The sequence below is a fragment of the Mesorhizobium sp. genome, from assembly GCF_004962245.1.
Taxonomy (GTDB): Bacteria; Pseudomonadota; Alphaproteobacteria; order Rhizobiales; family Rhizobiaceae; genus Mesorhizobium.
This window is the reverse complement of record NZ_SUHQ01000004.1, coordinates 114,040-227,927: the sequence shown is the minus strand read 5'-3', so window position 1 is coordinate 227,927 and position 113,888 is coordinate 114,040. Positions and strand designations below refer to the sequence as shown.

Sequence of the window (113,888 nt, the reverse complement as noted above, 5' to 3'; positions counted from 1 at the left end):
CAGACACTCTCCGGAGGAATGCGCGCCCAGACGTTGCCTGATGGCATCTGGCGGGCACCGTGGGCTTTCGCGACGAAATCGCCGCGACGCAATCGGTATTCCCACTTGTCGCCGAGATAGATGCTGTCATCGAGATGCATCTCGATGCCGTCAGTTGCTGGGCTGTCGCTCACGCTGATCTGCTCGACACGGATGACCGCGCGGGCGTCGTCGGCGTCTCCAAGCCCACCGGTCTCCCGCACCATGCCGTTGAGTGACCAGCCGTCGCCTCCGATCACGGCCGATTGGCCAGACCGCTTCTGGATCTTGCCTTTCACGATGTTGTTGGCGCCGAGGAAATCGGCGGAATAGAAGCTGTTCGGATTGGAATAGATGTCCTGCGGCGTGCCCTGCTGCACGATGCGGCCGTCCTGCAGAAGCAGTATGTTGTCCGCCGCCGCCAAGGCCTCGCTCTGGTCATGGGTGACCAGAATCGCGCATATCTCGAGGTCGAGGATCAGCTTGCGGATCCAGTAGCGCGCTTCTTCCCGGAGCTTGGCGTCCAGGTTGGAAAGAGGCTCGTCGAGCAGAAGAACTCGAGGCTCGTAGACGAGCGCCCGGCAGATCGCGACGCGCTGCTGCTGTCCGCCGGAGAGCTGCGAAGGAAATCGCTCGGCGAGATGGCCAAGGCCCAGACGGTCGAGGATAGCCTGGACGCGCGACGCGATCTCTACCTGCGGCACGCCGCGCAGCTTGAGCCCGTAGCCGACATTGTCGCGGACATTGCGATGAGGCCAGAGTGCATAGGACTGGAACACAAGGCCGATATTGCGCTGCTCTGGCGGGAGCCCGATCTTACGTTCGCCGTCGAGCACGGTCTTGTCGCCGATGACAATCCGCCCGACCTCCGGCTGTTCCAGCCCGGCGACGCAGCGAAGCAGCGTCGTCTTGCCGCTACCGGATGCGCCTAGCAAGGCGACGATCGAGCCGCGCTCGGCCGTGAAGGAGGCTCCCTTGAGTATCTGCAGTCCGCCCAGCCACTTCTGGACGTTGTTGACGATAAGCTCAGTCATGGATGCGTGCTCCCAGTCGAAGGGCGAGCGCAAGGCCTGCACCTGTGAGGATGATGCTGATCAGGGCGAGTGCCGCGATGGTGTTCATCGCGCCGGTTGTGAGCAGTGAAACCATAAGCGAGCCGATGACTTCCGTGCCCGCGCCCATCAAATAGACGCCGGTCGCATACTCGCGCAGGAAGATGATCATAATGAGCGCCCACGCTCCGGCGAGGCCCGGCCGCACGATCGGGATGACCACGTCCCACCAAGTGCGGCCGATCGTTGCGCCTGTCGTCCTGGCTGATTCCTCCAGTTCCGGAGAGACCTGAATCAGGGTGCCCTGAAGCAGTCGCAGACCGTAGGAGAGCCCGACGACGACATAGGCCACGAACAGGCTGACGAGGGTCGGACGCAGCGGCGTGAGGAACGGCACAAACAGAAAGACCCAGAAGAACGCCAGTCCGACGACAAGCCCGGGAAGGGCACGCGGCAGCAGGACGATGTAGTCCAGCACGGTGTTGGAGAAGCCACGATTGCGGTGGCCCGCCAGTCCAATCACCAGATAGATGACGACTGCGATTGCACCGCCCACGACCGAAAGAATGACCGTATTGATCATGCCGCGGACAAGGCTGGGGACTTCCAGCATGCGGTCAAAGTTCGAGAAGGTGAAGCGCTCCAGGAGGTTCACGCCCTCGCCCCAGGCATCGACGAATGCCCGAACGGTGATGCCGCCGATCGGCAGAACGACAGAGACAAAGAGCCACAGCCCGATAACTGAGAGCGCAATGACTTGGCCGCTGGCGCCGAGCTTCAGGCTGGAAACTCGCGAGCCCTTACCGCCCAGCGCTGCGTAGCGGCGTGCATTCCTGAGCAGGCGGCGCTGCATCCAGACCAGCGGCAAGGTGATGAGCACCAGCACCATCGCCACGACGGCCATTAATTGATAGGTCGGCGTACCGAAGAGCGTAGTGAGCTTGTAGATGTATGTCGTCAGCACCATGATTCCGTTGGGATCACCGAGTACCAGCGGTATGCCGAAAGTCTCGAAACCGAGTAGGATGTTGAGCGAGGCCGCGAAAACCAGCGAGGGCAACACCATCGGAAGTGTGACATCGAGCGATACACGCCAGACACTTGCTCCCGCAGTGCGCGCCGCCTCCTCCAGGTCGGATGGCAGGTTTCTCATGGCCGACGACACGTAGAGATAGACGTGCGGCACGTGGCTGAGACCGGCTATCACGATCATGCCCGCCAGGCTGTAGATGTTCCACGGAACGAAGCCGATGAGGTCACGGACCGCGAGCGACATAAAGCCGGTGGGGCCCACGGAGACCGTGTAGCCGAAAGCAAGAACGATCGACGAGATGAACATCGGCACCAGCACCAGCACCTCAAGCAGGCGCTTGAAACGGATGTCGGTGCGCGTGATCAGGAAGGAAAGCAGGCCACCGAGCGGCACTGCAACCGCGACCATCCCGAATGCGAACAGCGTCGTCGTGCCGAGCGCTTTATAGAAAGTGGGGTCGTTGATGACGTAGCGATAGGCGTCGAGGCTGAGTTCAGCGCGGGGGCTGAAGAACGGCGCGCTGAGGAAGCTCTGGTAGACGATCAACCCAACCGGAGCCAGCACCATGATGGTTAGGATGCCGATGGCGATGCGCCGGAAAAGCTGGGCGTCACCTGCGGGCCGCGCCGTGTGCGACGGAACATATCTTTGCAGCACGGCTGCATCTGCGCTCATCGCAGCGCTATTGGGACTGGTCGCCATCATAGTCCTCCCGGAAAATAAGAGGGCCGCGACGCGGAGCGCCGCGGCCCCATGCAGTCGATCAGCCAGCGATCGCAGCCTTCCAGTCGTTGAAGAACTGGACCCGCTTGGCGGGATCCATGTATTCAAGCAGGCCCTCATCGACAGCGATCGGCTTCAACCCACCGCCGACCTTTTCATTGAGGGTCTTGATGTTAAGCCCGCTGGTTACGTCCTCGCGGACCGAGGGCAGACCTCCTGATGCCAGAGCCTCCTGCCCTTCCTTGGACAGAGTGAAGTCGACGAACAGCTTCGCGGCGTTCGGATGAGGCGCGCCCTTGCTAATCAGAGCGAGACGGGAAAACGCCGGGGTGTAGTCAGTGCCGAAAGTCACGCCGAGGTTTGGGGTCTCCTTGACCCAGTCCAGGGCGTAGGAGCCGATGATGTTGATGGCCAACACATTCTCGCCGGAGACAACGGTCTCCTTCATCGATCCGGAACTCGAATAGGTCTTCACACCGTCGGCGCCGAGCGCCTTCGCGAGGTCCCAGAAGTCGGTCGTCTGGCGTGCATCGTTGGTGTGATGCAGGAAGCCGGTGCCGCTCTTCTCGGGGTCGAAGGTGGCTACCTTCCCCTTCAATTCGGCCTGGTTGTCCTTGAGGAACTTGATCAGGTCGGCACGCGTCTTCGGGATGCGGTCTTCTTCGAGCGCGCCGGTGTTGTAGATCATGCCGATCGGCTCGATCGTGGTCGCATAAAGCGTATCCTGGTAATTCGCCCACGATGGAATACTGCCGGCTTCGGCGCTCTTGTAGGGCTCGGCATAGCCGTCCTTCACCAAGGTCATTTGAAGGTCCATCGCGGAACTCCAGACGACGTCCGCGGTGACTTGGCTGGCAGCCGCTTCCGAGATCACCTGATTGTAGGCGCCATTCGTGCCGACGTCATTGTAGGCGACCTTGATGCCGTACTTGGCGGTGAAGGCATCGATCAGGGCCTGTGACTGCTCGGCGTCGGTCGACGTATAGATCGTGACAGTGCCTTCCTTCTTGGCGGCATCGATCAGGGCTGCATCCTGCGCATAGGTCGGCGACATTGCCAGCACGGCGCAAACGAGCGCCGAACAGCCCAAAAGTCCTCTGACAGGGGTATGCTTCATTTCAGTTCTCCCTTGGTTGCGCCCGTTCATTGCTCCTCCGGGCGTGACGTCTGGCGACGTCACAGACGCCAGACGATTGCACTTCATTTTGGTTTTATCAATCTCAAAATGCAAATACGCGACGATCTATGCGCGCGCTGCCGCCCGAACAGGTTCAGCCCTGATCGCTTGCGCCACGGCATGACCGAACGTGTCCGTGTTGGCCTGGCCGCCGAGGTCGCGCGTCCGGGTCGCCGGATTGGCCAGCACTTCGTCAACTGCTCGCTCGATCTCCGCGCCTGCCGCCTTGAAGGTTGCGAGACCGCGCCTCTCCCCGAGCCAAGAAAGCATCATCGCCGCCGAAAGGATGAGTGAGGTCGGGTTAGCGATGTTCTGGTTCTGGATGTCCGGCGCCGAGCCATGCTGGGCCTGGGCGCAGACGAGGCCCGTCTCGGCATTCGCGTTGATTGATCCGGCGAGCCCGAGGCTGCCCGAAAGCTCGCTTGCGAGATCCGAAAGGATGTCCGCATAGAAGTTGGTGGTGACGATCACGTCGAAGCGCGACGGATCGCGCACGAGATGCGCCGCCATGGCATCGATGATGAAATCATTGAGCCTTACCTCGGGAAATTCGGCCGCCACCTTGCGGACCTGCGTGAGGAATAGGCCGTCGGTGAGAATGAAGTTGTTCGCCTTGTGCACGGCCGTGACGCGCTTGCCGCGCTTCATCGCCAACTCGAAAGCCGCGCGCGCGATCCGCTCGCAGGCGTGGGCCGTGATCTTGCGCATGGAAAGAGCAACGTCCGGCGTCGGCATGAATTCGCCACTGCCGGCGAACATATTGCGGTCGGGATAAAACCCCTCCGTCGCTTCGCGCATGATGACGATGTCCATCTTCTTTGCAGTGCTGTCGAGGAATGGCCGCACGCGCGCTGGGCGGACGTTCGCATAAAGATCAAGTTTGACCCGGAAGCCTGCGGAGACATTCACGCCGCCCTTGTCTCGAGCCGGATAGTCCATATGAGACTGCGGCCCAAGGATGATGCCGTCGTAGGTGCGCGCGCGCTCGATTGTCTCTTCGCGCAAGGTAGTTCCGTATTTCTCCAGGCTGGTGAAGCCCGTGTCCTCGTAGTCGTACTGCAGCCCGAGATCGAACACCTTGTTGGCAACTTCGACCACCTCCATCGTTGCGGCGGTGATCTCGGGGCCGATGCCGTCGCACGGCGTGACCATGATCTTCATCGAACGTCTCCCTAAGGCGCGGCGGGACCGACCGCCAAATGCTCTTGTGGCGACGTATTGGCTTTTTACAGAGGAAAATGCAATCGAAAAATTAGGTGACCCCGACTTTTTCGTGCGCATGCTGCGACCAGGACCAGGCGATGGGCGACTTGCGCGCCAGCGCTCCGGAGAGGTGCTTGCGCATGGCGTAGGACGCTTCGAGGATTTCGCTGCGATCGAGCAGATCGACGATGGCGAGGTGCTCCTCGCACTGGGTGAACAGACGGCTGCGATCGATGCGGGAACGGTATTCGAGCAGCCGGCGCATCTGATTGACGCGCACCAGAGACAGGTGGAAGAAAGGATTGTTCGACATTTTCATCAGCTCCTCATGGAAGAGAGAGCCGTTATGGAGCAAGCGTTCGGCAGGAAGCCGGACGATATCAGTCTCCAGCATCCGCTCCTGTATCCGCCGCTGCTCCTGCAAGATCTTTCGGTCGAGCTTGAAGCTCGGCTCCAGCATGGCGGCCGGCTCGATCAGCATCCGGAACCGGTATATCTGTTCGAACGCCTCAGGCGTTTTTGCAACTGGCAGGAAACGCCAGCCATAGCCCTGCTTGCGCTCCGCCCAGCCCTCGCGCACCGCCCGCATGAGCATGTCGCTCAGTTGCGCCTTGGTGACTTTATAGCGATCCCGCAGCATGCCTTCGGTGACCTCGGCCGGAATGCGGTCCATAAGCCAATCTTCGGCAAGGCGCTGATAATCGTTCTCCACCTCGAACGGTCTCGCCTCATCGCCGATCGGCTCAACGACTTTGGACTCCGGAACGTCCTTGACGAAGAAGCCCCGATTCTCCTTCTGCTCAAGCAGCCCCTGCTCAGCCAGAATTTGCATGGCCTCGCGCACTGGCGAGCGCGAGACACCGAACTTGTCGGCGAGATGCTGTGTGCGCAGGTGATCGCCGGCGGACAGGTCGCCAGTGGTTACTAGGAGCGAGATCTGACTGGCGATGTTCCGTGCCAGGGCGCTTGCAGGCATAGGAGCTCCAGGTTCTGTTTGCCGCCGATTTACACTCAGGCGATTACAGCGATTGCGCCAGTTTGCACGAGCTCCAGTCAAAAAGCCAATCTATTGTCGGGTAACCACGATGAAGAGACGTGGAAAGGGCAGCAACGTCGTTCGGTCTTCCAGAACCGTGTAGTGGCGCGCGAGCGTCTCTCGATAAGCATCAAGGTAAGCGTCCTTCTCGGACGTATTAAGACGCGAGAGGTATGGACGCAGGCCCGTGCTGCTGAACCATTCGATGATGCCGTCCAGTCCTTTCAGAGGATGGTGATAGATCGTGCGCCATACTTCCACCCGCCGGCACAGGGCCGAAGCATGTCGAAGTAACTCAGAGGACTCTCGATCGACGTTCGTTCGGCATCCGCTTCTGCCAGCCGGTCAGCCCACCGCGGATCACGTGCGACCTCGCGCATGCCACGATGGGTGGGCTCGTCCAGGTTGTCAGGCATCTGGACCGCCAGAGTTCCGCCGCTTTTCAATAGGTTGACGAGCCTCGGCAGCAGTGTTGCGTGCTCCGGAAGCCATTGCAGCACGGCGTTCGCAAAAATCACGTCCTGCGGATGGTGGGGCGCCAGTCCGCAATTCCTTCCACTGCGAACTCGACAGTCGGCAGGCGGGCGCGCGCAGCTTCTATCATCGGTAGCGGGCCAGCAGCAGCTCAGTCGAGTTGCCTGGTCCACAGCCGATGTCGGTGACGAGCTCCGCGTCGCCATTGCGTACTGCGGCAAGAAGGTCGATTGCAGGGCGAGTCCTATGATCACCGAATTGCAGGTATTTCGCGGGGGACCAGTCGCTGCTCATGAATGCCTCGCTTGACATCAACGTCATTTTGGATTTTTAAGCGATAAAATCCAATACGACAAGTGAGAGCTGGCAATGGTCACAATGCAGGTTGAAAGCCGAGGCCGGCATCTGACTGCCATTGATATGCGCAAAGCGCTCGGTTCCGCATTCGACCGGCTGCCCTTCGTTCTACGGATTCTGCTCGAGAACAACCTCAGACACCAGACCAACGACTCCGAGCGGCTGCTGCAGATCTTTCGCCAGTGGCTTCAGGGCGGACGAAGCCAGGCGGAGATTCCGTTCCGTCCCGGTCGGCTGCTGATGCACGATACCACTTGCGTACCCGCTCTGGTCGACATTGCGGCGATGCGCGACGCAATCGCTGAGGCAGGCGGCGATCCCACCCTCCTTTCCCCGAAAATTCCGGTTGATGTGTCGGTCGATCACAGCATCGGCGTGGATCGCTTCGGTGTCGTCGATGCGCTCCGATTCAACCTGGCAAAGGAACTGGAGCGTAATGCCGAACGCTACCGACTGATGAAATGGGCGACCACAGCCCTTCCCGGCCTCACGGTTCATCCGCCCGGCACCGGCATCATGCACACAATCAACCTCGAGCAATTGGCCACCGTCATCGCGACCGAGCGGGGCAACGGCGTCGAGTGGGCCGTGCCTGACACGCTCATCGGGACAGATAGCCACACGCCGATGATCAACGGCATCGGCGTACTGGCCTGGGGCGTCGGCGGACTGGAGGCCGAGAGCGTCATGTTCGGGATGCCCGTCATGCTGAACATGCCCGAGGTCGTCGGTGTGCGCCTCCTTGGGCGACTGCAGCGCGGCGCGCTCTCGACCGACCTCGCTCTCGCCGTGACCGAGCAACTGCGGTCCTTTGGCGTCTCCGGGAAATTTGTGGAGTTCTTCGGTCCAGGCGTGTCGACGCTTTCGGCAGGCGACCGAGCCGTAGTGGCGAATATGGCCCCTGAGTATGGGGCCACCACCGGCTTCTTCCCGGTCGATGTGAATACCGTTGCCTATCTTCGCGCGACGGGAAGAAGCGATGAAGTCGCGGCTCGCGTCGAGCATGTCGCGAAGGCACAGGGCCTTTGGTTCGACCCCGATGCGAGTCCTCGATACACCGACGAGATCACGATCGATCTAGGCGAGCTTCGCCCCAGCTTGGCTGGACCACGCCGGCCACAGGATCGTATCCGACCGGGAGACGTGCAGGTTGCCCTCGAACGTTGCATCGGAAAGCAATTGGATCGACGGGCTGGATTCGGCTCGATCCCCGATGGCGCTGTCGCGATCGCCGCAATAACGAGTTGCACCAACACTTCGGATCCGGCTCTGCTCATTGCAGCCGGGTTGCTGGCGCGCAAGGCTCGCCAGCTTGGATTGAAACCGCCGCATTGGATTAAGACGTCGCTTGCTCCAGGCTCGCCGACGGCAGTTCGCTACCTGCAACGATCAGGTCTGCTTGCGGATCTTGAGGCCGTCGGCTTCAGTATTGTCGGCTTTGGCTGCACGACCTGCATCGGCAATTCGGGTCCGCTCCCGATGGAAATGCAAGACGCGATCGACGGTGGGGTCACGGCCGTTGCGGTCTTGTCCGGAAACCGCAACTTTCCTGGGAGGGTGCATCCGTCGCTGCAAAATGGGTTCCTGGCTTCGCCGCCGATGACCGTCGCATTCGCTCTGGCGGGGGACGTCTTGCGCGACATCACGGCTGACCCCATCGGAACAGACGCCGATGGCAACGAAATCTATCTCGTGGACCTTTGGCCAGAGCAAGCCGACGTCGAGAGGTATATGGCAGCGAACGTTACCGGCCCAGACTATCCCGAAGCGTTCCGCAAGGCGGCTGAGAACCCGGACTGGCAGTCGTTGGAATATCCGCAAGGCGCGCGCTTTCCCTGGTCGGATACATCGACCTACATTCGGCGGCCGCCGTTCGCGGCTGCGGCACAGCCAAGCCGACTTGGAAAATATACTGCTGCGCCGCTGCTTGTCCTTGGCAACGACATCACGACAGATCATATCTCGCCGGCCGGGCAGATATCGGCGACAAGCTACGCCGGCCGGCATCTGGTCGAGCGAGGCGAAAGTCCATCCAGCCTGAATGTGTTCGCCGCCAGGCGGGGAAATTGGGAAGTGATGGTCCGTGGCCTCTTCGACAACAGAGCTGCGGCAAACCTGCTGCTGCCTGACGGCGATCCAGGCCACACGATGCACGGGCCGAGCGGCGATATCGGCCCGCTGTGGGAGATTGCCGAGCGCTATCGAGCGGAGGGAACCAACACCGTCATCATCGCAGGGGAGCGATACGGCGCCGGCTCCTCGCGAGACTGGGCCGCGAAGGGAGTCGCAATGCTTGGAGTCCGCGCTGTGATCGCCAAGAGCTTCGAGCGTATCCACCGATCCAATTTGATCGGCATGGGCATTCTTCCCATCAACGTTTCGGCGGCTGACGCCCAGTCGCTCCTAGGACTAAGGGCAAACGATCACATCATTATCGACGCCGAGATTGTCACACCACGCTGCACAGTCGAGATAGAGGTTCGTCGATCAAAGGGTGGGCCTGCGCGGTTGGAGGGCACGGCAGCCGTCGAGACCGATCTGGAGGCCGATACGCTGACCGCGGGCGGAATGATTCCGTTCATTCTGTCGAGAGTATGATCTCTGCAAACAGGAGACGACAGGCAACGACAGCCACTGAATGAGGACCGCGGTGTGTGGATGGTCACGACGATCCTCGATCGCCGCAGGCCTTTGCAGCACGGTAGTAGGTCCGTTCACGCGCAGCAGCGAAGAAAGTACCGCAAGCCTTCGGAGTGTGGGGAAAAGCGGTAGCGCTCCAGCGATTCGAACCCCCCGACAATACGATATCGCATCAGGGGCGGCCGACAATGTCGCAAGAGCAGATCGGGAGGCTTTGCGCCGGTTGTCAACGGAGGTTGGCCTATGACGACGGCCCACAGCTTCAGAGAAGGCACGATTGTTCGCAAATCCGCCTGCCGCTTTCGGCAAGCCCGAACGCGATAGCGCAGGAGAGCGCCGGCTTCGCTGGGACTTGGCCAGCCGGGTGCTAATGTACATCGGCGCCATAGTCGCTCGGACCGATCGCCAGTAGGTTTGTCGGCTGGCGCGCCCCTCGAGCTGGGCGTCGAAACCGCGTTCGTATCGACGGCAAGTCGTCTTGCTCCCTGGTCCTCGTCGGGCGCACGCTCGATGTCCCTTAAGGGTCAAGCTCCGGCAACCACACCAGCATACATGTAACCGCAGCATCTCGATCGGCGCTCCAAACCATCCCATTCGCACGCCGTTGCCGCCTTTTGCCGCACGCATCGACGTAAGGTCTTTCCATCCTCGAAGGAGCGGCGTTATGTGGGCCGTACGAAACCACGAACAGGAGTAAGAAGAGAATAGACGAGCCCCCTGCCCGAGCGTGGCGTTGCGCTAGGGCAATCAAACTGAGTGCTCGCAGCTAGCGAAGCTCGATTGGCCCACTTCAGAGCGAAATTGGCCATAAGTATTTGATATTAAAAGATTTTGGTGGGCCCGGAGGATGTATCAAAATCGTTGAATTTACTGAGTTTTTCGTGGGCCAAAATAAGAAATCTTCCCGTATCCTCCCGTATACTCCCGTGACGCAACGTTCAGAGCCATGCTCCAGAATGACCGCATTTGGAGCCGGGAGCGGAATGTCAGCATTGATTTTGTATGCTGCAAAAGCAGATGGGAGGCAGTCAGCCGTCAGGCTACTCCACCCACCAGGTGGGTTTCGGAGGGAACCCTCCCTCACTGACCTCCAACTCATTGCAAATTTCCCGAGCATCGCCGCCTTTGATACGAGAAAGTCCGGCGGAAATGCAGTCGCTCGGTAACTCGGAAGTTAGTTAAGCATCCCTCAAGGCGAGTGTTGGCCAATGGAACATGTAACAGAAGCGGTTGCAGTGACACACCTGTGACAGGAATGCGTTCGTTTCTTGCACAGGCTACAGCTAGACGCGGGTTGCGCTCCGTCAAGATTCATTTCAGGTTGCAAACTTGGCTTTGTAGGTCGGGAGGTTATCGAATGGGAAGTACGAGATCTAGCAATTTCACGGATTATTCCGGTACGCGCAGCAACGACGGGGCCGGTGGGACCAGCGGCATCGATCGCTGCCGGCAGGCATTCTCGTGCTCTCTGGAAGAGATCGAGCTGTGCGATTACTTCGTAACGCACTCCACCGTGCCTCCCGTTGGCACTGAGCTAGTCATCCTACACCAGAAACGCCTGTTCGCGGCAACTGCGCAGGGCGTGAAGGTCGGAGCGCTTCCTACCAGCTTCAACTACCTGGCAGCTTGCATGAAGGACGGCATAGCCTATGTCGGCGTCATGACGGCTTCGGGAATGTTGCCAGTACCCACGGCATCGGCAGACTTCACGGCGCGGTGAGGATCCGGCATGGCTCCCCTATTGCTCGTCGGCGAAATCATTGTCGACTTTACGACGGCGCGCCCCGGCGTCGAATGCAAGTTGCGACTGGGTGGTATCGTTCACGCAGCCCGCGGATTATGGGCGAGCGGCATTGATTACGCCGTAGCGGCGGTTTGCCCGCGTTATGTTGTCGATCAGGCAAAGCGGTATCTCAGCGCCCACGGTTGCCTGGAATTTGTCTGGCTAGGTGAAGTCACGGGGTCTCCTGGCGTCATGGTGATCGGAGACCCGACCGAGGTGGCTGACCAAGGATACGAGGACCTGCTGCGCGGCGAAAAAGCAGTCACGATCCTCGACGTCGGAAATTCACTCGCAGCGTATCATGAGGTCCTGATTTTCCCGGGCAGCTTCGATCTCGCGCAGGTTCGGAGCGCCTTTTCCGATGACGCGCGTTTCAGTTTCGATATCGCCTACGACACGGCGGATCCTTCTGTGCTGAAGGTCTTCTCTGGTAATGTAAAGGGTATCGCGATTTCCACGTCGTCTCAGCTTTTCATGCGCGTCGGATCGGAGACCGTTGACGCGATGCTACCCTTGATAGAGGATCTGGGTGCCGAAGTTTTTCTTCTTAAAGAAAACAGGGGGGGAAGTCGCCTCTTCAACCTGTCAAAAGGATCGGTCGATGCGATACCCGCTCAACTATCCGTCACTGTCAATTCCGTGGGGGTCGGCGACGTCTACACCGCCGTGATGGTCGGTCTTTCAAGGGCCGGATGGGGAGATGCGGCATGGCGCGGAGCGAGTGCGGCGACCGCCTATTCGCAAACCACCTACCCCGACGATTTCAGGCGGGATGTCGAACGATCACTCAAGCTTTCGGTAGATGAGCTGCGCAACCTTGGTGGCACTATCTTGCCGTGGCATGCAAGGCCGCTTTTTCCCATTTATCTGGCGGCCCCGGATTTTTCGTACACCGACAAACCAGAAGTCGATCGAGCCGTAGACGCCCTCAAATACCATAACTTCAACGTCCGGCGGCCAATTGAGGAGAACGGGGAGCTTCCGCTCGGTAGTCCGGATGCCGTATTAAGACAGACGTTCGCCAAGGATCTGGGGATTCTTGGGGAATGCGAGGTCGTTTTCGCCGTTCCCCTGGATCGCGATCCGGGAACCTTGGTCGAGATGGGCTTCGCCATGGCGCGCCAACAGCCGGTCATCACGTTCGATCCCCGTCGAGAGAACAACAACACGATGGTCGCGGGCGGAAGCGCCCGCTATTCTGATAACCTGGATCAATGCTTGAACGGCATCTTCGACGCCGTTTCGAAACTCTGGATGGCGAAGTCGTGAAAAGCGCGGTTTTGTTGGCCTCGGGGGGCCTTGACTCCACCACCGTCGCTTATCGGCTCGCCGCAGATGGCGTGGATGTGTTTCCCTTTTTCTTAGACTATGGCCAGCACTGCGTCGAGATGGAGTGGGATCGGGTAAACGAGGTCCTGCCCCGCGGCATGCGACGTCCCGAGCGTTGCGATATCTCCGACATCTTCAACGGATCGTCGTCGAGACTCATTAAGGAAGCAGACCTTTGGGAGGACAACGTCGCTGATAACGAGTTGTACGTCCCATATCGGACGATGCTGTTCTTCGCGGCCGCGGCGGCTCGCGCGCAGACCCTGGGAATCGTCGATGTCTATACAGGTTTCATCAACAGCAACCACGCGAAGGAAATCGACTGCACCGCAGAGTTCATGAACGGTATCGATGGCTTGATCGACAACATAGGTTCCGTCCGGTTCACCTCCCCGTTCCGCTTCTCGTCAAAAACGGATGTCGTCCAGGAAGCCCTGAGTCGCGGTGTTCCGATCGGCCGAACGTTCTCTTGCCAGGTCGCAAGCAATTTCCCGTGCGGTGCCTGCCCGAATTGCGTCGAACGCCTTTATGCGCTACAGGACGCCGCCCTCGTAACGCCCCAAGGCAAGGTCGGTTGAAATGCAGTCTTCGCCGATACAGATGCTGGTCGCTGCTCGTCGTGTGGCGGATTATGCCCTCGAGATGGGAGCCGATATCAGGCGGGAGACCGTCCGCGCCTCTTACGATCACATGGGCGCGATCGTCGCGGACTGCGTCCTGCAGGCGGGCCTGAATTACAGGTCCGTCGTCCTTCCGCGGGTCTCGACCATTCTCGAGCGCTTTCCCGATCTTGACCGCACTTCGGAGCTGGTAGGACTCGTCGCACGCGGAGAAACCTCGCGCTTCCTCAACTGGCACCATCCCGAAAAAGTAGGCCGCTTCGAGGCGCTTGTCGGTTTCCTGAGCGAGCATTCTGTTGAGAGCGCAGCTATTTTAAGCAATCGCTTGCAGGATGCCTCCTTCGTCTTGACCTTGCGGGAAGTCAGAGGAGTCGGCCCAAAAACGGTGGATTACATGCAATGCCTGGTCGGCATCGACTCGATCGCGGTCGACCGACATGTACGGACCTTTGCCAAACGCGTCGGCGTCGTCGAGGAGGACTACGATTTCCTTAGATCGGTCTTCTGCTACGCCGCTGATCTGCTGTCCGTCTCCCGCCGGGAATTCGACGCGTGGGTATGGAGACGGGAGGCATCTGTATCGAACCCCCAGCTAGTGTTTGCCTTCTGACTGGAAATCCTTGAAGCATTAGCGCGCCTCATCGCCATGCCGATGTTCCGTCAGATACGGCGGTAGAGGAGCGAGCGCCGCTCCTCCTCGATTGCGCAGCTCATTCGACTAGATCGGCTTAAAGATGCTTTCCGCTGCATCGGACCGAAGCCGTGCCCAGAATTCCACAGCATACCTGTCCGTCATCCCGGCGACGAAGTCGCATATGTGGCGGGCTTTCAATGCCTTGTCTTTATCGGCATCCTGAACCTGCTTGCGCACGTCGTCCGGCATGAGCAGATGCCCGTTCTCCTTCTCAAGCGCGTCGAAAATATCTTCCACCAACTGAGTGCCGCGGTATTCGCCGAGCTTGACCCGGTTCGAGTAGATCGTCGACAGATACGTGTACTGCTTGAGGATTTCGACTTTGATGCGCGTACTCTTGACCAGCTTCACCGTCGAAAGCGCCGGAAACTCTTCGTTGATCGTTAGCTCCACGTCGTTGATGAATTCGTGGACCAGTTCCGACGAAAGCTTCATTCTCTTCCCGGCGTCCATGTTCAGATCACGGGAAGCCCTTATCGCATTGATGAAGTTAGCGATATCAGCCTGCTGCCGTTCATCCTCAACATCCGACGTCTTAGTTTCGCCTATCGCGAAGATGTCACTGAAGATGGCCACGAACGTCGCCTGGACCTGCTGCATAGATATGTTCTCGCCGATCTCGTCCTTCAGCTCTTTGGTCACGTCCTTGGCGACCCTCCCGAGCAATTCGTCATCAGTCCCCAAGATCGACGCCGGTGTCAGGAAACCCGCTTTGAGGCTGTCTTCCAGATCATAAACGGAGTAGGCGATGTCGTCCGCGATATCCATGATCGCGCATTCGACAGTCTTGAAATTCGTGTTAGCCGGAACCTGCGTTCCACCTAGGACCTTCTGTTTAATGTCCGCGACGATCTTTGCCTCGGACGCATAATACCCCTTTTTCGGCTTGGTAGCCTCGGGGCGTTCTGTCTCTATCTCGACGTCGTATTTCAAGACGGCAGCCAGTGTACGAAAACACAGGTTCATGCCGGCACGCACGTCGCCATCTACAGGCTTTTCGTACTTCGCCTTCTTCTCAAGGCGGCTCAAGATGCGTAGCGTCTGGGCGTTCCCCTCGAACCCGCCATACATCCTCATCTTCCCATCGAGCGCTCGCTCGCCGTTGTGGCCGAAAGGAGGGTGTCCGATGTCGTGAACAAGACCGGCCGCCGCGCACAGCCTGCTGTCGATCTTCCGATCACCTAGAGCTTCGTCGTATAGATGATTCAGGCGGTCCGCGATACCTTCCGCAATTTGCGAGACTTCGAGCGAGTGCGTCAGCCGGTTTCGGAAGAAGTCGGACTCGTGTCCGGGAAAGACCTGCGTCTTCCCTTGCAGCCGTCTGAAGCTGGCACTGTGGATAATCCTGCCGAAATCCCTGACGAAGGGTGGTCTCCAGGGGTCCGAGTCCCCGGCCTCGCCATTCTGGCGCTGCCGGTCCTCATCGCTGTACATCTTCACGCGCACTATCGGCGCACCTGGGCCTGCGCGCGCACCAACTCCTGTGCAGCCTTCTTCGCTTCCACCTCGCGCTTGAGCTGCAGCCCGAGCCGTACGGCTTCACGAACACTCTCCTGCTTAGCTTCTGCAGCCTTTCGGGCTTCGATTACTGCCGTGTATGCCATATTCTTCCTCCTGTGAGCGCTGCGAACGAAGTATAACGAACATGCGCCTTATTGGTTTAAATCCAGTTCTCGAATACCCGTCTTCAGAAAGACTACCGGGCGCCAACGCGCGCCGGAACCCGTGCTTTCCGCAAAACATCCGCCAGGTGACTGGTCAGGCCGATTCTACGGTCGAGGGTAATGCCCGTGTCTGGCTTCAGGCTGGAGGAGAGCGACCGAAGTGCCTCCAATCCTTGAGAGACGTCGAAGTCCACCCACTCGCCGGCATCGCCGGGCACGATGACGTCACCGTCCGATACGCTGGCTCCGCTATGCAACTGGACGATCCAAAGCTCCGCCCCGTCGAAGACCCATTCGAATCTTGTCGCGCCAAGAGCACCGACTAGCCTGGCATGGACGTCACGTACCCGTGCAAGAACGCCATCGGGAACCGGTTCGGGATCTGCCAGTCCGACCATGAAGCGGTCTCCAGTTCCTTTGATCCCCTCGACCACGAGAACACCAGTCGATGTCTCGATCGCCGCACCTGACCACTGCGCCGCGACGCCCTTCTGCGAAAGCACCGAAGAGATGGCGGTGCCGTCAGGATCCTCAGCTTGGAGCAAGGCGAACGGATCTTGCCATCCTCGTGCGGTGGTGAACTTGCCGGGCACCTGCTCCCGTGGGCTAGTTCGTATCCATACCTCTTCAAGACCCGTAGCCCGGCCAAACGAAAAGGGTGCGACCCGCCGGCCTATGACCGTGGTTCTCGGAACGGGAAACCCGCTTATATCCGCGATCAAAAGCCCATAAGCCTTGTCGCCGATCATGCGGCTGAAATCGTTGGGCCACTCGGCTTTGACCAACCCGGTGGGGAAGAAATCCTCGGAATGTTCCCAGAAGATCACGTTGGCCTTCTTCCACCCCCGAGGTCTGGGATGCAGACTGAATTCAAGGCGTCCGTTTCGGCCGTCGGCGAAATCGACATCCACTCCGTAGACTGTCTTGAAGAGCTGGACAGCCCTGTCCGTGGGAAGGCGCGCGAACCCGGGATTTTCTACTCCGCGAGGCGTCATGTCGGGGCGGAACTCGACTACATCGCCCATCACGACGCCCGAGATACCGCCGTCCGAAACATCGATCGTCTCGTTGACAATCGTGAAGGCCCCCTCGTCGGCCATGCGCTCGACCGCGGTGACCGCAGCAGCGGCAGTGTCCACGCCGTAGATAAACTCGCGGCTTTGGGATTGCTGAGCACTAAAGCTGCGAACGTTTACCGTGCCTTCGGAACTGCGCTCGAAAAGAGCCTGTATGGCATCGGCGACGGATTCGAACTGATGGTTTGCCTCGAAACCGGCGATGCGGCAGAACTGCTGCGCGGGTCCGCCGACTGCCGGCGCGAAGCTTACGAACTGCGCGACGTTGAACGTTTCCGCTAGCCGGTCCAATGTTTCATCTTTTCTGAAGACCGCTACGTCAGCTTGATCAGGCTTGTTATGCGAACCGCCCAACGTCACTTTCCTTTGAATCCACAACGCCTCAACACGCCGTGCGTGCCTGTCGTGTGTATCCTATCCGCAAGTTTCGCAATGGCCAAATGACGTTGGCTCGCGCCTCCGTAATCTCCCCAACTTTGAAAGTCGGGTCCAACTCGTGCCGATGGGCAGCAAATGGGATCGACCGCTCAAGCCGCGCGATAGCAAAACCAGAAAGCTACTCTTTTTCACTGCCATCGGTTGGAACAAATAGAGAACAGAGGGCCTCGTGTCAAGCTGTCATGCGCCAAGCCAAAGCCCATAGAGCTTATTCAAAATTGCGCGCCTCGCTTAGAAGCAAGCTCGAGATCGCTTATTTATGGACGTTGCCTACGCGATCTGGCCGGCACATCTGGCCGGTTGTGTTCGAAAATTTGCGATTGCTGAATGTCCATTATGAGGGCGCAAAGCAGTCATACGCTGAGGGGTGCCGTCGTCGAGCAGAGCACGTTTGGCTTTGCATGCATGTGACCGCCGGCTGCTTCTTAAAGACTCGCGAAAATCAGAGATTGCCGTCGAAGCGCGTGTCAGATGCATAATGGAATGGTCTTAATTCAACGCGTTGTCTGCCATTTCCCGGTAGGGCGATATCGGCCGCAGGTATGAAACAACAAGGCGTCATGCCGCCTTGACAGGCCGCTCCGCTCGGTAAGACCCCTCGTCACGTCTTGAGCTTATGAACGGGTCTGCGACAGGCCGCTCAGTAAGATCGCCCTAGGGATTTCTGGCACGGCACTAGCCGCTATCTGCAACCAATTTCAGGTTCCTTACCCCGGTTCAGGGTACGTGACCCGCGCAAGTTCGCGCCGACGAGGAAAAAAAGCGACAGGAGGAGTGGGGAGCTATGAACGGCAGGAGGATACCCGAAAGACAGCTCAGGCTCTTCCCGACAGCCGGGAGCAGCTTGAGGAAATCATCGAGAGGTGGGGAAAGTTACGACGGTAGAGCGCTTTTTCACGGATGTGGAAGAGCGCCTAAAGTGCACGACCGGGGAGCGTCGGCAGCGCCTGGAGGAGCGTCTGACGCTCGCCTGCCGCGCCGTGTCCATGGCCGAGGCCGCGGGTGCCGCGGCGGGATTGAGCGCACCTGATGAGCTTGGCGGCGACAAACACCGACTACCAGCCCACACGCTCCTAGTGGGTTTGTGCCCGAACAACTTCCTCGGGAAGCCCATTCTGAGCGCTGGCGCGGTGATGCGGCGATAGCCATAGGTGGGTGCTCGTCGACCAAAGGGCGAATGAGCGGCAGCAGCGCTGCATGACAAACGACAAGCGAGATACGCTTCCAGCCCGAATACCTCCTCGCCCAAGCAGTTCGCAAATCTCGCTGCCTGATCAGCACTCCGCCAATCCGCGTGCAGGCGTTGCAACAGATTCTTCAAAGAAATTCATAGGATCTTAGCATCGCCAAGCCGCGGGAAATGGTACGCAAACATAGTTGGTCCGACCTGTCGCATCTGCTGAGAACGCTGCGCCGGCCTCACCCTAGTTCAACGCGCAGTCACGCAAGCCGGCGGCTATCTGGTCACCGTGCGGCGAAGGGGCAGATCACAATGGGCACGAACAATCCTCCGCTTTCCCCCGAGGACGTCGAACGCTTCGGGCCTGATCCCCTTACCAGCTTCCGCACCAACCTGGCGTCGGTTGAAGAGCGCATCACGCTTGCTTGCGCACGGGCCGGGCGCGACCGAGCCTCCGTGCGGTTGCTGCCGATCACCAAGACGGTGCCGGCCCAAATCCTGCGATATGCCTTCGACGTCGGCGTCAGCACCTTCGGCGAGAACAAGATCCAGGATGCAATGTCAAAGTGCGAGGCGCTTCACGATCTCGCCATCGACTGGAGCATCGTCGGACATCTGCAGACCAACAAAGCCAAATATCTGACCCGCTTCGCGCGTGAGTTTCATGCGCTCGACAGCCTGCAGCTCGCCGACCTTCTTAACACGCGACTGGAGCGCGAAGATCGCTTCCTCGACGTCTACGTGCAGGTCAACACGTCTGGCGAGGACAGCAAGTTCGGCCTACATCCGAACGCACTGCTGCCCTTCTTGGAGACCCTCGATCTGCTTCCCCGTCTCCGGCCATGCGGGTTGATGACGCTTGCGCTGTTTTCCTCCGACGTGGCCAAGGTGCGGGCTTGCTTCATTCTACTGCGCCGGCTGCGGGACAAAGCCGTGAAGCACAATGCCGCGCTGACCGGGCTCTCCATGGGCATGACCGGAGACTTCGAGGCAGCCATCGAGGAAGGCGCCACTGTCGTGCGCGTCGGTCAGGCCATCTTCGGCAAGCGGCCGACGCCTGACGGCCACTACTGGCCGGGTTTCGCCCCCACTGACCGAGGAATTGAACCATGATTTTTCGCGAACGGCCTGTCTGCTTTTCCGATCACCCCCGCCGATCGTTCCGGCCGGGTCGAGATATAGGCGTTAGGAAACTGGTCAGCCGTTGATCGCGGCTGAGGTCGCTTCCATCGGCCTGCCGCAACGCAAGCGGCCTTTCTGGGCGTAGGCGCAAGCTTATGGCCAATTGGGCGGATTTCGACATCGCCGCCGCGCACTATTCCCATGGCTACGACCTGCTTTGCATTGAGGATCAGGGCAAGCTGGTCGCGAATTCCATCTTCGGGGCACAGCACGCCGCCGATGTCAGGGCGTGTTCGCCGTCCGCACAATCACCGTGATGGATGTCGCCGCGCTCTGCTGGAAACGATTCTGGTTTCCGCTCTGGAGGTGGCGAACGCCATGACGGTCCTGGTGAGCAAGTCCCTCGGATATTTCAGGTGAACCTAGCCCAGTTCTACGAGCGCGTGATCCAGCCCGCAATGGATGGCGTGGTGCTCCATCCCGTCCTCGAACAGGCGAGACAGTATGAGATGAGCAATGGCGGCCCGATCATCGGGAGGTCACGCGCCGCGACATCGCCGAGACGATCAGGTTCATTCCGCAAGCCGAGAATCCGAGCGATGAGGACCTGGATTCCGGGACTACATGAATCCACCCGACGCCATGCAAAGGGTTGACCGTGAGCGAAGACGACCGGTCCAAACAGCCCAAGACGCAGAAGGCCTTCGAGACACAGTCGCGAAGTCGGTGTGCTCGTGAGCAAGACCTAGGCTTGCCGACCATCGCAAAGCTCGCCGGTTGGTCGAAGGAGACGATGTGCTCGTAGTTGAGAGCTATATTCAGATTGGAGCAGATGCGCGATCGTTGGCCCTAAGGAGCCCTTCGGTATGCAAATGGTCAAACGGCAGAAGCAAACTCAAAGCGAAAGCTGCCAGGACATAGAGGCCGCGCCAGCGGATCGCCCCCTTCCGGTTCTACCGCACATTGAGGTGCGACACGTCGTGCGAACTGTTCGCCGATCGCAATTGCGAGAAATCGTCCCGCTATCGGACACGACCATTTATGAAATGGAACAACGAGGCGAGTTTCCCCGACGGTTCCATCTGGCCCCCCGCTGCGTCGTTTGGGACCTGGGAGAAGTCGAAGCGTGGATTCAGGAACGGCGGAACGCGTCCTCTGCTGGTTCAATCGAACTGGCCCCGGGACCAGACGTGCGGTCACGAAAGACCAGACCCGTCAAATCGGATCGAGGATGACGGCTGCCCCGAAAATCGGCTGCAGTGTTGGTGCGTGTTTGTTGCCGGCCGCCCACGCTTCAATCATGTCGGCCCATTCCTGCAGCATGTGGCGCCGCTGCGGTTCGTATTCAGCCTTGTTATAGACGCCGCGGGAGGAGCGACTGTCTTCGTGGGCAAGGCATTTTTCGATCCAGTCGCGATTGAATCCGATCTCGTTTAGCAGGGTGGAGCCGGTCCGCCGTAGATCGTGCACCGTAAAGGGAGCAAGAGGCAGATCCTGTTTTTTTGCGCGGTCTACAATCGCCATGGTAATCCGATTGAAAGTCGCGCGCGACAGGGGTTCGTCGGCGTCGTAGCGAGATGGAAGCACGTATCGAGAGTTAGCAGCGCAGGTCTTGAGCGCAATCATGATGTCGAGGGACTGGCGGGAGAGGTAGACGTTATGTGGCTTCTTTCGCTTCATTCGCTCTTTGGGAATACTCCATACCGCGTTCTCGAAGTCAACCTCATCCCACGTCGCGTCCAGAAGCTCACTTTTCCGAACCATCGTGAGCAGGATCATCTTTAGGCCCAGCCGAATGGTTGGCAAAGTCGGCACATTTTCCAACTCTTTGAGCATGATTCGAATTTCTACGGGTGACAACGCCCGGTCTTTCGCCTCGAAGGTGGCTATCGACGCCGGGCCTACCTCGTCCGCCGGATTGGCGATCTTCTCGCCGTGCAGAATGGCATAACCATAGACCTGCTTAATGATATCCCGGACATGAATGGCCGTTGCTGGTGCGCCCCGGTCCCTGACCTTTGCACAGAGCGCCCGCAAATCGTCCGATGTTATTTCTGTGAGGAGCCTTTTATCCCAAACCGGCAAGATGTCTCGATCGAAGACGGCTTTGCGCATCGAGCGCGTGCTGTCCGCCATCTTCGCCTCTTTAAACCATCTTCTGCCGGCATCGCCGAACGTGCCAGTCTCAGACAGGCGGCGCTTTTCACGCTGCTTTTCCTGGGCTGGTGATTTTCCGGCCGCCACCATTTTTCGTGCGGCAAGACAGCGGTCACGCGCCTCTGCTAGCGAGATGCCTCCCTCACCATAGCGGCCCAGCGTCACTGTCTCTCGCCGACCATTCACTCGGTAGTCGTATCGGAACGATATCTGCCCTGTGGGAGCCACGGTCGCGTACATACCGTCACGATCAGTGACTTTGTAAATTTTGTCTTTTGATTTGAGCTTTTTAAGCGCGATGTCTGTGAGCATAGGAGGAGACGGATGGGCGCATCTAGGATCGTGAAATGCCTCATTTTACCGTCATTCGTTTTACCGTCAAGGCTCTGGGAGAGCCCATTGGATCCAATGCCTTACCTCGAAAGATGCCAACAGGCTTGAGTCCGGCGCAGTGACGGCATCAGTCTGCAGCGAAGATGACGCGAGAAGGAATGCCGTCAGATCTACCGCCAAATGATTCCGCTTAGGGGCGATAGTCAGCGATAGACGTAGAATGAAAGCACATGAAATTCAGACGCTTAATGAAGCTTCCTCGATAGTCGCCGAATGCTAGCGAACGACCGACCTTTATTCCCACTCGATTGTGCCTGGCGGCTTGCTCGTCACGTCGTAGACGACGCGGTTGATGCCGCGTACCTCGTTGATGATGCGGGTGGCGGCGGCGCCCAGGAATGCCATGTCGTAGTGGTAGAAATCCGCCGTCATGCCGTCGACCGAGGTGACGGCGCGCAGCGCGCAGACGAATTCATAGGTGCGGCCATCACCCATCACGCCGACGGTCTGCACCGGCAGCAGCACGGCGAACGCCTGCCAGATGGCGTCGTAGAGGCCGGCCTTGCGGATCTCGTCGAGATAGATGGCGTCGGCTTCGCGCAGGATCTCCAGCTTTTCGCGGGTGATGCCGCCCGGGCAGCGGATGGCGAGACCGGGACCGGGAAACGGATGCCGGCCGATAAAGCTGTCGGGCAGGCCGAGTTCCTTGCCAAGCGCCCTCACCTCGTCCTTGAACAGTTCGCGCAGCGGCTCGACCAGCTGCATGTTCATGCGCTCGGGCAGGCCGCCGACATTGTGGTGTGACTTGATGGTCACCGACGGGCCGCCGGTGAAGGAGACGCTTTCGATGACATCGGGATAGAGCGTGCCCTGCGCCAGGAAATCGGCGCCGCCGAGCTTCTTGGCCTCTTCCTCGAACACCTCGATGAACAGCCGGCCGATGGTCTTGCGCTTCTTTTCCGGGTCCGACTCGCCTTCCAGCGCACCAATAAAACGGTCCGAAGCGTCGACCAGGATGAGCGGCAGATTGTAGTGCTGGCGGAACATCGCCACCACGCCTGATGCCTCGTCCTTGCGCATCAGCCCGTGGTCGACAAGGATGCAGGTGAGCTGCTCGCCGACCGCCTCGTGGATCAGCAGCGCCGCGACCGAGGAATCGACGCCGCCCGATAGCGCGCAGATGACCTTGCCCTTGCCGACTTGGCTGCGGATCGTCTCGACCGCGTGCTCGCGGTAGGCGCGCATGGTCCAGTCGCCTTCGATGCCGGCGATGTTGTGGACGAAGTTTCGAAGCAGCCGGGCGCCGTCCGGCGTGTGCACCACTTCGGGGTGGAACATGATGCCGTACATCTTGCGCTCGACGCTGCCGAAGATGGCGAAGGGCGAGCCTTCCGATTTGCCGAACACCTCGAATCCCTTCGGCAAGGAGATGACCCGGTCGCCGTGGCTCATCCATACCTGGTGTCGCTGGCCGGGCGCCCACAGGCCCTCGAACAGCGGGCTGTCCTTCTCGATCTCGACGAAGGCGCGGCCGAATTCGCGATGATCGGAGCTTTCGGCGACGCCGCCCATCTGCACGCACATGGCCATCTGGCCGTAGCAGATGCCGAGCACCGGCACGCCGGCGTCGAAGACGATCTGCGGCGCGCGCGGGCTACCGATGTCGCCGGTCGAGGCCGGGCCGCCGGACAGGATCACCGCCTTGGGATTGATGCGCTTGAACGCCGCTTCGGCCGACTGGAACGGCACGATCTCGGAAAACACGCCGGCCTCGCGGATGCGCCTGGCGATGAGCTGCGTGAACTGGCTGCCGAAATCGACAATCAGGACGGTGTCGGGATGATTGGCTATCTTCATGGCGAGCGTTTAGAGAAAGAAATGAGTCGGCGCAATGGGTTGCGAGGCGTCTCTCAATGCGATTCCGCGTCTTCATGCGATGATCCGAATTCCAGCGCGCCGGACCCGATAGCCTGTTCCAGCCGCATGACCGCGTCCGCCAGCTTCTCGTCGATGACATGGAGATACTCCTTCCAGTCGCCGACATGCCTGAGATCGGCAGCCCCGTCGGAAATGCCGCGCAGGCCGACGAGCGGCACGCCGAACAATTGGCAGGCGCGCAGGCAGGCGAAGGTCTCCATGTCGACCATGTCCTCAGCAATCGCATCGTAGGCGCTGCCGGAAATGATCGCCGCGCCGGTCGACAGCGTCGCCTCTCTTATATCAGGAATCCTGAACGGCAGCGGCACCGTCACCGGCAGGTCGAGAAACGGCGTCGCGCCCTTCTCGAACCCCAGTGGCGAGGCGTCGATGTCGCGGTAGGCGACCGAAACGGCCTGGTAGATTTCGGTCTGTTCCAGTGTCCGGCTGCCCGCAGAGCCGAGCGACACGACGAGATCCGGCAGCGCCTTTTCAGACTTCAGCAACGACAGTTCCGCGCCCAGCCTGACACCTGCCTCGACCGGCCCCACCCCTGTCATGACAGGTGTGAAAAGCCGCTGCAGATGCGGACCGTATTCGGCCTGCGCGGCCATGACGAAGAGGAGATCCCTGCCTGCGACACGGACGAGATTGCGCATCGGATCAGCCTTGAATGCCGTCGCGGCCGACCACGGTCATCATCGTTCCGGTCATGGTGGCGATCAGCTTGGCTTCGCCATCGGCGGCGAAGGCGTAGGCCTGGCCGTCGGCGACGATGATGGTGCGGCCGGGCTTCGTCACCGAGCCGCGGAACAGGAAGCGTTCGCCTCTGCCCGGCGCCAGCAGATTGACCTTGAATTCGATGGTCAGCACACTGGAGCTCTCCGGCATCAGTGAGAACGCCGCATAGCCGCAGGCCGAGTCCAGCGCCGTCGAGATGACGCCGGCATGGAGGAAGCCATGCTGCTGGGTAAGCGCCGCCGAATAGGGCATTTCGATCTCGATGATGCCGGGCGTCACCAGCGTCAGTTCGGCGCCGATGGTCGCCATGGCGTTCTGGCGCGCGAAGGACGTCCTGACGCGATCCTCATAGTCGGGGGCGGGTACGATCTTTGCTGCCATGGCTTGTCACGCTCCTGTCAGAAAAGCTTATCGCAGAGGCATGAGCGGCAGGCAATCGCTATTGCTGCACTGCAGCAGTCAAGTCCACCGGCATGGCTCAGCCGCCCTTGCGCAGCGCACAGACGTAAAACCCATCGGTACCGCTCAGCGCCGGCGACAGCGAAATGCCGCCTGCGGCGCCGATACGCGCGGCCGCTTCATGGCCCGGAAAGCGGCTGTCCCAGAGCTGGCGGTGATCAACCGGGACAAAGCCGCTGTTACGATCCAGGAAGGCCGCGACCTGCTCGCCATTCTCCTCGTCGAACACCGAGCAGGTGATGTAGACCAGCAGCCCGCCCGGTTTGACGAAGGCTTTGGCTGCATCGAGGATCGCCGATTGCTCACCCTTGCGTGCATCGAGCTGCTTCTGCGTCAGCCGCCATTTGGCGTCGGGCCGGCGCCGCCAGGTGCCGCTGCCGGTGCAGGGCGCATCGACCACGACGACATCCATGTGGCCCGAGAGCGGCTCGAGTTCCACCGACTTGGTGACGATTTGCACGTTGCGGTTTTCCGAACGGCGGATGCGGTCGAAGATCGGCGCCAACCGCGCCTTTTCGGCATCATGGGCAAAGACCTGGCCGCGATTGTCCATCGCCGCCGACAGCGCCAGCGTCTTGCCGCCGGCGCCGGCGCAAAAGTCGAGGACCTGCATCCCGGCCTCCGCGCCAGCCAGCGTGGCGGCGATCTGCGAACCTTCGTCCTGGACCTCGAACCAGCCTTTCTGGAAGGCCGGTTCCGCCTGCACGTTCGGATGCCTGCTGTCGCCCACGATCGGCGGGATGCGGATGCCGTGCGGCGCGATCGGCGCGGCCCTGGCGCCGGTCTCGGCCAATTCGGCGAGCACCTTGCCGCGATCGGCTCGCAGCGTGTTGACCCTGAGGTCCAGCGGCGGGCGGGTCGCCAGCGCCGCGCCTTCGTCGACCCAGCTGGCGCCGAAGGCCTGCTTGAAAAGCGGCTCGCACCAATCCGGAATATCGGCCCGCACCGCCGGCGGCGCATCGGCAAGCCTGCCATCGGCGAGCGCCTTCAACTCGCCGGCGTTGAGCAGCGGCGGCGCGAACTTGTCGCCATCGAGCGCTTCGTTCAGCGACTGCGTCGTCTGGTCCCATTCGAGCAGCAGCGCGCCGAAAGCGATGGCGCGCGGCGTGTCTTCACCCAGCAAGAACCCGGCCGAGCGCTTCCGGCGCAGCGCGTCGTAGACGATGTTGCCGATCGCCGCGCGGTCGCCGCCGCCGGCAAAGCGATGCGACAGGCCCCAGTCCTTCAGCGCATCGGCCACCGGCCGGTGCCGCCGGCCGATATCCTCCAGCACTTCGATGGCCGCCGCCAGCCGTCCGCCCAGTCTCATTCTTGTCTTCCATTACTCAGCAAATTAATTCCGGCCCTGCTCTTAGAGCCCGTTTGGAAATTCTACTCTGGCGGCCATCTGATGGCGTTTTCTACGCTTCCGGTGCTCACGGACCCAAATGTCCGCTGCGCTCTGGTTCTCGAAACCACCACCATATGGCTCGCCAGAGCGAATTTCGAAACAGTCTCTTAGAGCCTTTCATGCCGTGATTGAAACAGTTCTGTTTGCCCGAGGGCGAAACGAACCATACGGAGGGTGGCGAGTGCCCATTGATGCATCGCGAGCCGCGCCGACCATGTGGGCGTCGGCCTGCGGAAAACAAAACAATTCGATCAATACATGATAAGTCTCTAATGCGCAAAACTGGTGCGCACAAGCATGCCACCTGGAGCAACACTCTGCTTTCCAAGTTTTTCGGTTGCGAATACTCTCCCCGCTGTGATTCGCGTCGCAGAAAAGGCGGAGCCGCGGGTCGATACGAGGAGAGGGCAATGAAGACTTATCTGGCGGAAGTTCTTGGCACATTTCTACTGGTGTTCATCGGTACGGCTTCGGTGGTGACGGGCGGCTTCGGCGGCGCGCTGCCGCTGGGCCAGGAAGGCATCGGCCTTGCATTCGGCATCGGCCTGATTGCGGCGGCCTATGCGATCGGCCCGATCTCGGGCGCGCATCTCAACCCGGCGGTGACGCTCGGCGTGTTCCTCGCCGGCCGGATGCAGGCCAAGGACGTCGTCCCCTATTGGATCGCGCAGATCATCGGCGCCATCATCGCGTCGCTGGCGCTGTGGATCATCGTCTCCGGACAGGTCGGCGGACACACCGGCGGTTTCGGCGCCAATGGCTGGGATGCGACGAAATGGGGCGCCAGCTCAGCGTTCCTGTGGGAGCTGATCGGAACCTTCACCTTCGTGACGGTGATCCTCGGCGTCACCAGCGGCAGCCACGCGACGGCCTTTGCCGGCCTCGTCATCGGCCTGACCCTGGCGGGGCTGCACTTCGCCATCATCCCGGTGACCGGCACATCGCTCAATCCAGCCCGCTCGATCGGCCCGGCGCTGTTTTCGGGCAGTGCCGCGATCGGCCAGCTCTGGCTGTTCATCGTCGCACCGCTGATCGGCGGCGCGATCGCCGGCGTGGTCGCCAAGACACGCATCTTCGAGAAAGACTGAGAGGCTTTGGCCTGACGAAAAGGCGCGGGGCGGACCCCGCGCCTTTTTATTTGGAGAGAACCTTTCCTGGCTCAGGCCCTTCCTGGATCAGGCGAGTTCGAAGCGATCGGCGTTCATCACCTTGTTCCACGCCGCCACGAAATCGCCGGCAAATTTCTCCTTCGCATCCGCGGTCGCATAGACTTCCGCGAGAGCGCGCAGCTGGGAGTGCGAACCGAAGATGAGGTCGGCGCGGGTGCCGGTCCACTTGAGTTCGCCTGTCGCCCGGTCGCGTCCCTCGAACACCTCCTTGGCGTCCGACGTCGCCTTCCACACCGTGCCCATGTCGAGCAGGTTGACGAAGAAGTCGTTCGTCAGCGTTTCAGGTTGCTTGGTGAAGACGCCGTGCCTGGACTGCCCGGCATTTGCGCCGAGAACGCGCAGGCCGCCAACGAGGACCGTCATTTCGGGTGCCGTCAGCGTCAGCAATTGCGCCCGATCCACCAGCGCCTCCTCGGGGGACAGACGCTGCCTGCCGCTGAGATAGTTGCGGAAACCGTCGGCTGCCGGTTCGAGCGGGGCAAACGACTCGACGTCGGTCTGCTCCTGCGACGCGTCCATGCGCCCCGGCGTGAACGGAACCTTCACGTCGTTGCCGGCGCCCTTCGCGGCCTTCTCGATCGCGGCGGCGCCGCCGAGTACGATCAGGTCGGCAAGCGAGACTTTCTTGTCGCCGGACTGCGCAGCGTTGAACTCCTTGCGGATCGCTTCGAGCGTCTCCAGAACCGTCGACAGCTGGGCCGGCTGGTTGACGTCCCAGTCCTTCTGCGGCGCGAGGCGAATGCGCGCGCCGTTGGCGCCACCGCGCTTATCGGAGCCACGGAAGGTCGAGGCTGACGCCCAGGCCGTCGAGACCAGCTGCGGCACCGAAAGGCCGGAGGCGAGGATCTTGGCCTTCAGGGCGGCCACGTCCAGCTCGTCGATCAGCACATGGTCGACTGCCGGGATCGGATCCTGCCACGGCAGCTCCTCCTTGGGGACGAGCGGGCCGAGATAGCGCACGATCGGGCCCATGTCGCGGTGGGTCAGCTTGTACCACGCGCGGGCGAAGGCATCGGCGAACTCGTCCGGATTCTCATGGAAGCGCCGCGAGATCATTTCGTAGGCAGGATCGAACCGCAGGGAAAGGTCGGTGGTCAGCATGGATGGCGCGTGGCGCTTGGCCGGGTCGTGCGCATCCGGCACCGTGCGCGCGCCGGCGCCGCCCTTCGGCGTCCACTGGTGCGCGCCGGCCGGGCTCTTGGTCAGTTCCCATTCGTAGCCGAACAGATTGTCGAAGAAGTTGTTGCTCCATTTCGTCGGCGTCGTGGTCCAGGTCACTTCCAGGCCGCTGCCGATCGCGTCACCGCCTTTGCCGGTGCCGAATGCGCTCACCCAGCCGAGGCCCTGCTCCTCGAGGCCGGCGGCTTCCGGCTCCGGGCCCACCAGCGCCGCATCGCCGGCGCCGTGGGTCTTGCCGAAGGTGTGGCCGCCGGCGATGAGCGCGACGGTCTCCTCGTCGTTCATGGCCATGCGCGCGAAGGTCTCACGGATGTCGCGCGCTGCGGCGAGCGGATCCGGGTTGCCGTTCGGCCCTTCCGGATTGACGTAGATCAGGCCCATCTGCACGGCGGCGAGCGGGTTCTGAAGATCGCGGTCGCCGCTGTAGCGCTCGTCGGCCAGCCACTTGCCTTCAGGACCCCAGTAGATGTCCTGTTCGGGCTCCCAGACGTCGGCGCGCCCGCCGGCAAAACCGAACGTCTTGAAGCCCATCGATTCCAGCGCGACGTTGCCGGTGAGGATCATCAGGTCGGCCCAGGAGATCTTGCGGCCGTATTTCTGCTTGATCGGCCACAGCAGCCGGCGAGCCTTGTCGAGGTTGACGTTGTCCGGCCAGCTGTTGAGCGGCGCGAAGCGCTGCTGGCCAGCTCCGGCGCCGCCGCGGCCGTCGCCGATGCGGTATGTGCCGGCGCTGTGCCAGGCCATGCGGATGAACAGCGGCCCATAGTGGCCAAAATCGGCCGGCCACCACTCCTGCGAGTCCGTCATCAGGGCATGCAGGTCCTTGATCACGGCGTTCAGGTCGAGGCTTTTGAATTCCTTGGCGTAGTCGAACGCCTCGCCCATCGGATCGGACAGGGCAGACTGCTGGTGGAGTATCTGGACGTTCAACTGGTTCGGCCACCAGTCGCGGTTGGCCCTGGCAATGGTCGTGTGCACGACCGGGCATTTGCCCGCGCTGCTGTCATCGGTCTTTGCGTCCATCGTTCTCTCCAATTTGCCGAGTTTTTTGATTTGCCGAGTTTTCCGGGCGGACCTTGAGCCGCGCCACTCTGGAATGGTTCCAGACTAGGCCGCATTGCCGATAAAGACAAATTGCCTTTCCTGTTTGTTCTGATAGTTTTTCCTTATGATAGGTCTAACCGTCCGGCAGATGCAGTATTTCGAGGCGTTGGCGCAGACGCTGCATTTCGGCCGCGCCGCGAAGCTGGCCGGCGTCAGCCAGCCGGCGCTGTCCTCGCAGATCGCAGAGATGGAGTTGCGGCTCAACTGCCGGCTGTTCGAGCGCGGCGGCAAATCGGTGCGGATGACCGACGAGGCGCTGGCCATGCTGCCGCGCATCGAACGCATTCTTGCCGACATCCGCGAGATCGAGACCACGGCGCGGCGTGGCCGCCCGGCGATGGAGGGACGCTTCCGGCTCGGCATCATCCCGACGGTGGCGCCCTATCTCCTGCCGCATGTGCTGCCGGAGCTGAGACGGCATTTCCCGGCCTTGCAGCTCGAACTGCGCGAAGCGGTGACCGCGTCGCTGGTCGAGGACACCACCACAGGACGGCTCGACGCCTTCATCGCGGCGCTTCCCCTAGACCAGCCCGGCCTGATCACCGAAGAGCTCTTCTGCGACCGCTTCTTCCTTGCCGTGCCGACCGGCGATCCCGCCTTCGCCTCGCCGCCGGTTCCGCCGGAAAGCCCGGCGCTGGAAAGGCTGATGCTGCTGGAGGAAGGCCATTGCCTGCGCGAACAGGCGCTTGCCGTCTGCGGCAGCGTGCGGCCGGTGGCAATGGCAAGCTACGGCGCGACCAGCCTGACGACGCTGCTGCAGATGGTGGCGCACGGGCTCGGCGTCACGCTCATCCCGGAAATGGCGGCAGGACCGGCCAGCACCATTCCCGACCTGAAGATCGTGCCGTTCCAGGAGCCAATGCCGCAACGCACGATCTGCCTCGCCTGGCGGCGCAACAAGGTTCGCCATGACGAATGCGTCGAACTGGCGAAGATCATTCGCGGGCTGGATGCGGCTGTGCTGGCGGCGTGAGGGGATGACACGTTTTCCAACGGAAAGTCTGCTGTTGACCCCGAAGCTGCCTTCCATCAATGCGGATTTTTTCAGAATCTCCTGTCCGGGTTGGCCGAGGCCTCAGACAGGATTTGAAGTGTCGCGGCCAGACGGGCGCCATTCAGACATTCCGGTACCATCATTGTTCACGGGGCCTGGTATCCTACAGCGTCTGCGAACTCTGCCACAGCCAGATTGCGAGCGAGCCTGAACGCCCGCGGACCTGTGCTTCCACAGGTCCTCTTAGAGCACCAGATTTGAACAACTCGCAGTCGCGGCCGGCGACTTGCAGCATTTTGTCGCTCACCGCGACTTCGGCATTTTGGTCGGCCGCTATCTCCATCAAGCGACTGGCGACGTTAACCGTATCACCCGTAGTTGCGATGTGCTGACGGCCTTTGCCACCGAGTCTCGACGCAACGATTGTTCCGTAATGCGCTCCGATCTTGAAGCCGAGCCTAGATGCAGTTGATGCGGGCAACGAGACGAGCCAGTTGTTGGTACGGCTGGAGAGCGCCGCGCAGCAGCGGGCAGCATTGAAGGCATCATCTGTCGCTGCTTCCGGTAGACCGAACAGGATCATGGCTCCGTCACCCATGAAATTCGTGACAACGCCACCGCAGCTTGTCACCTCCTCGTCCACCAACGCATGGAACGTGTTCAAAAGTTCGCGTGTGGCGTTCGGCCCCAATGTTTCGCTCAGTCCGGTGAAACCGGACAGGTCAATGAATATGATGGCGGCGTCCCTCCGGACAGGTTCCAGGAGAAAGTCGCCATGCTTCGCGAGCCACTCCGCAAAGCCCGGGGCCTGAACTCGTTGAAGCAATTCGCTCTGCGTGGCGAAATACTGGGCCTGGTTCCTGCCCAACCAAAGCTGCGCGGCCCCGAACAAAATAGCTGGCGGAACGGCGGCGGCCATCGGCAACGCCGCGCTCAGCCAGATATGGTGTGAGAATGCGGTCATGTTGACCACGAACCAGATCACAACCACGCCGACGATCGCTGCAAGGCCGATGGCGTTGCGACGCCATGCCAACAGCCCCACCAGAACCACTGGCAGCACCACTGCAAAGCCGGCATCTGCAAGGCGAACGTACTGATCTCGCACTATGCCGTCGCCGGTCATCAGATGGGCAATGGCCGTCGACATGACCTCGACGCCTGGGAGCACGGGATCAAACGGTGTCGGGAAAACATCGCCGGCGCCGGTTGCAGTTGCTCCGATCACAACAATTCGATCCCGAATAATGCCGCCATCGACTTGGCCCCCCAGCACCGTCGTGGCGCTGATCGTGCGGATCGTGCCGCGGGGGCCATAGAATGTCAGAGGGAGTATGTGACCAATGTCCGTCCGAATCCGCTGTCCGCCCAGAGATAGATAGTCGGGCGCAATTCCCGGATCCTCTCCCACCGCCATGGCGGCAACGCGCAGGGAGAAAGACGCTTCCGTCCGATCTCCGGCCCGAAACAGCAACGGGACGAACCGAGGCGTTCCCGTCCAGTCGGTAACCACGTTCACGACGCCGACAGCGGCGATATCCGAGAACGCTGTCAGGGGCCACAGAAACCGCTTGGCATTCGGCACTCGGGTGAGAGGGCCATCGCCCTCGGTTGCAATCGATTGTTTACCTCCCGAGTAGACCGCTGCAGCAGCGATTACGCTTGAAGTTCCACGCAGCGAACGCGCGAGCGCCTCATCATCACCTTTTTTCCCAGGATCGACCAGCAGCAGGTCGACCGCAATGGCTTTCGGTCCAAAGCGAGCTATCGTATCGACAATCCGGGCAAGCGTGGCGCGGCTGAGGGGATAGCGGCCCTCGTTTCGGACCGCTTCGTCGTCTATTGCGACAATGGTGATCAGCTCCGGCGGCTTTGCCGTTCCCCGAACAAGCGTTCGAAGATCCGTCATCGTTGCTTCGACGCGATCGAGGGACCACATGTTGCCGCGCCAGTGCGCAAAGCCAAGGCCGGCCCCCCAAAGACCCGCCAGAACGAGCGCGATCAGCGTCTGAAGCGCTCGCCCGCTCATTTAGCTTACTGACCGAAACGGGCCATCAAAGCCGAAACACGTGCGGCGGGCCAGCGCTTGACCGTCAGTGTGCCTGTTCCGGCTTCCACATCGACGCCTTCGCCCGGCCCGAGGACTACGCCAGCATTGGACGCCGGCCTTTGCACGGCGACGCGACCTTTGACGACGAAAACAGACGTCTTGCCTCGGGCAACGTCGACTGCCCATTTTGTACCTCGCACCGCGGCGATCGCCTGCGGGGTGACGACAGCGAAGCCACCCCGGACCCTGCCGGCTGGAGCATCGAGCAACAGCGCCTTGCGCCGTAATCTGACCGCATCGGCACTACCATTTCGATCACGGTCCACCAGTGCAAAACGAGCGCCATCTTCCGCAATGATGGTAAGGCCTTCCCGGCATCTCAGAATTTGTCGGGACGTACCTGCTACCAGTTCGAACGTACAGCCGGCGTTATTCGACTGCGCTGAAGCGGTATCCACCCAGAAGACACAGGCAAGCATGCATGCCACCAGGCTCCGGAGATATCGGCCACTTGCGCTCATGAACGTCTCCTTGCTTTTGCGAAAATCTGCGGCAAGAAAATCTTTGCATTGTCTTCTGCGGTCAGCTTGGCAGTATACTCATGTGTACGAACCGGCACTTGCAGCCGCGTTGCCCTAAGGTAGCACGGTGCCGACCTGCAATCTTAACACGATAGCTTGCTCCAACACCAAATAAGGCGACATCAAGCCGTTTGAAGCGGCCGCGATGCGAATGTCGCGAACGTCACGCGGCGACGCTGCCGTTCGGCTCATCTGCCAGAACGAGCAGGTCGCGCCAGAAGCGGACGGCGATCGCACCTCTGCTGAGCGACCGGTTTTTGGGCGCAAAGCAGACGCCCGCTCCCTCAAGCCGTCCTCGCCGTCACCAGCCCCAGTTCCTCGACCAATCGTATGCGCATCAAGAACTTCTGCGGCTTGCCGGTATCGGCAACTCGGTGCGGAAGCGGATGGCTGCCCGTTCGAGAACCCGATCGATAACGTAACCGGTCTTGTCCCTGCGTCTGATTGCCTGCCTCAAAATTTCACGGTATAAATATTAAAAAAAAATAGGTAAAAAATACTACAATATGGACCAATCCAGTCAAGAATGTTGTTCTTTCGGTGCTAAAGCTTACGTTACATATGAAAAGCGCTAAAATCAAAAGTACAGTGTCAGCCACAGGGAGTCCCAGGGTCAACCCCCTTCCCGTCAGCAGGCTGGCGGCGGCGACTGCCGGTATTGTCAAACCAATTGTAGCGCAGGCCGAACCCATCGCGACATTCAAACCGCGCTGCAACTCATTGTTGAGTGCCGCACGAACCGCCGAAACGGCCTCCGGCATCAAAACCAGCCCCGCGATCAATGCCCCCACAATGGCGTCAGCCTGGACCACTTGGTAAGTAACGAGCGCATCTTCAACGCTTGCAGCGACTTGCTCGGCGAGCATGACAATTCCGACCAGCCCAATTAGCAGGAGCAGCGCGCTGGCAGAGACGCTTTCGTGAGGGGCAGTTCGAATCGAAACGCCGTGTGCTTGTCCTTCGATGAAATCGTCCCGGTGCCGGACCGTCTGCGCGAACAGAAAACCCGAATAAAGCAGCACTGAAAGTACGCTCACAAAACCAAGTTGAGCCGCTGAAAAAGTGCCAGGATCCGTAGCTCGTGTGTAGGTCGGCAGAATAAGCGTCATGACGGTCAGTGCGACCAGGACCGCCAGATAGGCGCTGGTGCCTTGTCGAACGATTGCCTGCTTGCGATGACGCCAGCCGCCAAGCGTGAGACATGTGCCGACAACGCCGGTAGATGTAATCATCACCGTCGAGAAGACGGACTCACGGGCAAGCGTAGGGTTGTTCTCTCCATGCAGCATCATGGAAACGATGATCGACACTTCGATAGCCGTCACGGCAATAGTCAGCACCAACGTGCCATACGGTTCCCCCACACGCCGGGCCACCGCTTCGGCGTGCTCGAGCACTACGAAAATGGTGGTGAACATGATAGCGCTCGAAAGCGCTCCGACAACGATCTTGATGTTCAGCGAACCTTCGTCCATCGACAGCCCGCTGGCTCTGACTGCAACAGCCACCGCCAGGGCGGCCAAGGGCATCGCATAAGAAACCGCCGATCGTCCGAAACCACTCATTCAAGCCCTATGCATCTCTGCGAACCTTGCGGAAAACCTGTCTGAAGCACCTTGAGCGGCGTCACGTTTGAACGAATACACGCGACGCGCTTTAAGTCTTGTTTTTGCGCATGTCGTTGTCCCAAAACCGCTGCGCACCCCCGGTTCAAGCCCGAGGGCGTGCTTTTGGGGAACCTGCATTAGCCGATATCATTGCTTATCCGGCAGTGGCCGGGTTCGACTCCTCACGAACAACCGCGGCTCCAGGAGATGCCGCAGGATCGCGACAGCGCAACGACAAAATCGAAGAGCGCCCGCTCCCTCAAGCCGTCTTCTGCGTCACCAGCCCCAACTCCTCGACCATCGCCTCGCGCATCAAGAATTTCTGCGGCTTGCCGGTCACCGTCATCGGCAATTCGGTGCGGAAGCGGATGTGGCGCGGGATCTTGTAGTGGGCGATCTGGCCGGCGCAGAAGGCCTTGATCTCCTGCTCGGTGGCGATCTGGCCGGGCTTCAGCACGATCCAGGCGCAAAGCTCCTCGCCGTATTTCGGATCGGGAATGCCGAACACCTGCACCTCCTTGACCTTGGGGTGGCGGTAGAGGAACTCCTCGACCTCGCGCGGATAGACGTTTTCGCCGCCGCGGATGACCATGTCCTTGACCCGGCCGACAATGTTGCAATAGCCCTCGGCGTCGATGGTGGCGAGGTCGCCGGTGTGCATCCAGCCGCCGCTGTCGATCGCCTCCCGGGTCTTTTCCTCGTCGTTCCAATAGCCCTTCATCACGGAGTAGCCGCGCGTGCAGAGCTCGCCCGGGGCGCCGACCGCAACGGTGGCGCCCTCGGCATCGATGGCCTTGACCTCGACATGGGGATGGACGCGCCCGACGGTCGAGACGCGCTTTTCCAGCGGGTCGTCGACGCTGCTCTGGAACGACACCGGGCTGGTCTCGGTCATGCCGTAGGCGATGGTCACCTCTGCCATGTGCATCAGCGACACCACCTTCTTCATCACCTCGATCGGGCACGGCGAGCCGGCCATGATGCCGGTGCGCAGGCTGGAGAGATCGAAGGACTGGAAATCGGGATGGTCGAGCAGGGCGACGAACATGGTCGGCACGCCGTAGAGGCCGGTGCAACGCTCGCCCGCCACCGCTTTCAGCGTGGCGCCGGCATCGAAGCCCTCGCCCGGGAAAACCATGGTCGCGCCCTTGGTGACGCAGCCGATCGTGCCCATCGACATGCCGAAGCAGTGATAGAGCGGCACCGGGATGCACAGCCGGTCGTCGACGGTGAGCCTGATCGCCGAGGTGACGAAATTGCCGTTGTTGACGATGTTGTTGTGGGTCAGCGTCGCGCCCTTGGGCGCGCCTGTCGTGCCTGAGGTGAACTGGATGTTGATGGCGTCGTCCGGTTTCAGCCCCTCGGAGATCCGGTCGAGGCTGTCATGCTCGTCGCGGCCGGCCATCGCCAGCACGTCGGCGAAATTGAACATGCCCGGCGAATTCTCCTCGCCCATGCGGATGACGATCTTCAGCGCCGGCAGCTTTTTCGCCTCGAGCTTGCCCGGTGTCGCCGTCGCGATCTCCGGCGCCAGCGTTTCGATCATGCCGAGATAGTCGGAGGTCTTGAACCTGGCGGCCGTCACCAGCGCCTTACAGCCGACCTTGTTCAGCGCATAGTCCAGCTCGGTCAGCCGGTAGGCCGGGTTGATGTTGACCAGGATCAGGCCGATGCGCGCGGTGGCGAACTGCGTCACCAGCCATTCCCAGCGGTTGGGCGACCAGATACCGACGCGGTCGCCCTTTTCCAGGCCGAGCGCCAGGAAACCGGCGGCCAGCGCGTCGACGGTGTCGTACAGCTCGCTCCAGGTGAAGCGCTTGTCCTGCTCGACGAAGACGGCGGCATCGAGCGTGCCGTATTTGCTGACCGTATCGGAAAGCAGCGCCGGGATCGTCTCATGCAGCAGCGGCACGGTGCGCTCGCCCGACACATGCGCTTTGCCGTCGACCGGCGCGACGAACGTGCCGTCCTTGCGCGGACCGCGCAGGTTGGTGGCGTTCTTCAACTCGTCGAGATTGATCGGCATCACCGTCTCCTCCGCAGACAAACCTGAGTCTATCAGCCTGCCCGGGCGGTGGAAATCCCGCCGATGGTAGGGACAGGCTTCGAAGCCGCGCCGCCAACCTCGATTTCGGCCCTGTGCGGGTGGCACCGAAACAAAAAACCCGCCTCGGCGGGCGGGTCGTCGGCGCAAATCAGCACCGTACTGGAATTACTAACATAACTGCCGGCACAAAGCAAGAACAAACCTGCCATGCCTCAGGGCAAATGGCTTCAGGTCGGCGCTACTCCTTTGTCCGCCTGCTTCATTCCAGCTTGGGTTCCTCGCCCCACGAAGTGGGGAGAGGTGGCTCGGCGAAGCCGAGACGGAGAGGGGAAACCGCGCCCTACGAAAGCCCCCTCTCCGGCCGCTTCGCGGCCACCTCTCCCCCGCTTCGCGGGGGGCGAGGAACCCAAGCTGGAGGAGAGCTACCTCTCCACGGATGCCATCTTCGCCGCGATGTCGCGCAGCAAAGCCTCGTCGGCCTTGCTGCGCGTCTTCCTCGATGCGACGAGGCAGGCTTGCGAGCGCAGGATGATGCCGTCGGCCAAAACCTTCAGATGGTTGGCGCGCAGCGTCGAGCCTGACGTGGTGATGTCGACGATGACGTCGGCCAGTCCCGCCGCCGGCGCGCCCTCTGTAGCGCCCAGGCTTTCGACGATGCGATAGACCTGGATGCCGTGCTTTTGCGAAAAGAACTGCTGGGTCAGCCGCCAGTATTTGGTGGCGATCCTGAGCCGCCTGCCATGGCGCTGGCGGAAATCGGCGGCGACGTCGTCGAGATCGGCCATCGTATCGACATCGAGCCAGATGTCGGGCACCGCCACCACGACATCGGCATTGCCGAAACCGAGGCGGGCGACGATTTCCGCGCGCGCTTCCCAGTCGGCGAGGCTTTCGCGCAGCAGGTCCTCGCCGGTGATGCCGAGATCGACCGAACCCTGGCCGATCTCGCCTGCGATCTCGGACGCCGACAGGAACGCCACCTCGACGCTTTCCACGCCTTCGATGCGGGCGCGGTATTTGCGCTCGTCGCCGGGCAGGCTGACGGCAAGCCCGGCGCTCGCCAGCACCTGCAGCGCCTGCTCCTTGAGCCGGCCTTTCGACGGGATCGCCAGCGTGATCATCGCGCCTTCTCCCGGAGGGCTTCGATGCGGTCGAGCCAGACGGAAAAGCCGACGCCGGGGATCGGTGTTTTCGCGCCGAGCAGCGTCAGCAGCCGGTCATAGCGGCCGCCGCCGGCCAGCGGCCGGTCGCTGTCTTGCGCAGCGATTTCGAAGACCAGGCCGGTGTAGTAATCGAGCGGACGGCCGAAGGCGGCGTCATAGCGGATTTTTTCGACCGGCAGGCCATGCGCTTCAATCGCCTTGGCGCGCGCCGAAAAATTGTCCAGCGCCGCGCCCAGCGAAAGGCCGGCGTCGGCCGCGAAAATTTCAAGTGCCTGTGCCGCGCCGTCGAGCGGCACGTCGATGGCCAGAAAACTCTTCAGCGCCGAAAACGCCTCGTTCGAGAGCCGCACGCTGCGCAGTTCGGCCTTCTCGATCAGCCGCCGCGCGATGTCGGACGGCGAGCGCCCGGCCGACGCCGACAGGCCCGCCTGCTCCATGCCGCCGGCGATGTGGGTTGAAAGCCCTTCCAGGTCGCCGTCGAGGACGAGGGCAGCGACCGGGCCGGCGAGTTGGCCGTTGCGCGGCGGGTTGGCGAGGTCGGCAAGGGCCGCCTCCAGCATCGCCGCCGAGCCGAAGGCGCGGGCCAGTCGCATGCGCCAGCCGCGCGGCAGGCCGAGGGCTGCCAGCACCGCCTCGAATATGGTCTGGTCGCCGAGCGTGACGGTCAAAGCCTGGCCCGGCAGCACCAGCGAAAGCAGCGCATGCGCATCGGCCAGCGAACGGGCATCGGCCTGCGGCGTGTCGCCGTCGCCGAGATCCTCGATTCCGGCCTGGAAGAACTCGTTGCCGCCCTCGCGGCGCTGGCGAAACACCTCGCCGAGATAAGAATAGCGGCGCGGCGTGCCGGCCTGGCTGGCAATGTGGTCGAGGCAGACCGGAATGGTGAATTCCGGCCGCAGGCACAGTGTCTGGCCCGTCTCGCTTTCAGTGAGGAAAATACGCCGGCGCAGATCCTCGCCCGCCATATCGAGGAATGGATCGGCCGGCTGCAGCACGGCAACCTCGACCGCATGCGTGCCACGCGCGGCGAAGAGCGTCGCAATGTCCGATGCGATGGCAGGGTAGCGGGAGGTCATTGATCGGTTGGGCGCGAGGCACCCCCCTCTGACCTGCCGGCCATCTCCCCCGCAAGGAGGGAGATTGGCTTGCATTGCCGCTTTCGCAAATCGCCAGCGTCGCAAGGCAAGCGCCGTCGCAGACACTGCCGATCTCCCCCCTTGCGGGGGAGATGGCCGGCAGGCCAGAGGGGGGTGTTCACGCGCCACCCTTCGTACGGTCAGCAGCCTGCGCCGCCAGTATATTCTTCACCTCGGCGACCAACTCGCTTTCCGCCACCGTCACCTGCGCCGGCCGCGCCGCGCGCCATTCGGCGTTATCGGTAATCTCCGCCGACATCTTCGCGCCTTCGATCAGATCCTTGATCTGCACCTCGCCCTTGGCGCGCTCGTCGCCGCCCTGGATGATGGCGACCGGGCTGCCGCGGCGGTCGGCATATTTGAGCTGCGCCTTCATGCCGGCGCCGCCGAGATACATTTCGGAGCGGATGCCAGCGGCGCGCAGCTCGGCCACCATCTTCTGGTAGCGGCCGAGGCTTTCCGTGTCCTTGTCCATGGTGAGCACGACGACCGGCGCGATGACGTCAGACGTGTCGAGCTTGCCGAGGTTCTTCAGCGCGGTCATCAGCCTGGAGACGCCGATGGAAAAGCCGGTCGCCGGCACCGGCTCGCCACGGAAGCGCGAGACGAGCCCGTCATAGCGCCCGCCACCGCCGACCGAGCCGAAGCGCACGATTTTTCCCTCTTCGTTGGGGATTTCCGCCAGCAGTTCGGCTTCGTAGACCGGGCCGGTGTAATATTCGAGGCCGCGGACGACGGAACGATCCATAGCAATACGATCTTCGCCGTATCCCGCTGCCCTGACCAAGGCTTCAATCGTCGTAAGCTCGGTGACGCCTTCTTGGAAGACTGCGTTTGCAGCTACGCCGGAATCCCGTTGAGGCTGATCATCCCGACCAGGCTTCGCTGTCGCGAACAGAACTGCCTCGGCCTGCACATCATTCAGGCCAGCGCCCTTGGCGAAGTCTCCCTCACCCTCCCTGCCGCCATCCCAGCGCCCCGGTCCAAGCAAAAGTCTTACGCCTTCCGGCCCAAGCTTATCCAGCTTGTCGATTGCCCTCAGCACAGTCAGCCGGCGCCCGGCATTCTCGTCGCCGCCAAGCCCGATCGCCTCCAGCACGCCGTCCAGCACTTTCCGATTGTTGACGCGGATGACGTAATCGCCGCGCTTGATGCCGAGCGCCTCCATCACGTCGGCCATCATCATCGCCATCTCGGCATCCGCCGCGACGCCCGGCGTGCCGACCGTGTCGGCGTCGAACTGCATGAACTGGCGGAAGCGGCCGGGGCCGGGCTTTTCGTTGCGGAACACCCAGCCGGAGCGGTAGCTGCGATAGGGTTTCGGCAGGCGCTCATAGTTCTCGGCGACGAAGCGCGCCATCGGCGCCGTCAAATCGTAGCGCAGCGACAGCCACTGGTCGTCGTCGTCCTGGAAGGAGAACACGCCCTCGTTCGGCCGGTCCTGGTCGGGCAGGAACTTGCCCAGCGCATCGGTGTATTCGATCAGCGGCTGGTCGACCGGCTCGAAGCCGTAAAGCTCGTAGACCGCGCGGATCGTCGCCATCATCTTCTCGACGGCGCGGATGTCGTCGGCGCCGCGGTCGACAAACCCGCGCGGCAGCCGCGCTTTCATCTTTTCCGATTTGTCGGCCATGGGATGGGTACTTTTTGCTAAGTAATCGGTGACTTATTTCGAGTGGGCGTGTCCTAACCGAACCTGTCCGGACCGGCAAGGGTTTGCACCTTTCCTGAAACAAACCACGTGATAAACGAAACAATTCCGCCATAAGCGCGGCATTGTGCCGACACAATCGCAGCCGATAAAGCGCGCCGAAACAAGGGGTTCGGGCCATGACCACGGCACGGAAATTCGACAGTATCGACAGCGGCGCCCGCGAGCTGCCAAGGCTGCGGCCGGCCGATGGCCATGCACCGAGACCGGCAGGCCAGACAGCGGGACCATTCGACATCGCCGCGGACGAGCGTCCAGGACCGACCATGCGCGATGCGCTAATGACCAGCCTGCTGGTGATCTATCCGGCTTTTGCCACGTTGGCGGCCCTCGTCGCCGGGCTTTTCCTGGCCGGCGCCGGCGGCGCCTGAGCTACTTCGGCCGCTTGAACGCCTTGCGCTCCGCCTCGACCTGTTCGCGGCAGACGCAGCCCTCGAGGTGGTCGTTGACCAGCCCCATGGCCTGCATGAAGGCGTAGACGGTGGTCGGGCCGACAAAGCTCCAGCCGCGCTTTTTCAGCTCCTTCGAAATGCGAACCGAGACCGCCGTGGTCGGATTGGCGCGAAGATGGGCGAGATCGACGATTTCGGGGCGTTCGTCGGGGCCGGGTTCGAATTTCCAGAACCAGGCCGCCAGCGAGCCGGCCTCGTCGGCCAGTTCGCGCGCCCGTTTTGCGTTGCTGATGGTCGAGACGATCTTGCCGCGGTGGCGGATGATGCCGGCATTGCCGAGCAGGCGCTCGACATCGTCGTCGGTGAAGGCGGCGATCCTGTCGACATCGAAGCCGGCGAAGGCCTCGCGGAAATTCTCGCGCTTGCGCAATATGGTCAGCCAGGACAGGCCCGACTGAAAGCCCTCGAGGCAGATCTTTTCGAACAGCCTGCGATCGTCGGTGACCGGTCGGCCCCATTCGTGATCGTGGTAATGCAGGTAGTCGGGCAGGTTGCCGTGCCAGAAGCAGCGCGCGATACCATCGGGGCCGGCGAGCAGGCCTGTTTTTTCATCCATGGCGAAATTCCATTCGTTAAGGCGCTTTTTGCACCGCTTTACTCCGGCTTTACCAGATTCCTGAACCGGCCGGTAACCACACCAAGAGGTTTACTGACAAAGGAGCATTTTACGCATTCCGATTCACGTTTCGGTTGCTGCTCCGCACCAATGTCCTGGAAACCGGGGACGCTTTTCGCCCCCGCATGTTCGACGATCAGGGTGCGTTCCGATGAAGAGATTTTTGTTCCCGATGCTCGGCGCCGCAGCCGTACTTGCCGCTGCCGCTACATCCTCCAGCGCCAATGACCGTTACGCCGACAGGCCGCCGGTGGTGGTGAGCCCCGACCTTTCGGCGCCCTGGGTGCTGCAGCTTGGCCACGCCCCGGGCATCGTCCGGCAGAACCGGCAAGAGATGCAAAAGCCGCAGCGCCGTTATCAGCGGCAGGCACAACCGACTGAGCTGCATACGGCCGCGATGCAGGCGCCGTCCAAGAAGCGCATGGTCGCGCGCCCACAGATCGACCCGATCTACCTGCCGCAGGAAGTCGCCTATGACGGCCCGCACAAGCCGGGCACGATCGTCATCGATACGAGAGAGAATTTTCTTTATCTGGTCGAGAAGAACGGCAAGGCGCGGCGCTATGGCGTCGGCACCGGCAAGCCGGGCTTCGAATGGGCCGGAAAGCACAAGATCACGCAGAAGAAGGTCTGGCCCGAATGGCGGCCGCCGGCGGAGATGATCACGCGCGAAGCCGCCAAGGGCCGCTACCTGCCGACCTATGTCGCCGGCGGCGCCGAGAACCCGCTCGGCGCGCGCGCGCTTTATCTCGGCTCGACGCTCTACCGCATCCACGGCACCAACCAGCCCTGGACGATCGGCGGCGCCGTGTCGTCGGGCTGCATCCGCATGCGCAACGAGGACGTCGTCGACCTCTATGAGCGTGTCAGTGTCGGTACGACGGTCGTGGTGATATGATCGTGGCTGCGAATCACATGGTCCAGAAAGCGGATCGTTTTTGAGACCGGTCGAAGGTTAACGGGGGACGGGCCGTGTGGGGATGCGGCCAGTCGCGAAAGGGCAGCGCAATAAACCGCGCTGCCCTTTTCGTTTACAAAGCCCGGTAAGGTCAGGCTTGGCCGGTACGTCGCGCGCGAGGCATAGCGGTTCGCTTTCGTGCTGCCATTTTCCAAAGAGTTTTGCTATGTCGGCTGCAACGCTTCCAGACAGAAGGTTCATCCATGTCCCTGTCCGACGATAGCCGCTATCTCAGGGGCGGCCCGGTCGCCCAACGCATCATCGCCGCCGTCCGCGAGGATGCAGCGATCGCCAACGCCGAAGGTTTTCCACCCAAACTGGTGTCGATCACCGTCGGCGACACAGCTGCGGTCGATGTCTATGTGCGCAACCAGCGCGCCAAGGCGGACCTGGCCGGCATCGGGTTCGAGGAAAGGCGGTTTGGCGCCGACATCACCGCCGGCGAACTCGAAGCGGCGATCCATGGCCTGAACGCCGACCCGCGCGTCACCGGCATCATCATCCAGCGGCCGGTTCCTGTGCACATCCCGATCAGGACGCTGCAGGCGGCGGTGCATCCGCTGAAGGACGTCGAGGGCATGCACCCGGCCTCGATCGGCAACATCGTCTACAACCAGCTCGACCTTGCCCCCTGTACGGCGGCCGCCTCGGTCGAACTGCTGAAGGAAACCGGTCTCGATCTCAAGGGGCTCGAGGTCGTGGTCGTCGGCCATTCCGAGATCGTCGGCAAACCGATCGCCTTCCTGCTGATGAGCGAGGGCGCGACGGTGACGGTCTGCCATCACATGACGCGTTCGGTGGCGGCGCACGCGCGCCGCGCCGACGCGCTGTTCGTCGCCGTCGGCAAGCCGCGGCTGATCAAGGCCGACATGGTCAAGCCGGGTGCGGCCGTCATCGACATCGGCATCAACTCGGAAATCGGCCCTAACGGGGAAAGCCGCATCGTCGGCGACGTCGATACCGAGAGCGTCAAGCATGTCGCGTCCTGGATCACGCCGGTGCCGGGCGGTGTCGGTCCCATTACCGTGGCGATCCTGCTGCGCAACACGATGGTAGCGCTCAGCCGCCAGCGCGCGCTCTACCAGGCGACCTACGGCGTGGTGGACAAGCTCGCGGCGGAATAGGACGGCAGCGCTTCGGGAGCGTCAGTGGATCACTCCGCCGCCACGACCGTCCTGTCTTCCCGGACGCCCTGCGGCCGCGGTCCGCCATAAGCCCAGTCGAGCAGTTTTACCGTGTGCACCACCGGCATCTTCGCGGCGGAAGCGATCTGCGTGATGCAGCCGATATTGCCGGTGGCGACGATTTCCGCCCCCGTCGCCTCGATGTTTCTGACCTTGCGATCACGCAGCTGGGCCGAAATCCCGGATTGCAGGATGTTGTAGGTGCCGGCCGAGCCGCAGCACAGATGCCCCTCGCGCGGCTCGCGCACGACGAAGCCGGCCTTGGCGAGAAGCTCCTTGGGCTGGCGGGTGATCTTCTGGCCGTGCTGCATCGAGCAGGCGGAGTGATAGGCGACAATGGTGCCTGGCGTGCGCACCGGCTCGGGCAGGTCGAGGCTTGCCAGATATTCCGTGACGTCCTTGGCCAGCGCCGAGACACGCGCCGCCTTTTCGGCATAGGCCGGATCGAGACGCAGCATGAAGCCGTAATCCTTGATGGTGGTGCCGCAGCCGGACGCGGTGATGACGATGGCATCCAGCCCGCCCTGGTCGATGGCGCGCATCCAGGCGTCGACATTGCGCCTCGCCGAGGCAAGGGCGGCGTCTTCCCTGCCCATGTGATGCACCAGCGCGCCGCAGCAGCCCTCGCCCTCAGGCACCACGACCTCGACGCCCAGCCGCGTCAGCAACGCGATCGTCGTGTCGTTGATGCTGGGATCGAGCACCGATTGCGCGCAGCCGGTGAGGATGGCGACGCGGCCGATTTTTCTCGCGCCCTGCCCGGCATGGATGCCGGGTGAAGCCATCGGCGAGGCCGCGGGAATCGATGCCGGAGCGAGCTTGAGCATCGCGCCCAGCGGCTTCAGCGCCGGGACCTTTTCGAACAGTCCGGCGAATGGCCGGCCGAGCTTCGCCAGTTTGAGCGCGGCGCGGAAGCGCGCGGGATAGGGCAGCACGAAGGCCAGCATGGCGCGGGTCAGCCGATCGGGCAGCGGGCGCTTGTAGGTCTCCTCGATGTGGGCGCGCGCATGGTCGACCAGATGCATGTAGTTGACGCCCGACGGGCAGGTGGTCATGCAGGCGAGGCAGGACAGGCAGCGGTCGATATGGGTGACGATCTCCTTGTCGGCGGGGCGGCCGTTCTCCAGCATGTCCTTGATCAGGTAGATCCGCCCCCGCGGCGAATCCAGCTCGTTGCCTAATGTCACATAGGTCGGGCAGGTGGCCGTGCAGAAGCCGCAATGCACGCATTTGCGCAGGATCTTTTCCGATTCCGCGACATGTGGATCGGCAAGCTGGGCAAGCGAAAAATTGGTCTGCACGCAAAGAATCCTAAAGTCCGAGGAACCAGCTTTCCGGGTCTTTGACCGGCTCGCCGCGCTGCAGCGCCTGCAGGCCGAGAATGCAGCGGGCGATGAACCAGACGGCGACGGCGAACATCAGCACGACGCCTATCGCCACCATCATCAGCACAACCGAGATCAGCGCATAAAGCAGGCCGATCCAGAAAGTACGGATCAGGAATGTGTAGTGGCTCTCGACAAAGCCACCTGATTTGCCGCGGTTGATATAGGCCAGAACGATGCCGACAATAGCGGTGACGCCGATGACGAGGCTGGCGAGATAAAGGATGTAGATGACCAGTGCGTTGGTCGGACCTGGCTCCAGCCAGCGGTCGGTCTGGCGCGGTGCGGGTTTGCCGGAATCGGTCGGGCCTGGATTGATGTCGCTCATGACGCTGCTCCCTCGGTTGCCGTGCCAAGAGTAGCAGAGCCTGCAGCCGGCGTCATACGGCCGGGATTGAGGATGTTCTTCGGGTCGAATTCGGCTTTGAGCCTTGCCGACAAGGCTGCCAGTTGCGGCGCCTGCGGCTCGAACACCGGCACGGCGGCGCGATGCGAAGGGGCCGCCCGCACCAGCGTCGCATGGCCGCCGCCATACTGTCGCACCAGTCCGCGCAGAAGATCGGCTTCGGGATCGCCATGCTCCATGCGCAGCCAGATCAATCCGCCCTGCCAGTCATAGAAGGCATCGACGGCCGCCTGCATGCGCAGCGCCAGCAGCATCTGGTGGCCTTGCGACGGCGCCATCGACACGCGCCACACAGGCTTTTCCAGGCCGTCGGCAAACGGCGTGCAATCTCTGATATCGCGCCAGACGGAAAGCGAGGCCTCGCCCGAAATCTCCTCGAGCGGGCCGGCATTTGCGAGCAGGGCCTTCAGCGCGGCGATGCGGTAGGTGACCGACGGCCCGAACCCCTCGACGCGCAGCAGCGTCGCCGCGGCGCTGCCGAGACTGCCGCCGGCGACCCGTGCGGCAATGCGTTCGGGAAGGTGGGCAGCGCTCGACACCTCGGCACTGGAGCCGAGCGCCAGCGCCATGGCGGCGGCGGCGCGATCGTCAAGCAGGCCGCGCACAGCGAGCGTGACTTCGGTCTCGGCTGATGGCAGCACCTTGAAGGTGACATCGGTGAGGACGGCGAGCGTACCCCAGCTGTTGGCCATGAGCTTCGACAGGTCGTAGCCGGTGACGTTCTTGACCACGCGGCCGCCGGACTTGAAGGCCTCGCCGCGACCCGAAACGGCCGATATGCCAAGGATATGATCGCGCGCCGCACCCGCTTTCAGCCGACGCGGGCCGCAAAGGTTCGCGGCGAGCACGCCGCCGATCGTACCTTTTCCCGGTTCACCGCCGAGCAGCGGACCATAATCCAGCGGCTCGAAGGCCAGCTGCTGGCCGTTTTCGGCAAGGAGGCTTTCGATCTCGGCGAGCGGCGTGCCGGCTTTCGCCGACAGCACCAGTTCGGCCGGCTCGTAGAGCGTGACGCCGGTGAGTTTCGACAGGTCGAGCGTGTGTTCGCTCTGCTGCGGACGGCCGATGCCGCGCTTGGAGCCATGACCAAGGATTTCGAGCGGCGAGTCCTCCGCCGCGGCCCAGGCGACGGTCGAGAGGACTTCGGCTGCGGTGGAGGGGGTGAAGGTGGTCATGGCCGCAGAACCTGGGTTCCTCGCCCCCACAAAGTGGGGGAGAGGTGGTTTGCGAAGCAAACCGGAGAGGGGGCGATCATAGAGCGCCACCTCCAATCTTCTTGGCCGCAAGAACGAACCTCAGGTCCGAGGCAATCACGTCTTCGGCCAGTCGCCCTTCCAGCGCCGCAAGAATAGTCTCGCAAACGCTCGTCCGGCCCTTGAGTACGTCGACGTTCCAGAACCGCACGACCGAGAATCCTTCGCCACGCATGAATTCATCGCGTCGCCTGTCGTAGGAACTTTCGGCATGCTGACTTCCGTCCAGCTCGACGACCAGTTTTTCGCTTCGGCAGGCGAAGTCCGCGAAATATGGCCCGATCGGCATCTGACGCACGAATTTGTATCCGCCAAGCTTCTTGGCTTTCAGTTCGTTCCACAGGGTTGCTTCCGCCGGATTGTCGCCATGGCGAAGCGCGCGGGCACGCGCGATCCTTTCAGGTGAGCGTCGGCTTGGCACGTCGGCCGCAGGCCCCCTCTCCGTCTCGGGCTTCGCCCGAGCCACCTCTCCCCCGCTTTGCGGGGGCGAGGAACCGCCATTCTGAGACGTTGCCATCAAAACCTCGGAATATCCGGAAACGCCAACTGCCCCCGATGCACATGCATTCGCCCCAGTTCGGCGCATCGCCTCAACTGCGGAAACACCTTACCCGGATTGAGCAGATGATTGGGGTCGAAAGCGCATTTGACCCGCATCTGCTGGTCGAGATCGATCTGGTTGAACATTTCCGGCATCAGGTCGCGCTTTTCCACGCCCACCCCGTGCTCGCCGGTCAGCACGCCGCCGACCTTGACGCAGAGCCGCAGGATGTCGGCGCCGAAACTTTCCGCCTTGTCGAGTTCGCCGGGCACGTTGGCGTCATAGAGGATGAGCGGATGCAGATTGCCATCGCCGGCGTGGAAGACATTGGCGACGCCGAGCCCGTATTTTTCGGACAGTTCGCGCATGCCGTGCAGCACGCGCGGCAGTTCCTTGCGCGGGATGGTGCCGTCCATGCAGTAGTAGTCGGGCGAGATGCGGCCGACCGCCGGGAAGGCAGCCTTGCGGCCGGCCCAGAAGCTCAGCCGTTCCTGCTCCGACTGCGAAATGCGGCAGGTGGTCGAGCCGTTCCTGTAGGCGATGGCCTCGACAAGGCCGATCAGGTGATCGACCTCCACCCCCGGCCCGTCGAGCTCGACGATCAGCAGCGCCTCGACATCCAGGGGATAACCGGCATGGACGAAATCCTCGGCGGCGTGGATCGCCGGGCGGTCCATCATCTCCATGCCGCCGGGGATGATTCCGGCGCCGATGATGTCGGCCACGCATTGGCCGCCCTGCTCGCTGGTCGGGAAACCGATCAGAAGCGCACGCGCCGTCTCCGGCTTCTTCAGGATGCGCACGGTGACCTCGGTGACGACGCCGAGAAGCCCTTCGGAGCCGGTCATGACGCCGAGCAGGTCGTAGCCCTCGGCGTCGAGATGGCCGCCGCCAAGCCGCACCACCTCGCCATTCATCAGCACCATTTCAATGCCGAGCACATTGTTGGCGGTGAGGCCGTATTTCAGGCAGTGCACGCCGCCGGAATTCTCCGCGACATTGCCGCCGATCGAGCAGGCGATCTGGGAGGATGGATCGGGGGCGTAATAAAAGCCCTCCTGCTCGACGGCGGTGGTGATGCCGAGGTTGGTGACGCCCGGCTGGGCGACGACGGTGCGGTTGGGAAAATCGATCTCGAGGATGCGGTTGAAGCGGCTCATGACCAGCAGCACTGCGTCTTCGAGCGGCAGCGCGCCGCCGGACAGCGAGGTGCCGGAGCCGCGCGGCACAACGCGGATGCTGCGGTCGTTGCAATATTTCAGCACGCGGGAAACCTGCGCCACCGTTTCGGGCAGCACCACGACAAGCGGCAATTGCCGATAGGCGGTAAGGCCATCGCTCTCGAAGGCGCGCATTGAATTAGCGGCGTCGACGACGCCCTCGCCCGGCACGATGATGCGCATATCGGCGACGATCTCGTCGCGCCGGCGCATCGTGGCATCGTCTGGCTTCGGCATCAGCAGGCCGGACATCGACAGCCTCCTTCGATCGACTGGTAAAAATCTTTTACCAGCGACTCGTGCCTGTTGCAAATCCTGCTTTGACCGAACTCGAGGGCCGATGCCGGGCAGCCTTCCGCAGCGGCAATCTGCCGCTAACGGCCAGCGGTCACAGACTGTCTTTAAACGTTCCCGAGCGAGGTTCTACTCACCCGCCGGCTTGGCGGGCTCGGAGTGCATCCGGCGCACACGGCGCACGCCCCACCAGACGAGCAGGATAGCCAGCGGCACCGAGGCGGCGGTGACGACCTCCGGCGCAAAGGCATGGCCGAAGATCGAAGCGCCCTTGGCGACGTAGCCGATGAGGCCGACGACGTAGTAGGAGACGGCGGCGACAGAGAGACCCTCCACCGTCTGCTGCAGCCGCAATTGCAGGCGGGCGCGGTTGTTCATCGACGCCAGCAGATCGCGGTTCTGCTTCTCGACCTCGACATCGACCCAGGTGCGCAGCAGCGTGGTGGCGCGGGTGAGCTTCGTCGACAGATTGGCCTGACGCTCCTCGACCGAACGGCAGGTGCGCATGGCGGGAGCAACGCGGCGCTGCAGGAAACCGCCCCAGGTGTCGTAACCGGGCACCGCCTCTTCCTCGAGCGCCTCCAGTCGTTCGCGGACGATGCCGTCATAGGCTCGGCTGGCGCCGAAGCGGTAGAGGCTGGAGGCGGCATCGGCCTCCAGCTCTGCGGCAAGCTCGGTCAGGTCGGCAAGCAGCGTCTGGCTGTCGCGGGTTTCGGCGACTTTCATTTCCAGCGTGGCCTGCGCCAGCCGGTCCTCGATGCGGCGCGTGCGCGCGGACAGCGTCAGCGCCAGCGGCAGGCCAAGCATGGCCAGCGTGCGGTAGGTTTCGATGTCGATCAGCCGTTGCGCCAACGCGCCGGTGCGTGCCGGCGTCAGGCCGCGGTCGAGCACCAGCATGCGGGTCATGCCGTCGCCGTCCTGGCGGAAATCGGTGACGATGGCGGCGTTGCCGCGCTCGACAAGCGAATAGCAAAGGCTGGTCGGGTCGAAGCCGGCGATCAGCTTTTCGCTCGCCTGCGTCCACTTCCTGATTTCGAGCCTGATGCCGGAAATCACCGTTCCAGGCGGGGAGAACCCGTGGCCGAACGGCGAATCTTCCTGGGCCCTGCCGTTTTCTGCGAGCGGCCCTTCCCACAGATAGGTCGAGAATTCCGTGTGCCGCTCCCAGCGCAAAGAGCCCTTGCCCCACTTCATCGCGTGGTGGCGGGCATGAGGGTCGGGCGCGGCGATGCCAAGGCGCCGTGACAATTCGGAAAGCACGGCCTGGTCGACGCCGGATCCAGCTTCGGTCATGAAGGAAAGCTGCACCAGCACACGCGGCTTCTCGACCAGCGGATGCGGACGGGCATGAACCTCGCCGAGCGCGCCAGGCCGTCCCTCATGCGCCGGAAAGCCCATGACGCTGCCCTTGACGCGAGGCTTGAATTCGAGATTGGACGGGTCGTCTGGCACGGCTGGTCCCCTGGGCTTCGCTGAAACCCTTGGTGCAATCGCGTCCCTCTAGAGCCAATTGCCGGGGGACGCAAACAACAAGTTAGCCGAGAGCGATATGCCGCCGCGGCGTCGAAACCGACCGGACTGGGCAAATTGGATAAATAATTTGACCAGTTGGCGCCGCTGGCTTTATCCTGCGCGACACCGGTTCAATCCCAGGCGCCCCGTTGAGCGACATTTTCTCCAGGATCGAGCATTCCCGCACCGCCGACGAGGTGGTGCAGCAGATCGAGAACCTGATCCTCGAAGGCGTTCTCCGCACTGGCGACAGGCTGCCGGGCGAGCGCGAGCTGGCGCGCCGGTTCGAGGTGTCGCGGCCGATCCTGCGCGACGCACTGAAGACGCTGGAGGGGCGCGGGCTTTTGACGACGCGGCCCGGCGGCGGCACCCATGTCGCCGACGTCATCGGCCAATTGTTCACCAAGCCGGTGACGGACCTGGTCTCCATGCACCGCAAGGCGGCAACCGACTATCTGGAGTACCGTCGCGAGATCGAGGCGGTGGCGGCCGAATATGCGGCGCGGCGCGCCACATCGGACGATCTGGCGCTGCTCGACCGCATCATGGCGCGCATGGACGAGGCGCACCGGACCGGCAACTTCGACGACGAGGCGGAAATCGACGTCGAGTTCCATCACGCGATCTGCGAATGCGCGCACAACATCATTCTCCTGCACACGTTGCGTTCGTGCTACCGGCTGCTGTCGGAGGGCGTGTTCCAGAACCGGCTCTTGGTGTTCAACGTGCCGGGCGCGCGCGAGGCGCTGCTGTCGCAGCACCGGGCGATCTATGCGGCGATCAAGGCCGGCGATCCGGCGGCCGCACGGCAGACGGCGATGGACCACATCACCCATGTCGAACGCGCCATGGTCGAGGCCGAGCGCAGCGGCGACTGGCAGCGCGTGTCGCGGCTGAGGCTCATGCAGCGCTCCGAAGCCGGCGACAGCGAGGCGGCAAGGAAACGCTCGTGAGCGCCGGCTAAGAAAAACCAGCAACGACGACTTAGAACCAGCGGGAAGCCCATGAGCATGATCCTCACCATCGCCGACCTCAAGGACCTGGCGCGCCGCCGCGTGCCGAAGATGTTCTTCGACTATGCCGATTCAGGTGGATGGACCGAAAGCACCTACCGGGCCAACGAGGAGGATTTCCAGAAGATCAAGTTCCGCCAGCGCGTGCTGGTCGACATGAGCAACCGCTCGCTGGAATCGACCATGATCGGCGAAAAGGTGGCGATGCCGGTGGCGCTTGCGCCGACCGGCATGACGGGCATGCAGCATGCCGACGGCGAGATGCTGGCGGCGCAGGCGGCGGAGGAATTCGGCGTGCCGTTCACGCTGTCGACGATGAGCATCTGCTCGATCGAGGACGTCGCATCCGTGACCAAGAAGCCATTCTGGTTCCAGCTCTATGTGCTGCGCGACAAGGATTTCGTCCTCGATCTCATCGACAGGGCGAAGGCGGCGAAATGCTCGGCGTTGGTGCTGACGCTCGACCTGCAGATCCTGGGCCAGCGCCACAAGGATATCCGCAATGGGCTTTCGGCGCCGCCGCGCTTCACGCCGAAACACATCTGGCAGATGGCGACCAGGCCGGGCTGGTGCATTGGCATGGCAGGCACCAAGCGCCGGACCTTCCGCAACATCGTCGGCCACGCCAAGGGCGTCGGCGACCTCAGTTCGCTGTCGTCGTGGACGACGGAGCAATTCGATCCGCATCTGTCGTGGAAGGATGTTGCCTGGATCAAGGAACGCTGGGGCGGCAAGCTGATCCTGAAGGGCATCCTCGACAAGGAGGACGCGCTGATGGCGGCCAAGACCGGCGCCGACGCGATCATCGTCTCCAATCATGGCGGACGCCAGCTCGACGGTGCGTCGTCGTCGATCGCAGTGCTCGAAGAGATCGCCGACGCGGTCGGCGATACGATCGAGGTCCATATGGATGGCGGCATCCGCTCGGGCCAGGACGTGCTGAAGGCGCTGTGCCTCGGCGCCAAGGGCACCTATATCGGCCGGCCTTTCCTTTACGGCCTGGGCGCACTCGGCAAGGACGGGGTCACAAAAGCCTTGGAAATCATCCGCAAGGAGATGGACATAACGCTGGCGCTGTGCGGAAAGCGTCTGGTGACCGACATGGGCAAGGATCAGCTTCGGCGCTAGACTCCCGTGACGGCCCGATCACGGAGACAGCAGGAGCATTGGCGGAACAGGGCATTCATTTTCTCGACGCGCACGGACCAGACGGCATGCGTCTCTACGCGATCGGCGACGTGCACGGCCGGCTCGATCTGCTGGTCGCCATGCACCGCCGGATTGTGGCCGAGATCCGTCAGGCGCGGCCGGCCGACTGGCGTGTCATTCATCTCGGCGACTATGTCGACCGCGGCCCGGACTCCAAGAGCGTCGTCGATTTCCTGATCGAAATTCGAAAACGCGACCCGCGCTACCTGATGCTCGCCGGCAATCACGACATCGGCTTCCTCGACTTTCTCGATGCTCCCGATCCGGATGGACTTTTCATACGCTATGGCGGCATCCAGACCGCGCAATCCTATGGCGTGGTGATCAATGAAGGCGGCAACGCATGGTTTGGCAGGTCCGAGGCCGCACTGCGGCAGAGCCACGCGGCGCTGGTCGAGGCCGTGCCGAAAAGCCATGTCGACTTCCTGCGGTCGCTGCCGTTTTCACTGACGTTCGGGGACTTCTTCTTCTGTCATGCCGGCATCCGGCCCGGCATTGCGCTGGACAAGCAGAGCATCCAGGACCTGATCTGGATCCGCGACGTCTTCCACAACCATCCAGGCCTCCATCCGAAGATCGTGGTGCATGGCCATACGCCGGTGCCGGAGGCGGAGGTGATGGTCAACCGCGTCAATATCGACACGCTCGCCTGGCAATCGGGAAATCTCACCGCGCTCGTCGTGGACGGCGCGGACAAGCGTATCCTGGCGGTGTCAGGTGAGAAGGCTTAAAGCGCGTCGCGCTTCAAGTGGACGAATGCATTAGCGAAGCGCGGCGGTGACGCCGTAGCCGTCGACGGCGTTGTGGTTGTTGGCTGCGTCGCCGGCATAAGTGCCGAGGCCGAACAACGCGATGGCCGACAACATGGCAAAGGACAGAAGCGCTGCTTTCACGGACGTCATCTCTTGTTGGGCTTTCTGCATCTGTGCACGAGGCGGGTTACCAATGGGTTGAAACGGAAATGCGTTCGACGATTTCGCGCTTCTAGGCATGTTCTGTATCGGAGGTGTGTCGCGCGAGTGACACAAAGGGTTCATCGCGTTGCACGGCAGATGCAGAGCGCGTGCCTTCTAGGGCGGCGGGCGGCCACAAGCCAAGGACGAAACAAGCTGTCCACAGCGGATTTTTGCCGGCGTGCCAAATATGCAACGTCGGCACTGACAAGCCGTCAGATCGTCGCCACCCAGGCGCGGGCGATGGCCAGGCCGGCGGCATCGGCATCCGGTCCGTTGCGGGCCATTTCGTCGTCGAGCCGGTCGCTCCAGTCCGGATGCCGCTCGGCTATGAGCGGAGCGAAGGTCCGGCTCCAGTCGCGGACCATCGGCCGGTCCGCCTCGAAATGGAACTGAAAGCCATAGACGGCGCGGCCGATGCGAAACGCCTGATTCTCGGCGACAGCGTTGCCGGCGAGCCGCACGGCATCTTCAGGCAAGACAAAAGTGTCGTCGTGCCATTCGAAAATGGGGAAATTCTCGGGCAGCGCCGCGAGCACCGGATCGGTTTTCGCCGCTGGAGTGAGCGAAACCTCATGCCAGCCGAATTCAGAGGCGCCGCCGATCCGGTTCTCGCCGCCGAAGGCGCGCGCGACCAGTTGGCTGCCAAGGCAGATACCGAGCACGGCGCGATCCTTGTCCGCGAAATCGCGCGTCAGGTCGAGCAGTCCAGGAAAATACGGGCAGATCTCGTCGTCCAACGCGTTCTGAGCGCCGCCGAGCACGACCATGGCGTCGTGCGCATCGCCATCCTGCGGCAACGTCTCGCCACGATAGGGTCGGCGCAGGTCGATATCGGCGCCCGCCTCGACAAGTGCTGCGCCGATCTGGCCAAGGCCCTCACTGTCAAAATTCTGGACCACCAGCACCCGCATGGAAAAACCTGCTGACATGAAAATGATGCGACGAGCGATATCATGCCGTCATCATTCCAGCCAAGATGCGTATTCGGGGAGAAAGCTATGCCACTGCAGAACCGGGTCGACCCGTTCGGCGTGATCCACGCCGTGCCCGAACGCGGCCTGTTCATGGGCAATCGCGGCATCATCCATGATCCAGAAACGAAGACGCTGCTGAAAAAGCGCTGGGCGCTGCATGCCTGGATCATCTGCGTCTGCGCGTTCCGCGCCGTACGGCGCGAGCCGATGGGCCGCAACAGACAAAGCGACGACCAATTGGGTGGAAAAGCCGGCTGGACCGAATTGTTTTTCCTGGACGAGGTGACAGCGCTCTCGGCCGGGCATCGGCCCTGCTTCTTCTGCCGGCGCGAGCGGGCTGATGATTTCGTCCAGCGCTTCGGCGCGGCCTTCGGCATTGCCGAGCCGCGCGCGCCGCAGGTCGACAAGCGACTGCACAAGGAGCGGCTGGCGGCAGGTGGGCGGGCACCGGTGGTATCCGTGGAAGACCTTGCCGGGCTGCCGGACGGCGCCATGGTCGCGGACGGCGGCCACGCCTACGCGATGCGAGGCGGCAAGGCACTGCGCTGGTCGTTCGCGGGCTATGGCGACCCGGCAGGGTTCGGCGGCTCTGCCGACCGTCCGCTTCGCCTGCTCACGCCGACAACCACCGTTTCCGTGCTGAGGCAGGGCTACGAGCCGGTGTGGCATCCTTCCGCCGAGGCTTGACGCCGGAAGCCGGCTCGCCCATTCCTCGGCGATGCGCGCCAATTACAAGATGCAGCGGCTGTTCGTGCCGGACGACCTCGGACCGGATATCGAGTTCGAGGCGAGCCCGCAGCAGGGCCACTATCTCTTGCATGTGCTGCGGCTCGGGGAAGGCGCCGAAATCCTGGTGTTCAACGGCCGCGACGGCGAGTGGTCGGCGGCAATCGCCGCGAAATCGAAAAAGGCGGTGCGCCTGAAGGTGCTGACCCTGCAGCGGCCGCAGCCGCCGCTGCCCGATCTCGTCTACTGCTTTGCGCCGCTGAAGCAGGGCCGGCTCGATTATCTGGTGCAGAAGGCGGTCGAGATGGGCGCCGGCGTCCTGCAGCCGGTCGTCACCCAGCACACGCAAGTGGCAAAGCCGGGCATCGAACGCCTGCGCGCCAACGTCGTCGAGGCTGCCGAGCAATGCGGCATCCTGGCGGTGCCGGACGTGCGCGAAGCGGAAAAGTTCGAACGCCTGCTGACGGGCTGGGACAAGGAGCGGCGGTTGATCTTCTGCGACGAGGATGCCTCCACCAACAATCCCCTGCCCGCGCTGCAAGCGGTGCGGGAGAAGAAGTTCGGGCTGCTGGTCGGGCCTGAAGGCGGGTTTTCCGACGAGGAACGAAGGATGCTGAGGGCGCTGCCTTTCGTCACGGCCATTCCGCTCGGTCCGCGCATCCTGCGCGCCGACACGGCGGCGGTGGCGGCGCTGGCGGTGATACAGGCGACAATCGGGGATTGGTGATCAATTCCAGTTACCCGTGGCTCAGGATTTTTCGCTTGATCGTCTACTGACATTTCGTCCATCTAGCGCCGGCGGTCGTCCGACCGCCTGCAGCGCCGCGCGTCCTTTCGGACACGCATAGGACGTTGTAGCACGTTGGGCTGGCGCATGATCCCGAGGAAAATCGATGTCGATTTTCGGGTCCTGCGCCGAAAGGGCTTTTCATGGCGCGCGACACAACCGATTTCCGGCCCATCGAAGGCGTCGACGAGCTTGTCGAGCATCTGGCCGAAGGCAACAAGCCACGCGACAAATGGCGCATCGGCACCGAACACGAGAAGTTCCCGTTCTATGTCGACGGCAATGCGCCGGTGCCCTATGGCGGCGAGCGCGGCATCCGCGCCCTTCTCGAAGGCATGCAGGAAAAACTCGGCTGGGATCCGATCATGGATGCCGGCCGCATCATCGGCCTGGTCGAGCCGACCGGCCAGGGCGCGATCTCGCTGGAGCCCGGCGGCCAGTTCGAACTGTCCGGCGCGCCGCTGGAGACGATCCACCAGACCTGCCGCGAAGGCAATGCGCATCTGGCGCAGGTGCGCGAGATTGCCGAGCCGATGGGCATCCGTTTCCTCGGCCTCGGCGGCAGCCCGAAATGGTCGCTGGCCGAGACGCCGAAAATGCCCAAATCGCGCTACGAGATCATGACGCGCTACATGCCCAAGGTCGGCACCAAGGGCCTCGACATGATGTATCGCACCTGCACCATCCAGGTGAATCTCGACTTCGAGAGCGAGGCCGACATGCGCCGCAAGATGCAGGTGTCGCTGAAGCTGCAGCCGCTGTCGACGGCGCTGTTTGCCAACTCGCCTTTCACCGAGAGCCGGCCCAACGGATTGCAGAGCTGGCGCGGCGACATCTGGCGCGACACCGACAACCAGCGCTCGGGCCTGCTCGAATTCTGCTTCTCACCCGATTTCGGCTTCGCCGACTATGTCGAATGGGCGCTCGACGTGCCGATGTACTTCGTCATCCGCGACGGCCACTATCATGACATGACGCATCTCACCTTCCGCCAGTTCATGGCGGGTGCGGCCCGCAACGAGGTACCCGACGGGCTGCCGACGATGGGCGACTGGGCAAACCATCTGTCGACGCTGTTCCCCGACGTGCGATTGAAGCGTTTCCTTGAAATGCGCGGCGCCGATGGCGGGCCGTGGCGGCGTATCTGCGCGTTGCCGGCCTTCTGGGTCGGGCTGCTCTACGACGCGGCAGCGCTTGACGCAGCCGAGGCACTGACCTCGAGCTGGACCTATGAGGAGGTGCTGGCGATGCGCAACGCCGTGCCGCAACAAGGCATTTCGGCGCCGTTCCGCAACACGACGCTGCGCGAGATCGCCCGCGAGGCGCTCGTCATCTCGCGCATGGGGCTGAAGAACCGCGGCCGCAAAAACCGCGACGGCTACGACGAAACCTCGTTCCTCAACACGCTTGACGAAGTCGTGGCGCGCGGCACCACCAGCGCCGAGGAGATGCTCTCCGCCTATCACACGCGCTGGGGCGGCTCGATCGAGCCGGTGTTCATGGAATATGCGTATTAACCGTTCGCTATCCGCTTGACCGAGCGCTCGGGAAAAGTCGCTTCAATCAGTGATGGAAACGAATTAGGCTCTCTCTCCACGAGGATTTTCCCGAGGAGAAAACCAATGCCTTCCTTGTTCGACATTCTGGCGCAGGCCCAGAACGGCAACGGCATGCAGGCTCTGGCCCAACAGTTCGGGCTTTCGCAGCAACAGACGCAATCGGCGATCGAGGCTCTGCTGCCGGCCTTTTCACAGGGGCTGAAGCGCAACACGTCCGACCCCTACGGGCTCGGCTCCTTCATGACGGCAATGGCCAGCGGCCAGCACGCCAAATATTTCGAGGACGCAAGCCGGGCCTTCTCGCCGCAGGGCGTCGATGAAGGCAACGGCATTCTGGGGCATCTGTTCGGCTCGAAGGACCTATCACGTGCCGTTGCCAGCCAGGCCGCGCAGGCGAGCGGCGTCAGCCAGCAGATCTTGCAGCAGATGCTGCCGGCCGTGGCTTCGATGATGATGGGCGGACTGTTCAAGCAGACCACAAATCAGATGCAGGCGGCCGGCGGATTCGGCGGCGGCAATCCGCTCGGCGAGATCATCGAGCAGATGATGCGGCAGGCCGGTGGAGGCGCGCCCGCGCCACAGCAGCGGCAGGCGCCACAGCCCGCGGGCCCGATGGACAATCCGCTTGGCAAAGTGTTGCAGGACATGTTCGGCGGCGGCGCGCAGCAGCCGCAAAGCCAGCCGCAGCAGGCGCCCGATCCCTATGGCGACAATCCGCTCGGCAAGGTGCTGCAGGATATGTTCGGCGGCGGCGCGCAGCAGCCGCAGGGCCGACCGCAGCAAACTCAACCGCAAGAGACGCAGAGCCCCTATGGCGACAATCCCCTCGGCAGGATCTTCGAGGAGATGCTGCGCCAAGGGGGCGGCGGCAGCGTGCCTAGCGGGCAGCCGGCGCCGCAGCAACCTCAGGCGCCCCAGCAGCGCCAGGCGCCACAGCCGCAGGCCAATCCGAGCGGCAGGCCAAGGAATCCGTTCGACGATTTGTTCGGCAAGATGTTCGAGGCGGGCGCGCAGCAGCGCGACGAGTACCAGAAGGGCGTGGAATCGATCTTCGACCAGTTCAAGCGAGGAATGGACCGGCGGTAGGGCTTGTCGCTGACCACGCGGCGTCGTCATCAACTCTGAGGAAAAAATGCCCGATCCTTGGGAGGACCGGGCAGTGCGCAGGCGGGCCGGGGGGAACCGGCAGGGAGTGGGAGCCTGCAATAAATCTTGGTCGCGTCGAGCCTCAAAAAGGTTCACTGCGACCGGACGCAACCACGCGCTCAGGTCACCTTGCGGGCAAGATCCTCGATCGTCTCGGCGCGATCGGTTGCGATGGCGCGAAGCCTCGCGGTTGGATCGCGGCCAAACGGCACGTCGATGGCGACGTGGAGATCGGCGCGCGTCAAGCCGATGTCGGCAAGTTCGGCATCCGACATATCGCCCAGGCGATAGAAGGCGCGGCGGTTTTTCCAGGCGCGGTAGACGTTGGAGATGGTGTTGACCACACGCGTCGCAACGGCCGGACGCGACGTGATGCGCGGGGTCTCGGTGGCGAAATCGAACGTAGCCATATCAGTCTCCTTCATTCCTGCGGACGAAGAGGGGCGATCGGCGCTGGCAACAGCGGCCGTTCCGGTCCCGATTCATTCAAAAGATGCACGTCGTTGTTCCAAAACCGGTGACCACTTTGGGCGACATGCATTGCCTTCATGTGGACAGTGGTGAATTTGCCATCGCTCGATTGATTAATCCAACGAATGTTTCTAATCTTTAGCATCAACACCAGTGATGGATTGAACCGATGAAAGCGCCACTCGATCTTGATCAGCTGCAGACCTTCGTTTCGATTGTCGACACCGGCAGCTTTACCCGCGCGGCAGAAGAGGTGCATCGGACCCAGTCGGCGGTGTCCATGCAGATGCGCCGGCTGGAGGAACGGATCGGCAAGCCGCTGTTCGAAAAGGACGGGCGCACCAACAAGCTGACCGAGGATGGCGACAGGCTGCTCTCCTACGCAAGACGGCTGCTGTTTCTCAATCGGGAAACGCTGGCCGCCTTTGACGACCGGCGGCTCGAAGGCACGATCCGCATCGGCACGCCGGACGACTATGCCGATCGCTTCCTGCCCGAGATCATGGCCCGCTTCGCCCGTTCCAATCCACGCGTCGAGCTGACCGTCATCTGCGAGCCGACGCCGGGGCTGGTCGAGCATATCAAGCGCGGCAATCTCGATCTGGCGCTGGTGACGCACAATGACGCGCACGGCCAGTCGGAAGTGGTGCGGCGCGAACCGCTGCTGTGGGTCACTTCGGCCAACCACGCGACCCATGAGCAGGACACATTGCCGATGGCTTTCGGCCGGCCGAACTGCATCTGGCGGCGGGCCGCCGTCGACGTTCTCGACCGGCAGAACCGCGACTACCGCATCCTGTTCACCAGCTTCTCGGCAACTGTCATCACCGCCGCGGTGCTTTCCGGCCTGGCGATCTCGGTGCTGCCGGAATGCGCGCTGCGGCCCGGCATGCGGGTTCTGGGCGACGCCGACGGGTTCGGCGCCCTGCCCGATTGCCGCATCGGCATCATGCGCGGCCAGACGTCGCGGCCGGAGATCGTCGACGCGCTGGCCCGTCACATTTCGGAAAGCCTCGACAACATTTCCGTGCCGCTCGGCGATGAGACGGGAACCTTCGATTTCGCCGCGCTCGCTTTTTCGAAGATGAAGCGAACCAAGCCGAACCAGATCCTGCCGGGCTGGTGAAGACCCAGCAATTTGGGCCGGCACCGAGCACCGACGCCTTGACGCGGGCGCACAACCGCCCCCCAATCGACCCATGAGCGATACTGCATCCGAATCACGCACCAATGCCGCCGAATACACGGTGAGCGAGATTTCCGGCGCGCTGAAGCGCACCGTCGAGGATGCTTTCGGCAATGTGCGGGTGCGCGGCGAGATTTCCGGTTACCGCGGGCCGCATTCGTCGGGCCATGCCTATTTCTGCCTGAAGGACGACCGCGCGCGGCTCGACGCCGTGGTGTGGAAGGGCACGATGGGCCGGCTGAAATTCCGTCCCGAAGAGGGCATGGAGGTGATCGCCACCGGCAGGCTCACAACGTATCCCGGAAAGTCCAACTACCAGATCGTCATCGACAATCTGGAGCCGGCCGGCGCCGGGGCGCTGATGGCGCTGCTGGAAGAGCGCAAGCGCCGATTGCAGGCCGAAGGCCTGTTCGATGCCCGCCGCAAGCGCCTGCTGCCGTTCATGCCGCGCGTCATCGGCGTCGTCACCTCGCCGACAGGCTCCGTCATTCGCGACATCATCCACCGGATCAAGGACCGGTTCCCGCTGCATGTGCTTGTGTGGCCGGTGCGGGTACAGGGCGAGACGGCAGGCGCGGAAGTGACCGCCGCCGTCAACGGCTTCAACGCGCTGCCATGGGATGGCGCTATCCCGCACCCCGACCTGTTGATCGTGGCGCGCGGCGGCGGCAGCCTCGAGGACCTTTGGGGGTTCAACGACGAGGCGCTGGCCCGCGCCGTCGCCGCCTCGCGCATTCCGGTGATCTCCGCCGTCGGTCATGAAACGGACTGGACGCTGATCGACCTGGCAGCGGATGTGCGGGCGCCGACACCGACGGGCGCCGCCGAGATCGCGGTGCCAGTCAAAGCGGATCTCGAAGCGACACTTGCCGGTCTTGGCGCGCGGCTGAAGGCGGCTGCTTCGCGCAATTTCGAACGCAAGCGGCAGGCTGTGCGTGCGGCCGCCCGGGCGCTGCCCTCGCCCGACCAGTTGCTGGCGCTGCCGCGCCGTCGCTTCGACGAGGCGACGAGCCGGCTTGGCCGGGCACTGTCCGTCAGCATCGACCGCAAGTGGGCGCGGCTTGCGGCGCAGCGGCTGACGCCGGCCACTCTGTCGCGACGCATGAACGAGGCCCGCACACTGGCAGGCCGCGATCTCGCCCGCGCGCAAGCGGCGTTCTTCGCCATCGTGCGCGAGCGGCGGACGCGGTTCTCGCGCACCGCGGCTCGGCTGTCGCCCGCGCCGATCGCAAGGCGGCAGAAATTGCAGGCGGATGCCTTGGCGGCTTTGTCACGGCGACAGGACCGGGTGATTTCCGTACGGCTCGAACGCTTGCGCGGGAAACTGACCCAGGCCGACCGGCTGCTGGCGACGCTGTCGCACAAGGCGGTGCTGGCGCGGGGCTTCGCCTTGGTCAAAGACGCCGACGGGGCGGTGATCAAGCAGGCGGCGGACGTGGTGTCGGGGATGGCACTTTCGCTGGAGTTCGCCGACGGAACCGCCGATGCGGTTGCGACCAGCGGTGCCGCACGGCCGAAAACAATTGCAAAGCCGGCCGCCAAGAACAAGGAGCCTGGCAACCAAGGCTCCTTGTTCTGAGCGCCCATGCGCATGACTTCTGAATGCCCATGACTTCTGGATGGCAATGACTTCTGGATGGCAATGATCGGCAATCCACATCATCAGACGACGCCTTCCGGCAGGCCGCGCGCGAGAGCCTTCGGCATAGGTTTTGACGGCACGCCCGGACCGTTCAACGCCATCACCGACGTGCCTGGCGTTGCGGTCGGTTATTCGACACTGATTTCGGGCGATGGTCCGCTGGCGGTCGGCAAGGGACCGGTACGCACCGGCGTGACCGCGATCCTGCCCAGACCGCGCGCCAATCTGGCCACGCCGGTTTTTGCCGGCTTCTTCAGCCAGAACGGCAACGGCGAATTGACCGGCTCGCACATCATCGAGGAAACCGGTGCCTTCAATTTTCCGATTACCATCACCAACACGCATTCCTGCGGTGTTTCACGCGATGGAACGCTGCGCTGGATGCAGCGCGTGCTGCCGGCCGCGCTCGACAGCGCCTGGGGCCTGCCGGTGGCGGCGGAAACCTATGACGGTTTCCTGAACGACATCAACGGCCACCATCTCAGGTTCGAGCATGTTGCCGCGGCACTCGACGGCGCGACCAGCGGATCGATCGAGGAAGGCAGCGTCGGCGGCGGCACCGGCATGATCGCCTTCGGTTTCAAGGCAGGCTCCGGCACGGCATCGCGCATCGTCGAATGGCAAGGCAAGCCCTACACGGTCGGCGCGTTCGTGCAGGCGAATTTCGGCAATCGAAGCAATCTTACCCTTCGCGGCTTGCGCGCCTGGCCCGATCTCGTGGAACCGGCGGTCCGCGAGTGCACGCCGCGCGCCGAAAAAGGCTCGATCATCGGCGTCGTCGCCACCAATGCGCCCTTCCTGCCGCACCAGATGAAGCGGCTGGCCCGCCGGGTGCCGCTCGGCGTCGCGATGACCGGCGGTTTCGGCTATCATAGCTCGGGCGATATTTTTCTGGCCTTTTCGACCGCCAATTCCGAGGCGGCACTGGCTCTGTCAGGCCGCATCGCCAGCGCCGATTTTATTCCGGATACCGACATCGATCCGTTCTTCGACGCCGTGATCGAGAGCGTGGAGGAAGCGATCCTCAATGCGCTGGTCGCCAATGACGACATGACCGGGCGCGACGGCAATTTCGTGCCGGCGCTGCCGAAGGCGTGGCTCGAAGATAAAATTGGGGCGAGTCAGCGGAAGTAGGACTGCGTGGCACGACACACGCGCCGCATAGGTCCTGGAAATTGTCGAGGCTGGAAACAGCTGCCTTCCCGGCCGTTTGGCCCGGTCCGGCATATTATTCGGCAGGCTTGCCCGAATTCTTCTCTTCCTCGTCGGCTTCGGCAGCCTCTTCCAGCTTCGACGCGATAAGCTCCTGAATGTCGCCGACCTCTTCCTGGATGTCCTCCAGCGGTATGCCGGCCTCGGCCGCCTTGGCGGCGCATTCCTTGGCGAGGGTCTCGGCCTGCTCCTCGATCCTGTCCGACGAGGACTGGCAATGGACCTTTTCGCCGATCCACTCCTGCAAGAACTCGATCGCGTGTTCACTCATACTGCTGTTCCCTGGCGGCTGCGCCGGTTGGTAATCATAAACATCAGCATCCCCGAAAAGATGCATGCTCCCATTCCAACCGAGTCGTCGTCACCCGGCAAGCCGATCTTGTCCAAGCTCCACAGAGCTGAAGGAAATCGAAGGTTCAAGGAGCATGTTCTAGTCTTGAGGAGATTCTAGTTCTCGAGGGGACCGCTACCGTTGGCTGGGATCGCTTGCGACCCTGAGATACTGTTTCTATTTGCTTTTTCCCGGCCTCAAGGCCGATTTGCATCACAATAGGTGTCACAATACGTGACGCATCCACGGCACTCCCACCGGCACAAATCGAGGTGAGCCGTCGAAGCCGCCGCTATATAGGGATATCCTCATGCAATGTCGACCCTGCTCGCCATCCTGCTTCTTTCCGTCGCGCTAAGAGTCTGGATGGCACACTATCGCCGTCGACGGGCGAGCATATTCCACAGCGCAGCAGCATAGGTAGGAATTATACGCCTCCAGCGGGCAGGTTCCTTGCCGGCGCGGAACGTCGTCTTGGTAAGGCGAGATGTCGAATGCGCCCTTCTTGGGAGCTATTTCTGCCAACGCTCACGCGCATCGGCGGACACACCGCCGGCCTCATTTGGTCAAATCGCCCCACTTGAGGCACGAGGAATGCAACATTTTGTCTAAATTTATCAAGATAATTCAAACCAGAACCTAAAGTCCTGTGGGTATAACGCACTCCAGAACAATAACATTGGAGGGCTACCACATGACGTTTTCTGCTGCGCATCGGAACCGTTTTAGAAGAGTGGCGATTGCCGCGATCGGGCTTGCTGTTTCCGTGGTTCTCGGCGCAAACGTGCAAGCAGGTGAAATGCGTAAGCCGAAGGAAGAGACACGGTCCGTCTACCTTGTCAAATATCGGGTTAACAACGATGTTCGCTACAACAAAAAACCCGTCGGCAAGGTCGTTAAAATATCGGCGTCCCGATACTTGAACAGCAACCCCTATGTCTGCACTCCGAGCGGCTTTGGTCAGAAAGCGCGTTGCTACACACGAGGGTTCTCGAATCAGCCAGGCGTTTGATATTGGACCCGGTTTTGACAGAAGCCGCCGCGCCTGAAGGCCGCGGCGGCTCCGTTTGCGCGGTTATCGAGAATTCGCCTTAAGACGCGAAACTTCTTTGCTTACCCGATCACCTTTGACCAGTTTGCGCGCTTCATCGTCCCGACGAGCGGGATTGTGACGAAAGACATACCATTTCCCACCGATGGAAGGCTTCTGATAAACGACGCCGTCTTTTTCACGGTGCAGGAAACATGTGATTGCACCGCTTCTTTCCAGACTCCCTTTCGCTGCTTTGCTGGTCCAGAGAGCGCGCATGCAGAGCCTGCCCCTATTGGTCGCATACCAGTTTCCCTCCGCATAGGACGAGGCTGCCCGTTTGCGCGACCAAGCGGCGAACGGCTTCCGATTTGCAGAGAACAGCCCGCGAGCAGTTGTCTCCGCAGAATAGAACCCACCGCCGTTTTGCCATTTCCAGGTGCGGCCGGCATAGAGCTTTTCAATCGCTGAGGCCTTCATCGGCGTCGCGGCAGCGGCGCGTTTTGCTATAGCGTCGCCCGCCGGTTGTTTGGGAGCGGCGTAGGCATTGCCTGCAAGCAAGAACACAAACAGCGCCGCACTTGAGATAATCGAACGGATCGAAAACATTTTACTTCCTGTCCAACAAGGCAATTCCAGTAAGACTGCGTAAGAGTCCTGCGTTGGAACCGCATATAAACAAAGGGATGGAGCGGTTCGGCAATATGGTGAAAAGCCGAACCACTCTGTCGAACGACCTGGATCAGTCCAGCGGATGGTTGGCCACGCGCCAATCAGGCCGGCCGACCTTTCTCGGCCATGGATAGACTTCAAGATCGTTGAAGTAGACAACGGCTGTCATGTCCGGGAACTCGGCATGCGGCTTGTTTGCTTCCGCGGCCCAGTCACGAACATATTCGTCGTTACCTTCGTAGCCAAGCTCCGCAATGGCGATTGGTTTGCCGAAGCCCGTCACACGGTCATAACCCGGCTTTGTGCGCTCCACAAAAGTCGTATCACGACCGACCTCCAGCTTGTCATAGGGCTGATAGCCAAAGACGGACAGACCGATAATGTCGACATACTTGTCGCCAGGATAGAAGGCTTCCAGTCCTTCTTCTCCTTTCGGTGACCACATGTATTGGGCCGACGGAAGATGCTTGCGACATATGTCGATGACATGCCTGTAGGCGTTCACATAACCTTCAGCATTCCAGAAAGCCCAAGTGAATTGCCCGTCATTATCTTCCATTTCCTGCGCCCAGCGGATAGTGACGGGGCTTTTCAGCTGCGCCGCCGCAGAGCAGACCGCTGACATATTGGCATCGTAGCGCCCGCTCAAAACCCCGGCGAGCAAATCCTCAGGACCTACACGCCAGTCCCGCGCCCAGGACCACGGCTCGACCGTGATCAACAGGGAACGTCCACGCTCACGCGCATAGGCATCTGCGGCGCTGAGCGTTGCCAGATCCACATCTTCCCAGGGAAGAAAAAGGTGTTCGATTTTTGAGTTAGAATCGTTGGTATAATCCGCGTGCGGATCGTAGGCGCCGGGGGTTACGGAGTCAGCCGTGATGATGGGACGCTTGTCCCGAAACTGATTGCGGCTGTCGACACTCGCTCCCGACACGCCGCTGGCTGCATAGACACCACCGGAAATGCATGCGCCGCAAAGCAAGGCTGCTGATAGTTTAAAGAGACTTTTCAAGACCCCCTCCTTTTTTACTGTTCAGATTGCTGTGCCGCACCAAGCGCGGCTTTGATGGCATCGAGTTGACGGGAAACCAGATCGGTGGACACTAGCTTGCTGGCCTCGTCGTCTTGGTGGACCTCGGCGTTACGGAACGCATACCACTCACCAGCGGGCTCGCGCTTCTGATAGATCGTTCCATTATCGATGCGATGCGAAAAGCAGGTCTTAGCGGGAAATACACCCTGTTCGGAATGCCATGTCGCGTTGAGACACATCCAACCTGTCTCGGTGATGATCCAGCGGCCTTCCGCCCAGGATTTGCCCGTCTCACCGTCGATCCATGCCGAAAATTGCCGGCCCGCGCCCACCATTCGTCCGGCTCCGCTGTCCCACTGCCAGCTTTTGTCTCTATAGAGATCGTAGATTTCGCCTGCTGTCATGCGACGTGCCCCTTCCGGCAGAACGGAAACCTGTGAGGAAGAGGCAAAGGCCGGTGCAGCAATGCAGGACACTGCCCAAGCGACTGCTGTCAGCATCCGGAAACCTGACAGCAATAGAGCCCTTTCAGATTTAGAAAGTGCCACCGGAACCTCCTGCCATCTCGAGATGAGCGGCGCCCGCCGTTTGTCCTCGATGGGCGTGTCCGGTCGCATGAGGCAGCGCGGCCGGGGTATTGTCATGCTGGGTCGTAGCTGAGCGACCGATGGCCGAAACACGGAAGCCAATCTTTTCCGCAACGCCTGGTTCAAAGGCATTCCTGAGATCGATCAAGACCGCCTGGCGCATGATCTTCTTCAGGCGCACGAGATCGAGCTTTCGAATGCTGTCCCATTCCGTGATGACGACCACAGCTTCGGCGTTGCACGCGCATGCATAGGGATCGTCAAAAAATTCGACTTCGGACAGGAGGTGACCCGCATTCTCCATGCCCACGGGATCATGGGCACGGATCTTGGCGCCGAAACGCTGCAAGGTTTCGATAAGCGGAACAGAGGGCGCATCGCGCATATCGTCCGTATCGGGTTTGAAGGTGAGCCCCAGAACCGCGATCGTCCGCCCTTCGACGTCGCCGCCCAGAGCGTCCATCACCTTCAAAGCCATGCGGCGCTTGCGTGCTTCATTGGCGGTTACTGTTTCCTCAACGATCCGAACCGCTACGCCATAATCCTGCGCTGTACGCAGAAGAGCCATCGTGTCCTTCGGGAAACAAGAGCCTCCGTAGCCCGGGCCGGCATTGAGGAAGCTTGTGCCGATGCGCTTGTCGAGACCCATGCCCAGCGCGAGTTCTCCGACATTGCTGCCGACTTGCTCGCAAAGATCGGCCAATTCATTGATGAATGTAATCTTGGTCGCCAGGAATGCATTGGCAGCATATTTGATCAGTTCGGAAGTGCGACGCTGGGTGACGACGATCGGCGTCTTTTGTGCTTCGAGAGGTGCACCATAGAGTTCCATGAGAACGTTGCGTGCCCGCTCATCCTCAACACCGATCACGACACGATCGGGTTCCAAAAAATCCCGGATGGCGACGCCTTCGCGCAGGAATTCCGGATTGGACGCAACAGAGAAAGTTCCGGCCGTACGTACAGATCCGATGATCTTCTGAACAACATCGCCGGTGCCCACCGGAACGGTGGACTTCACCACCACCACGGCGCCGTCGTCGATCAGCGGCGCAAGTTCACGCGCGGCCATATAAACAAACGACAGATCGGCATCCCCATGACCGGCTCGCGGTGGCGTCCCAACCGCGATGAAAACGACCGATGCCCCCTTTACCGCTTCAGCCAGATTGCACGTGAAGCTCAAACGGCCTGCCGCCGAATTGCGTTCCACCAGTCCATCCAGACCGGGCTCGTAAATCGGTACGATGCCGCGTTCGAGGCCATCTATTTTCTGATCGTTCTTGTCCACACATGCAACTTCGTGGCCCCAGGCCGCGAAGCATGTGCCGCTGACCAATCCGACATAGCCTGTTCCAATGATTGCGATCTTCATGTGCTGATTGCCTTTATTATTGGTCTGGATTGCTGGGAGCGTTGGTGCGCCAACGTGGATTGAAGATGGTTTTGTGAACAGCGCGACCACCAACGCCTGCGCCGGCAATTGAGAAGCTGTCGTCGAACAGGGAAAAGCTTTTGGTTCCCCAGGCGAGCGCCTCGATGCCGTCGCGTCCACGCTCGACCGTGGCGAAGCTGGTAACCATCAAAAGGGCCATGAAACCGCTTGCCAACGCGGGGTGATAAGCGCGGCTTTTCATCCGTACGTCATTCTCCCGGCCATGCTGCAGCAAGATCATGAATATCAGCAGCAAGTAAAAGCATGCATTGATGATGGCGAAGACGAAGAAGCCGCGCGTTTGATACGCATCCTGCACGAACACGACCGGCAGAATGGAGATCACGACCACGAAGGCATACGGCGCCAGCACGCGAAACGGTAGCGGATCGACTTCAGAAGTGCCTTTTGGCGTGACGCGAAAATCAACGAAGGATCCGGTCATCCAGTCACGGAACGCGGCAAAGGTCCCAGCCAGAACCCACGGCCAGCGCGCCAGCAGAAACAGCATCGCTTCCCAACTGAAAATCTTGCCGTCGATAGGCCGAAATGTGCGACTCGACCGCCACCAGAATGCCAAAAGCAGGATCATAAGCGACTGCGGCACGAAATGGAGCAGAAACTCTGGATAAGTGACGTTGATGAAATTATCGCCTTGGATCAGTACAATAACGGGCAACAGGAATGTCATGGCAAGAAAAAAGGCATAAAGCGGATACCAGAACTGCGAAAACAGAAATTGAACCTTCAAACGCAGCGGCAAGTTTCCGATAAGTTTTGGTGAATATTGCAGCAGGATCGTCACCAGGCTCCGCGACCACTGGAACTCCTGCGTGACGAGATCGGCAAACGTCCGTGGACCGTCGCCATGGGCGATGGCATCAAGCGCATGGGCCCCTCGCCAACCATGGGCATTCATGAAGAGCGTTGTGGAATGATCCTCGGCGAGTTCTGGCCCCAGCCCACCGATTTCCTTCAGTGCCGCTGTGCGCACTGCATAGTGCGAACCGATGCATACGGGCGCGAAGCCATTATTGTATCCGGCTTGCAGTGACCCATGCATGCTCGCTTCGATGTAGAGGCGGCCACGCGCGGACCAGCTTTCATGTGCATTGCGGTCGCAAATGCTAGGCGCGGAAACATATCCGATTGTCGGATCGGCAAAAGGCCGCAACATGTTATATAGGTAGTCCGGTTCGGGAACATGATCGGCATCGAGCTGCGACACAAAATCATATCGGTCGTAGCCATAATGATCGTAGAAGAAGGCAAGGTTGCCTTCCTTGCACCGCGTGCGGCGAGGCCAGGACTGGCGATGGTAGTCGGCGCGACTTTTGCGGGTGGAAACGAATACGCCCTGTTCGCGGCACCATGCGAGCGTTGCGGGCGATGGATCCTCATCAGCCAGCCACGTGTCGTGAGGCACGTTCTGGGCTAACATGGCCTGCAAGGTTTCGGCCACCACCTCAAAAGGCTCTGAGGGAGCCTTGGTGACCACCATGGCCACGCGACTTCCTGAGGGAATACGCAGCGGTCCATGCGGCCGGCGTGCATTGAAGAAAATGGTGATGAAGTAGCCTGGCAAAAGCGTTATCCACGCCAGAAGCGCCGTCACCAGAATTGAGCCGACCAAGTTGATGTGGGTGGCTCCGAAAACCCACCATTGCCAGAAGAATGCGACGGCCATCGCCCACAAAACCGCACCCATAATGTACTCGATGCGCTTTCGGCCGATGAAGACCGGCACCATCAAGGGTTCTTCCCTGTCAACGGACAGCGCGATGCGCGACGTTCTCATGAGCGCACCTCGAGCCCGAAGAAGGGAGCCGCCGTGCGAATTATCGTATCGAGATCGGAATAGAGCGCCTGAAAGCCAAGTTTTTCGGCAGCGAGTGCCGGATCGGCATAAAGCACCGGAGGATCGCCCGCACGACGGGCGCGCATCTCGACCGGCACGTTACGACCTGTCAGCTGGCTGATCGCTTCGAGAATTTCCTTAATGGATGTACCACGCCCACTGCCAAGATTGACGGCCAGATTGCCACCGCAGTTGATCAGATGTTCGAGCGCCAGCACATGCGCGCGCGCCAGATCCGCGACATGAATATAGTCGCGAATGCAGGTGCCGTCGGGCGTATCGTAATCATGGCCATAGACTTCGAGAAAATCGATCCTGCCTGCAGCGGCCATCATGGCTCGCGGAATGAGATGCGTTTCTGGATCGTGCATCTCGCCGATTTCCCCGTCGATATCCGCGCCGGACGCATTGAAATAACGCAGCGCCACATAGCGCAGCCCATAGGCAGCCGAATAATCGGCAAGCATCTGCTCCGCGATGAGCTTCGTGCGCCCATAAGGATTGATCGGGCGCTGGCTCTCGCCCTCGCGGATCGGCAAGCGATCCGGAATGCCATAGGTAGCGCAGCTCGACGAGAAGATGACATTGCGCGTTCCGCTTCCCTGGCAGGCGTCCAGCAGCGATTGGGTCCCGCTGACGTTGTTCTGATAATATTTTGCCGGTTTCTCCACGGATTCGCCGACATAGGCCGCTGCAGCAAAATGGATCACCCCGATAGGGCGATACTCCTCCATGACTTGGGTCAACCGTTCCGAGTCAAGGATGTTGCCTTCAACGAAGGCGCCCCATCGGACGGCTGACCGATGACCCGTGGATAGATTGTCGTAGACAATCGGATCATAACCCTGCCTGGCCAAAAGCTTGGCTGTATGGCTGCCGATAAAGCCGGCGCCGCCAACGACAAGTACGTTCTTGCCGGACATCAGGCGGCCTCCGCCAGCTTTCCGGAGGGCTTCCTCAACTGCCGTTCGAAATAAGCGATCGTCGACTTCAGCCCATCGGCCAACGCCACGGTCGGCTCCCATCCAAGTTCTCTCTGGGCCACTGTGATGTCGGGCCGACGCTGGCGCGGATCGTCCACGGGCAACGGGTGATAGACGACTTTGGAACTCGAGCCGGTCATTCCCACGATCTGCTCGGCCAACTCACCGACCGTAAATTCGCCGGGATTGCCGATGTTGACAGGCGTGTGGATCGCCTGAGGGCTGTACATGAGCCGGTAGAAGCCTTCGATCAGATCGTCCACGTAACAGAAGGAACGGGTCTGCGACCCGTCGCCGTAAACGGTGATGTCCTCGCCCTTGAGCGCCTGCACGATGAAGTTGGAAACGACCCGGCCGTCGTCCGGGCGCATACGCGGACCATAGGTGTTGAAGATGCGCACGATACGGATGTCGACGCCGTATTGCTGATGAAAATCGTAGAACAGAGTCTCGGCAGAGCGCTTTCCTTCATCATAACAAGAGCGCGGACCGAAGGAATTGACATTGCCCCAATAGCTTTCGGGCTGCGGATGCACATGGGGATCGCCGTAGACTTCCGAGGTAGAAGCCTGGAAAATCCGCGCCTGGTAACGTGCTGCCAGTTCCAGAAGATTGAGCGACCCGATCACGTTCGTCTTCATCGTATGAACCGGATCGGCCTGATAGTGCGGCGGTGAAGCCGGGCAGGCGAGATTGTAGATCTCGTTGACCGGCAGATCGAGCCGTTCCACGATATCGTGGCGCACAAAGCTGAACGTGTCGTAGCTCAGGAGGTGGCGCAAATTCTCTAGCCGCCCCGTAGAAAAATTGTCTACGCAGATAACAGAATGGCCGTCATGCAAAAGACGTTCGCACAGATGTGATCCGAGAAAGCCGGCCCCGCCTGCGACAAGTACCCTCCGTTGCGAGGAAATATCAGATTGCAACTTTGCAGACTGAAATACGATACTCACGGGAGCCCTCATTCATAAAAACCATCAGTGCCAAAAGGAAGACATGTAGGTGTCTAAAATGCACTGAGACTTCAGGTTTTCTTCCTGTAGTGAATCTGATGATTTCTAATACCTCCGCGGTTCCTACGTTGCGATATCAGGGAATCCGGAAACTTTTCAAAGCGTCCATTTTTGCAGCTGACCCGCCGCAGACATTGTTTTTTGATGGAGACGGTGGGCTTCAAGCGATTCGATTGACTGTGCCGAGATCGATGCCGCCAAAAGGCCTTTATCTCGAAGCGAGCCAAGAAACCCATTCATGGCCGGTTCAGGATCGAGCCGCTAAGGCCTACGCTTTGTTGACTTGGTGCGATAAAATTAACTAATACACAAACAGCGATCCTTAAATATATCTGGTGATTTTTATTGTAATTTAACAATACACGTTGGACTGCAGGTGACGATTTGCACGATACAGCTGGATTTTCTGACGATCTACGTCGTTATATTAATTAAACTCCATGGCTTTCTGCGTAATATTGGCTGCAGTTGCCGCGACCCATCGTGATTTCGTGCCCTTCCCGGATTTGGCTCACCTCAATATTTCTGGCCTGTATCGGAGGGATCGTTCTTTCCATTCAGGGTAATGAAGGTGCTTTCTGGCCTGCAGTCATCGGCAACACCATCATTATCTATTCCTTTTGCCTGACCTGAATCGGCGCGCGCTATTTCTACGGCAACGAAGGAGGTTGGAGAGCGGCGCTTATCATTTCCATAGTAAGCTTTGCCTTCATGTCGTTTTTCCATGCAGCTGGCAGGGTCGGAATGTCGTCTATGCGGTCGGTCAGTCCCTCCCCATGGCGGCGACGGTGGCGCATCTCCTGAAGCAGCGCCGCATTGGGTTTGGCGGCCAGATTGCTGTTGCCGTTATACTGCTCGGCATTGGAGGTCATGCCATTGAGGCGGTTTTGAATTTTGCCGCATGGGTAGGCAAATACGATCAGCAACTTTATTTCACCATCGAAAGCTATGCACTGGTCTGCGTGATCTACAGCGGTGTCGCCTGGCATTTCGGATTCATTGTGATGGCGCTCAACCGCCTCCATAGTGAGATGGTGAAAGTCGCTGAGACCGACGAATTAACCAATTTGCCAAACCGCAGGTATTTCATGGGTCGTCTGACGCAGGCTGAGCATAAATTTTCCAAAGATGGGACGCCCTATTCGGTGATGATGATTGATATCGATCGCTTCAAACAGTGGAATGACGAATATGGCCATGCGGTCGGTGATGAGGCGCTTATCCATTATGCAAAAGTAGCATCCGGAGTTGTGCACGGCAGCGATGTTCTGGCTCGCACGGGCGGTGACGAATTTTCCCTGCTAATGCCGGGAACGGAAGAAGCAGAAGCTACGGAAGTCGCGCACGGACTCGTCCCGCTGATCCGTCGTTCGTCATTCAAATGCGACGGCCAATTCCTCAGTATGTCGGTCAGCAGTGGCATTGCCGCACGTGATGCAAGCGACGTCAGGGCAGATATCGATGTTCTGGCTCACGCCGACGTGGCACTCTACAAGGTCAAGCAGGCGGGGAGAGACGGCTATGCGACGCTGACTACGACCGTTGTGGGACGCGACGTTGCGGCCTTCCGGGTCGTGGCTGGAGGCAGTGATGTCGGATAAGACGGTCCCACCTAACGACACGGAGTCGACATCTGTCGAACGTCGCCGCTGGCCGCGCATGTCGCAGGATCCACTCGGTGAGGATGAGGTGGAGAAGGCCGTCCTGACGTCGTTGCGCTTTGAGACGGAAATCCTTCCACCAATCCAGCAGTTTGCTGCGTGGCGGGAGCATATGGCAGTATTGATGGATACGCGTCTGCCGGACAATGTTGATCCCGAGGATGGATTTGTCGTTCAGCAGGCGGTGTGGAATCTGGGCGGTATGCTTTTGTTGCAACAAACCGTTCCGGCTTTCAGTTACGAACGCTCGCCAGACGCGGTGCGGTTCAGTCCAATTGACCATTGGCAGATCACCGTTCTCCGTGCCGGTCGCACCTGGACCGGAGTTGACGGACGTGTCGCGCAAAATGAACCGGGCATGATTGAAATCCGCTCGCTCGGCCATCCGTTTAGCGGGCGGGCGCTGGCAACGAAGTCAATCAGCCTGATCGTTCCCGTCGATCTGTTTGCCGATGGTGGCAGCTTGCCGGCGGCGAGCAACAACGTCGTTTTGGGTGGACACCGGGCCAAACTGCTGATCGATCTTATGTCAAGCGTTGAAGCCAATCTCGATCGCTTCACGCAAGACGACCTTCCGAGAATCAAGGATCGTTTGCGGAAAATGGTATTCGACGCGGTTACACCTTTGGTGGATCGTGATGACGGCAACGATCAGATTTCACAAATCGGATTGATGACGCGGGCGAGGCGCTTCATTTCGAGCAATCTTGCCTCGCCCGACCTGACACCGGATGCTCTCGCCCGGGAACTGGCGACCTCGAGGACACGGCTCTATGAGCTTTTCGAAACGTCCGGCGGCGTTGCGAATTACATTCGCCGACGACGTCTATCCGCAGCTCATGCAATGTTAGCGGATCCTTCCGACACCCGAAAGGTCGCCGAAGTTGGTCTAGCAATCGGCTTTGATTCAGCGGCGAATTTCAGTCGAGCTTTCACGCAGCAGTTCGGGTATAGCCCGAGCAACATACGCAAGCAGTCGTCCGAAGACGACATGCACCTGGATAGGCAAACAGGTAATAAGCCAAAGGTCACATTCGAAAGCCTGCTGCAAACGCTCGGTCTCTTTTGAGGATGTCGAGCCCATCAAAAAACAAGAGCGCGTTTTCGATCATCGCCTTGAGGTGCTTCTTTCGCAGTATACACGAAAATGGGAACTCTTTTTACCCACTGCAACGAAGTAGACAGTGCGAATGTGGGGAAAGGCGGTAGCGCGCTCCGCTACCAACCCCCCGACGGGCAGAGAGCTTCCCATTTCCAGGTCGCAGCCGCAGATTACAGCCCAAGCCGAACGCAGGCCTTCACTCCACTAGGAAAGTCCCCTACGCATAGGACATGCTAGGTTCATGGCGTCCAGCGGCTCGGCGACGAGGATGTCTGCGAGGGGCCGATAGACGAACACTGGTGCCTCTTCGCGCTTGATAGCGCGCTGGAAGCGAATACGCGCAGCGTCTGGGTTTTCGCCCAACATAAGAGAAGACATGGAGCGTTGTCGGCAGCTTCGTGGAGATCGCGCGACGTACGCGCCTTCAACTGGTCAGTCGTGTCCAAAGCACGGCGTACGAATGCACCGCGGCCATCGAGATCTCTTAGCTCCTTTGGGACTCGTCGGTAGTAGTGAAAGCGATCGCCCCTCCGCTGCAGAAAGCGATCCGGATCATTCTCTTCGCGTCGCCTTCCCCGTGCCTTTAAGATACCGTTGTGCATCACAATAGGTATCACAAACAAAAGGCCAAAATGGCGCAAGCGCCAAGTCGACCAGCGCGCAATTTTACAGGAAAAATAATGACTTGGAGAGGTAGCCGATGGTACCGTTGGCTGGGATCGAACCAGCGACCTCCGGATCCACAATCCGGCGCTCTAACCATCTGAGCTACAACGGCACGTTTGCCTGAGCGGGACCGAGATGGAATTCTCTGGGACCCGCTCTGTCGTTCGGCGATGCGTCCATACGGGCTATCGGAGTTTAATTCAAGGCTTTTGGCAATGCAAAGATAGCCCCGGCGACGGCGTCACCTTTCGCCGCGCAAAGAAAAAGGCCGGCGGGAGGAGGTGCCGGCCTTTTCCTGTTACGAGCCAGCGGGAGGAGGTGCTGGCTGGTCACCCCGGAGAGCAGAGGGAGGAGGTTCCACCCGCCGGGTATTCACTTTGACCACTATATCTCACATAATCTTATTCGAAGAAATGCGACCTTTTGTTGCATCTTCGAAATATGCGCAAATATTAGGCGGCTTTAATTTCCTTCATCGCCTTCTCGAAGGCGGTCTTGATCGGCTTGGAAACGTCCTCGGCCGCCTTGGAGGCGACGGTCTGGAAATCCTTTGCCTGCTCGACGGTCATCTCGACGCGCTTGCGCAGGAATGCGGTCTGCAACTCGACGGCCTCCGACAGCGACTTGGCGCCGATCAGGGCTTCGAGATGCGAAAAACCGGCTTCGGTGTTGGCGCGCAGGGCAGCGATGGTCTTGAGCGAGAGGTCGTTGGAAGCGGTCTTGACGGTCTCGAAGGTCGACTCCAGTGCCTTCTGGGTCTCCTCGGCACCGGTCTTCAGCTTGGCGTAGGCTTCTTTCGACTGCTCGACGCCCTTTTCGGCGAAAGCGCGGATCTGGTCGGTGGCCTTGGAAGCATCGAAGCTCGGGAATTCAACGTTTTCGATCGTCTCGGCGGTCTTGGTCCTGGACATTTTCCATCCTTTGCAGTGGCAGCGGCTTTGACGGAAAGCCGTCTCGTTCATGTATGATGGCAATATAAAGGCAAACTTTGTGCATTGCAATATCTTTGTTGCAGCGCACCATGAATTCTTTCCCAGCGTTAACCACGAGCCCAGAGATTCCTGCTGATGCACGCTATGGCTTGTGGACCTTCGTTCCGTCGGCTTTTATTAACAAAGTGTTAACTGCAAACTGCCGGCTTCGTGCCAAGAGGGTTCGCCAAGCGCATGCCGTCCGAAAACTACTCTTTCCTCGACGTCGCCGTGCTCGACGAGGTCCGCCAGCGCTTTGCCGCCGGCGACGCGATCGCCCTTCTGTCGGCAGACCTCGAACAGGTGATCTGGGCCAACGGCCCAGGGGCGGCGGTGTTCGGCTACCCTGACATCGAGGCCATCATAGGCGCTTCGACAGGATTGCCGCTGATCGCCAGGCGCCAGATCATGGCGACGAGCGGTTTTCCACAGATCGGCCGCGACCGCGCCATCACGGTCCGGCTGGCGACCGGCCTGACCAGCCGCGCGGTTGGCTTTCTGGCCAGCGCGGTGACGATGCCGGACGGCGAAAACGCAATCATGCTGACGGTGCCGGCGGCGCAGACCGGCTCGCGCAGCGCTGCCGAGATCGCCACTCGGGCCATCAGCGGCTTTACAGAAGACAGTCACTTCATCGCCTTCGTTGACGCCAAGGGCAACATCGAGGCCGCGTCGGATGGCTTTTCGGCGCTCGGCATCCTGCCCAAGACGCTGGCGGCGCTTGTGGCCGATGTGGCGGGCGAGAGCGACCGTATCGTCAAGCGCCTCGTTCCAGGCGGCACCACTTCCTATCCGGCCGGTCTCGCCCGGCTGACGGATGAACGGCACCTGCTGGTGGTGATCGACGAGGACCAGCTTGACGCCGAAGCCTCTGCTGGCGAGCGCGGTGCGGAGACGGAAACCGGTACCGATACGGCAGCGGCGGATGCCGCAGTCCAGCCCGAAGCAGTTCAGGACAACGCGCCGCCAACGACAGTCACGGAAATCGCCCCGGCGGCCGTCGAAGAGATCCCGGCATCGGCGGAGCATGACATTTCCGATGCGGCCGAGGAGAGCCCCGACGCGGCCAGCGGACCGCCCGCGCAGCATGACCATTGGTATTTCAGCCCCGACGAGAATGAGGCGCAGGTGCCGGGCCGGCCGTACGCGTCCAGGCAGGCCGAGGCGCCGGCCGTGTCGGATGCCTCGGCGGGAAATACCGTACAAGATGATGCCGCCGGGGCCGCCTCTCCGGCCGAACGCCCCATCCCGGCGATCGACCGAGCGGCTCCCCCCCTGCGTTTCGTCTGGCGCACCGACGCCGAGGGCAGGTTCAGCGCCCTGTCGCCGGAATTCGCGGAGATCGTCGGCAAGCCTGCCGCCGATGTGATCGGCAGGCGCTTCAGGGACGTCGCGGCCACGTTCGGCCTCGACGCGTCCGGTGAGATCGCCGGCCTGCTCGACCGGCGCGACACCTGGTCCGGCCGCTCCGTGCTGTGGCCGGTGGCCGGCACCGATTTCAAGATACCCGTCGATCTGGCGGCGCTGCCCGTCTACGGCCGCAGCCGCGCCTTCGAAGGTTTCCGCGGCTTCGGCGTTGCCCGCATCGGTGATGCGGTGGCCGATCCGGAAGCGATCGGGATGGCGCTTGTCCCCAATGGCGCTGGCCCCGCAGCCATCGAGCCGGAGGTCACGGAGACTGCGCCCGAAGCGCCTGAGGAAACCGACGATCCGTTCAAGGGCGAGGTGCCGGCGCTGACCATCGTGCCGAAGCCGGAACGGCGTTTTGCCGACAAGGTTATCCGGCTGGCGGAGCACAGGCAGCCGGCCAACGACAAGGGGCTGTCGACGCTGGAACGCAGCGCATTCCGTGAGATCGGCGAGCGGCTCAAGAGGGACAGCACAACCCCGGCCGAAAAGCCCGATGTCGAAAAGCCTGGTGCCGAAAAACCGGTAGAATCGACTGCCGCGGAACCGCCCGAAAGCGATGCCGAAGACGAGAAGGATGTCGAAAGGCTCGACGGCGAGCAGCCGGAATCAACGGTGCCCGGCATCTCAGGCTCGCTGCTCGACTACGCCGACCGGGACGATGCCGCCGACACCGGCGACGGTGCGCCGGGTTCCGAGCTGGACGAGGCGACGCAGGAAATCGCTGAACCCACCGACACGGACAGCCGATCGCCCGCCATCGAAGACGACGACAGCATGACGGCCGCCGATTTCCGCGACGCGGAAGACAGCGAGGACTGGGCGCGGTCCGATGACGTCGGCGTTGCCGGTGATGTGGAGCCGGCGACCGTCGAGCGGCCGCGCCTGCAGGTGCCGCCACTCAAGCTCGAAGGGTTCGTGCCATCGGCTTTTTCGGCCGGAGACGACAACAAGGTTCCGGATATCTCTATCCTCGGCAAGCTGCCGGTGCCCCTTCTCATCCATTCCGGTGACGAACTCCACTATGCGAATGAGGAATTCCTCAGCCTGACCGGCTATGACACGCTCGACGATCTGGAGGACGCCGGTGGCCTCGGCGCGCTGTTTGCCGACCCTTACGACGACAGCGCCTCCGACGGAACCGATCGCGCGCTGCGGTTGAAGACGCATGACGGTCAGGAGTTCCCGATCGAGGCCATTCTGCGCTCGGTTCCATGGCGTGGCGGCAAGGCGCTTATGCTGGTCGTGCGCCGCTCCGGCGACGACGACGCACCAATTCCCCACGGCGCCTCCGACGACCAGACGCAGCCGGACATTGCCGAGCTCAAGGCACGCATCGGCGAGATGCGCACCATCATCGACACCGCGACCGACGGCGTCGTGCTAATCGGCCGTGACGGAACGATCCGCTCGATCAGCCGCCCGGCAGAAGCGCTGTTCGGTTTCGACAGTGACGAGGTGACCGGCAAACCCTTCGTCTCGCTGTTTGCGATCGAAAGCCAGCGCGCAGCGCGCGACTATCTCGACGGGCTGTCCGAGCCCGGCGTGGCGAGCGTTCTGAACGACGGCCGCGAGGTGATCGGACGCGAGGCGCAGGGGCGCTTCATTCCGCTGTTCATGACCATCGGCAGCCTGCCCAACGACAGCGGGTTCTGCGCGGTGGTGCGCGACATCACCCAGTGGAAGCGGGCTGAAGAGGATCTGACCCAGGCGCGCGCGGTGGCCGAGCGCGCGTCGTCGCAGAAGACCGATTTCCTCGCCCGCATCAGCCACGAGATCCGCACGCCGCTCAACGCCATCATCGGGTTTTCAGAGCTGATGGTCGACGAGAAATTCGGGCCGGTCGCCAATGATCGCTACCGTGACTATCTGCGCGACATCAACCGGTCGGGCAACCATGTACTCGACCTGGTCAACGACCTGCTCGACATTTCGAAGATCGAGGCCGGCCAGCAGGAGATGGCCTATGAGGCGGTGTCGCTCAACGACACGCTGGCCGAGACGGTGGCGATGATGCAGCCGCAGGCCAATCGCGAACGTGTCATCATCCGCTCCAGCTTCGCCTCACGGCTGCCCGAAGTGGTGGCCGATCTGCGTAGCGTGCGCCAGATCGCGCTGAACATCCTGTCGAATGCCATCCGCTACACCCAGGCTGGCGGCCAGGTGATCGTATCGACAGCCAACGAGATCTCCGGCGACGTCGTGATGCGCGTGCGCGACACCGGCATCGGCATGAGCCAGTCCGAGATCGAACAGGCGCTCAAGCCGTTCAAGCAGATCAACGCGCTGAAGCGCGGGCGTGGCGACGGCACCGGCCTCGGGCTGCCGCTGACCAAGGCCATGGTCGAGGCGAACCGCGCCCGGTTCACCATCAACTCGACGCCCGGCGAGGGCACTCTGGTCGAAGTCGCCTTTCCATCGACCCGCGTGCTCGCTGAATAAAGAAAAGGCGTCCAACCGGACGCCTTGAATGATAGGATTGCTGTCACAACGGGGGCTTGAGCGAATTCAGATCCTCTGGGGATTTCGAGGAACGGGATTTCTCCCTCAAGTTACGCACGACTATCGACGTCGGCCCTTAACAAAACCTTACCAGAGCCGCGAATAATTTACCAATGTGTACCACTCATGAAATCTAGGTAAATTCGAGCGACATATTTCGTTAACCATGTCGGCTGCCATTTGAGCGCGTGACGGATCGCAGTCTTGGAGATTAGCTCGGCGAAGCGCTCGACGCCGGGCGCTCGTAATGCTGGCGACCTGCGGCCAGGCTTTACGGCTAGAGGGACGGCAAACGCCACGCCGCCGCAGAAGCAGCAATCAGCATGAGCAACGCTGCAATGATCGCGGATGCCGCAAAACCGAACGTGGAATAAAGCGGCCCGAAGGCTGTGGTGCCGACAAAGACCGCGAGATAGGTCACCGCGCTGTTCAAACCCATGATCGTGCCGCGCCGCGATGGATCGAGCGCCGAGAGACGCATCACCAGGACGTTCAGTCCGAAATGATTGGCAAGGCCCCAGACGGCCACCATCGCGATGGTCAGATGGAAATTGCTGCTTGCCGCGGCAAGCGCGACATAGACGATCGCGACGAGGAGATAAGCGAACGGCATGACGCGCCGCGCGCCAAGGCGATCGATCACGCCGTCAAGAAGGGCCGCCATGCCGAAGCCTGCGCCATAGGCGAGCGCGGCCAGCCCGTTGGCACTGACCGGCTGTCCCAAGCCATTGTGAAGATGATCGCCAAGATAGCCGTAGACGCCGTAGAAGGCGGTCATGAAGGCGCCGCAGGCGACCAGAAGCGGCACGATGCCGGGAACGGCCAAGGCGCCGAGCGGCGTCGGCGCCGGGCCGCCTTTTCTGGCATCGCTCAGCGACGTCAGCGTGAGACTGGTCAACGCCAGCGCCGCAAGGACCGCGACCGCCGCGAAAACGGCGCGCCAATGCACCAGATCGGCAAGGACGGCCGATAATGAGACGCCGGCCACCATGCTGAGCGTCCACCCGGTCAGCACCACGCCGATGGTCCCGCTTTCACGACCAGGCGGCGCGATCGCAGCGGAGCTGGCGTAGATTGCCGGCATGGCGACACCGGCGGCAATGCCGGCGAGAAGCTGGGCCGCAACCAGCGCCGCAACCGTCGGCGCGGCGGCGCTGGCGAGAAGCGCCATCGCCAGCAGCAGCAATGCCCCTTGCAGCATGCGGCGGGCGCCAGGCCGATCGATATAGCGCGCCAGGAATAAGGCGCTTGCCGATGTGCCGAGACCGAACGCGGCGGACGCAATCATGACGACCGGCACGCTTGTCGCAAACGACGCGGCCACTGCCGGTGCTATCGGACCGAGAACCAGCGAGTTCGAGCCGATCACGGCGATGCATCCGGTCAGGAGATAGGCGAGCGCCGGGATAGGCGGCCTGGGCGTCGCCGCCAATGTTGCGGCTTGATCACTGTTCGACATATAGCCATAATGACCGTATTAAATTCTGCATCAATCAGGAATTTTGATATGGATGAAGAAACAGATGGCATTCCGCAGAATAGGCCTGCTGCCCGCGATATCGACGCAACCGACCGAAAAATATTAGGCGTTCTGGTCGACGACGCCACGGTCAGCTACGCCGAGCTCGGTGATCGCGTCGGCCTGTCGCCGCCGGCAGCCCATGAACGGGTGAAACGCCTTCGGCGCAGCGGCGCCATCCGCAACACCGCGGCAATCATCGATCCCAAGGCGGTGCGCAAGCCGCTGCTCGCCTTCGTGCACATCGACACCAAGGGCTGGGGAAAGACCCCCGAACTGATGGCGATTTCCGAGCACCCCGAAGTCGAGGAAATTCATTCGGTGGCCGGCGACACATGCATGCTGATCAAGGTTCGCACCGAGGACACGCGGGCGCTCGAAGGCCTGCTGTCGCGTCTTTACGAAACGCCTGGCGTCACCTCGACGCGAAGCTACGTGGTTCTGTCGACCTATCTCGAGCGGCCGGTGCAGCCTGGGGTCACGAGGGAATGGCCGACGCCCCGGCACATGGCCAAGCCGCTCTATTAGCCGGAGCGGGACGGTGTCCGGCATCAACCCCAAATGAAACGGGATTGATGCCGGACAGACATAGGCGCCTTACTGAAGCTTCGCCTGCAGGGCGTTGACATCATCGATCGTCATTTCGCCGTCGGTCGTCACGGTGCCGTCGACGATCTTCCAGAGACGGAACGGGCCAGTGATGTCGCCATATTTGTCGAAGGAGACCGGGCCGATGACGCCTTCGTAGCGGATCGGCTTGCCATCCTTGATCAGGCCGAGCGCCTTGGCGAACTCGTCCTTGCCGGCATAGATCGGCGTGCCGGCCGGGTCGACGGCCTTGTACATCGCGTCCTTGATCTTGGCCGGATCCTCGGAGCCGGCAATGGCGATGGCCAGGCCGACGATGGCGCCGGCATCATAGGAACGGTCGGCTGCCGGGTTGGTCGGTTCGATGCCAGAAAATTCCTTGTAGTTCTTGGTGAAATACTCGGTCGATGCGGTCGGGCTGGTGCCGGAAGAGGTGCCATAGGCATCCTTCAGATAGTCGGCGCCGACGGATTCGATGAAGTCCGGGCTGTTCATGCCGTCATTGAGCAGGAATTTCTGCACGCCGCCCTGCGAAATCCAGGTACGGGCGATGGTTGCACCGTCCACAGGCGTGCTGACGAGATAAAGCCCGTCCGGCTCGCCGGCCATGGCCGCGGTGACTTCCGAGGCATAGCTCGACTGCTTTTCATTGTAGGGCGTGTCGGACACGATGGTGCCGCCGAGCGCCTTATAGGCGCGCGAGAATTCGGCCACCATGTTGACGCCGAAGTCGTTGTTGACGTGGATGACCGACAGCTTCTTGAACCCCTTGTCGATGGCGTATTTGGCGGCGGCGACGCCCTGCAGCGCATCCGAAGTGATGGTGCGGAAGAAGATGCCGTTGGTCTTGCCGTCGCGCCCGAGCGCCGTCAGCGTCGGCGAGGACGAGGCAGGCGACACCTGGACGATCTTGGCCGGCGCGGTGACCGAGGTCAGGATCGGGATCGACACCGAGGAGATGATGCCGCCGATGATCACCGGCACCTTCTTGACCTGCACGAGCTGGGTCGCGGCATCGACCGCAATGTTGCCCTGGCTCTGGCTGTCGCGGGTATCGGTGGCGAGATCGCAGCCGCGCACGCCGCTGGCGTCGTTGATATCGCGGAAGGCCATTTCGACCGACTTGGCTCCCGCCTGTCCGTACTCGCCGGCCGGACCGGTCAATTCCATGACGAGGCCGACGGTGATCTTGCAATCGGCAGCCTGCGCTGCACCAGCGGCCGCCAGTAAAGCGAGCGCGGTGGTGATCTGAAGTATCGTCTTTGTCATTGTTGTTCCCCTTTCGTTATGCGACTCTGAGTCAATTCATGTCTTGAGCCTGTTCAGTCTTCCGGCATCTGCAGCCAGGTTTCATGCAGATGTCGCCATTCAACGCCGTTGGGCGCCGATGAACTGGTGGTGAAAACGGCACTTGAGCGACGGCGGCTGTGCTTGCCGCCGCGCTGCTGTGCCTCGATGTAGCAGACGACGATCGTGTCGCCGGCCTGCCTGACGGCCCGGATATCCTCGATGGCGATGGCGAAATCGCCGTCACAGGTGGCGCGGCTTGCCCTGATATGGTCGAGCACCGCGTTACGATCGAGGACCTCGCCGCTCGGCGCGACCATGCAGAAGCCGTCACCCATGACGCGTTCGAAGCGGCTGAAATCCGCCCTGTCGGCGCGCGCCCTGTCGAACCAGTCGACGAAGAAGCGATGCAGATCGACAATCTCGGCGCTGGCGCGGGAAAGCAGAGAGGGCTCGCCGCTCATATCCGGCCTGCGTTCAGATTGTAGTGCATGATCGAGCCATGGCGGCCGTGACGGTCGCGTTCCAGCGTGTAGACGTCGCCCAAAGGCCCGCGACTTTGCGCGATGACGGCGGCGATCCGCGCCCGGTCGTCGGCGTCGAGCGTGACGTCCATGATCCTGGCATTGGCAAGGGCGTGCGCCTGGTTGCGGGCGCCGACGATGACCGCCGCCACTTGCGGCTGCTCCAGCACCCAGGCGCTGGCGATGGTGGCAATGTCGACGCCATGGCGGTCGGCAACCGCCTTCAATGCCCGCAGCAACTCCTGGAAAAGCTTCCAGCCGCCGAAATCATCGATGATCAGCTTGTATTTGACCAGGGACCGGTTTTCGAGCGGCGTCTGCGGCTCGGCGGCACCGAGCCATTTTTCGCTGAGGAAGCCGCCCGCCACCGAACCGTAGCAGAGGAAGCTGACGCCGTTCTGGCTGGCAAGTGCGGCAAGGTTGTTGGCCGGTCGCTGGTCGAGTACGGAATATTGCAACTGCTGGCTGACCAGCGGCACGCCTGCGGCCAGGATCTCGGCCAAATGCGGCGTGTCGAAATTGGTGGTGCCGATATTGCGCACCTTGCCTTCCTGGCGAAGATCGTCGAGCCAGCCCATCGCATCGACATAGCCGGGCAGCGCATAATCCCACCAGTGGAACTGGACGAGATCGAGCCGCTCGGTCTTCAGCCGCCGCAGCGACTGGTCGACGATGCCCCTGACATAGTCACGGCTGATGTTGGCAAGCCTTTCCAAGTCAGGCACCAGCTTGGTGTGCACCTTCATTTTGGCGGCGGCATCGAGGCCGCGCTCATTGGCAAGCCGCAGCCGCGCGGCACCGATCAGCTCTTCGACACCGGTATAGATATCGGCGCAATCATAGGTCCTGATGCCGGCGTCGAAGGTGGCGATCAGATCGGTCACCGCCTGTTCGCGGTCGATCGCGCCGTGTCCGCCGGCAAGCTGCCAGCCGCCGCGAATGACGCGCGAGATGGTATAGCCGGGACTGAGTTCGAAAACCTTGGCGGTCATCTCCGGTCATTCTCCTTCGGCAACGGCACCGCCGTGGTCTCGGCATGGCTGAACCGGCGTTTGCCCGTCCTGACGATCCTCAGCCGGCTGGCGCAATTGGGATCGGGACAGGCGATTTCGGCGTCCGATGTCATCCAGTCGTTCTTGTGGGTCGGGCGCTGTTTTGCCGCGAGCAGCGGCAAGACGGCGGCAATGGAATAGATCGAGAAGCCCTGTCCTGCCGGCATCGACAGCATCTCGCCCTTGAGCTCGAAATAATCACCTGACTTGGCGCCGCAATAGATCGGCTTGCCTTCCGGAATGATCGCCTCGACGCGAAGGTCGAAGAGTTCGAAACTGTCATCTGGTCCGGCCATTCAGATCTCCACACGCGTGAAGGTGACGTCGCAGGCGCCGTTACGGCGGATCATGCCGCAGGCGGCCGCGAACCGGTCACGCTCCTCGGGACGGACCTGCGCGACAACGCTTCCGGCAAGCCAGCCGATCGGGAACAGCAGGCGCGCGCCTGCCCCATAAAACAGGCCGATGTCGAAAATCGCATTCGGATTGCCGCCCCACATGCGCGGCGGTACATAGGACAACACGATATCGCCCGGCTGCGGCGTCAGCGTTGCATTCTCCGCCGGCAAGGGCCTGGCATAGGCTTGGCCGTCCAGATCCGCTGATGGAACCGGGCAGGAGATTTCCGGCCCCGTCCACATCGCATGGATGCCGGCAACGACGCGCGGCTGCTCAAGGTAGGCCAACAGGAAAGCGGCGTTCTCGGGCGCCTTTTCAGGCAGCAGCAGCGCCGTCACGGAAAGCTCTGAGCGCGGCCCGGTGATCCTGATGGCAGGCGTCGTCATGCCGTCAATCTTTCCTGGCTGTGGATTGGAGCTTGTCGCGCAGGAAGGCGAAGGGCCGGCTGATGTCGGCCACCAGCGCCTCGCGCGCTGCTTGCGCATCCTGCTTCGCAAGCGCTGCGACGATGCTGCGGTGATAGTGGGCGGTATCAACCTCGCCGGCATCGGAAAAGGCGTAGATGGCGACGCGGATGCATGGCCCGGATTGCAGCCAGAGGCTCTCAATCATCGGGATCAGCACGGCGGAACCGCAGCAGCGGTAGATCTCGAAGTGGAAGCTCTGGTTGAGCGTCGCCTCGCGGTCGATATCCTTCTTGTGCTTCAGAGCCCGCATCTCGTCCCACTCGCCGAGCATGGCTTCGACCGAAGCAATCTGGCGCGAGTTCATGCGGGTGGCGGCCAGCGCGATGGCTTCGCCCTCGATCAGGGAGCGGGCGCGCAGGAGATCGTCGATACGCTCCAAGGTGATCGGAGGCACCCGCACGGAGCGGTTGGGAAGCGCCTCCAGCGCCTTTTCCGTGATCAGCCGTCCGAGCGCTTCACGCACCGGCATGGTGCTGGTGACCAGCGCGTCGGCGAGGCCGCGGATGGTCAAAACCTGGCTCGGCTCGAAAAGGCCGCCGATCAAGGCGCGGCGCAGCTCCGAATAGACGCGATCCTGCACGGTTTCGCGGCCGACCGGCGTAAGCTGGGCTGCGATCGTTTCATTGTTCTTTTCGATGACGGCCTTCTGCATGGCATCCCGGTCTTGGCCGTTTCCAGCCCGTTTTCGGCTTGCGGAAGAAATTAAAGCCGATTAGCGTGATCAAAGCAAGTGTGATCACAAATCAATAACCAGAAGGCGGCGACGATCGCTTTCGGCCAGAGGGTTCTATGAGTGACACAACCGCACGACAGCGGGCGGAAACCCGCACGCCGGTTCTGACGGCCAGGAATGTCGTCAGGCGCTTCGGCGGCCTCGTCGCGGTCAACGATGTTTCGTTTGAGGTTCGGCCGGGTGAAATACTCGGCCTCATCGGCCCGAACGGCGCCGGCAAGACGACGATGTTCGACCTGCTGGCCGGCAGCATCCTGCCGACCAGCGGCGAGATCCTTCTCAACGGCGTAATCGTATCGGGAGAAGCAGCCCATCGCCGTATCGGCCGCGGCCTTGGCCGCACGTTCCAGATCCCCCGGCCTCTGCCCAATCTGACGCTGATCGAAAACGTCATGCTGGCCGCGCAGGGACAGGCCGGAGAAAGACTGCTCGCCAACTTCCTGATGCCCCGGCGGGTCGCCGCCGAAGAGCGGGCTGCCGAGACGAGGGCCATCGAGCTGCTCGAGCTCGTCACGCTTGCCCGTCTTGCGCACGAACCGGCGCGCGTGCTTTCCGGCGGCCAGCGCAAGCTGCTCGAACTCGCCCGCGTCATGATGGCCGACCCGGCGATCATCCTGCTCGACGAACCGGCGGCCGGCGTCAACGCGACGCTGCTCGAAGTCATCATCGACCGCATTCGCGACATCAACAGAAGCGGCATCACCTTCCTGCTGATCGAGCACAATATCGACATGGTGACGCGGCTTTGCCATCGCGTGCTGGTCATGGCGAGCGGCCAACTTCTGTGCGAAGGCACTCCGGACGAGGTGGCACGCGATCCGCGCGTCATCGAGGCCTATCTCGGAGGCGCGGCATGAGCCAAACCGTTCTCGATGTCCGCGATCTCGAAGCCGGCTATGAGCCCGGCGTGCCGATCGTGCGCGGCGCCTCGATCACCGTCGACAAGGGCGAGATCGTCGTCGTTCTCGGCCCCAATGGCGCCGGCAAGTCGACCTTGATCAAGGCGATCGCCGGCCTTGTGCCGATCACCGGCGGCAGGGTCCTGCTGGACGGCAAGGACATCACCGCAGCGCCCGCCCACACCATGGTCCGCCTCGGCCTTGCCTTCGTGCCGCAGACCGAGAACATCTTCCCGCTGATGTCGGTCGAGGACAATCTGAAGGTCGCCTGCGGCATCCTGAAGCCGCGCGAGACCCCTGCCCGCATCGAGGAAATGTATGCGGCCTTCCCCGATCTCGCCCGTCAGCGCAAGACCGCCGCCGGCAACCTTTCGGGCGGACAGCGGCAGATGCTGGCCGTCGCCCGGGCGTTGATCGTCCATCCCAAGGTGCTGGTGCTCGACGAGCCGTCGGCAGGCCTGTCGCCGAAATTCGTGTCGATGGTCTTCGAGATGCTGGCCGGCATCCGCAAGTCCGGCGTCACCATTCTGCTGGTCGAGCAAAACGCCAAGGCAGCGCTCGCCATCGGCGACCGCGCCTACGTGCTGGTCGAAGGCAAGGACCGGCACGAGGGCGTCGCCTCCGAGCTGTGGAACGATCCGGTCGTTGCTGAACTCTATCTTGGCCAGCGCCGCCTCGATCATGAAAGAGACCGGCATTCTCGCAAAGGAGGTGCTGCATGAACCTGCAATTTGTCGTCGACGGACTGCTGGCAGGTTCGATGATCGGCCTCGGCGCCATCGGCGTGACGCTCACCTATTCGATCCTGCGTTTCTCGAACTTCGCCCATGGCGACTTCATGGCCTGGGGCGCCTATGCGACGCTCGCCGTCGTCGGCGCCGTCGGCGCGATGTTCGGCAAGATCGCGCCGATCGCTCCCCTCTCCTTCGGCTGGCCGCTGATCGCCGCGGTCGTCATCGGCATGGCGATCACCGGACTGCTGGCATTGCTGCTCGACATGGTGCTGTTCGCGCGGCTGCGGGCGAAGGGGCAGGCGATCATCGTGGTGATGGCGAGCTTCGGCGCCTCGATGGCGCTGAGAAGCCTGCTCGAATTCATCTTCACCTCGCGTCCGACCTACTTCAGCCGGGCGATCCAGATCGCCATGCCCGTCGGCTTCGGCATCCGCATCACCCCCGATCAGATCGCGCTGCTGCTGCTGACCGCCGTGCTCGTGCTCGGCGTGCACCTTTTGATGACGCGCACCCAGACCGGCCGCTCCATGCAGGCGCTGAGCCAGAATGCGGCATTGGCGCGCATTGTTGGCATCGACGTCGCCAAGGTCGTGCGCGTCACCTGGATCGTCGGCGGGGCGCTTGCCTGCGTCGCCGGCGTCATGATCGGCATTCTCATCCAGATTCGCCCATTCATGGGTTTCGACATGCTGCTGCCGATGTTCGCGGCCGCCATCCTCGGCGGCATCGGCAGCGTGCCGGGCGCCGTTCTCGGCGGATTGATCATCGGCATGGCCGAAGCCGGTGCGGTGCAGCTGATCGGCGCCGAATGGCGCGCTGCCGTCTCCTTCATCATCCTGATGACGGTGCTGTTCGTGCGGCCTATCGGCCTTTTCGGAGTGAGAGAACGCTGATGGATCTGCTCGGCTATGGCGCTTTCTTCCTGACCAACGCGCTGATCTTTTCGCTCATCACGCTCGGGCTCAACCTGCAATGGGGGCTGACCGGCCTTTTCAATGTCGGGCTCGCCGGCTTCGTCGCCATCGGCGCCTACACCTCGGCGCTGCTGACCACGCCCGACGATGCCGCGCGCCTCGGCGGCTTCGACCTGCCGATCCTTGCCGGCTGGCTCGGCGCCATGCTGGTGGGCGGCGTCGCCGCCGCGATTACCGGCATTGCCACGCTGCGGCTGCGATCGGACTATCTGGCGATCACCACTTTCGGTGTCGCCGTCGTCGTGCAACTGGTGGCGCTCAACGCCCAGAAGCTGACCGGCGGCCCGTTCGGCATCGGCTTCATTCCGCGGCCCTTCGGCGGCCTTGCCGAAACGCCGTTGCTGTTCAATCTGTCGAACCTAGCCGTCGTCTCGGTGGTGACGCTGATCGTCTATCTCGCGCTGGAGCATCTGTCGCGCAGCCCATGGGGGCGCGTGTTGAAGGCGCTTCGCGAGGATGAGCGAGCCGCGATATCCCTAGGCAAAAGCGCACGTTTCTACCGCGTCCAGGCCTTTGCCGTCGGCGGTGGCATCATGGCACTGGCCGGCGCGCTGCAGGCGCATTTCACCGGCTTTATCGCGCCGGACAATTATCTGCCGATCCTGACCTTTCAGGTCTGGGTGATGCTGATCGTCGGCGGCTCGGGCAGCAACAAGGGCGCCGTGGTCGGCAGCATCCTGGTGTGGGCGATATGGGCCGGATCTGGGACCCTCACCAGTGTGCTGTTCTCGCCCGATCAGCAGGCTCGCGCCGCCTCGCTGCAGATCGTCGCCATCGGCGTGATGCTGTGCGTCATCCTTCTGATCAGGCCGAACGGCCTCTTCGGCGACAGGCCGCGGCGCCCAAGGTTCGGCAAGCGTGCCAAAGTGGCTGCGGGTGAGAGCGGAACAACGTCATGATTGACGTTGCCGGGCCTCCCGGCCTTTCCCTCTGGCATGCCGTCAGCCGCAATCGCCGCGAACGGCCCGCTCTCGAAGGCGCACTCGATGTCGATCTGGCAATTGTCGGTGGCGGATTCTCAGGACTTTCGACCGCGCTCCATGCCGCCGAAAAAGGCATCTCGGTCGCCGTCGTCGAAGCGGAAATCGTCGCCTGGGGCGCAACCGGCAGGAATGCCGGCTTCGTCGTGCCGAACTTCGCGAAAAGAGACCCAGACGACATCATTGCCCAGCTTGGGCCAGAGCGCGGCGAACGCCTTGTCGATTTCGCGGCCGGCAGCGCCGATCTCGTCTTCGACCTGATCAAGCGGCACGGCATCGACTGCGACGCCGTCCAGAGCGGATGGATACAACCAGCCCATTCGCAGGCCGCTTTGGAAAAGACCAGATCGCGTGCCGAGCAATGGGCAAGGCGCGGGAGACCGGCCGTTGCGCTGGACAGGCAGGCGGTCGAAGAGCTGACGGGCGTTCGCGGCTATCCCGGTGGCTGGATGGACCGGTCGGGCGGCGTCCTCAATCCTGTCGAATATGCACGCGGGCTCGCCGATGCGGCAGAAAAGGCCGGCGCACGCATCTTCGAGCATACGTGTGTTGCATCGATCGATCGCATGGCGGATGGCTGGACGTTGAAAACGGCCTCGGGGTCGGTGCGCGCCGGAAAGGTCCTCATTGCCACCAACGCCTATGGCGGGGCACTGCATCGCACGCTGCAGCGAACCTACTTCCCGCTGAAAATTTTCCAGGTCGCGACAGCGCCACTGCCACGCGAAATACGCACTCGGCTGCTTCCCGGCGGGCAAGGTGTCGGCGACACCAGGCGCAATCTTTTCACCTTCCGCTTCGACAGCGGAAACAGGCTGATAACGGGAGGCATGCATAGTTTAGGTCCGGGCGCCGACGCCCGCGTGCCGCAGGCGATCTGGCGACGGCTTGCCAGGCATCTCGAGCTTCCCGAACTGCCGCCGCTCGCCTACAGCTGGTCGGGGATGGCTGCCGTCGAGCCCGATTTCCTGCCGCATATCGTCGATCTCGGGCCTGGCCTGATCGCGGGCTTTGCCTGCAACGGGCGTGGCATCGCTATGACCATAGCCATGGGCAAGGTGCTTGCGGATTGGGCCAGCGGAGCGAAGCCTCAGGATTTGCCGCTTCCGTTTGCGCCGCCGTCGCCGATCCCGTTCCATGGCCTGATGCGACATGCGCCAAACATGCTGCTCCCCTTAAGCATGCTGCGCGATCGGCTGGATGAGGCAGGTTAGTCTAGTCGACGCTCAGCCAAGCTCCAAGGTCGTTATCGCAAAGACCCCGGACTGCATGAGCTGCGGCACTTTTCCCTTGTACATTCGAGCCGTTTCGAAGCCCGGTTGAAGTCCCACGGACGACAGCCGGGCTGCAAAGTCCCCGCTGGTCTCAGGAACGTCGAGATGGATATTTCCGGATTCGGAGGCGCTGGCGAGCGCGGCGAAAAGGCGGCTTGCCGCGTCCAGCCTGTCGGAGAAGAGCGGACCGATCTTGCAACCGTCCCGGCATCGGCGCGCGACGCCGTATCCCTCGATCGCGCCGTCCTTGACGAGCGCAAGCGCCATGTGCGGCGGGCGCAGCCAGTGTTCAAGGAAGGATCGCCTCGGAGCGGGAAAGAACCGAGCATCGTAGTCCAGGACATGCGGCACAAGTTCCGGTCCTATGGCACAAATATCGCTGTCGGCAGCTGCCGGAACATTTGGCGATCCGACGAACCGAATCGTCCGGTAGACCGGCGCAAAACCCATGCTGCGGTAGTTGGCCTGCTGTTCGACGACACCATCGAGGCCGATCGTGCGGTTGCCGAGCCGCGCCATGCCGGCATCCCAAACCGCCTTGCCATGGCCCTCGCCACGCCTCTCCGGCCGGCAGATGTAGAGGCCGATGAAGCCGAAATCGTCGCCATAGGCCACGGCGGAAATGCCGGCCACCATCTCGCCATTGACAAATGCGCCGATGAAGCCCTCGGGGTCCGCCGCATGAAACGCCACGGCATCGCCGAGACCGGGATTCCAGCCTTCCGCTGCCGCCCAGTCGACAAGGGTTTCCACGTCGTCAGATGCGAGCGTTCGGATCGTTCGGGACATTGCGATCACTCGGCGGCAACAGGTCCGGGGGCGAAGGATTTCAATGCGCCACGATAAGGCTTTGCCAAGGGGTTTGCATAGGCGCCACGCTTGGATGTCGACAGGCCAAGCGCGATCAACGTCTCGGCCTGCTTGACCGCCGCGCCGACACCGTCGATGACCGGAACGCCGAATTCCCGCTGCAGCGCGGCTGCGAGATCGGCCATGCCGGCACAGCCGAGCACGATGGCCTCGGCGCGGTCCTGCTCGAGGGCGCGCGCGATCTCGTCGCGCAGCTTCAGAACCGCGTCCGATGCCGGATCTTCGAGGGCCAGAACCGGAATGTCCGCGGCGCGCACGCGTGCCCGCCCCGCCATGCCGTAGCGCTGCACCAGCCCTTCGACCGGCACGCGCGAGCGCTCGGTCGTGGTGACGACGGTGAAGCGCTGCGCGATGAACGAGGCCGTGCTGAGCGCCGCCTCGCAAATGCCGATGACCGGAATGTTGGCCATGGCGCGCGCGGCATCGAGGCCGGTGTCGTCGAAACAGGCGATGATCGCGGCCTGCGCGCCCGAGTGCTCGCCGGCAGCGATCTCGATCAGCAGGCCCGGCACGGCAAGCGCCTCGTCATAATAGCCTTCGATCGAAACCGGCCCCATCGACGAGGTGACGGCGACGATTTCCGTTCCGGCGCCGGCCACGAGCCGCGCCGCCGCTGCGATGGTTTCGGTCATGCTGGCGGTGGTGTTCGGATTGACGACGAGGATCTGCACTGCGGTTCTCATGCACGCGCCCGGCGGCGGCCGACATAGACGATCGCACCGAGCGTCGCCAAAATCACCAGGAAGGAAAACACGGTCGTCACGGTGCCCAGCGCATAGAGCACCGGCGTCGTGACATTCGTCGTCATGCCGTAGATTTCCAGCGGCAACGTGTTGAAGGTGCCCGAGGTCATCAGCGTGCGGGCGAACTCGTCATAGGACAGGGTGAAACCGAATAGGCCGACGCCGATCAGGCTGGGCGCGATCATGGGCAGGACGACATGCGCGAAGGTCTGCCAGGAGGTCGCGCCCAAGTCGCGCGCGGCCTCCTCATAGGCCGGCGAGAACCGGTTGAAGACGGCGAACATGATCAGCACGCCGAAAGGCAAGGTCCACGTCAAATGCGCGCCGAAGGCAGACGTGTACCAGGCGGGACGGAAGCCGATCTGCTGAAAGACGACGCCGATGCCGAGGCTGATGATGATCGACGGCACGACCAGACTGGCGACGGCCAGATAGAACAGTGCCGTGGCGCCGCGAAATTTTTGGCGAAAGGCAAGACCGGCAAGCAGCGACACGGCTACCGTGACGACCATTACCATCAGGCCGAGCACGAAGGAGCGTTTGAAACTGCCGCCGAAATCGCCGACCGCCTGGCGCTCGAACAGATTGCCGAACCAATGCAGCGACACGCCGTTGAGCGGGAATGTCAGCCCGCCATTCTCACCCTGGAAGGACAGGATCAGGATCGCCGAAAGCGGGCCGTAGAGGAACAGCACGAAAAGGGCGAAGAAAGCCGCCAGCACGTAGAATTCGAAGGTGCGCTTCTCGTGGCTCACGTCATAACTCCTTGCGGATGTCGACGATGCGCAGGATGCCGGCGACCATCAGCAGCACCAGAACCAGGAGGACGACCGCGTTGGCGGCAGCCGCCGGATATTGCAGCAGCGACATCTGGTTCTTCATCATCAACGCGACGGAGGCGCTCTGTCCGCCAGACATCACCTGCACCGTCGAAAAGTCGGCCATCACCAGCGTGACGACGAAGATGGTGCCGATCGCCATGCCGGGCTTGGCGAGCGGGATGATGACGTTCCACAGGACCTGCCAGCCGGAAGCGCCGGCGTCGCGCGCGGCCTCGATCAACGACTTGTCGATGCGCATCAGCGTGTTGAAGATCGGCGTCACCATGAACAGCGTGTAGAGATGCACCATGGCGAGCACCACGGCGAATTCGGAATAGAGCAGCCATTCGATCGGCTTCGGGACCAGTCCCAGTTGCACCAGCGTCGAGTTGACAAGGCCATTGCGGCCTAACACGGGAATCCACGAGATCATGCGGATGATGTTGGAGGTCAGGAACGGCACGGTGCAGACCAGGAACAGCACCATCTGCATGGCCGTGGTCCTGATATGGAAGGCGAGGAAATAGGCGACCCAGAAGCCGATGAAGAGCGTCAGCGCCCAGACGATACCAGCGTATTTCAGCGTGTTCAGATAGGTTTTCCAAGTGACCCAGGAGCCGAGCGTGTCGGCGTAGTTGGTGGTCAGGAAATCCGGATACATCGCCGCGAAATCGTAGTCCCAGAAGGAGACCACGGCGATCATCAGGATCGGCAATAGGAGGAACGCGCCGAGGATCAGCGCCAGCGGTGTTGCCTGGAGGTAGGGTGCGAGGCCGGCCAGTGAACGCCGGCTGCGTCTGGCCGGCTTTGCGACGGCGGTGCTTGCGGGCTGGTCGAGGGCCACAGTCATCTGGAACAGCCCTGGTGCGATGTGGCAGAGGAGCGATTTGCCAGGTTGCGATCCTTCCCACCCCCCTCTGTCCTGCCGGACATCTCCCCCGCAAGGGGGGAGATTGGCAGTTGCGCTGCCGGCGCCATTCTTGCAGCGCCGGTGGTTGGCGAAAGCGGTATTGAGTGCGCAATCTCCCCCCTTGCGGGGGAGATGTCCGGCAGGACAGAGGGGGGTGGGAAGGAATGAGGCATCTCAAATGGCGCGTTGGTTTTGCACTACGCCGCGATGAACTCGTTCCAGCGCCTCACCATGTAGCGGTCCTCGTCCATGACCGAGTTCCAGCAGGCGACCTTACCCATGCGCTCGACGAAGGAGCCGCCGTCACGCACCGCGCCCGCCTTCTCCATGACCTTGCCTTCCGGCGACAGGATGTCGCCCTTGGCCGGCTTGCCTTCGATCCAAAAACCCCATTCGTCTTCCGACATGAAGTTTTTAGCGGTCTCCATCGCGGCTGAATAATAGCCCTGACGATTGAGGTAACCGCCGACCCAGCCGGACGTGTACCAATTGATGTATTCATAGGCGGCGTCCAGCTGCGCGCCCGACAGATGCGAGGCGAGGCCGAGACCGCCACCCCATGCGCGGTAACCTTCCTTGAGCGGCTGGTACTTGCAGGCGATGCCCTTGGAGCGCACCGCCGCGACGGCCGGCGACCACATCGACTGAATGACCACTTCTCCCGACGCCATCAGGTTGACGCTCTCGTCGAACGATTTCCAGAACGCACGGAACTGGCCGTCCTGCTTGGCCTTGATCAGGAAGTCGATCGTCTTGTCGATCTCCTCCTTGGTCATGTTGCCCTTGTCGGCGTATTTGATGTTGCCCAAGGCTTCCATGATCATCGCTGCATCCATGATACCGATCGACGGAATGTTGAGGATGGCGGTCTTGCCCTTGAAGGCTGGATCCATGATGTCGGCCCAGGTGGTGATGTCACGGCCGACAAGATCGGGGCGGATGCCGAGCGTATCGGCATTGTAAATGGTCGGAACCATCGTCATCCACTGCGTCGGTTCCTTGGCAAAGGTCTTTGCGTCCTGCGCCTCGACGAAGCCGACCGTATGCGGCGCGGTGCCCTGGGCGATGACGCTGTCGGGCGCCAGCTTGCCGTTGATGAAAAGCGGTACGATCTTGTCGTAATATTTCAGCTTCTTGACATCCATCGGCTGCATCACGCCGGACGGATACACTTTCTTGGCGATCCAGTATTCGATGTCGGCGATGTCGTAGCTGTCCGGCTGGGTGACCGCGCGCTGGGCGGCGGCGTCGGAATCGGTCGCCGTCATCTCCAGCGTGATGCCGAGATCGGCCTTGCACTTGTCGGCGATGGCGTTGAGGTTCGACACGCCGGTGCCGAACTGGCGCAATGTGATGTTGGATTGCGCCCAGATCGTCGGGAAGCCGGTGATGATGCCGGCGCCGGCGGCAAAACCGACGGCGGCAGCACCTGTCTTGAGCAGCGAGCGGCGGGAAATTCCTGTCTTCTTGTCGGTGGTGTTTGTCATGGTCAGTTCCCCTGTTTTGTTGGTTATGCTGGTTCAGGAATCGAGACGGCCAAGGACGATCGCGTCCTCGGCGTCCCAGGCGATCGGCACGGCGTCGCCGACGGCAACCGGCCTGGCGAAGAAGCTGGCGTCGTCGACGATCACCGTGAAATCCTCGATGCCGGCGCCATTGACCGAGAGCTTCACGGTCGAGCCACGGTATTCGACGTTGGAGGCGATGCCGGTAAAGCCCAGCCCCGTGGCCGGCGCTTCGCCGATCCGCACATGATCGGTGCGAATGGCGATATCGATCGGCTCACCGGCCTCCCTGCCCTGCCCGCTGGCCGCAAGCGAGGCGCCGCCCGGCACATCGAAGAGAACCATGCCGTCGCGGCTGCCGCTGACGCGGCCGGAGACGACGTTGTGATCGCCCATGAAACGGGCGACGAATGCGGTGGCCGGCCGCTCGAAGACGATGCGCGGATGCGCTGCCTGCTCGATGCGGCCGTCGTTCATCACCACGATCAGGTCGGCCAAGGCCATCGCCTCCTCCTGGCTGTGGGTGACGTGCACGAAAGTGATGCCGAGCGACGTCTGCAGCTTCTTCAGTTCGGCCCGCATGCGGATCTTCAGGAACGGATCGAGTGCCGAGAGCGGTTCGTCGAGCAGCAGCGCCTCGGGGTCGGTGATGAGCGCGCGGGCCAGAGCGACGCGCTGCTGCTGCCCGCCCGAAAGCTGCGCGGGACGGCGGCCGGCATAGGCTTCCATCTGCATCAGCTTCAGCATGTCGAGCGCCTTGGCGTGGCGTTCCTCCTTGCCGACGCCCTTCATCTTGAGGCTGAACGCGACATTGTCGATCAGGTCGAGATGCGGAAACAGCGCGTAGGACTGGAACATCATGGCGGTGCCGCGCCTGGCAGGCGGCAGGTCGGTGACCACCGTATTGCCCAGGCGCACGTCGCCGCTGGATATGCTCTCGTGCCCGGCAATCATGCGCAGCGTCGAGGTCTTGCCGCAGCCGGACGGGCCGAGCAGGCAGCAATAGGTTCCCGCGGGGATTTTCAAGCTGATGTCTTCGACGGCAGTCGTTGCGCCATAGATTTTCGAAACGGACACTATGTCGATTTCGGCGGCTTTGGACATCCGGCATCCCCTTTGGTCGGGATTAACCGAAGCATCATGCGTGCCAGTTGCGTGCCGCCGCCTCAACCAATTGAATTCTTGTGAAAATCAGCATCGCAAGCGGACGCCTTCCCAAACGGCAGTCTCGTGCGATGCGCAAATTATGGGCAATTGTTGCGGATCGTCGCAAAAATCGTATGCAATCTTTTCTGTCTCTGTATTCAATTTGGCTCTCGTGCAAGCGATCCGATTCAGGATAGAAAGGCACAGGAACCACCGCCATGAACATAGCCGACCAGACTTTCCCTGCCGTCGACAGTGCCAATGAGGATCGCGCCCAGGCGATCCGCGACCAGTTGCGCGACGCGATCGTCGATCGCCGGCTGGCACCGGGGACCAAGCTGTCCGAAGGCGAGGTCGGCACTTTGTTCGATGTCAGCCGCACCGTGGCCCGCGCGGCGCTGCAGATGCTCTCCTTCGAGGGGTTGGTGCGGACCGAGCGCAATCGCGGCGCCTTCGTCGCCAATCCGTCGCCGGAGGAAGCGCGTCAGGTCTTTGCTTCACGCCGGCTCATCGAGCCCGGCATCGCGATTGCCGCGGCCGGGCGCATGACGCCGGCGCATGTCGTTGCGTTCAAGGCACAGCTCGACGAAGAAGGCCGCTTCATTGCCGAACGCGGACCGAGCGCAAGACGATCGGAAATCAAGGCTTCGGGCGATTTTCACCTGCTTCTGGCGTCGGTCGCGGGAAACGTCATCCTCCAGCGCTTCATGGAGGAACTGGTGGCGCGTTCGTCGCTGGTGATTGCGCTTTATGGCCGCTCCGGTGTCTCAAGCTGCGGCCATAGCGAACATATGAATATCCTGGAGGCGCTTGAGAGCGGCAACGCAGAACGGGCCAGCGCGCTGATGCTGCACCACATCGACCATATCGAGGCCGACCTCGATCTGCGCGTCAGGAGTGGTCCGGCACTCAGGCAGGCGCTCGAGTTCTGAGGGTCATGCCGACTGGAGGAACGCGGAACCCGCGCCCCTCAAAGCCGCTCGGCCCGGACTTTCAGGATCTGATACAGCATGTCGCGAATGCGCCGCAGCCTCATCAACCATTTCCGGCTCATCTGCTTTCCAGTCCTGTTTGCCCTGCGTTGATCGCCTCACTCAGAAGGTCTGTGCCGCCATCGCCATTCCAACCAGCGAGGTGGCGATACCTGCGGTGCGAACCGGCAGCGGCCAGCTGGCCAGCTTGAGGACGGACAAGGCCCCGATCGCATGCAGGATCGACGTGCCGAGCACGAAACCCGCTGCGTAGGCGATATCGCTGACGCTCTCGGGGATCTCGAGGCCGTGGGCATTGCCATGGAAGAGGCCGAACAAGGCCGTCAGTGCTGCCGCAGCGGCCAGCGGTAGAGGCCTGGCAAGGCCGACCATGACGCCGAAGACCACCAGCGACAGCGCGATGCCGGTTTCAAGCGAAGGCAGGCCGATGCCGGCCATGCCGAGCAAGGCTCCGGCGACCATGGCCGAGACAAAGAACAGCGGCACAAGGACAACACTGCGGCCGCCAGCCCGGGCGCCAATCATGCCGACCGCGACCATGGCCAGCGGATGATCCATGCCGAAGAGCGGATGTTCGAGGCCGGCGAAAAGGCCGTGGACATGAGAACCGCCGCTATGGGCAAACGCCAGCGACGGTGTGAGGGCGGAGAGAGCCGAAAGGGTGCCAAGTCTTGCTAGTGTTTTCATGCTTGCGAGTGTTTTCATGGTTGTACCTGTTCGATGAGAGTGACGGGTTCGGCGTCTGGTTTCAGTGCCCGGGAACGGCGAATTGCGAAGCCGCGGAACGGTCGGCAAGGGCGCGCGCCGCGGCGAAGCCGAGCGGCCTTTGCTCAGTGCCATCGTGATAGATGAAGGCGAGGCGGCGACGGTGCGATGTCAGGCGCGCCGGCAACGGGTGATAGGCGACACCGGTGCCGCCGACGAGCGGCATGACCGCGCCGACATCGACCAGATCCTCGGTCTCGACGCGAAGCAAATGAAGCCGCACGCCGTCCGCCATCTCGCCGACAAAGGGTATGCCGGCCAGACGCAGAAAGCTGGACGGGTCCGGCGCCCGCGCAAAGCCTTCGAGGAAGGCCGTTTCAACAAGGTCGAGGTCGACGGAGGCGGGATCGGCAGGCGGCTCGTGAGCCTGGTCTGGCAGATGTGGCGTCTGCCATTGCAGCGGCTTGCCCGCGGGTCCGTTGTGGCCGAGGGCGTGCGGATGGTCATGATGATGGTGGCCGTGGTCATGACTGTGGTGATGATGATCGTCGTGCATGGTCAAAAGCTCACCGGTTTGTCGATGATGGATTTGTGCTTGCCGAGATTGCCGTGGGCGACCATCGAGCCGAGCGCCTCGACGACGACACGCACGCCGAACAGGGCCGTGATGTCCGATGTGTCGTAGGGCGGCGAGACCTCGACCACTTCCAGCCCGCAAATGCCAGGCGCCGTCACCAGTCCAAGCAGCTTGAGCGCCTCGCGCGGCAGGAAGCCACCCGGCTCAGGCCAGCCCGTGCCGGGCACGAAGCCGCAATCGAGGCTGTCGACGTCGAAGGAGATGTAGACGGCATCGGTGTCTTTCCACGCGAGTTCGAGCGCGATTTCCGCCGCCTTCTCAAGGCCCATCTGCTCGATGTCGGCGATGGTGAGCACGTTGGTGCCGCGCTTCCTAGCCTCGGCGACGCCGTAGCGGGGCACCTGCCAGCCGCCGATGCCGAGTTGCACGAGATTGGTCGCCGAGACATTCGGCAGGTTGGTCGCCCAATACCAAGGCGTGGTGTGCATGCGCTCGTCGAGATCCTTTTCCTGGATATCGATATGGCGGTCGAAATGGATGATGCCGATGCGCTTGGAGGTCACGTCGGCAATACCGCGCACGCAGGGAAAGCCGATCGAATGGTCGCCGCCAAGCATGATCGGCAACGCGCCCGACGAGGCGACATGGCTGACGCCTTTGGTGATCTGGTCGAAGCTCTTTTCGAGGTTGGCGGGAATGGTGAAGACGTCGCCGGCGTCGCACAGCGTCATCTGCTCGCGCAGGTCGACGCCGAGCTCATAGTTGTACGGCGTGTAGAGCGCCGAGATGCGACGAATGCCTTGCGGCCCGAAGCGGGTTCCTGGCCGGTAAGTGGTGCCGCTATCGAAAGGGATGCCCATGACGGCAGCATCATATTTGCCGACATCGCGGACATTCTCGACATAGGGCGCCTTGAGAAAAGTGTTGATGCCGGCGAAATGCGGCAGCTCGCCGCGCGCGAATGTCGGGATCGACTTGTCGACGATCGACTCCGATCCCGGCAGGCCCATGTCGAGCGCCCATTGCTGCTCCTTGCGCCAGCCGCTTTCCGGCAGTTTCCCCTCGGCCTCGATCGACTTCCAGCCCTGCGTGCCGCGGGCGTCGAAATCGGGGTGGTGGAAGCGCTCCCTGGCCTCCCGGGCGACGAGCCCTGCACGGCGGTGGCTGCGTTCGGGGATATTTCCAAACATTCTAAGGTCTCCGTTGCGACGCCGTCGTCGCGATCGCGCTATCCGGCCGGGCCGTCCCGACCATCGCGGCCACCTTGGCCACTTCCAGAGAAGAAGCCCGGTTCTTGCGGTCGAGCTTCAGATCGTAGGTGATCGTCGCGCCATAGGCGGACGGGAACTGCGGGTCGTGGCGCACCTTGTCGAAGACCAGCACGCGGGTGCCGAGCTTGAAGGCCTCGCCGATGTCGTGGGTGACCATCACCACTGTCATGCCGTGCTCGGTCCACAGTTCGGTGAGCAGTTCGTGCATCTCGACGCGGATGCCGGGATCGAGCGCCCCGAACGGCTCGTCGAGAAGCAGTATCTGCGGACGGCCAAGCAAGGTCTGCGCAATCGCCAGCCGCTGCTGCATGCCGCCCGAGAGCGAGGCGGGATAGAGGTCGCGCGCGTGGGCAAGGCCGACCCGCTCCAGCATGGCTTCGGCCACTTGCCTGGCATTTCTGCGCCTGGCGCCGAAGACGCGGCCAAACGGCCCGCCCGAGCGAAAGTCTTCGACCAGCAGCAGGTTCTGGAGGGCGGTCAGATGCGGAAACACCGAATAGCGCTGGAAGACGATGCCGCGCTGCGGTGTGGGTTCGGGCACGATCGGGCCGTCGTCGACAACGACCACGCCGCCGCTCTGCTGCTCCTGGCCGAGCAGGATGCGCAGGAACGTCGATTTTCCGCAGCCGCTGGCGCCGACCAGCGACAGGAATTCGCCGGCCTCGGCGGTGACGTTGACCCGCTCGAGCACGCGGGCATCGCCGTAGCTCTTTTCCAGCCCGTGAACGACGATGCGGCTCATTTGGCCTCCACCGGATGCGCCCAGGGGGACATCGCCTGGGAAAGCCGTACCAGCAGCCAGTCGGTGATGACGGCAAGCAACGTGATCCAGGCGACATAGGGAAGGATCACGTCCATCGACAGATAGCGGCGGACGAGGAAGATGCGGTAACCCAGCCCCTCGGTCGACGCGATGGCTTCGGCGGCGATCAGGAAAAGCCAGGCAGGCCCGAGCGCCAGCCGCACACAGGTGATGAGGCGCGGCATGACTTGCGGCAGCACCAGCCGCAAGATCATGGTCCAGCTGTTGCCGCCAAGCGTCTGCGCCTTGGCCACCAGTTCGGACGGCAATTCCATCACCCGGTTTGCGATGTCGCGCACCATCACCGGCGCGACGCCGATGGCGATCAGCGTGATCTTGGCCGTTTCGCCAAGGCCAAGCGCGATGAACAGGATCGGCAGCAGCGCCAATGGTGGAATGACGCAGACGACGGTGACGAAAGGCAGCAGGAAGGCCCGCACCCGCGGAATGAAGCCGATGGCGATGCCAAGCGAAAGCGCTACGAGCGTGGCCACGCCCACGCCGGCGAACAGCCTGACGAGACTGGCATAGGTGTCGACCCACAGGATGAGGTCGCCGGAGCGCTTGTCCGGAACCGTCGCCAGGTCAAGGAAGGCCGACCACATCTGCACCGGCGAAGGCAGCAGCTTGTCGCTGGGATTGACAGCCAGTCGTTGCGCGGAAGCGATCAGGTAGGCGATCGCCACGAACAAGAACGGCAAGCCGCCGAGGAACAAGGCGCCGCCGCGCGAGACCTTCGCATTGATCATGCGAAGGCGCACCTTCGGCCTTGGCGGGGAAGAGTGCGTGCCCTCCCCGCCCGCCTTGGAGACTGCATTCATGGCGCTCATTCCCCTGACCAGCATGTCGAGTCAGGGCGTTGCGGTTGCAGCCTCGGCCATGAAGGCTGGATCGAAACGCAGCTTGACGTTCTTGGCGTCGCCCAGCGTGGATCCGTCGGGAAAGCTCATGCCGATCACGTCGACACTCGTCGCGTTGGTGCCGAGGATGCCGTGGCTGAACAGGAAGTTGCGGACAAGATCCATCGTCTTCGGCAGTTCGGCGCCGATGGTGAATTCGACCGCCTTGGCGGGGTCGAAGAACATTGCTGTCGAGGCGAGCTGCGCGTCGAAGCCGGCGAGGTCCGTGCCGGACGCCTTGGCCATCTCCTCCTTGGCTGCCTTGCCTTCCGGCGTGTCCGAGGTCATCAGGTCCATCGCCTCATACCACGCGCCGACAAGCGCCTTGCCCAATGCCGGATTGTCCTTCAGCGTTTCGGTGTTGACGACCATCATGTCGATGATCTCACCGGGAATCTGCGAGGAGTCGAACACCTTGTGCGCACCCGGCATGGCGAGGATCTCGGAAACCAGCGGGTTCCAGGTGACGACCGAAGTGACGTCGCTGGTGCCATAGGCGGCGACCATGTCGGCGTCGGACGTGTTGACGACGGTGATGTCCTTCTCGGCGAGCTTGACCGTGTCCAGCGCCCGCGCCAGCAGATAATGCGAGACGGAGAGCTCGACAAGGTTGACCTTCTGGCCGGCAATGTCGGCGAGCGCGGTCTTATCCTTGAGGATCACGGCATCGTTGCCGTTGGAAAAGTCGCCGATGATCACGGCGGTGGTGTCGACGCCGCCGCCTGCGGGGATCGACAGCGCGTCCATGTTGGTCATCGAACAGCCGTCGAAGCCGCCGGCTGTGTACTGGTTGATGCTTTCGACATAGTCGTTGATGCGGGTGATCTCGACGTTGATGCCGTATTTGTCGGCCCATTTTTTCATGATGCCGCTGTCGGAGAGATAGCCCCATGGCATCCAGCCGACATAGATCGACCAGCATATCTTGAAGTCTTTCTTGGGCGCCGCGTCAGTGGCGGAAACCATGGGAAGGCTGAGTGATGCGGCTAGGATGATTGCGGCCAGCTTGCGAAGCATTGCGTACCCCTGTTCGCGATCCGGATTGCGTCCGGACTTTTGTTGGGGTTTACGAGCGCGCATCCGGGAGAGGTTCGCGCCAGCAAACCCGTGCAGGGTTCTCCCGGGATTTTGGCCCGCCGTGTTCCGCCGGATGCCTCAGTGCATCCTCGGCGGTCGCATCTCTTGGACCAGCACCGCTTTATCGCGGCCGGAACCCTAGACGCTCTGCACACCATCGACAATGCAAGGAGCATGCCAAAGCCGAATTCTGCCAGATACCCGGCATTTGCTGAGCTGTGCGGCTTCGAGCATTCGCAAGAGTGACGCGAAAATCATCGCATCGCCAAAGGATTGGGCAGTCATCGGCGAAGCCACCACGAACTGTCGCATGATTGAAAACAGGCAAGCTCGCGAAAACTGGGAGATCAGCTGCGGGAAACTAGGTGACCGTACCGATGTGCGCGGATGCCGCCGCGCACAGGATGAGCTCGTGAGTCTGGAAAGGACTGCCAGGCAGCCCACGAGCGCGCCAATCGGAGGGGACAGCAATGATCAGACATGGAGAGAGCGGCCGAAAACGGAGTGCGGGATTCACCGGGCGCCCATTCCCTCCCGCAATTCGGCCTCGTCTGCTTCCTGATTTTCGGTTGCGCAAGCATCTAGGTCCGCACCCCCGGAATCAGCCATTGCCGCTTCACCTGCTAAGCCACTACGAATCGTCGCATGATTACGCTACGTTAAGGTCAATCTGGGCGGCGGGACGGTCATGGCGGCACGACCGGCGCTTGATGATTGGTCAAGCGGGAGCCCTTATGACCCCCCTAGACGCTGTCAAAGCCGCTGCGGGACGCCCGCTCCCGGTCACAGGCCGGATCGCCAAGCTGTCAGCACCGCGCAGCGCCAGGATATTGAGGCGAAGCCGCGTTCTCGCGGCGATCGATCGGATGTCGCGATCAACCATATGCTGGGTGGCGGCGCCAGCTGGCTACGGCAAGACGACCGCGGTCATCGATTATCTCGAAAGCACGGAGACGCCGCATGTGTGGTTCCGTATCGACGAAGGCGATCAGGACATTGCACGCTTCTTTCAGTATCTGGCGCAGTCGCTCGCCTCGGCCGGCGGCATGCCGGTGTTCGGCGTCGAATATGCCGAGCAGCCGAAGGAATTCGCCAGGCGCTTCTTCAGGGCCTATTTCGCGCGGCTGAAGCCCGGCACCATCCTGGTTCTTGACGATCTGCACGACGCCGACACGCCCGAATTCCGGACGGTGCTTTCGGTGATGTTCCGCGAGCTTCCTGACACGGTCCGCTGCATCTGCGTCTCGCGCACACTGCCCCAAGGGGAACTGGGCGACCTCGTTCTCAGGGGCCAGATGGCCGTTGTCGACAGGTCAGCGCTCGAATTCTCGACATCGGAAGCACGCGATTTCATCGAGCTGCGTTCGAGGAACGCCGCCGCTGCGGTCGATGTCGAATCCGCGCGCGGCTGGGCGATCGGGCTGGTTTTCCTTGCCGATCACGGCTCGGCGGTCGGACCTGACGACACGAACGGAACGGCACCCGGCGGCCAGAATGCGCTGTCGGACGTTCTCGGCCGTCATTTCTTCCTTTCCCTCCCCGTTGCCGACCAGGACATGCTGCTGAAGCTCAACCTGCTGCCCGAAATCAGCGCCGAGCTGGCGGACGTGATGATCGGGTCGGGCGAAGCGGGAAAGCTGCTCGACAGGCTCTACAGGCGACAGTTGCTGGTCACGCGCTCGGAAAACAGCCGCGACGTCTTCCACCTGCATGACCTTTTGCGGGGCTTTCTTGACCGGCGCTTCGCGCAGGAAGTTGCCAGGGAAGAGCAGCAATCGCTCAGGCGAAAGGCGGCGAAGGTCCTGGTGGAGGCGGGTCGTGAGGATGAAGCCATACACCTCGCCTTGCAAGCCGAGGACTGGGACCAAGCGAGCGAGCTGATCCTGAATCGTGCCGAGGCCGTGCTGGCGCAAGGACACCGGGCGACTCTCATCGAATGGTGCGGCCGGTTGCCGGAAGCGGTCATGAACGGCTGGCATTTCTATTGGCTAGGCGTGGCCCACATGCCAGATGACGCTGCGGCGGAGCGCTGGCTGTCAAGAGCATGGCATGCCTTTGACGAGGCCGACGATCTGCGCGGCCTGTGTCTCACAGTGTCGCGCGCTGTCCTGGTCAAGACGGCCAGTTGGCGTACCTACGAAGGTCTTTCCATGTGGACCCGCCGGGCGTTCGAGCTGATCGAGCGCGGCCTGCCGGAAATGCCTTCAGAGGAAGCGATGCTGGTGCGCATTGGTATGGTGCGGGCGCTGAATTTCGGCGACGACTACTATGGCAACAATCCGGCGGGGCAAGCGCTGGAGACTGAACTCCTTGAGCGGCTGACCCGAAATCCCGAGCAAGACCCGAGCGGATTGCGGCTGCTTGCGAGCGAATCTCTGATCGAGCATTCGGTGTCGGTCATGCGCGCCGATCTGTTCACGAAGGCCGTCGACAGCGTGGTCGACGATTTGAACAACAGGGACGTGCTGCCTTGGATCCTCGGCATGTGGCTGGTCGAGTTCGGCGCCAAGAGTGGCCGTTATTTCCCTTACAAGAGAAGGGGCTTTCCCTATCCGTCGGCCGAAGCGGCGTTGCGGGCAGCGATCGCGATCGGCGAGCGCGAGTCGCTCAAGGGCGTGGAATTCGGTGGCCTTTATCATCTTCAGATGCAGATGAAGTTCCGCAACGATTTTGCGGAGTTCCATCAGGTGGTCGGGCGCCTGGCCGAGATCGCCGACAGCCGTTTCAGCACGCAGGTCGCCATCGTCGCCAATTGCTATGCTACGCTTCATGCCAGGCAAGGCGATTTCGCGGCTGCCTACCAGGATTGCGAGCGCTTCATGGCGGCGAGCGAGACCGCCAACGAGCCGATGGTCGAGCGCTGGGCCCACTATATCACGAAGTTCCAGGTGCTGCTGGCCGACAGGAAGCCTCGCGAAGCCGCCGCACTTCTCAGCGACCTGCTGCCGCGGCTGGATGGCGGCGCTCGCAAACGGACCGAGATATGCATTCTGGCGGCGGCCGCCCTGGAGAGCCTGTGGGAGCAGGATCTCCACTATGGCCACCGGCTGAAGATCTTCCTGCAGGCGCTCCGCGACATCAGCTGGCCAATGGTGCTCCTCAACGTTCCGGAATTGCTCGCCGAACTGCTCGGCGATGCACTCGAGCGCGGCATCGAGCCCAAGCTTTGCCGCTCGCTGATCGCGGAACGCCGGCTGGACGTGCCGCAACGGCGGCCCGCGACCTGGCCATGGCCGCTCAAGGTCCACGTTCTCGGAGGCTTTCGGCTGGAGCTCGACGGAGACCCGCTCCATCTCGGCGCAAAGCCGCCGACGAAGGCTCTCGACATCCTGCGGGTACTGGCGATTTCGAAAGATAACACCTGCTCGCTGGAGGCCCTTCAGGACTGGCTGTGGCCCGACCTCGACGGCGATCAGGCACGGGCGGCGTGCGAGCAGGCGCTGCATCGGCTGCGCAAGCTGCTGGGGCGGACCGACCTCATCGTGCAGCGCGAAGGCAAGCTTCGCCTCGCGTCGGACAAGGTCTGGGTCGACCTGGCAGACTGGGACGCGCGGCTCAAGGCCGCCGCGACAGCCAATGGCGAGGCGGCCGGACTGCGCCCGGAGGCGGAAGCCCTCTTCCTCGCCTTCCCCGGTCCGTTGTTTCTGCACGAGCGAGCCAGCTTCTGGTCGCTCGCTGTCGCCGAAAGAGTGCGTCGCGATCTGATCGATCTCAGCTTGCGGATCGGCCAGCGGCTGGAGACGGCTGGCAACGCCCGCGAGGCGCGTTCCGTCTATCTTCGGACGTTGGACCTCTATCCGGATGCCGGACCGATCTGCAAGGCGCTGATCAAGGGGCAGCTGTCGTGCCGTGACTTCGAAGGCGCGGTGGAGGATTATACGCGCTACGAACGGACGCTGCGTGCAGCTGGAGAGGCAGCGCCCGCTGCGGAAATACGTGCCCTGGTCGAACCCTATCTCGTACGGCACACGCGCTGGAGCTCCTGAACGCTGATGCCGTCAGACCGGCGACGCCCCGGTTTCGAGGAGATCGGCATAGTGCCGGCGCGCCACGTCGGGATGGGAGCGCAGGCGGCTTTTCAGCACATTGGTCCCGACGTCGCGAAACAGCGGATTGTCCGGATCGCTCGCCGGTCCGCGTGCCTCGGCCGCCAGTTCTTCAGGCAGGGTGAGCAGCGGGATCGTCGCATCGAGCCGAGCGCTGAAGAAAAAGGGAACGGAAATCCGCTCGACACCTGCCGGCGGCGTCACGACACGATGAACTGTCGCCCTGAGATAACCGTTGGACGCCAGTTCGAGGAGCTCGCCGATATTGACCACCAGCGTTCCGGGGATCGGATCCACATCCACCCAGCTTCCGTCATACTCGACCTGCAGCCCCTTGTTCTCGTCCTGAAGCAGGAGCGTCAGGAAACCGCCGTCCTTGTGTGCGCCGACGCCCTGGCCGTCGCCGGTTGCCTCGCGCCCGGGATAGCGCACGATCTTCATGCGATGGTTGGGCTCACCGCCATAGATCGGATCGAAAGCGTCCTCGGCCTGGTCGAGCGACAGCGCGAACGCCTTCAGCAGGCGGATCGCCACCGCCGTCGCCCTGGTCTGCCATGCCAACAGCGTCGGCTTGAGTTCCGGCAGGGCTGAAGGCCATTGGTTCGGCCCTTGCAGCCGCGTCCAGGCAGGAATGCCCGGGCCCTGTGACGGGGGTCGACGCTCGACGCCGATGTCAAGCTGTTCGCGCCAATCGGCCTTGCCCTTGGTCAGTTCGCCACCGGTGCGCGTGTAGCCGCGGAATTGCGGGGACTTGACCATTTCGATGGCCAGCTTGTCGGCTTCCGGCAAGGCAAAGAACCGGCGGGAGGCGTCGAGCACCTCGTCGATCTCCACAGCCGAAATTCCATGACCGCTGAGATAAAAGAAACCGACATCGCGGGCCGCGGTGCGCAGGTCGAACAGAAAGGTCCGGCGCTCCGACGCCCCCTGTTCAAGACGGCTGAGATCGAGCACGGGTACAATCCTGGCCATGGTCAAGCTCCTCTGCTTCAGGCGTGGATCACGCCTTACGGTGACACGCAGGGCAGTGCGATCAAAGCAACGCCCGACCCAATCTCGACGCGAATGGAGCAAAGTCAGCGCTGCGTTTGGCGACCGGCAGGCAAATAACGTCCGTTCGGACGTTATTTGCCCTATGAGCGAATTGCCGTGCGGCCGAGGCTCAGAAAGTCTCGACCCATGGCCTGAGTTCGAGCTCCGAGCTCCAGGCGCTGCGATGCTGCCGGTGGATTGCGAGATAGGTTTCGGCGATTGCGTCCGGAGACAACCGGCGGTCCTGCCGGTCGGATTCGCCGGCCTGCCCAGGCCCGTTCGGCGCGATCGCGCCGTCGATGATGAAATGCGCGACATGGATGTTTTTCGGGGCAAGTTCGCGGGCCATCGATTGCGCCAGTCCGCGCAGGCCGAACTTTGGCATCGCAAAGCCGGCCGAGCCCGCAAACCCCTTGACGCTCGCGGTGGCGCCAGTGAACAGGATCGAGCCGGAGCCACGGGAAAGCAGCCGGCGCGCGGCCTGCTGGCCGACCAGGAACCCGCCATAGGCGCCGACCAGCAAGGCCTGCCTCACCGCTTCGGGATCGAGTTCGGTGATTGGCCCGCGGGCGCGGCCGCTGGCGTTGAACACCACAAGCGACAGCGGACCGGCCTTGTCGGCGATGTCGAACAGGTTTTCGACCGACGCGACATCGGCAACGTCCGTTTCGACCGCCAGCGCGCCGGTTTCGTCAACCAGCGCGCTCAGCTTGCCGACGTTGCGGGCAGCCAGAACCACGCGAAAGCCCTCTTTGGCGAGATGACGTGCAAGCGAAGCGCTCAGCCCCGGCCCTGCTCCCGCGATAACTGCCACGTCTGAAGTCATGGAGCTTCTCCCTTGCGGATTCTGGTGTGATACGGACTCTGGTGCGGCGGAGTGGCGGTCCTACCATTCGTGTTTCTGAGGCAGACCGTCGGTCAGGTCGTAAAAGTCGGATTTCGAGCCGACATAAATATGTTCGCTCAGGCGAAGGCCGGTCGGCCGATCGAGGGTACCGACCTTGATATAGGTCTCCATGCCCGGCACGGCCTTCCAGAACAAATTGCCACCGCAGCGTGAGCAGAAGCCGCGCTGGACACCTTCCGATGACTGATACCAACTCAGGGTCTCAGAGACCGAAAGCCTGAGGTTCGCCGAATTGCAGGCCGCCATGGCGACGAAGTTACCGCTGGTGCGCGCACATTGCGAGCAGTGACAGGCGATCGGCTGGGCGACCTCGCCTGCGATCTCGTAGCGCACGCCGCCGCAGAGACAACGCCCCGTCGCCATCCGATCCTCCGTGATCCGCCCGCATCGAGTGGTCCGATAGATTGTTATGGCATTGTGGGTTTCGGCGCCAGCATAGCCGCTGGCGTCAGATGGCCCTCACATCGCGCTGTAGCCGGCGGTGGCCTTTATCTCGAGATAGTCGCCGAGGCCGAACTCGCCATGTTCGCGGCCATTGCCGGACTGCTTGAAGCCGCCGAACGGAGCCGAGGCGTCCCAGGCGGCCTGGTTGATATAGACATTGCCGACCCTGAGCTGTGCCGCCATCCGCCGCGCCGGCTTGGCGTCGGTGGTCTGCACATAGCCGGCCAGGCCATAGACGGAATCATTGGCGATGAGCCTTAGTGGAAATAGATACCACCGCAGACGTTCAGCGCCTGTCCGGTGACGAAAGCCGATTGCTCCGAAGCGAAGAAGCAGACCGGCCCGACGATGTCTTCGGGATAACCGAGACGCTTCAGCGCCGCGACCTCTTCCCAGTGCCGGATGGCCTCGTCGCTGCCGAGATTGTTCTTGCCCATTTCGGTCAGGATGATGCCGGGACAGATGGCGTTGACGGTGACGCCGTCCATGCCGACTTCCTGCGCCAGCACGCGGGTCAGCGTGATCACGGTCGCCTTGGTCGCGGCGTAGTGGCCCTGCGTCGGCACGCCCTGGCGACCGGCGATCGAGGCGATGTTGACGACGCGGCCGGATTTGCGCGCCCGCATATGCGGCAGCACCGCCTGGCACATCAGCAGCACACCCTTGGCGTTGACGTCGAAATGCGCGTCCCAGGAGGCTTCGTCGAGGTCCTGCAACAGACTGGGCTTCAAAATGCCGGCGTTGTTGATCAGCACGTCGATGCGGCCCGCGTCCTTCAGCAGCGCCGCGACGGTCGCATCGACCTCAGCCTTGCTGCTGACATCCATCGTGTAGACATAGGCCTTGCGGCCGGCGGCTTCGATCTCGGCGCGTGTGACGTCGAGCTCCTTCGCCTGCCCGGGCAGGTCGGTGATCGCGACATCGTAGCCGAACTTTGCCAGCCCGACCGCCAGCGCCCGGCCAATGCCGCGGCTGGCGCCGGTGACCAGCGCGACCGTGCCGACTTTTGAATTGCTCATGGGAATGTCCTTTCGAATGCTGCTTTCAGGCGTGCGCCCAGGAGCGCGCAACCGCCTTGACCGGAAGGGAATTCATCGCCGCGATGGTGTCGTCGAAGGAGACGAGCTTGCCGTCCGAACCGAGGCCCATCGCCACCTTGGCGGCGACCGCCGAGGCAAAGCGCGCCGAGCGCTCGAGGTCCCATCCCCTGACGATGCCGACGATGATGCCGGCGGTGAAACTGTCGCCGCAGCCGGTGGTGTCGACGACCTTGATGTCGAAGGCCGGCAGATGGAATGGCTTGCCGTTCGCCGGCGCGACGTAGACGCCGTCGGCGCCAAGCGTGAGGAGACAATTCTTGACGCCTTTCGACATGAAGTAGGCCGCGACCTTGGCGGGATCCTGCTCGTGCGCCATTTCGCTGGCTTCATCGATGCTCGGCACGAAGTAGTCGATATAGGGTAGGCACGGCTCGACGAAGGCGATCGTTTCGGGCGTCGCCTGGATGAGGTCGAACGTGGTGATGCGGCCGAGTTCCTTCGCACGCCTGAGCAGACGCACCGTCGGCTCCCCGTCGAAGCTTTTGAGCAGGCCAGTTCCGCCGACATGGACGACCGTCGCATCGAGCGCTGCGTCAAGATCCTCGTCGGCGACACGGAAAACCGTTGCGGTGCCCGGCACATGCAAGGCCGGCCGCTCGCCATTGGGGCGAACCGGCAGGATTGTGGACGAGGTCTGGACGCTGCCGTCGCGGCGCACCAAACCGCAATCGAGACCGTATTTCTGCAGCTTGGCGACGAACCAGTCACCCATGTCGTCGGTTCCGAGCGTGGTCACCGCCTGTGTCTTCAGGCCGAGAATGGCGCAGTCCATTCCCGTTGCACCGGCGGTGCCGGCGACGGTCATGCGGATCTCCTCGATATAGTCCGCCCTGCCGCCTTCCGGGATGCGCGAGACCGGGCGGCCGAGAATGTCGAGCACGTAGAAGCCGACCGAACTGACATCGAAACTGGGCATGGAGAGAAATCCTTTGACGAAGGGAGGTTACTGGCGCGCGCGGCGCAAGCCGAAGCTCACGGCGAGGACCAGGAAGACAAGAACGCCGATGCCGACCTGCTGCCAGTAAAAGTTCCAGCCGATGAGCAGCAGCCCGTTCTTGACCACCGCGAGCAAGAGCACGCCGAGCAGCGTGCCGATCACGGTCGGCCGGCGTTCGGCGCTGAGCGTCGTGCCGATGAAGGTGGCGCCGATGGCGTCGAGCAGGAAGGCGTTGCCCGACAGCGGCACGTAGGATTTGACCGTCGCCGACAGCAGGATGCCGGTGATGCCACACAAAAGCGCACAGCCGATATAGACCAGCGAGAGCTGGCGCGGCACGGCTAGACCCGAATACCAGGCG

General features: G+C 62.1%; 102 protein-coding genes, 1 tRNA gene, 2 pseudogenes and 1 riboswitch (2 of these 106 only partly in view). Of the genes and pseudogenes, 35 read left to right on the top strand and 70 right to left on the bottom strand.

Translation table 11 applies throughout. The annotated features are described in order from the left end of the window. The 6 genes and pseudogenes from E5X88_RS06365 to tam form a co-directional block, all read right to left on the bottom strand. On the bottom strand, window positions 1-1,052 hold the 5' portion of the coding sequence (locus tag E5X88_RS06365) for an ABC transporter ATP-binding protein (protein ID WP_292159353.1). It extends 28 nt beyond the left edge of the window; 1,052 of the gene's 1,080 nt are visible here — the first part of the coding sequence; it begins with the start codon at window positions 1,050-1,052; its stop codon lies off the left edge, out of view. Beyond that, window positions 1,045-2,778 carry an iron ABC transporter permease gene (locus E5X88_RS06360; RefSeq protein ID WP_292159486.1) on the bottom strand — a complete coding sequence of 578 codons (1,734 nt, stop codon included), beginning with the start codon at window positions 2,776-2,778 and terminating at the stop codon, window positions 1,045-1,047. Before E5X88_RS06360 ends, E5X88_RS06365 begins: the two co-directional genes overlap by 8 nt. Before the next feature lie 88 nt (window positions 2,779-2,866). After that, window positions 2,867-3,943, bottom strand: a complete 1,077-nt coding sequence (locus E5X88_RS06355) for an ABC transporter substrate-binding protein (protein WP_292159351.1) — start codon at window positions 3,941-3,943, stop codon at window positions 2,867-2,869. A gap of 126 nt (window positions 3,944-4,069) precedes the next feature. Further along, on the bottom strand, window positions 4,070-5,164 hold the full coding sequence (locus E5X88_RS06350) for an isocitrate/isopropylmalate dehydrogenase family protein (protein WP_292159349.1): 1,095 nt from the start codon (window positions 5,162-5,164) through the stop codon (window positions 4,070-4,072). A gap of 91 nt (window positions 5,165-5,255) precedes the next feature. Beyond that, a complete protein-coding gene (locus tag E5X88_RS06345) occupies window positions 5,256-6,182 on the bottom strand; it encodes a GntR family transcriptional regulator (RefSeq protein ID WP_292159347.1) in 927 nt (308 codons plus the stop codon). 90 nt (window positions 6,183-6,272) lie between these two features. Further along, a pseudogene (gene tam, locus E5X88_RS06340) lies at window positions 6,273-7,010 on the bottom strand (trans-aconitate 2-methyltransferase). Between the two features lie 75 nt (window positions 7,011-7,085). On the opposite strand from tam, the gene acnA reads away from it, so the two are divergent. The 5 genes from acnA (at window position 7,086) to E5X88_RS06315 (ending at window position 14,055) form a co-directional block, all read left to right on the top strand. Continuing rightward, complete coding sequence (acnA, locus tag E5X88_RS06335; protein ID WP_292159344.1) at window positions 7,086-9,671, top strand: aconitate hydratase AcnA; 2,586 nt, start codon at window positions 7,086-7,088, stop codon at window positions 9,669-9,671. Between the two features lie 1,399 nt (window positions 9,672-11,070). Next, entirely contained in the window at window positions 11,071-11,433 is a 363-nt protein-coding gene (locus E5X88_RS06330) for a hypothetical protein (RefSeq protein ID WP_127403965.1), read from the top strand. Window positions 11,434-11,442: 9 nt separating this feature from the next. Then, window positions 11,443-12,765, top strand: coding sequence for a nucleoside 2-deoxyribosyltransferase (locus tag E5X88_RS06325; protein ID WP_206518457.1), 1,323 nt, complete (start codon window positions 11,443-11,445; stop codon window positions 12,763-12,765). Then, on the top strand, window positions 12,762-13,403 hold the full coding sequence (locus E5X88_RS06320; RefSeq protein ID WP_127403966.1) for a 7-cyano-7-deazaguanine synthase: 642 nt from the start codon (window positions 12,762-12,764) through the stop codon (window positions 13,401-13,403). Before E5X88_RS06325 ends, E5X88_RS06320 begins: the two co-directional genes overlap by 4 nt. A gap of 1 nt (window position 13,404) precedes the next feature. Beyond that, on the top strand, window positions 13,405-14,055 hold the full coding sequence (locus E5X88_RS06315; protein WP_127403967.1) for a hypothetical protein: 651 nt from the start codon (window positions 13,405-13,407) through the stop codon (window positions 14,053-14,055). A 108-nt stretch (window positions 14,056-14,163) separates the two neighbouring features. On the opposite strand, the gene E5X88_RS06310 is transcribed toward E5X88_RS06315, so the two are convergent. The 3 genes from E5X88_RS06310 to E5X88_RS06300 all read right to left on the bottom strand — a co-directional run bounded on the left by E5X88_RS06310 (window position 14,164) and on the right by E5X88_RS06300 (window position 17,233). Next, on the bottom strand, window positions 14,164-15,573 hold the full coding sequence (locus E5X88_RS06310; RefSeq protein ID WP_164757364.1) for an anti-phage deoxyguanosine triphosphatase: 1,410 nt from the start codon (window positions 15,571-15,573) through the stop codon (window positions 14,164-14,166). Window positions 15,574-15,584: 11 nt separating this feature from the next. Further along, window positions 15,585-15,743 (bottom strand): hypothetical protein, encoded by a 159-nt coding sequence (locus E5X88_RS06305; RefSeq protein WP_164757361.1) that lies wholly within the window; start codon window positions 15,741-15,743, stop codon window positions 15,585-15,587. Window positions 15,744-15,835: 92 nt separating this feature from the next. Next, window positions 15,836-17,233 (bottom strand): hypothetical protein, encoded by a 1,398-nt coding sequence (locus E5X88_RS06300; protein WP_164757362.1) that lies wholly within the window; start codon window positions 17,231-17,233, stop codon window positions 15,836-15,838. A 1,576-nt stretch (window positions 17,234-18,809) separates the two neighbouring features. Here E5X88_RS06300 and E5X88_RS06295 point away from each other — a divergent pair. The 3 genes from E5X88_RS06295 to E5X88_RS06285 all read left to right on the top strand — a co-directional run bounded on the left by E5X88_RS06295 (window position 18,810) and on the right by E5X88_RS06285 (window position 20,854). Beyond that, window positions 18,810-19,610 (top strand): YggS family pyridoxal phosphate-dependent enzyme, encoded by an 801-nt coding sequence (locus E5X88_RS06295; RefSeq protein WP_127403972.1) that lies wholly within the window; start codon window positions 18,810-18,812, stop codon window positions 19,608-19,610. A 164-nt stretch (window positions 19,611-19,774) separates the two neighbouring features. Next, window positions 19,775-19,936: a hypothetical protein gene (locus E5X88_RS06290; protein ID WP_164757363.1), complete on the top strand. Its 162-nt coding sequence runs from the start codon at window positions 19,775-19,777 to the stop codon at window positions 19,934-19,936. Between the two features lie 663 nt (window positions 19,937-20,599). Next, window positions 20,600-20,854: an AlpA family transcriptional regulator gene (locus tag E5X88_RS06285; protein ID WP_127403973.1), complete on the top strand. Its 255-nt coding sequence runs from the start codon at window positions 20,600-20,602 to the stop codon at window positions 20,852-20,854. On the opposite strand, the gene E5X88_RS06280 is transcribed toward E5X88_RS06285, so the two are convergent. From E5X88_RS06280 to E5X88_RS06260, 5 genes are all read right to left on the bottom strand, one after another. After that, a complete protein-coding gene (locus E5X88_RS06280) occupies window positions 20,835-22,088 on the bottom strand; it encodes a tyrosine-type recombinase/integrase (RefSeq protein ID WP_127403970.1) in 1,254 nt (417 codons plus the stop codon). The genes E5X88_RS06285 and E5X88_RS06280 overlap by 20 nt on opposite strands. A gap of 315 nt (window positions 22,089-22,403) precedes the next feature. Beyond that, window positions 22,404-23,966: a glutamine-hydrolyzing GMP synthase gene (gene guaA / locus E5X88_RS06275; RefSeq protein WP_292159342.1), complete on the bottom strand. Its 1,563-nt coding sequence runs from the start codon at window positions 23,964-23,966 to the stop codon at window positions 22,404-22,406. Window positions 23,967-24,019: 53 nt separating this feature from the next. Beyond that, window positions 24,020-24,685: a 5'-methylthioadenosine/S-adenosylhomocysteine nucleosidase gene (locus E5X88_RS06270; protein WP_292159339.1), complete on the bottom strand. Its 666-nt coding sequence runs from the start codon at window positions 24,683-24,685 to the stop codon at window positions 24,020-24,022. A gap of 4 nt (window positions 24,686-24,689) precedes the next feature. Next, window positions 24,690-25,148, bottom strand: coding sequence for a PaaI family thioesterase (locus E5X88_RS06265; RefSeq protein ID WP_126043597.1), 459 nt, complete (start codon window positions 25,146-25,148; stop codon window positions 24,690-24,692). Window positions 25,149-25,245: 97 nt separating this feature from the next. Continuing rightward, complete coding sequence (locus E5X88_RS06260; protein ID WP_292159335.1) at window positions 25,246-26,535, bottom strand: RsmB/NOP family class I SAM-dependent RNA methyltransferase; 1,290 nt, start codon at window positions 26,533-26,535, stop codon at window positions 25,246-25,248. A 491-nt stretch (window positions 26,536-27,026) separates the two neighbouring features. On the opposite strand from E5X88_RS06260, the gene E5X88_RS06255 reads away from it, so the two are divergent. Then, the gene (locus tag E5X88_RS06255; protein ID WP_292159333.1) at window positions 27,027-27,704 is read left to right on the top strand and encodes an aquaporin; all 678 of its coding nucleotides are present in this window, start codon (window positions 27,027-27,029) and stop codon (window positions 27,702-27,704) included. Window positions 27,705-27,791: 87 nt separating this feature from the next. On the opposite strand, the gene katG is transcribed toward E5X88_RS06255, so the two are convergent. Next, window positions 27,792-29,987 carry a catalase/peroxidase HPI gene (gene katG / locus E5X88_RS06250; protein ID WP_292159330.1) on the bottom strand — a complete coding sequence of 732 codons (2,196 nt, stop codon included), beginning with the start codon at window positions 29,985-29,987 and terminating at the stop codon, window positions 27,792-27,794. A 145-nt stretch (window positions 29,988-30,132) separates the two neighbouring features. Between katG and E5X88_RS06245 the strand changes: the two genes are divergently transcribed. Next, window positions 30,133-31,041 carry a hydrogen peroxide-inducible genes activator gene (locus E5X88_RS06245; protein WP_292159328.1) on the top strand — a complete coding sequence of 303 codons (909 nt, stop codon included), beginning with the start codon at window positions 30,133-30,135 and terminating at the stop codon, window positions 31,039-31,041. A 184-nt stretch (window positions 31,042-31,225) separates the two neighbouring features. On the opposite strand, the gene E5X88_RS06240 is transcribed toward E5X88_RS06245, so the two are convergent. The 7 genes from E5X88_RS06240 to hisS all read right to left on the bottom strand — a co-directional run bounded on the left by E5X88_RS06240 (window position 31,226) and on the right by hisS (window position 41,279). After that, entirely contained in the window at window positions 31,226-33,091 is a 1,866-nt protein-coding gene (locus E5X88_RS06240; protein WP_292159326.1) for a CHASE2 domain-containing protein, read from the bottom strand. 5 nt (window positions 33,092-33,096) lie between these two features. Then, window positions 33,097-33,591: a FecR domain-containing protein gene (locus E5X88_RS06235; RefSeq protein ID WP_245451624.1), complete on the bottom strand. Its 495-nt coding sequence runs from the start codon at window positions 33,589-33,591 to the stop codon at window positions 33,097-33,099. Between the two features lie 563 nt (window positions 33,592-34,154). Then, window positions 34,155-35,258, bottom strand: coding sequence for an ionic transporter (locus tag E5X88_RS06230; protein WP_292159323.1), 1,104 nt, complete (start codon window positions 35,256-35,258; stop codon window positions 34,155-34,157). 301 nt (window positions 35,259-35,559) lie between these two features. Then, entirely contained in the window at window positions 35,560-37,326 is a 1,767-nt protein-coding gene (locus tag E5X88_RS06225) for an AMP-binding protein (protein ID WP_292159319.1), read from the bottom strand. A 443-nt stretch (window positions 37,327-37,769) separates the two neighbouring features. Continuing rightward, on the bottom strand, window positions 37,770-38,468 hold the full coding sequence (gene hisG / locus E5X88_RS06220; RefSeq protein WP_292159318.1) for an ATP phosphoribosyltransferase: 699 nt from the start codon (window positions 38,466-38,468) through the stop codon (window positions 37,770-37,772). Beyond that, complete coding sequence (locus tag E5X88_RS06215) at window positions 38,465-39,586, bottom strand: ATP phosphoribosyltransferase regulatory subunit (RefSeq protein ID WP_292159316.1); 1,122 nt, start codon at window positions 39,584-39,586, stop codon at window positions 38,465-38,467. The genes hisG and E5X88_RS06215 overlap by 4 nt, the downstream gene beginning before the upstream one ends. A gap of 178 nt (window positions 39,587-39,764) precedes the next feature. After that, entirely contained in the window at window positions 39,765-41,279 is a 1,515-nt protein-coding gene (gene hisS, locus E5X88_RS06210) for a histidine--tRNA ligase (protein WP_292159314.1), read from the bottom strand. A gap of 197 nt (window positions 41,280-41,476) precedes the next feature. On the opposite strand from hisS, the gene E5X88_RS06205 reads away from it, so the two are divergent. Next, window positions 41,477-41,728, top strand: a complete 252-nt coding sequence (locus E5X88_RS06205) for a hypothetical protein (protein WP_292159312.1) — start codon at window positions 41,477-41,479, stop codon at window positions 41,726-41,728. Window position 41,729: 1 nt separating this feature from the next. Here E5X88_RS06205 and E5X88_RS06200 read toward each other — a convergent pair whose 3' ends face one another. Beyond that, window positions 41,730-42,365 (bottom strand): DNA-3-methyladenine glycosylase I, encoded by a 636-nt coding sequence (locus E5X88_RS06200; RefSeq protein ID WP_292159310.1) that lies wholly within the window; start codon window positions 42,363-42,365, stop codon window positions 41,730-41,732. 211 nt (window positions 42,366-42,576) lie between these two features. Here E5X88_RS06200 and E5X88_RS06195 point away from each other — a divergent pair, with 211 nt between their 5' ends. Both E5X88_RS06195 and E5X88_RS06190 read left to right on the top strand, forming a co-directional pair. Next, window positions 42,577-43,323, top strand: a complete 747-nt coding sequence (locus E5X88_RS06195) for a L,D-transpeptidase (RefSeq protein ID WP_292159308.1) — start codon at window positions 42,577-42,579, stop codon at window positions 43,321-43,323. A 263-nt stretch (window positions 43,324-43,586) separates the two neighbouring features. Then, a complete protein-coding gene (locus E5X88_RS06190) occupies window positions 43,587-44,507 on the top strand; it encodes a bifunctional 5,10-methylenetetrahydrofolate dehydrogenase/5,10-methenyltetrahydrofolate cyclohydrolase (RefSeq protein ID WP_292159306.1) in 921 nt (306 codons plus the stop codon). A 29-nt stretch (window positions 44,508-44,536) separates the two neighbouring features. Here the strand turns inward: E5X88_RS06190 and glcF are convergent, their stop codons facing one another. From glcF to E5X88_RS06160, 6 genes are all read right to left on the bottom strand, one after another. After that, entirely contained in the window at window positions 44,537-45,868 is a 1,332-nt protein-coding gene (gene glcF, locus E5X88_RS06185; RefSeq protein WP_292159304.1) for a glycolate oxidase subunit GlcF, read from the bottom strand. 10 nt (window positions 45,869-45,878) lie between these two features. Beyond that, on the bottom strand, window positions 45,879-46,280 hold the full coding sequence (locus tag E5X88_RS06180; RefSeq protein WP_292159302.1) for a DUF4870 domain-containing protein: 402 nt from the start codon (window positions 46,278-46,280) through the stop codon (window positions 45,879-45,881). Further along, entirely contained in the window at window positions 46,277-47,533 is a 1,257-nt protein-coding gene (locus E5X88_RS06175) for an FAD-binding protein (RefSeq protein ID WP_292159300.1), read from the bottom strand. Before E5X88_RS06175 ends, E5X88_RS06180 begins: the two co-directional genes overlap by 4 nt. A 76-nt stretch (window positions 47,534-47,609) precedes the next feature. Then, window positions 47,610-48,128, bottom strand: a complete 519-nt coding sequence (locus E5X88_RS06170; protein ID WP_292159298.1) for a DUF559 domain-containing protein — start codon at window positions 48,126-48,128, stop codon at window positions 47,610-47,612. Further along, window positions 48,128-49,624, bottom strand: a complete 1,497-nt coding sequence (locus tag E5X88_RS06165; protein WP_292159296.1) for an FAD-linked oxidase C-terminal domain-containing protein — start codon at window positions 49,622-49,624, stop codon at window positions 48,128-48,130. The genes E5X88_RS06170 and E5X88_RS06165 overlap by 1 nt, the downstream gene beginning before the upstream one ends. A gap of 171 nt (window positions 49,625-49,795) precedes the next feature. Then, window positions 49,796-51,118 (bottom strand): DUF3422 family protein, encoded by a 1,323-nt coding sequence (locus E5X88_RS06160; RefSeq protein WP_292159294.1) that lies wholly within the window; start codon window positions 51,116-51,118, stop codon window positions 49,796-49,798. Between the two features lie 209 nt (window positions 51,119-51,327). Between E5X88_RS06160 and E5X88_RS06155 the strand changes: the two genes are divergently transcribed. Genes E5X88_RS06155 through E5X88_RS06145 form a run of 3 tightly spaced genes read left to right on the top strand, consistent with a single transcriptional unit; the run spans window position 51,328 to window position 54,131 of the window. Then, the gene (locus E5X88_RS06155; RefSeq protein ID WP_292159292.1) at window positions 51,328-52,131 is read left to right on the top strand and encodes an FCD domain-containing protein; all 804 of its coding nucleotides are present in this window, start codon (window positions 51,328-51,330) and stop codon (window positions 52,129-52,131) included. 51 nt (window positions 52,132-52,182) lie between these two features. Then, window positions 52,183-53,319, top strand: a complete 1,137-nt coding sequence (locus tag E5X88_RS06150; RefSeq protein WP_292159290.1) for an alpha-hydroxy acid oxidase — start codon at window positions 52,183-52,185, stop codon at window positions 53,317-53,319. Between the two features lie 38 nt (window positions 53,320-53,357). Then, a complete protein-coding gene (locus E5X88_RS06145) occupies window positions 53,358-54,131 on the top strand; it encodes a metallophosphoesterase (protein WP_292159288.1) in 774 nt (257 codons plus the stop codon). 30 nt (window positions 54,132-54,161) lie between these two features. Here the strand turns inward: E5X88_RS06145 and E5X88_RS06140 are convergent, their stop codons facing one another. Beyond that, complete coding sequence (locus E5X88_RS06140) at window positions 54,162-54,293, bottom strand: hypothetical protein (RefSeq protein WP_292159498.1); 132 nt, start codon at window positions 54,291-54,293, stop codon at window positions 54,162-54,164. A 275-nt stretch (window positions 54,294-54,568) separates the two neighbouring features. After that, complete coding sequence (locus E5X88_RS06135) at window positions 54,569-55,267, bottom strand: type 1 glutamine amidotransferase (RefSeq protein ID WP_292159479.1); 699 nt, start codon at window positions 55,265-55,267, stop codon at window positions 54,569-54,571. Between the two features lie 87 nt (window positions 55,268-55,354). Between E5X88_RS06135 and E5X88_RS06130 the strand changes: the two genes are divergently transcribed. The 4 genes from E5X88_RS06130 to E5X88_RS06115 all read left to right on the top strand — a co-directional run bounded on the left by E5X88_RS06130 (window position 55,355) and on the right by E5X88_RS06115 (window position 59,488). Next, window positions 55,355-56,017 (top strand): hypothetical protein, encoded by a 663-nt coding sequence (locus E5X88_RS06130; RefSeq protein WP_292159286.1) that lies wholly within the window; start codon window positions 55,355-55,357, stop codon window positions 56,015-56,017. Window positions 56,018-56,048: 31 nt separating this feature from the next. Continuing rightward, window positions 56,049-56,783, top strand: coding sequence for a 16S rRNA (uracil(1498)-N(3))-methyltransferase (locus tag E5X88_RS06125; RefSeq protein ID WP_292159284.1), 735 nt, complete (start codon window positions 56,049-56,051; stop codon window positions 56,781-56,783). Window positions 56,784-56,986: 203 nt separating this feature from the next. Then, window positions 56,987-58,360 carry a glutamate--cysteine ligase gene (locus E5X88_RS06120; protein ID WP_292159283.1) on the top strand — a complete coding sequence of 458 codons (1,374 nt, stop codon included), beginning with the start codon at window positions 56,987-56,989 and terminating at the stop codon, window positions 58,358-58,360. 105 nt (window positions 58,361-58,465) lie between these two features. Next, a complete protein-coding gene (locus E5X88_RS06115) occupies window positions 58,466-59,488 on the top strand; it encodes a DUF937 domain-containing protein (RefSeq protein WP_292159281.1) in 1,023 nt (340 codons plus the stop codon). 179 nt (window positions 59,489-59,667) lie between these two features. On the opposite strand, the gene E5X88_RS06110 is transcribed toward E5X88_RS06115, so the two are convergent. Further along, complete coding sequence (locus tag E5X88_RS06110; RefSeq protein WP_292159280.1) at window positions 59,668-59,958, bottom strand: DUF1127 domain-containing protein; 291 nt, start codon at window positions 59,956-59,958, stop codon at window positions 59,668-59,670. Window positions 59,959-60,188: 230 nt separating this feature from the next. Between E5X88_RS06110 and E5X88_RS06105 the strand changes: the two genes are divergently transcribed. From E5X88_RS06105 to E5X88_RS06095, 3 genes are all read left to right on the top strand, one after another. Beyond that, window positions 60,189-61,145, top strand: coding sequence for a LysR substrate-binding domain-containing protein (locus E5X88_RS06105; RefSeq protein ID WP_145717994.1), 957 nt, complete (start codon window positions 60,189-60,191; stop codon window positions 61,143-61,145). 73 nt (window positions 61,146-61,218) lie between these two features. Further along, window positions 61,219-62,784 (top strand): exodeoxyribonuclease VII large subunit, encoded by a 1,566-nt coding sequence (gene xseA, locus E5X88_RS06100; protein ID WP_292159278.1) that lies wholly within the window; start codon window positions 61,219-61,221, stop codon window positions 62,782-62,784. Between the two features lie 63 nt (window positions 62,785-62,847). After that, window positions 62,848-63,981, top strand: coding sequence for a P1 family peptidase (locus E5X88_RS06095; protein ID WP_292159478.1), 1,134 nt, complete (start codon window positions 62,848-62,850; stop codon window positions 63,979-63,981). Window positions 63,982-64,075: 94 nt separating this feature from the next. Here E5X88_RS06095 and E5X88_RS06090 read toward each other — a convergent pair whose 3' ends face one another. Continuing rightward, on the bottom strand, window positions 64,076-64,330 hold the full coding sequence (locus tag E5X88_RS06090; protein ID WP_292159276.1) for a hypothetical protein: 255 nt from the start codon (window positions 64,328-64,330) through the stop codon (window positions 64,076-64,078). Between the two features lie 754 nt (window positions 64,331-65,084). Between E5X88_RS06090 and E5X88_RS06085 the strand changes: the two genes are divergently transcribed. Next, window positions 65,085-65,402, top strand: a complete 318-nt coding sequence (locus E5X88_RS06085; RefSeq protein WP_292159274.1) for a hypothetical protein — start codon at window positions 65,085-65,087, stop codon at window positions 65,400-65,402. 63 nt (window positions 65,403-65,465) lie between these two features. On the opposite strand, the gene E5X88_RS06080 is transcribed toward E5X88_RS06085, so the two are convergent. The 8 genes from E5X88_RS06080 to E5X88_RS06045 all read right to left on the bottom strand — a co-directional run bounded on the left by E5X88_RS06080 (window position 65,466) and on the right by E5X88_RS06045 (window position 73,730). Further along, window positions 65,466-66,029 (bottom strand): DUF995 domain-containing protein, encoded by a 564-nt coding sequence (locus E5X88_RS06080; RefSeq protein ID WP_292159272.1) that lies wholly within the window; start codon window positions 66,027-66,029, stop codon window positions 65,466-65,468. A gap of 133 nt (window positions 66,030-66,162) precedes the next feature. Beyond that, window positions 66,163-67,107 (bottom strand): glycoside hydrolase family 26 protein, encoded by a 945-nt coding sequence (locus E5X88_RS06075; protein ID WP_292159270.1) that lies wholly within the window; start codon window positions 67,105-67,107, stop codon window positions 66,163-66,165. A gap of 14 nt (window positions 67,108-67,121) precedes the next feature. Next, window positions 67,122-67,628: a DUF995 domain-containing protein gene (locus E5X88_RS06070; protein ID WP_366664800.1), complete on the bottom strand. Its 507-nt coding sequence runs from the start codon at window positions 67,626-67,628 to the stop codon at window positions 67,122-67,124. 34 nt (window positions 67,629-67,662) lie between these two features. Then, window positions 67,663-69,090, bottom strand: a complete 1,428-nt coding sequence (locus E5X88_RS06065; protein WP_292159266.1) for a UDP-glucose/GDP-mannose dehydrogenase family protein — start codon at window positions 69,088-69,090, stop codon at window positions 67,663-67,665. 16 nt (window positions 69,091-69,106) lie between these two features. Next, window positions 69,107-70,948: a glycosyltransferase family 2 protein gene (locus E5X88_RS06060; RefSeq protein ID WP_292159264.1), complete on the bottom strand. Its 1,842-nt coding sequence runs from the start codon at window positions 70,946-70,948 to the stop codon at window positions 69,107-69,109. Next, window positions 70,945-71,931, bottom strand: a complete 987-nt coding sequence (gene galE, locus E5X88_RS06055) for a UDP-glucose 4-epimerase GalE (RefSeq protein WP_292159261.1) — start codon at window positions 71,929-71,931, stop codon at window positions 70,945-70,947. The genes E5X88_RS06060 and galE overlap by 4 nt, the downstream gene beginning before the upstream one ends. After that, entirely contained in the window at window positions 71,931-72,956 is a 1,026-nt protein-coding gene (locus E5X88_RS06050; protein ID WP_292159259.1) for a UDP-glucuronic acid decarboxylase family protein, read from the bottom strand. Before E5X88_RS06050 ends, galE begins: the two co-directional genes overlap by 1 nt. Before the next feature lie 564 nt (window positions 72,957-73,520). Beyond that, window positions 73,521-73,730 (bottom strand): hypothetical protein, encoded by a 210-nt coding sequence (locus E5X88_RS06045; protein WP_292159257.1) that lies wholly within the window; start codon window positions 73,728-73,730, stop codon window positions 73,521-73,523. Window positions 73,731-73,780: 50 nt separating this feature from the next. Between E5X88_RS06045 and E5X88_RS06040 the strand changes: the two genes are divergently transcribed. Beyond that, window positions 73,781-74,605 carry a GGDEF domain-containing protein gene (locus E5X88_RS06040; RefSeq protein ID WP_292159255.1) on the top strand — a complete coding sequence of 275 codons (825 nt, stop codon included), beginning with the start codon at window positions 73,781-73,783 and terminating at the stop codon, window positions 74,603-74,605. Further along, window positions 74,595-75,734 carry a helix-turn-helix domain-containing protein gene (locus tag E5X88_RS06035; protein ID WP_292159253.1) on the top strand — a complete coding sequence of 380 codons (1,140 nt, stop codon included), beginning with the start codon at window positions 74,595-74,597 and terminating at the stop codon, window positions 75,732-75,734. The genes E5X88_RS06040 and E5X88_RS06035 overlap by 11 nt, the downstream gene beginning before the upstream one ends. 272 nt (window positions 75,735-76,006) lie before the next feature. Here the strand turns inward: E5X88_RS06035 and E5X88_RS33615 are convergent, their stop codons facing one another. The 3 genes from E5X88_RS33615 to E5X88_RS06025 form a co-directional block, all read right to left on the bottom strand. Continuing rightward, entirely contained in the window at window positions 76,007-76,369 is a 363-nt protein-coding gene (locus E5X88_RS33615) for a DUF6538 domain-containing protein (protein WP_366664797.1), read from the bottom strand. 99 nt (window positions 76,370-76,468) lie between these two features. Then, window positions 76,469-76,545: transfer RNA gene (locus E5X88_RS06030), tRNA-His, on the bottom strand. A gap of 340 nt (window positions 76,546-76,885) precedes the next feature. Further along, window positions 76,886-77,344 carry a phasin gene (locus tag E5X88_RS06025; protein ID WP_292159251.1) on the bottom strand — a complete coding sequence of 153 codons (459 nt, stop codon included), beginning with the start codon at window positions 77,342-77,344 and terminating at the stop codon, window positions 76,886-76,888. A gap of 255 nt (window positions 77,345-77,599) precedes the next feature. Here E5X88_RS06025 and E5X88_RS06020 point away from each other — a divergent pair, with 255 nt between their 5' ends. After that, complete coding sequence (locus E5X88_RS06020) at window positions 77,600-81,253, top strand: PAS domain S-box protein (RefSeq protein WP_292159249.1); 3,654 nt, start codon at window positions 77,600-77,602, stop codon at window positions 81,251-81,253. Between the two features lie 337 nt (window positions 81,254-81,590). Here the strand turns inward: E5X88_RS06020 and E5X88_RS06015 are convergent, their stop codons facing one another. Further along, window positions 81,591-82,772, bottom strand: coding sequence for an MFS transporter (locus E5X88_RS06015; protein ID WP_292159247.1), 1,182 nt, complete (start codon window positions 82,770-82,772; stop codon window positions 81,591-81,593). Between the two features lie 48 nt (window positions 82,773-82,820). On the opposite strand from E5X88_RS06015, the gene E5X88_RS06010 reads away from it, so the two are divergent. Continuing rightward, the gene (locus E5X88_RS06010; RefSeq protein WP_292159245.1) at window positions 82,821-83,360 is read left to right on the top strand and encodes an Lrp/AsnC family transcriptional regulator; all 540 of its coding nucleotides are present in this window, start codon (window positions 82,821-82,823) and stop codon (window positions 83,358-83,360) included. A gap of 69 nt (window positions 83,361-83,429) precedes the next feature. Here the strand turns inward: E5X88_RS06010 and E5X88_RS06005 are convergent, their stop codons facing one another. The 6 genes from E5X88_RS06005 to E5X88_RS05980 are packed head-to-tail and all read right to left on the bottom strand — an operon-like array spanning window position 83,430 to window position 87,801. Then, window positions 83,430-84,689: an ABC transporter substrate-binding protein gene (locus tag E5X88_RS06005; protein WP_292159243.1), complete on the bottom strand. Its 1,260-nt coding sequence runs from the start codon at window positions 84,687-84,689 to the stop codon at window positions 83,430-83,432. A gap of 53 nt (window positions 84,690-84,742) precedes the next feature. Next, window positions 84,743-85,171 (bottom strand): DUF4440 domain-containing protein, encoded by a 429-nt coding sequence (locus E5X88_RS06000; RefSeq protein WP_292159241.1) that lies wholly within the window; start codon window positions 85,169-85,171, stop codon window positions 84,743-84,745. After that, complete coding sequence (locus E5X88_RS05995) at window positions 85,168-86,223, bottom strand: aldo/keto reductase (RefSeq protein WP_292159239.1); 1,056 nt, start codon at window positions 86,221-86,223, stop codon at window positions 85,168-85,170. The genes E5X88_RS06000 and E5X88_RS05995 overlap by 4 nt, the downstream gene beginning before the upstream one ends. After that, window positions 86,220-86,579 carry a TIGR04076 family protein gene (locus E5X88_RS05990; protein ID WP_292159237.1) on the bottom strand — a complete coding sequence of 120 codons (360 nt, stop codon included), beginning with the start codon at window positions 86,577-86,579 and terminating at the stop codon, window positions 86,220-86,222. Before E5X88_RS05990 ends, E5X88_RS05995 begins: the two co-directional genes overlap by 4 nt. Continuing rightward, window positions 86,580-87,068 carry a DUF3830 family protein gene (locus E5X88_RS05985; protein ID WP_292159236.1) on the bottom strand — a complete coding sequence of 163 codons (489 nt, stop codon included), beginning with the start codon at window positions 87,066-87,068 and terminating at the stop codon, window positions 86,580-86,582. It lies immediately after the preceding gene. Window positions 87,069-87,072: 4 nt separating this feature from the next. Next, window positions 87,073-87,801, bottom strand: a complete 729-nt coding sequence (locus tag E5X88_RS05980) for a GntR family transcriptional regulator (RefSeq protein ID WP_292159234.1) — start codon at window positions 87,799-87,801, stop codon at window positions 87,073-87,075. A 137-nt stretch (window positions 87,802-87,938) separates the two neighbouring features. Here E5X88_RS05980 and E5X88_RS05975 point away from each other — a divergent pair, with 137 nt between their 5' ends. The 5 genes from E5X88_RS05975 to E5X88_RS05955 are packed head-to-tail and all read left to right on the top strand — an operon-like array spanning window position 87,939 to window position 92,683. Continuing rightward, window positions 87,939-88,739, top strand: a complete 801-nt coding sequence (locus E5X88_RS05975; RefSeq protein WP_292159232.1) for an ABC transporter ATP-binding protein — start codon at window positions 87,939-87,941, stop codon at window positions 88,737-88,739. Further along, window positions 88,736-89,503 carry an ABC transporter ATP-binding protein gene (locus E5X88_RS05970; protein WP_292159230.1) on the top strand — a complete coding sequence of 256 codons (768 nt, stop codon included), beginning with the start codon at window positions 88,736-88,738 and terminating at the stop codon, window positions 89,501-89,503. Before E5X88_RS05975 ends, E5X88_RS05970 begins: the two co-directional genes overlap by 4 nt. Beyond that, window positions 89,500-90,408 carry a branched-chain amino acid ABC transporter permease gene (locus tag E5X88_RS05965; RefSeq protein ID WP_292159228.1) on the top strand — a complete coding sequence of 303 codons (909 nt, stop codon included), beginning with the start codon at window positions 89,500-89,502 and terminating at the stop codon, window positions 90,406-90,408. The genes E5X88_RS05970 and E5X88_RS05965 overlap by 4 nt, the downstream gene beginning before the upstream one ends. Further along, a complete protein-coding gene (locus tag E5X88_RS05960) occupies window positions 90,405-91,388 on the top strand; it encodes a branched-chain amino acid ABC transporter permease (protein ID WP_292159475.1) in 984 nt (327 codons plus the stop codon). Before E5X88_RS05965 ends, E5X88_RS05960 begins: the two co-directional genes overlap by 4 nt. Beyond that, on the top strand, window positions 91,385-92,683 hold the full coding sequence (locus tag E5X88_RS05955) for an FAD-dependent oxidoreductase (protein WP_292159226.1): 1,299 nt from the start codon (window positions 91,385-91,387) through the stop codon (window positions 92,681-92,683). The genes E5X88_RS05960 and E5X88_RS05955 overlap by 4 nt, the downstream gene beginning before the upstream one ends. Before the next feature lie 12 nt (window positions 92,684-92,695). Here E5X88_RS05955 and E5X88_RS05950 read toward each other — a convergent pair whose 3' ends face one another. The 6 genes from E5X88_RS05950 to E5X88_RS05925 all read right to left on the bottom strand — a co-directional run bounded on the left by E5X88_RS05950 (window position 92,696) and on the right by E5X88_RS05925 (window position 98,696). Continuing rightward, the gene (locus E5X88_RS05950; RefSeq protein WP_292159224.1) at window positions 92,696-93,532 is read right to left on the bottom strand and encodes a GNAT family N-acetyltransferase; all 837 of its coding nucleotides are present in this window, start codon (window positions 93,530-93,532) and stop codon (window positions 92,696-92,698) included. A 5-nt stretch (window positions 93,533-93,537) separates the two neighbouring features. Beyond that, window positions 93,538-94,296 (bottom strand): aspartate/glutamate racemase family protein, encoded by a 759-nt coding sequence (locus tag E5X88_RS05945; RefSeq protein ID WP_292159222.1) that lies wholly within the window; start codon window positions 94,294-94,296, stop codon window positions 93,538-93,540. After that, window positions 94,293-95,111 (bottom strand): ABC transporter permease, encoded by an 819-nt coding sequence (locus E5X88_RS05940; RefSeq protein WP_292159219.1) that lies wholly within the window; start codon window positions 95,109-95,111, stop codon window positions 94,293-94,295. The genes E5X88_RS05945 and E5X88_RS05940 overlap by 4 nt, the downstream gene beginning before the upstream one ends. A gap of 1 nt (window position 95,112) precedes the next feature. After that, a complete protein-coding gene (locus E5X88_RS05935; RefSeq protein ID WP_292159217.1) occupies window positions 95,113-96,027 on the bottom strand; it encodes an ABC transporter permease in 915 nt (304 codons plus the stop codon). Window positions 96,028-96,284: 257 nt separating this feature from the next. Further along, a complete protein-coding gene (locus E5X88_RS05930) occupies window positions 96,285-97,574 on the bottom strand; it encodes a PotD/PotF family extracellular solute-binding protein (protein WP_292159215.1) in 1,290 nt (429 codons plus the stop codon). A 33-nt stretch (window positions 97,575-97,607) separates the two neighbouring features. Beyond that, on the bottom strand, window positions 97,608-98,696 hold the full coding sequence (locus E5X88_RS05925) for an ABC transporter ATP-binding protein (RefSeq protein ID WP_292159213.1): 1,089 nt from the start codon (window positions 98,694-98,696) through the stop codon (window positions 97,608-97,610). Window positions 98,697-98,956: 260 nt separating this feature from the next. On the opposite strand from E5X88_RS05925, the gene E5X88_RS05920 reads away from it, so the two are divergent. Continuing rightward, entirely contained in the window at window positions 98,957-99,670 is a 714-nt protein-coding gene (locus tag E5X88_RS05920; protein ID WP_292159210.1) for a GntR family transcriptional regulator, read from the top strand. A 162-nt stretch (window positions 99,671-99,832) separates the two neighbouring features. Here E5X88_RS05920 and E5X88_RS05915 read toward each other — a convergent pair whose 3' ends face one another. The 6 genes from E5X88_RS05915 to E5X88_RS05890 all read right to left on the bottom strand — a co-directional run bounded on the left by E5X88_RS05915 (window position 99,833) and on the right by E5X88_RS05890 (window position 105,001). After that, on the bottom strand, window positions 99,833-100,435 hold the full coding sequence (locus E5X88_RS05915) for a HupE/UreJ family protein (RefSeq protein ID WP_292159209.1): 603 nt from the start codon (window positions 100,433-100,435) through the stop codon (window positions 99,833-99,835). Window positions 100,436-100,478: 43 nt separating this feature from the next. Next, complete coding sequence (locus E5X88_RS05910; RefSeq protein ID WP_292159207.1) at window positions 100,479-100,991, bottom strand: hypothetical protein; 513 nt, start codon at window positions 100,989-100,991, stop codon at window positions 100,479-100,481. A 2-nt stretch (window positions 100,992-100,993) separates the two neighbouring features. Then, complete coding sequence (locus E5X88_RS05905) at window positions 100,994-102,202, bottom strand: agmatinase family protein (protein ID WP_292159205.1); 1,209 nt, start codon at window positions 102,200-102,202, stop codon at window positions 100,994-100,996. 1 nt (window position 102,203) lies between these two features. Continuing rightward, complete coding sequence (locus E5X88_RS05900; protein WP_292159204.1) at window positions 102,204-103,025, bottom strand: ATP-binding cassette domain-containing protein; 822 nt, start codon at window positions 103,023-103,025, stop codon at window positions 102,204-102,206. After that, window positions 103,022-103,834, bottom strand: a complete 813-nt coding sequence (locus E5X88_RS05895) for an ABC transporter permease (protein ID WP_292159202.1) — start codon at window positions 103,832-103,834, stop codon at window positions 103,022-103,024. The genes E5X88_RS05900 and E5X88_RS05895 overlap by 4 nt, the downstream gene beginning before the upstream one ends. A gap of 102 nt (window positions 103,835-103,936) precedes the next feature. Beyond that, window positions 103,937-105,001, bottom strand: coding sequence for a putative urea ABC transporter substrate-binding protein (locus E5X88_RS05890; protein ID WP_292159200.1), 1,065 nt, complete (start codon window positions 104,999-105,001; stop codon window positions 103,937-103,939). 98 nt (window positions 105,002-105,099) lie between these two features. Then, a riboswitch (guanidine-I (ykkC/yxkD leader) is annotated at window positions 105,100-105,214 on the bottom strand. Between the two features lie 713 nt (window positions 105,215-105,927). Between E5X88_RS05890 and E5X88_RS05885 the strand changes: the two genes are divergently transcribed. Next, entirely contained in the window at window positions 105,928-109,047 is a 3,120-nt protein-coding gene (locus tag E5X88_RS05885) for a hypothetical protein (protein ID WP_292159198.1), read from the top strand. A gap of 12 nt (window positions 109,048-109,059) precedes the next feature. Here E5X88_RS05885 and E5X88_RS05880 read toward each other — a convergent pair whose 3' ends face one another. From E5X88_RS05880 to E5X88_RS05850, 7 genes and pseudogenes are all read right to left on the bottom strand, one after another. Further along, window positions 109,060-110,079: an isopenicillin N synthase family oxygenase gene (locus E5X88_RS05880; RefSeq protein ID WP_292159196.1), complete on the bottom strand. Its 1,020-nt coding sequence runs from the start codon at window positions 110,077-110,079 to the stop codon at window positions 109,060-109,062. Window positions 110,080-110,269: 190 nt separating this feature from the next. Further along, window positions 110,270-110,965, bottom strand: a complete 696-nt coding sequence (locus E5X88_RS05875; protein ID WP_292159194.1) for an SDR family NAD(P)-dependent oxidoreductase — start codon at window positions 110,963-110,965, stop codon at window positions 110,270-110,272. 60 nt (window positions 110,966-111,025) lie between these two features. Next, on the bottom strand, window positions 111,026-111,409 hold the full coding sequence (locus E5X88_RS05870) for a GFA family protein (RefSeq protein ID WP_292159192.1): 384 nt from the start codon (window positions 111,407-111,409) through the stop codon (window positions 111,026-111,028). Window positions 111,410-111,505: 96 nt separating this feature from the next. Further along, window positions 111,506-111,739: pseudogene (locus E5X88_RS05865) on the bottom strand (aldehyde dehydrogenase family protein); the annotation flags it as partial. Between the two features lie 8 nt (window positions 111,740-111,747). Then, window positions 111,748-112,509 (bottom strand): SDR family NAD(P)-dependent oxidoreductase, encoded by a 762-nt coding sequence (locus E5X88_RS05860; RefSeq protein ID WP_292159191.1) that lies wholly within the window; start codon window positions 112,507-112,509, stop codon window positions 111,748-111,750. 25 nt (window positions 112,510-112,534) lie between these two features. Next, on the bottom strand, window positions 112,535-113,506 hold the full coding sequence (locus E5X88_RS05855) for a carbohydrate kinase family protein (RefSeq protein WP_292159188.1): 972 nt from the start codon (window positions 113,504-113,506) through the stop codon (window positions 112,535-112,537). Window positions 113,507-113,533: 27 nt separating this feature from the next. Beyond that, window positions 113,534-113,888, bottom strand: partial view of an ABC transporter permease gene (locus E5X88_RS05850; RefSeq protein ID WP_292159186.1) — the end only. 635 nt of this gene lie beyond the right edge of the window; 355 of the gene's 990 nt are visible here — the last part of the coding sequence; the start codon falls outside the window, past its right edge — the gene reads right to left on this strand; its stop codon occupies window positions 113,534-113,536.

What these genes read in the sequence shown, in the direction of transcription:
- E5X88_RS06130 (WP_292159286.1), top strand. Translation starts at nt 55,355, where the DNA reads ATGCCACTGCAGAACCGGGTCGACCCGTTCGGCGTGATCCACGCCGTG.
- xseA (WP_292159278.1), top strand. Translation starts at nt 61,219, where the DNA reads ATGAGCGATACTGCATCCGAATCACGCACCAATGCCGCCGAATACACG.
- E5X88_RS06000 (WP_292159241.1), bottom strand. Translation starts at nt 85,171, where the DNA reads ATGAGCGGCGAGCCCTCTCTGCTTTCCCGCGCCAGCGCCGAGATTGTC.
- E5X88_RS06315 (WP_127403967.1), top strand. Translation starts at nt 13,405, where the DNA reads ATGCAGTCTTCGCCGATACAGATGCTGGTCGCTGCTCGTCGTGTGGCG.
- E5X88_RS06080 (WP_292159272.1), bottom strand. Translation starts at nt 66,029, where the DNA reads ATGTTTTCGATCCGTTCGATTATCTCAAGTGCGGCGCTGTTTGTGTTC.
- E5X88_RS06115 (WP_292159281.1), top strand. Translation starts at nt 58,466, where the DNA reads ATGCCTTCCTTGTTCGACATTCTGGCGCAGGCCCAGAACGGCAACGGC.
- E5X88_RS05925 (WP_292159213.1), bottom strand. Translation starts at nt 98,696, where the DNA reads ATGTCCAAAGCCGCCGAAATCGACATAGTGTCCGTTTCGAAAATCTAT.
- E5X88_RS06215 (WP_292159316.1), bottom strand. Translation starts at nt 39,586, where the DNA reads ATGACCTCCCGCTACCCTGCCATCGCATCGGACATTGCGACGCTCTTC.
- E5X88_RS05985 (WP_292159236.1), bottom strand. Translation starts at nt 87,068, where the DNA reads ATGACGACGCCTGCCATCAGGATCACCGGGCCGCGCTCAGAGCTTTCC.
- E5X88_RS06085 (WP_292159274.1), top strand. Translation starts at nt 65,085, where the DNA reads ATGACGTTTTCTGCTGCGCATCGGAACCGTTTTAGAAGAGTGGCGATT.
- E5X88_RS05900 (WP_292159204.1), bottom strand. Translation starts at nt 103,025, where the DNA reads ATGAGCCGCATCGTCGTTCACGGGCTGGAAAAGAGCTACGGCGATGCC.
- E5X88_RS06310 (WP_164757364.1), bottom strand. Translation starts at nt 15,573, where the DNA reads ATGTACAGCGATGAGGACCGGCAGCGCCAGAATGGCGAGGCCGGGGAC.
- E5X88_RS06015 (WP_292159247.1), bottom strand. Translation starts at nt 82,772, where the DNA reads ATGTCGAACAGTGATCAAGCCGCAACATTGGCGGCGACGCCCAGGCCG.
- E5X88_RS06170 (WP_292159298.1), bottom strand. Translation starts at nt 48,128, where the DNA reads ATGGCAACGTCTCAGAATGGCGGTTCCTCGCCCCCGCAAAGCGGGGGA.
- E5X88_RS05895 (WP_292159202.1), bottom strand. Translation starts at nt 103,834, where the DNA reads ATGATCAATGCGAAGGTCTCGCGCGGCGGCGCCTTGTTCCTCGGCGGC.
- E5X88_RS05915 (WP_292159209.1), bottom strand. Translation starts at nt 100,435, where the DNA reads ATGAAAACACTCGCAAGCATGAAAACACTAGCAAGACTTGGCACCCTT.
- E5X88_RS05970 (WP_292159230.1), top strand. Translation starts at nt 88,736, where the DNA reads ATGAGCCAAACCGTTCTCGATGTCCGCGATCTCGAAGCCGGCTATGAG.
- E5X88_RS06260 (WP_292159335.1), bottom strand. Translation starts at nt 26,535, where the DNA reads ATGAGACTGGGCGGACGGCTGGCGGCGGCCATCGAAGTGCTGGAGGAT.
- E5X88_RS06325 (WP_206518457.1), top strand. Translation starts at nt 11,443, where the DNA reads ATGGCTCCCCTATTGCTCGTCGGCGAAATCATTGTCGACTTTACGACG.
- E5X88_RS06035 (WP_292159253.1), top strand. Translation starts at nt 74,595, where the DNA reads ATGTCGGATAAGACGGTCCCACCTAACGACACGGAGTCGACATCTGTC.
- E5X88_RS06165 (WP_292159296.1), bottom strand. Translation starts at nt 49,624, where the DNA reads ATGTCCGGCCTGCTGATGCCGAAGCCAGACGATGCCACGATGCGCCGG.
- E5X88_RS06240 (WP_292159326.1), bottom strand. Translation starts at nt 33,091, where the DNA reads ATGAGCGGGCGAGCGCTTCAGACGCTGATCGCGCTCGTTCTGGCGGGT.
- E5X88_RS06295 (WP_127403972.1), top strand. Translation starts at nt 18,810, where the DNA reads ATGGGCACGAACAATCCTCCGCTTTCCCCCGAGGACGTCGAACGCTTC.
- E5X88_RS05935 (WP_292159217.1), bottom strand. Translation starts at nt 96,027, where the DNA reads ATGACTGTGGCCCTCGACCAGCCCGCAAGCACCGCCGTCGCAAAGCCG.
- E5X88_RS06330 (WP_127403965.1), top strand. Translation starts at nt 11,071, where the DNA reads ATGGGAAGTACGAGATCTAGCAATTTCACGGATTATTCCGGTACGCGC.
- E5X88_RS05855 (WP_292159188.1), bottom strand. Translation starts at nt 113,506, where the DNA reads ATGCCCAGTTTCGATGTCAGTTCGGTCGGCTTCTACGTGCTCGACATT.
- katG (WP_292159330.1), bottom strand. Translation starts at nt 29,987, where the DNA reads ATGGACGCAAAGACCGATGACAGCAGCGCGGGCAAATGCCCGGTCGTG.
- E5X88_RS33615 (WP_366664797.1), bottom strand. Translation starts at nt 76,369, where the DNA reads ATGCACAACGGTATCTTAAAGGCACGGGGAAGGCGACGCGAAGAGAAT.
- E5X88_RS05920 (WP_292159210.1), top strand. Translation starts at nt 98,957, where the DNA reads ATGAACATAGCCGACCAGACTTTCCCTGCCGTCGACAGTGCCAATGAG.
- E5X88_RS06290 (WP_164757363.1), top strand. Translation starts at nt 19,775, where the DNA reads ATGGCCAATTGGGCGGATTTCGACATCGCCGCCGCGCACTATTCCCAT.
- E5X88_RS06040 (WP_292159255.1), top strand. Translation starts at nt 73,781, where the DNA reads ATGGCGGCGACGGTGGCGCATCTCCTGAAGCAGCGCCGCATTGGGTTT.
- E5X88_RS05990 (WP_292159237.1), bottom strand. Translation starts at nt 86,579, where the DNA reads ATGGCCGGACCAGATGACAGTTTCGAACTCTTCGACCTTCGCGTCGAG.
- E5X88_RS06045 (WP_292159257.1), bottom strand. Translation starts at nt 73,730, where the DNA reads ATGGAAAAACGACATGAAGGCAAAGCTTACTATGGAAATGATAAGCGC.
- E5X88_RS06070 (WP_366664800.1), bottom strand. Translation starts at nt 67,628, where the DNA reads ATGCTGACAGCAGTCGCTTGGGCAGTGTCCTGCATTGCTGCACCGGCC.
- E5X88_RS06050 (WP_292159259.1), bottom strand. Translation starts at nt 72,956, where the DNA reads ATGAGGGCTCCCGTGAGTATCGTATTTCAGTCTGCAAAGTTGCAATCT.
- E5X88_RS06135 (WP_292159479.1), bottom strand. Translation starts at nt 55,267, where the DNA reads ATGCGGGTGCTGGTGGTCCAGAATTTTGACAGTGAGGGCCTTGGCCAG.
- E5X88_RS06270 (WP_292159339.1), bottom strand. Translation starts at nt 24,685, where the DNA reads ATGCGCAATCTCGTCCGTGTCGCAGGCAGGGATCTCCTCTTCGTCATG.
- E5X88_RS05965 (WP_292159228.1), top strand. Translation starts at nt 89,500, where the DNA reads ATGAACCTGCAATTTGTCGTCGACGGACTGCTGGCAGGTTCGATGATC.
- guaA (WP_292159342.1), bottom strand. Translation starts at nt 23,966, where the DNA reads ATGAAGATAGCCAATCATCCCGACACCGTCCTGATTGTCGATTTCGGC.
- E5X88_RS06355 (WP_292159351.1), bottom strand. Translation starts at nt 3,943, where the DNA reads ATGAAGCATACCCCTGTCAGAGGACTTTTGGGCTGTTCGGCGCTCGTT.
- E5X88_RS06255 (WP_292159333.1), top strand. Translation starts at nt 27,027, where the DNA reads ATGAAGACTTATCTGGCGGAAGTTCTTGGCACATTTCTACTGGTGTTC.
- E5X88_RS05950 (WP_292159224.1), bottom strand. Translation starts at nt 93,532, where the DNA reads ATGTCCCGAACGATCCGAACGCTCGCATCTGACGACGTGGAAACCCTT.
- E5X88_RS06305 (WP_164757361.1), bottom strand. Translation starts at nt 15,743, where the DNA reads ATGGCATACACGGCAGTAATCGAAGCCCGAAAGGCTGCAGAAGCTAAG.
- E5X88_RS06265 (WP_126043597.1), bottom strand. Translation starts at nt 25,148, where the DNA reads ATGGCAGCAAAGATCGTACCCGCCCCCGACTATGAGGATCGCGTCAGG.
- E5X88_RS05995 (WP_292159239.1), bottom strand. Translation starts at nt 86,223, where the DNA reads ATGACCGCCAAGGTTTTCGAACTCAGTCCCGGCTATACCATCTCGCGC.
- E5X88_RS05885 (WP_292159198.1), top strand. Translation starts at nt 105,928, where the DNA reads ATGTCGCGATCAACCATATGCTGGGTGGCGGCGCCAGCTGGCTACGGC.
- E5X88_RS06090 (WP_292159276.1), bottom strand. Translation starts at nt 64,330, where the DNA reads ATGAGTGAACACGCGATCGAGTTCTTGCAGGAGTGGATCGGCGAAAAG.
- E5X88_RS05910 (WP_292159207.1), bottom strand. Translation starts at nt 100,991, where the DNA reads ATGCACGACGATCATCATCACCACAGTCATGACCACGGCCACCATCAT.
- E5X88_RS06110 (WP_292159280.1), bottom strand. Translation starts at nt 59,958, where the DNA reads ATGGCTACGTTCGATTTCGCCACCGAGACCCCGCGCATCACGTCGCGT.
- E5X88_RS06360 (WP_292159486.1), bottom strand. Translation starts at nt 2,778, where the DNA reads ATGAGCGCAGATGCAGCCGTGCTGCAAAGATATGTTCCGTCGCACACG.
- E5X88_RS06225 (WP_292159319.1), bottom strand. Translation starts at nt 37,326, where the DNA reads ATGCCGATCAATCTCGACGAGTTGAAGAACGCCACCAACCTGCGCGGT.
- E5X88_RS06230 (WP_292159323.1), bottom strand. Translation starts at nt 35,258, where the DNA reads ATGAGTGGTTTCGGACGATCGGCGGTTTCTTATGCGATGCCCTTGGCC.
- E5X88_RS06095 (WP_292159478.1), top strand. Translation starts at nt 62,848, where the DNA reads ATGATCGGCAATCCACATCATCAGACGACGCCTTCCGGCAGGCCGCGC.
- E5X88_RS06200 (WP_292159310.1), bottom strand. Translation starts at nt 42,365, where the DNA reads ATGGATGAAAAAACAGGCCTGCTCGCCGGCCCCGATGGTATCGCGCGC.
- E5X88_RS06025 (WP_292159251.1), bottom strand. Translation starts at nt 77,344, where the DNA reads ATGTCCAGGACCAAGACCGCCGAGACGATCGAAAACGTTGAATTCCCG.
- E5X88_RS06005 (WP_292159243.1), bottom strand. Translation starts at nt 84,689, where the DNA reads ATGACAAAGACGATACTTCAGATCACCACCGCGCTCGCTTTACTGGCG.
- E5X88_RS06235 (WP_245451624.1), bottom strand. Translation starts at nt 33,591, where the DNA reads ATGCTTGCCTGTGTCTTCTGGGTGGATACCGCTTCAGCGCAGTCGAAT.
- galE (WP_292159261.1), bottom strand. Translation starts at nt 71,931, where the DNA reads ATGTCCGGCAAGAACGTACTTGTCGTTGGCGGCGCCGGCTTTATCGGC.
- E5X88_RS06125 (WP_292159284.1), top strand. Translation starts at nt 56,049, where the DNA reads ATGCGCGCCAATTACAAGATGCAGCGGCTGTTCGTGCCGGACGACCTC.
- E5X88_RS06175 (WP_292159300.1), bottom strand. Translation starts at nt 47,533, where the DNA reads ATGACCACCTTCACCCCCTCCACCGCAGCCGAAGTCCTCTCGACCGTC.
- E5X88_RS05875 (WP_292159194.1), bottom strand. Translation starts at nt 110,965, where the DNA reads ATGACTTCAGACGTGGCAGTTATCGCGGGAGCAGGGCCGGGGCTGAGC.
- E5X88_RS06205 (WP_292159312.1), top strand. Translation starts at nt 41,477, where the DNA reads ATGACCACGGCACGGAAATTCGACAGTATCGACAGCGGCGCCCGCGAG.
- E5X88_RS05860 (WP_292159191.1), bottom strand. Translation starts at nt 112,509, where the DNA reads ATGAGCAATTCAAAAGTCGGCACGGTCGCGCTGGTCACCGGCGCCAGC.
- E5X88_RS06120 (WP_292159283.1), top strand. Translation starts at nt 56,987, where the DNA reads ATGGCGCGCGACACAACCGATTTCCGGCCCATCGAAGGCGTCGACGAG.
- E5X88_RS06280 (WP_127403970.1), bottom strand. Translation starts at nt 22,088, where the DNA reads ATGCTCACAGACATCGCGCTTAAAAAGCTCAAATCAAAAGACAAAATT.
- E5X88_RS06060 (WP_292159264.1), bottom strand. Translation starts at nt 70,948, where the DNA reads ATGAGAACGTCGCGCATCGCGCTGTCCGTTGACAGGGAAGAACCCTTG.
- E5X88_RS05890 (WP_292159200.1), bottom strand. Translation starts at nt 105,001, where the DNA reads ATGCTTCGCAAGCTGGCCGCAATCATCCTAGCCGCATCACTCAGCCTT.
- E5X88_RS06345 (WP_292159347.1), bottom strand. Translation starts at nt 6,182, where the DNA reads ATGCCTGCAAGCGCCCTGGCACGGAACATCGCCAGTCAGATCTCGCTC.
- E5X88_RS05930 (WP_292159215.1), bottom strand. Translation starts at nt 97,574, where the DNA reads ATGACAAACACCACCGACAAGAAGACAGGAATTTCCCGCCGCTCGCTG.
- E5X88_RS06150 (WP_292159290.1), top strand. Translation starts at nt 52,183, where the DNA reads ATGAGCATGATCCTCACCATCGCCGACCTCAAGGACCTGGCGCGCCGC.
- E5X88_RS06010 (WP_292159245.1), top strand. Translation starts at nt 82,821, where the DNA reads ATGGATGAAGAAACAGATGGCATTCCGCAGAATAGGCCTGCTGCCCGC.
- hisS (WP_292159314.1), bottom strand. Translation starts at nt 41,279, where the DNA reads ATGGCCGACAAATCGGAAAAGATGAAAGCGCGGCTGCCGCGCGGGTTT.
- E5X88_RS05975 (WP_292159232.1), top strand. Translation starts at nt 87,939, where the DNA reads ATGAGTGACACAACCGCACGACAGCGGGCGGAAACCCGCACGCCGGTT.
- E5X88_RS05870 (WP_292159192.1), bottom strand. Translation starts at nt 111,409, where the DNA reads ATGGCGACGGGGCGTTGTCTCTGCGGCGGCGTGCGCTACGAGATCGCA.
- E5X88_RS06245 (WP_292159328.1), top strand. Translation starts at nt 30,133, where the DNA reads ATGATAGGTCTAACCGTCCGGCAGATGCAGTATTTCGAGGCGTTGGCG.
- E5X88_RS06105 (WP_145717994.1), top strand. Translation starts at nt 60,189, where the DNA reads ATGAAAGCGCCACTCGATCTTGATCAGCTGCAGACCTTCGTTTCGATT.
- E5X88_RS05905 (WP_292159205.1), bottom strand. Translation starts at nt 102,202, where the DNA reads ATGTTTGGAAATATCCCCGAACGCAGCCACCGCCGTGCAGGGCTCGTC.
- E5X88_RS06065 (WP_292159266.1), bottom strand. Translation starts at nt 69,090, where the DNA reads ATGAAGATCGCAATCATTGGAACAGGCTATGTCGGATTGGTCAGCGGC.
- E5X88_RS06195 (WP_292159308.1), top strand. Translation starts at nt 42,577, where the DNA reads ATGAAGAGATTTTTGTTCCCGATGCTCGGCGCCGCAGCCGTACTTGCC.
- acnA (WP_292159344.1), top strand. Translation starts at nt 7,086, where the DNA reads ATGGTCACAATGCAGGTTGAAAGCCGAGGCCGGCATCTGACTGCCATT.
- E5X88_RS06190 (WP_292159306.1), top strand. Translation starts at nt 43,587, where the DNA reads ATGTCCCTGTCCGACGATAGCCGCTATCTCAGGGGCGGCCCGGTCGCC.
- E5X88_RS06180 (WP_292159302.1), bottom strand. Translation starts at nt 46,280, where the DNA reads ATGAGCGACATCAATCCAGGCCCGACCGATTCCGGCAAACCCGCACCG.
- E5X88_RS05945 (WP_292159222.1), bottom strand. Translation starts at nt 94,296, where the DNA reads ATGAGAACCGCAGTGCAGATCCTCGTCGTCAATCCGAACACCACCGCC.
- E5X88_RS06350 (WP_292159349.1), bottom strand. Translation starts at nt 5,164, where the DNA reads ATGAAGATCATGGTCACGCCGTGCGACGGCATCGGCCCCGAGATCACC.
- E5X88_RS05955 (WP_292159226.1), top strand. Translation starts at nt 91,385, where the DNA reads ATGATTGACGTTGCCGGGCCTCCCGGCCTTTCCCTCTGGCATGCCGTC.
- E5X88_RS06020 (WP_292159249.1), top strand. Translation starts at nt 77,600, where the DNA reads ATGCCGTCCGAAAACTACTCTTTCCTCGACGTCGCCGTGCTCGACGAG.
- E5X88_RS05980 (WP_292159234.1), bottom strand. Translation starts at nt 87,801, where the DNA reads ATGCAGAAGGCCGTCATCGAAAAGAACAATGAAACGATCGCAGCCCAG.
- E5X88_RS05880 (WP_292159196.1), bottom strand. Translation starts at nt 110,079, where the DNA reads ATGGCCAGGATTGTACCCGTGCTCGATCTCAGCCGTCTTGAACAGGGG.
- hisG (WP_292159318.1), bottom strand. Translation starts at nt 38,468, where the DNA reads ATGATCACGCTGGCGATCCCGTCGAAAGGCCGGCTCAAGGAGCAGGCG.